Below are 86051 nucleotides of genomic sequence, written 5' to 3'. Positions count from 1 at the left end.
GGACCAGTACTAATGAGTCGAGGACTTATCCAAAGAAGGTAAGTTGTATGATATGGTTAAAGGGGAAACTTGTAGTATTCAGTTTTGAGCGAATAATGCTCAATATAATATGAATTGTGCGGTGACGATGGCAAGAAGGTCACACCTGTTCCCATCTCGAACACAGTAGTTAAGCTTCTTAGCGCCGAATGTAGTTGGGGGTTTCCCCCTGTGAGACTAGGACGTCGCCGTGCAATTTTTTTATTCCGCAATAGCTCAGTTGGTAGTAGCGCTTGACTGTTAATCAAGATGTCGTAGGTTCGAGTCCTACTTGCGGAGTTTTTTTATACCTAAATTTAATAGCGATGCTGCTATAGCTCAGGAGGTAGAGCGTCGCCTTGGTAAGGCGGAGGTCACGGGTTCAAATCCCGTTAGTAGCTTATTATATATGAAGACTAGTTAAACAATGACTGTTTAGCTAGTCTTTTTTGTGTAAATGTGTAAAAAAGTATCAGTTATGACTTATATAAGCTATTATTTGGAGCACTATCGATTAGTCTTTTCTTGATTATTTCTTTATATATAAAAAGCATCGTTGGAAAACCATATGTTCTCCAGCGATGCTTTTTAATTTACTAATAACTAATTTTTATTTTTGTGTTTCATGATCGTGATGAACAACTTCTTCACCATTTTTATAAACGGTATCTATTAAGTTAGTTCCGAAGAAGTAAATCGCGTAATCTACATTTGGTGTATCAAAGATTGCGATATCAGCTTTTTTACCTTCAGTGAAGTTACCGACTGTATCCGCACGGTCGATAGAGTAAGCGGCGTTAATAGTTACCGCATTAAATACTTCAACAGGTGTCATTTTCATCATGAAGCTACCTAGTTGCATAATAAATTGAATATTTGCGGTTGGGCAGCTACCTGGGTTACAGTCTGTTGATAATGTAACACCAACACCAGCTTCAATCATTTTACGGATTGGGGCATAAGTGTCTTCCATTAGACTGAATGTTGTTCCTGGAAGAACGTTAGCAATAACACCAGCTTCAGCTAATTTTTGAATACCGTCATCAGTAATTTTCATTAAATGTTCAGCACTTGTCGTTTCTAATTCAGCCGCAACATCTACACCACCAATTGGATCTACTTCGTCTGCATGAATACGTAATTTAAATCCTAAATCTTTAGCAGCTTGTAATAAACGACGAGATTGGTCAGCAGTGAAGACGTCTGTTTCACAGAAAATATCTACGAATTCTGCTAAGTTTTCTTCTTTTACTTTTGGTAACATATCAATAACTTCATCTAAGAAAACATCTGAGTTTTCTTTTAAGTCAGTTGGAATAGCATGTGCGCCCATAAAAGTAGAAACAAGGTCAATAGAATGATCATCATTTAATTTTTTGGCGACTTCTAATTGACGTTTTTCTGTTTCCCAGTTTAAACCATAGCCAGATTTTGCTTCTACAGATGTTACCCCGTGATCTAACATATAGTTTAATAAACGGTTAGTTTTGCTGTATAATTCATCAAAAGATGCTTTTTGTGTACTTTCTACAGTACTTAAAATACCGCCACCTTCATTTAAGATATCTAAATATGGCACGCCGTTTAATTTTTTAGCAAATTCATTTTCACGGCTACCGCCATAGACTAGATGGGTATGACAGTCGATAAGTCCTGGAGTAGCTGTTTTACCAGAATAATCGATAATTTCTGTTTCGTCACCGACTAATTCTTCAGCTGGTTCACCAGAACCAATGGCTAAAATTTTACCGTCTTGGATGGCAATGTAACCATCTTCGATAATTTCAGCTGTATTTAAATCATCTTTTGTTAATGGTTGACCTTTGTCATACGGATTAAATACTTGATTAAAATGAACTAAAATTTTATCTGCGCGCATTAAATCACACTCTTTCTTCATAATATTTTAAACTAATGGTATAATATCTAAAAAACGTCAAATATAAGTCTAAACGAAAAGAAAGCGATTTTTTGTCAATTTTTTTATTCTTAGTTTCCTTATAGACATTCTCTAGACAGTTACCGATTATACTATAACTAAAAATAACCAAAATATAAAATATTTAGGAGGCTTATTATGGTTAAATTTACAGATATTGATGTATCAGAAGCAATGACAGTCAAGCTGGATGATACTTTACCAGAATATCCAGAATTTGAGGAAGGTATCCGTCACGCACCTAACCGTGGTTTCCATTTATCTCAAGCGCAAACAGAAATCGCCTTAAAAAATGCGTTACGTTACATTCCAAATAAATACCATGAACAATTAATTCCTGAATTCTTAGAAGAATTAAAAACACGTGGTCGTATTTATGGTTATCGTTTCCGTCCCGCTGGTCGTATCCATGGGAAACCAATTGATGAATATAAAGGAAATTGTTTACAAGGGAAAGCCATGCAAGTTCAAATCGATAACAACTTGGACTTTGATGTTGCCTTATATCCTTATGAATTAGTAACATACGGTGAAACAGGGCAAGTGGCTTCTAACTGGATGCAATATCGTTTAATTAAAAAATATTTAGAAGTCATGACAGATGAACAAACATTAGTTGTTGAATCTGGACATCCAGTTGGTTTATTTAAATCTAAAAAAGATGCCCCACGCGTTATTATCACTAATGGTTTATTAGTTGGTGAATATGATAACCAAAAAGACTGGGAAATTGCCGAAGAAATGGGTGTGACAAACTACGGTCAAATGACTGCTGGTGGTTGGATGTATATTGGACCACAAGGAATTGTCCACGGAACATTTAATACGTTATTAAATGCTGGTCGTTTGAAATTAGATATTCCTGAAGAAGGTAACCTAAATGGTAAATTATTCGTATCTTCAGGTTTAGGAGGAATGTCAGGTGCTCAAGGTAAAGCAGCTGATATTGCTGGTGCTGCTTCAATTATTGCCGAAGTGGATATTTCACGGATTAATACTCGTTTAGAACAAGGTTGGATTCAAAAATTAACAGATTCTGCTAAAGAAGCTTTTGAAATTGCTGAAGCTAGCAAAGAAAAAGGTGAAGCAATGTCTGTGGCTTACCATGGTAATATTGTTGACTTATTAGAATATGCTGTTGAAAACGATGTACACATTGATTTATTATCTGACCAAACATCTTGTCACAACGTTTATAATGGTGGTTACTGCCCAGTTCAATTAACATTTGACGAACGGACAGAATTATTGGATAAAGACTCAGAAAAATTTGAAAAATTAGTTGATGAAACATTAGGTCGTCACTATGAAGCCATTAAAGAATTAACTAAACGTGGCACTTACTTCTTCGATTATGGTAACTCATTTATGAAAGCTATCTTCGACTCTGGTGTGACAGAAATTTCCAAAAATGGTGTCGATGACAAAGATGGTTTCATCTGGCCTTCATATGTTGAAGATATTATGGGACCAATGTTATTCGACTATGGTTATGGACCATTCCGCTGGGTATGTCTAAGTGGTGACCACGAAGACTTGGTAGCTACTGACCATGCAGCAATGGAAGTTATCGACCCTGATCGTCGTTACCAAGACCGTGACAACTATATTTGGATTCGTGATGCAGAGAAAAACCAATTAGTTGTTGGTACTGAAGCACGTATCTTATATCAAGATGCTAAAGGTCGTGTTAACATTGCCTTGAAATTTAATGAAATGGTTCGTGAAGGTAAAATTGGTCCAGTGATGTTAGGTCGTGACCACCATGACGTTTCTGGTACTGACTCTCCATTCCGTGAAACATCAAATATTAAAGATGGATCAAACGTGACTGCTGATATGGCGGTTCAATGTTACGCTGGTAATGCGGCTCGTGGTATGACATTAGTAGCCTTACATAATGGTGGTGGTGTTGGTATTGGTAAATCTATCAACGGTGGTTTCGGACTAGTACTAGATGGAAGCGAAGCAACTGATGAAATTATCAAATCAGCAATCACTTGGGATACAATGAGTGGTGTCGCTCGTCGTAGCTGGGCTCGTAATGAACATGCGATGGAAACAGCTATCGAATATAACAAAGAAAACAAAACAAATGATCATTTAACCATCCCATATATTCCAGAAGAAGATTTAATTACTGATGCAGTAGCTAAATTATTCTAAGCTTTAAATTGTTAACCATTTGTAATTTCTATAAAAAGCCAAGGCGTGTCCTTGGCTTTTTGTGTAGAGAAATAGATGACGAAAACGTCTATTGAATATAAAAAGTTTGGAAAAATCTTCACATGATTGTGTAAACGCTTATAATAGATGTTGAGGAGGTGACAAAAATGCGGACATTTCTATTAATTGTTGATTTTGGGTCTACATTTTCTAAGTTTACGTTAATTAATAAAGAGGCTGGTGAAATAATTGCTCAAACCTCGCACCCGACGACACAAAAATCATCGATTATGACTGGCTATAAAAAAGGTAAGCATGACGTCTTATTAAGTGCTGGTTACGATGATAAGGTTGATCAATTAGAAGAATATTTCTGCTCTTCAGCCTGGGGTGGGTTTAAAATGATTGTGATAGGGTTTACCAATACTCTAACTCAAAAAGCAGCGGAAGCAGCAGCGCTAGGTTCAGGTACACGAATTGTTGGATCATATTTTTATGAGTTAACAGCTACAGATTTAGCTGAAATTAATCAACAACATCCGGACGCGGTGTTATTGACAGGCGGTACGGATGGCGGAAATACGCATTTTGTTACAACAGTTGCTAAGCAATTAGCTAGTCAACTTACAACTGATATTGCAGTTATCTATGCTGGTAATCAACAGGCACGATCAGCTATCGAAGCCATTTTTGACTCGTGGTCAGGCAATTTATATTTTGCTGACAATGTGATGCCCGCTGTTAATACGATTGCAGTGGATGACGTGCGTCAAGTGGCAAGGGATATTTTTATGGCGAAAATCTTAGCTTCTAACGGCTTAGATCAAGTCGCTAACTATGCGCGCTTACCAATTATTCCTACTCCAACTGCAGTGTTATTAGCGACGGAATTATGGGGGAGCCATCAACAAACCTCTCATCACGATGGCACGTTAGTTGTCGACATTGGTGGCGCAACCACCGATATTCATACATTTGGTAAAGGATTGCCACGCGGAATTAATGTCTTTTATCAAGGAGTTCAAGAACCTCAACTGAAACGGACAGTGGAAGGTGATATTGGGATGCGAGAATCAGCAGATAGCGTTGCTAGTCTAATAGGGGAAGAAACGTTGCAAACCACACTTGCCTCTTACTTTACACCTCATGATTTACAACTTGCTATTGCAAAACGAACGAAAGACGCGGCTTATATTGCCGATAACGTTGCTGATATGGCGCTTGATGATACTTTAGCACAATATGCAATGAATACCGCTATTCATCGTCATGTCGGACAAATCAAAAAGTTTGATAGTGAAACGTGGCATCAATGGGGGAAAGATGCTAGAGAATTTCAATCGGTGATTGCAACAGGAGGTATTCTTATACATTCACCGCATACGAAACAATTATTAATAGCGACATTTAATCAAGAAAGATCTAGTGATTTGCGCCCCAAACACCCACAAGTTTATCTCGATAATGATTATGTGCTTTCTGCTTTAGGGGTATTGTCACAAGCTTATCCGAAGCTAGCGTATCAATTATTATGTCGCCATTTAGTTCCTATGTTCTGATATTAACGGAGGAATCACGAAATGAATCACGTGTTATATGGCCAGCTACTTGGCAATCCAATTATTTATTTAGATGATGAAATGATCCATTTCCCTTTTGCGAAGATTAATGCCTTAGTCTATTATTTATTAATCAATCAAACGGTTAGTCGTGAGGAAATGGCGTCTTTATTATGGCCAGATAAAACCGAAACCAGTGCTAAAAAGAATTTACGAAATACGATTTACCAAGCAAATAAAACGTTGGGAGACGATTATATCGTATCTCTAGCCAATCAAATTCTTGCTTGGAACGATGCATTACCAATTGAATTAGACGTCGATCATCTCTTGAACGATGACCCGTTTAATCCAGATATTTACCAAGATGAATTTCTCCATCAATTTTATATTAAAGGTTGTGAGCGTTATGATAACTGGTTAAATCAAATGCGTCGTTTTTATGCGCATGAATTCACTAAAAAGTTATATGCGAAAGTTCAACATGATATTGAGCAGAAAAATTTTGCTGAAGTGGAACGTTATATTCATCGCCTAACTTCGATTGATGAGTTTGATGAACATTATTATCAATTACTAATGAACTATTATCATCAACGCGGAATGTACAGTAAAGTCATTGAAACGTATATGCATTTATCTCAACTATTAAATCAAGAATTGGGAATTACCCCAACAGCTGAGACTGAAGCGATATATAAAGAAACGATTAGCGAGGTGCAAAAAAGCCAACATCATAAGAAAAATCAATTACCTGATGTTTATTTTAGCCGCCCCGAAGCAATGGCAACGTACGAAGAAGTGGTTGATCGTTTTGTTTCTGGAAATACTGCGGAAGTTCTCCTTATTTATGGTGAAACTGGGAATGGGAAAACCGAATTTGTTGAACGCATGCAACAAATTTCAACTCTAGATGTCTTAAATGTAGCAATAACAGCTAAAAAAATGTATGCCAAAAATTCAGGATATGTTTGGGATAAATGGTTAACACGATTGGCTGATGTTTTACAAAATTGTTGCGAAAAAGAGGTTAGTGATTCGATTGATGCCATTCGCTATCACGCGCTGCATCAAGAACATGATAAAGAAGTCAGCTATACTCAAGTCGATAAGGTATACCAAACCTTAAAACCATTGTTAATGAATCACAAGGTTATTGTTACCATCGACCAGTTTGAACAAATTGATGTCCCATCACTCAAGTTAATGCATTTACTAGTTAGCGATTATGATTTGCCAATACTATTTATTTGGATTGGAAATGGCCAGACGTTACCTGAAACGCAACAGATTATTAATCAATTACGCCATACGCATTTTTGCCACGAAATTGAAATTAAACCGCTGACGTTGCACCAAACGGAGCATTTTATTACCAATTTACTAGAGAATAAACAACAAACTATGCCACAAGCAGAAAAAGAGGCGATTTACCATTTTTCTGGTGGAAATATTTTATTTATTCATGAAATGGTTAATTTGTATATGAAAGGTCAGCCGATTACGCAACTAACAGACAAAATGGCGGCTAGTATCGATAAACAGTGTAGTTTCCTCAGTCAGGATGGTATTGAGTTATTAGAAACGTTAGCATTATTCCAAAAAGGAGTGACGATGCCCCTCTTATCATCATTGATTGGGTTAAACTTGATGCCGATGAAACGTGAGTTGAAAGAATTATTCCGTCGTAATTTAATTATTGAAGAAACCCATCAAGGGGCATTGACAATTCGGATTAAAGCAGAACGGATTAAACATTATTTTGACGAACATCAGAATAAAACGTTAAAAAAATTAATGCATGGCAAAATTGCCGACACCTTAATCGAACATCATGGCATTTATTTGACGAATACGCAAGACTTAAGTCAGATTGCCTATCATCTTCGTCATGCTGATCGGGTACTAGAAGCGCTTGAATATGAATTGGCTTACTTACAACATTCTTTGAAGTTTCGACATGAATTGTTCCCTGTTTATAATCAAGAGCAAACTGGAACTATAGAAACGTTAAACTTTACGCCTGCTGAAGTCGAAGAGAGATTAGAAATGATTCAACAGGAACTAACAGCGATTGAAAATAGTCGGGAAGTGGATATTGTCTTTCTGAAGTTAGAATTACGTTTCTTATATATCCAAGGGCGTTATTTCATTCGAATTGGCTCATATGAAGAGGGAATTGATAATATTTTAGCGGTAATCGTTAAAGCAAAAGAGATTAATGAGAGTGATTACCTCTTGCGAGCGTATTTCCAAATGATTTATTACTGTATTTAAATGAATAAACCGGAAGATATGCAACATTACGTTCAATTTGCTTTTGATTTAGCGGTTCAATTAAATGATTATGAATCAATTGGTGTGATTTTACGGCTTAAAGGGCTGCAAGAAATTATGGTCGGAGAGATATCGTTAGCCGAAGCGCATTTAAAAGAATCCATTAAAATGCTAACCATCAATCCAGCGTTAGAAACAAAATATGCGATAAATTTAGCTGCTGCTTACGACTATTTATCAGAGATTGCCTTAATTCGAGAAAATTATACCGAATCGATTGCGCTTCAAGAAGTGGCTCTCGATTATATTAAAGGGAAAGATATTCCGTCATCAGATGTGGTTTTATCGTTAGATATGGGAATTGCCCTATTTGCGATTGGGGATTATCAAGCAGCACAAACTTACTTAGATCGCGCATTAGCGGTTTCTAAAAATTTAAATTTCTTTTGGCGACGGCCACAGTTACTTGCGTTTATTGCAATTAATAGCTTATTCCTTGGAGATGTCGATAAAGGCTACCACCATTTAGTGGCGTGTCAGGAGTTTCTAAAACCATTATCAAAAGCGAATAAGCGTGATCGAGGCATCCTTTATTGGTTGAAAGCAATGATACTCGTTAATGAAGAAACCGCACAATTGTTATCTGGCACCGCTAAAAGTTTACTGGATTCTAAGGAAGAAGACTTTTATATTGAACAGGCAGAGAAAAATCTATCGCCTTATCGAGATGCGTATGAACGAAAAGTGCTGTTCAGTAACATTAAAAAATAAATGAGAAAGATAAAATTTGAATTAATTTTATATCGTTTTAAATGATAAAAACATCAAATAACCGTCTAAGTTAAAAAGGTTATTCATAAATAATTAAAGAATTATCGAGATATTCGCATTTGTATGTTTTATATGGTATAAAGTAGGGGAAGTTATTTTTTACGGATTTAAAAGGTTTCGTCTCACATTTTGTCTAAAATTCGTCTAAAATAAGAGCGTTAACGTTTGGATTCGGAATAACCTCAAAAAGATGAGAAAATAGCTTCTCATCTTTTATTACTTATTGTGTATTTTTGTGAAATTGACAGTGAATTCATAACTTGATAATCTATAGGTGTGAAAGCGGTGTCAATCAATTGGTTTGATAGGAAAGGTTAATACGGAATTTAAGTATAGGAGTGTTATTATGGCAAAAATTGTTGAATGTATTCCCAACTTTTCTGAAGGACGAAATCAGGAAGTTATTCAAGGGTTAGTTGATACAGCAAAATCTGTTCCAGGCGTGACATTATTAGACTATTCACCAGATGAAAGTCATAACCGAACTGTTGTGACTTTAGTCGGAGATGAAGAATCCATTCAAGAAGTCGCCTTCCAATTGGTTAAATATGCTAGAGACCATATTGATATGACAAAACATGAAGGTGGGCATCCACGTATGGGTGCGACAGACGTTGTGCCATTTGTGCCAATTAAAGATATTTCAATGGAAGAATGTGTAGAAATTTCTAAAAAAGTCGGTAAACGAATTTACGATGAATTAGATATTCCAATCTTTTTATATGAAGAATCTGCGAGTGCCCCTCATCGTAAAAACTTGGCTAAGGTACGTAAAGGTCAATTTGAAGGAATGCCAGAAAAACTAAAAGAAGAAGAATGGGCACCAGACTTTGGGGAACGTAAAATCCATCCAACTGCTGGTATTACAGGGGTTTCTGCTCGGATGCCATTAGTGGCCTTTAATGTGAACTTAGATACAGATAATGTTGATATTGCGAAAAAAATTGCGAAAGTGGTTCGTGGTTCTAGTGGCGGATTCAAATATTGTAAAGGTATTGGCTTAATGCTTGAAGATCGCAATATTGCGCAAGTATCAATGAATATGGTCAACTTCGAAAAATTACCTCTTTACCGGACGTTTGAAACCATTCGTTTCGAAGCTGCTCGTTATGGTGTCAATATTATCGGTTCAGAAATCATTGGTTTATTACCTGCAAAAGCTATGACAGATGTTGCAGAATACTACTTACAAGTAGAAGACTTTGATTTCAATAAACAAGTGATTGAAAACCATATTATTAACTAGGAGGTGGCTTATGAAATTAGTTGAATTAAATTTAAAAGAGTTTGCAGAAACATTAGGTAGTGATGCGCCTGCACCTGGTGGCGGATCAGCTTCAGCTCTAGCGGCGACACAAGGGGTCGCATTAACAGAGATGGTGATGAACCTCACGATTGGGAAGAAAAAATACGCGGAATACGAAGATAAATTAAAAGGTATCCACGAAAAAGCTGTTCAATTGCGTGAAGACTTATTAGTAGCAATTGACAAAGATACCGAAGCCTTTAATGATGTTTCTGCTGTATTCAGTATGCCGAAATCAACTGATGAAGAAAAAGCCGAACGCAAACAAGCGATGTCCAATGCGTTAAAAGGCGCTGCTAAAACACCGTTAGAAATGATGAGCTTAGCTGTTGATGCTTTAGAAATTACGCATCAAGCAGTGGGTAAATCAAATACAAATGCGGCTTCAGACTTAGGAGTCGCTGCCTTAAACTTAAATGCTGGGTTAAAAGGCGCTTACTTAAATGTCTTGATTAACTTACCAGGTATCAAAGATGACGCATTTGTTTCTGAAAACCGGCAAAAAGCTGAAGATTATTTGGCTAAAGGAGAAGAATTAGCCGAAAAAATCTATACAGCGATTGTCAATGATTTGAAATAACTCAGGGGGTGTTATGACATTATGACAGAAATTCTTTCCGATATTGAAATTGCAAAACAAGTAGAACCAAAACCAGTCACTGAAATTGCTGATGAATTAGGGATTCCAGCATCTGATTTATCATTGTATGGGAACTACAAAGCTAAAATTGAAGTGGACCCTAAAACCTTTAAAAAAAATGAAGAAGGAAAACTAATTTTAGTAACAGCAATTACACCAACAGCAGCGGGAGAAGGAAAAACGACGACTTCAGTTGGGTTAGCCGATGCGCTTTCTCATATTGGTAAAAAAGCGGTCGTTGCTGTTCGTGAACCATCGTTAGGTCCAGTGTTTGGGGTTAAAGGTGGAGCTACTGGTGGAGGTCATGCTCAAGTTATCCCAATGGAAGATATTAACCTTCATTTTACTGGTGATTTCCATGCTATTGGTGCCGCAAATAACCTATTAGCGGCAATGATTGATAACCATATTCACCAAGGTAATGAGTTACATATTGACCCACGTAACATTACTTGGAAACGTGTTGTCGATATGAATGACCGTCAATTACGTGAAATTGTTGATGGTTTAGGAAAACATGCCAATGGGTTTGCTCGTCAAGATGGTTATGACATCGTTGTTGCCTCTGAAGTAATGGCAGCGTTATGTTTAGCCAATGATATTAGTGATTTAAAAGAAAAAATCGGCAATATCATTATTGGTTATAACTACGATGGCGAACCAGTAACTGCTCGTGACTTAAAAGCAGCGGGAGCCATGACCGCACTATTAAAAGATGCGATTAAACCAAACTTAGTACAAACACTAGAACATACTCCTGCTTTCATTCACGGGGGACCATTTGCGAATATCGCTCATGGATGTAACTCGATTTTAGCTACTAAATTAGCATTAAAATATGGTGATTATGCGATCACTGAAGGAGGATTCGGTGCTGATTTAGGTGCTGAAAAATTCTTAGATATTAAATGTCGTGAAGCAGATATTAAACCATCAGCTGTTGTCTTAGTTGCTACTGTTCGGGCACTAAAACTTCATGGTGGGGTTGCTAAAAATGATTTAAATACGGAAAATGTTCAGGCTGTAAAAGATGGGCTACCAAACTTACTTCGCCATATTGACAATATTAAAAATGTCTATGGCTTACCAGTAGTTGTTGCTATCAATAAATTCCCTACTGATACAGAAGCGGAATTAGAAGCCGTTGATCAAGCCGTTAAAGAATATGATGTTGATGTTGTGTTATCAGATGTTTGGGCAAACGGTGGTGCCGGTGGTGTTGATTTAGCAAATAAAGTTGTTGAATTAGCCGAACAACCAAATGACTTCAAGTATGCTTACGAATTAGAAGATTCTATCGAAGAAAAATTAAATAAAATTGTCCAAAATATTTATCGTGGTGATAAAGCCGTCTTAACTAAAGCTGCGAAAAAACAAATGAAAAAAATTGAAGATATTGGGTTAGGACATCTCCCAATTTGTATGGCAAAAACACAATATTCCTTCTCTGATGATAAAAACTTACTAAGTGCACCGACTGGCTTTAATGTCAAAGTACGGGAGCTTAAAGTTTCAGCAGGAGCTGGTTTTATTGTTGCTTTAACAGGTGATGTGATGACAATGCCTGGATTACCAAAAGTCCCAGCAGCAGAAAAAATTGATATTGATGCCGACGGTAATATTACAGGTCTATTCTAATATATACAATATGTTGTAGAAGGTATCAGCGTTCTAACCACCACAAGATGGATAGATAACATAACTCCTACTTGAGTGCTTAGGACGCTATTTTTGTACCTAAAATTGGGTGATGACGTCTCAATAAATGCCTATTATCCGAGAAATCATCACGTGGTAGTGAGATGCCAGGAGGATTATTATGGAGACAGTAAAGAAAGAAGATGTACATGTAAAAGAGAGTGACAAGTTCTCCCTCAGTGGAGCAACATTATACGGAATTAATGCCGTTATTGGATCAGGTATTTTCTTATTACCTCGAACGATTTATCAAGATTTAGGACCAGCATCCCTAGTTGCTATGGCGATTTCAGCAATTTTAGTTTTATTACTAGCGATTTGTTTTGCTGAAGCGGCTGGTTATTTTGATAAAAATGGTGGAGCTTATCAATATACGAAGGAAGCGTTTGGTAATTATGTGGCGTTTGTTGTCGGTGTCCTCGGTTGGTTCGTAATGGTACTAGCTTGGGCAGCGATGGCAGTAGGTTTTTCTTCCTTATTAGTAACAGCTATTCCTGCGTTAACTGGTTGGGATAAATTTATTTCGACGTTACTTATTGTGGCGTTCTCTGCTATGAACTTATTTGGGATTAAAACATCTAAAATCCTTACGATTACCGTCACAATTGCGAAGTTAATTCCAATTATTGCCTTCGGGTTCCTATCAATCTTTTTCTTAAAAGGTGGATTCGATAATGGCAACTTCACCCCATTTTTACAGTTGAATCCGGATTTAAGCTTATCAGGAGCCCTAGCTTCAACAGCTCTAACGGTATTCTATGCGTTTATCGGATTTGAAACGTTGCCTAACGTTGCTGGTGAAATGCAAAATCCGAAACGAAACGTTCCAAAAGCGATTGTTTCTGCTAACACAATAGTGGCAACAATTTATATTTTAATTATTGCTGGAACGATTGCGATGTTAGGACGTGGAATTTTACAATCTGATGCACCCGTTCATGATGCCTTCCGAATGATGATTGGACCAATTGGTTTCTGGATTATTTCAATTGGAGCAGTTGTCTCAGTCTTCGGATTGAATATGGGAGAGTCTATCATGGTGCCACGTTTTGGAGCAGCGATTGCTGAAGACGGTTTGTTACCACGAGTATTAGGTCGACAAAACAAAAATGGTGCGCCAGTTGTAGCGATTATTTTCACTGGTATTTTAACAATTGGTTTGATTTGGAGCGGTTCATTTGAATCTTTAGCAGAATTATCTGTTGTATTCCGTTTCTTCCAATATATTCCAACAGCAGTAGCCGTATTAGTCTTACGTAAAAAAGTGAAAACGGGTCATACTGGTTTAGAAAAACCAACCTTCAAAGTGCCAGGTGGACCAGTTATTCCAGTCATTGCCGTTATTGTCAGCTTATGGATGGTACTAGCTGCCAACCCAATGAACTTAGTCTTTGCTGCAATTGGATTAGTTATTTCAAGTATTTTATATTTCTTTATGCAAAAAGCATCTTAAGACATAAAAATTGTAAAGGAGTGTTTATGTTATGTCAGAAAAAGTTGTATTAGATGGTAATCATTTAACAATCGATGAAGTGGTTGCAGTTGCACGTTTCGATGCGCCAGTGGAAATTGCTCCTGAAGCGGTTGAAGCTGTGAATAAATCACGCGAAATTGTCGAAACGATTCAAAAATCTGGCGAACCAGCGTACGGCATTAATACCGGTTTTGGTTCACTACAAAAAGTTAGTGTTAGTGATGAAGAAACGGTACAGTTACAAGAAAACTTAATCCGTACCCACTCCTCAGGCTTTGGTGAACCTTTCCCACGTGATGTTGTTCGTGCCATTATGTTAGTTCGAGTGAACTCCCTATTAAAAGGTTTTTCAGGTATTCGTTTAAGTACTGTGAAAGCATTACTCGATCTTATCAATCATAAAGTCCACCCACATATTCCTGAAAAAGGTTCATTAGGAGCATCTGGGGACTTAGCACCATTATCTCATATGGTATTGCCAATGCTTGGGCTAGGTCGTGCTTATTATGATGGTGAATTGATGTCAGGAAAAGAAGCTTTAGATAAAGCTGGATTGACACCTATTCAATTAGCTTCTAAAGAAGGGTTAGCGTTAATTAACGGAACGACTGTCTTAACCGCAGTTGGTGCCTTAGCAACTTATGATGCGATAGCATTAGCAAAATTATCTGATGTAGCGGGTGCGTTATCGATTGAAGCGCACGGTGGATTAACCGATGCGTTTGTACCAGAAATCCATGAAATCAGAGCACAACCTGGACAAATGGCAACTGCTAAAAATATGCGGGCGTTACTAGAAGGTAGTGGTAACACGACACATTCTGAACCTGGACATGTACAAGATGCTTATACTTTAAGATGTATTCCACAAATTCATGGGGCAAGTAAAGATGGGATTGAATATGTTCGTCAAAAAGTTGAAATTGAAATTAACTCTGTAACAGATAATCCAATTATTTTACCTGATGGACGTGTTATTTCAGGAGGAAACTTCCATGGTGAACCAATGGCCCAACCATTTGACTTCCTAGGAATCGCAGCTGCTGAAATTGGAAATGTCTCTGAACGTCGTATTGAACGACTTGTTAATAACCAATTAAGTGGATTACCTTCATTCTTAGTGAAAAACCCAGGTTTAAACTCAGGGTATATGATTACACAATACGCAGCAGCAGCTCTAGCATCTGAAAATAAAGTGTTAGCCCACCCAGCTTCAGTTGACTCCATTCCATCTTGCGAAAACCAAGAAGACTTTGTGTCTATGGGAACCATTGCGGCTCGTCATGCAGCAGAAATTGTGAATAATGCGAAACGGATTGTCGCAACCGAAATTATGGCAGCTTGCCAAGCAATCGACCTTAAAGGTGTTGAAGATAAACTTGGTAAAGGTGGACGTATTGCTTACGACTATGTTCGTGAACATGCTGAATTTATTGAAAATGATAAAGATATCGAAATTTATGATGAAATCAATAAAGTATCTGCATTAGTCGACGATCATTCATTAGTCGAAAAAGTGTTGAAAGATATTGAATTAGATTTAGCGTAACTAACGATTGTTATCAAATAGAGAATGATTTGCATAGAAGGCTGTGACATAACAGGTCACAGCCTTTTTAGTAGGAGGAAAGAGATGAACAATGATTTATTAATAGCTATCCAACAAGCCGCTAAACAAAAAGTCATGATGAACCAGAATCATCCCCTAGCTTATGTTATGAAGGCTTTTTTTGCTGGTGTTTATTTAACGTTAGCTGGAGTTGTGAGTTTATATATCTCACAGAACTTTGCAGGGGAGGCATCAGCGCTAGGTAAACTACTAAATGCATTGATTTTTGGTGTTGGATTGGTGATTATTATCATGATGAAGGCAGAATTAGCGACATCCAATATGATGTTTCTCACCAGTGGCGTCTTGCAAAAAAGTATTCGGACGACTCAAGGATTAAAAGTTCTGGGTCTTTGTACGCTTGGTAATTTAATCGGCTGTTTATTTACGGCTGGGTTGTTATCTTTGAGTACCCCGTATCAAGCTATTAATCATGACGCCTTATTATATACGACTGTGGCTAGTAAAGTCTTCAAACCAGTAGCAGTAATGATAGTTGATGCCATTTTGGCGAATATTTTAGTCAATATTGCGGTTATTGGGCAAATGCGACTTTAACTGGTATGGATATTTTAGAAAAATTAATTCAAACACCAGACATTAAAGGCATTGAAGATGAAATCGTTGCTTTAGGTAACTACGTTGCAGAAGCTAAAAAACCTGCTGTACCAGGAGTAAGAACAGATGAATTACAAATTGTACCGACAATCGGTGACGGCTTCTTCGAACGCTTTGTTGCAGATGTTTATGCTTCTATTAATTACGAAATGGAATTATTAGGTAGTCATCTGATACCTGAAGCGTACCAAGGTACAGTGACAACTGATTTACCAGTTTATGGAAATAATCAACCAGGAAATATGGTAGATGGAAATACTGACACGAAATTCTGGGGTAAACAAAATACGGAAAAAGGCAATTGGATTCGTATTGCTCTAGATAAGCCACAAATGATTCAACGTGTAGTATTACGTCAAGGAAAATCAGATACTGCCGCAAGCAATAGTGACGTGTTAACCGATGCGACAGTTTACATTGGTATGGAAGCAGATGGTAGTGACCGCGTAGCGATTGGTAAAATTAATGGCAATGCCGTTAACCAAATTGACTTACATGAACCAATGCAAGGGCAATATTTAACGATTGAAGCAAATGCTAAAACCAATAAATGGTTACAAGTTCGCGAATTAACAGTTTATGGCGAAACGGGCTTAACGATTGATAATATTCAAAGTGCTCATGGTAAAACAGCACAAAATATGTTTGACCAAGATATTCAAACTAACTATACACCATTACTAAGATCAGAAGATCAACCTGGCGTGATTGAACAAGTTTTTGATGAACCTGTAAATGATGCGCAATCACTACTCTTTATTGGACGCATACCAGCTACTGTTTACATTCGAAATAATGGTGAATGGGAAGAAATCGGCCAAACAACTCGGGATGAAGAAATTTATCAATTTGATGTTAAAGACAAAGCAGTTGATGGCTTACGGTTAGTGATGGATGACGTGACAGAAGATGACTTTATTGCTGAATTTGGATTAAGTCAAACGGTATTACCAGATGAACCAACAAACGGTAGCGAGTATGTCAAAGATCCATATGTAGAAGGAGAGGAAATCGTTGAAAAAGACGTGACCGACCTTCCAGCAAACGGAGAATTCCATAGTGAGTACGTTGGAAATCCATACGTAGATGGTGATGAAATCATCGAAACAGACGTACCAAATACTGAAATCGATGATGAATTTGGTAGTGGCTATGTGAAAGATCCATACGTAGAAGGAGACGAAATCATTGAGAAAGAAGTACCAAATACTGAAATCAATGGTGAAGTTGGTAGCGAGTATGTGAAAGACCCATACGTAGAAGGAGACGAAATCGTTGAGAAAGACGTGACTCCTGTTCGAGTGATGACAAGTGATGAGGCAGTAGACACGGATGAGGTTAGTGCCCCAGTGATGACTACTGAAGAAAATCATGCATTACCAGCAACGGGTGTTAGTGAGTCAACACCATGGATGATGCTAGGAACTGTCTTAAGTGCCTTAGGATTTATTGTTCGTCCACGTAAGAAAAATGATTAATTGATCGTCTAACACAAAACGACCGAGAAAATTTCTCGGTCGTTTTTAATTTTTATTTTTTATTTTAGAAAACAAAAATTAGCCATGGCATGCGTTTCCCAAAAGCCTCCAATTTCTTAACAGAAATCTCCGGCTTTGGTCCAACGCTCCATGGCTAACCGCTTTTTATCGCACCCTAGTTGGGTTCACATTTGCAGCTCCTCTGGATTTTTCAGAAAATACGGAATTTCAGAGAGCGAAATCCGTTATTTTCTTCCAAAATCAAGGAGCTAAGCGCAAATGTTCACACCCTATAGTCGAGCTCTAAAGCACAACCACGGCTGCGTTTCCCTAAAGAGCTCCTTCTCTCTTACAGAGAGGCGTCGCTTTTAGGTCCAACGACCGTGGTTACCCGTGCTTTATCGCATCCTATATTATTTTAATAGTTTAACTAGTGGTGTGTATTCTTTGTCTTGTGCTTCTGCGACTGGTTGGTTTGTTAGTTTACCTTGGTAAGTTTGGAAACCAGTTGCGATAGTGTTATCGTCTTTGGCTGCTTGTTCAGCGCCTTTGTTTGCAATTGCTTTGGCATAGTTTAATGAAACGTTTGTTAATCCTAATGTTGATGTTTGTGGTACAGCACCTGGCATATTAGGAACAGCATAGTGAACAACACCGTGTTTGATGTAAGTAGGGTTGTCTAATGTACCTAATTGGTCAGTTGTTGCGAAGATACCACCTTGGTCAATCGCGATATCAACGATAACAGAACCTTCAGGCATAGATTTAACCATTTCTTCTGTTACTAACGTTGGCGCTTTAGAACCTGGAATTAAGACACAACCGATAACTAAGTCAGCGTCTTCAACGGCACTCGCAATATTGAAGCTGTTAGACATCAATGTTTCTACTTGACCATTAAAGATGTCTTCAAGTTCGTTTAGACGGTGTGGGCTAACGTCTAAGATTGTAACGTTTGCTCCTAAACCAAGTGCCATTTGGGCAGCGTTTGTACCAGCAACACCACCACCGATGATAACAACATTACTTGATTTAACACCTGGGATAGCTCCTAGTAAAGCACCTTTACCACCAACTTGTTTTTCTAAGAATTGAGCACCAGTTTGAATGGCCATACGACCAGCTACTTGACTCATTGGTGTTAATAGAGGAAGTGTTCCGTCTAATTCCATTGTTTCATAACCGATAGCTGTTACTTTGTTTTCAAGTAAAGCGTCAGTTAATTTTTTCTCTGAAGCTAAATGTAAGTATGTGAATAAAATTAACCCTTCATGGAAGAATTCATATTCTTCTTCAAGAGGTTCTTTTACTTTCATAACCATATCTTGGTTCCAAGCTTCTTTAGCAGTTTCTACAATTGTTGCACCTTGTTCTTTGTAATCTTCATCTGAGAATGAAGAACCTTCACCGGCATGTGTTTCAACAAAAACTTCGTGGCCAGCATTTGTTAGTACAAACGCACCGGCTGGAGTTAGGGAAACACGACTTTCGTTATTTTTAATTTCTTTAGGGATACCAATTTTCATTGTATCAAGTCCTCCTTATAAAATCGTTTGCAATTGTCTACACGATTTATTATAGCAATTATTTAGAAAGATTGCGAATTTTTGAGATATGATTTATTAGAATAAGATTAAAAAACACCTGACTTACCACAAAGACAGAAATATGCTAAGATACAACCAATCAAAAAAGGTTTATATATGGAGGTTTTATTCAATGACACCAGAATTTATAAAAGAAGAAAATGCTTACCGACTATACAATGAAGATAATGAAATGATTGCAGAAATTACCTATCAACCACAAGGGGAATATGTAGTAGCGGATCATACCTTTGTTGATCCTAGTTTACGTGGTCAAGGGATGGCTGGTAAATTATTAGACCATTTAGTATCAGAAATGGAACAAGCTGGCAAACAAATTAAAGCGCAATGTCCATATGTGGTAAAAAAATTTGCTGAACAACCAGAAAAATATGGCGCAATTGATTATGATAATCATGAGTAGGTGACGGCAATGGATATTAAACAACTATTAGAAGAATTAAGTAATGTTCACGGAGCACCAGGATTTGAACAGCAAGTATTAGAAGTCGTTCATCAATATACGGGAGATTTACCTTTTGTTTCTGATCATATGAACAATGGGTATTTGAATTTAACAACTATGGACGATAGTAAACCAACTGTTATGCTCGATTCTCATTTAGATGAAGTGGGATTTATGGTTAGCTATATTACCTCAGCGGGTCAAATTGGTATGCAACCATTAGGCGGTTGGGTACCAACAAGTGTTCAATCTCAAAAATTTAAAATTTTAAATAATCGTGGGGAATATGTTTCTGCTGTTAGCTCTAGTAAACCCCCTCATTTTCTAACTGCAACTGAAAAACAGCAAGCGTTAAAAATGGAAGATTTGAAATTAGATGTTGGTGCTACAAGTAAAGAAGAAGTCATTGAAGACTTTGGTATCGAAGTGGGACAACCAGTGACACCAGATGTTCAGTTTGAATTTAATGAACAGAATGACGTTATGTTAGGGAAAGCTTTCGATAATCGCTTAGGCGTCGGTGTTGTCTTAGCGGTATTTGATCATCTTGAAGATGAATTAAATGATTTGCCATTTAATTTAGTCGGATCATTCGCTTCCCAGGAAGAAGTGGGGTTACGTGGTGCTAAAATTACGTCACGGCGGATTAATCCACAAATGGCAATTGTGGTTGAAGCCACGCCAAGTGATGATTTTGCCAAACCTAGAGAAATTGCACAAGGACAACTAGGTTCTGGTCCTCAATTACGCTATCGTGATAGTACGTATATTGCTAGCCCACGATTAAATCAAAAAATAGTTTCAACGGCTCAAGAGGAAGGAATTGCGCTGCAACAAGCCGTTCGTTCCGGTGGCGGAACGAATGCAGGTTCAATCTATGCGAATGAATTTGGCGTTGAAGTGGCTACTTTAGGGGTACCTACTCGTTATGCTCATACCCATCATTTATTCGCTAGTTATCGTGATTGGCAAGCAACTGTACAATTAATTGTTGCCTTCTTACGTCAATTGAAGGAAGAAGACTTTACACCATATCATTTGAAAAAATGGTGATGATATCGCTTCCAAATACTGGTATAATAAAGAGGGGAAGATCCCAATAATGTTATCTATTAATGAGTAGAAATGAAGCTGAAAGCGATATTTCAACTTCAATCAGTAGATGGAGGGATTAAGATGACAACATTAGATAAAATTTTAGTTCCAATTGATGGTTCTGAAGCAGCTTACCGTGCCTTTCAAGAGGCCGTTCGAATTGCAAAATTAAATGATAGTCAATTAGTTATTTATAATGCAGTTGATGATTTTGTTCGTTACGGCAACATTGAGTATTCAACACACCTATTTGAATATTCTCGTGAGATTGCGAATGAAACGTTACAAACTTATGAAGATGAAGCCAAACGTGAGGGAGTTGCTGTTGAAACGAAAGTTGAAAAAGGTGACCCAAGACGAGGTATTCTAGAAGAAGCAAAAGAGTTAGCCGTTGATTTGATTGTGATTGGATCTACTGGTAAAACGAACATGGAACGTGTCATGATGGGATCTGTTTCTGAATATGTTGTTCGTCATGCGAAATGTAATGTTTTGATTACACATTAAAATCATTGTGTTAGTTATTTATACTAAGTTAAAAACCGAGGATAAGAATTCTGAGATATCAGTGTTCTTATCCTCGGTTTTTTATGTTTAATGTGCAATGGTTAATCGCTTTTTCTCACACCCTAGTCGGGTTCAGAAACGCTGATTCGAAGCCTCTTCAGAAAAATCACCCGTTTCAAAGAGCGAAACTTCGTGCTTTTTCTTCCAGATGTTCGAATCAGAGCGCGTTTCTTCACACCCTGATAGTCGAGCTCTAAAGCACAACCACGGCTGCGTTTACCTAAAGAGCTCCTTCTCTCTTGTGGAGAGTCGTCGCTTTTAGGTCCAACGACCGTGGTTACCCGTGCTTTATCGCATCCTAGTCGGGTTCACATTTGCAGCTCCTCTGGATTTTTCAGAAAAATACGGAATTTCAAAGACCGAAATCCGCTATTTTCTTCCAAAATCAAGGAGCTAAGCGCAAATGTTCACACCCTATTATCCCAATGCGACGTCCATTGTCATCATTAAGGCAAATCCAAAGAGTACGGCTAGGGTAGCAATATCTTTGTTGCCATTAGTTTGTGATTCTGGAATCAATTCTTCGACACAAACAAAGATCATTGCACCAGCTGCGAAGGCTAAGGCGTACGGTAGAATAACTGTCACTTCAGAAATTAACCAAGCACCTAATGCCGCCCCGATAATTTCCACTAAAGCACTCGCTTGTCCTAGGTTAAATGCTCTTCCTTTTGAAGCACCGGTTGCACGAATTGGCATCGATAATGCGGAACCTTCCGGGAAGTTTTGTAAGGCAATACCTAGAGTTAAGACTAAGGCTGAAGCGATGGTTGCTGATTCAACGCCTAAAGCTGCTGCCCCAAAGGCAACGCCGACTGATAATCCTTCTGGGAAGTTATGGATAGTAACCGCCAGAAATAATAATGTTGTTGATGAAAGGTTCGTATCGACCCCTTCTGCATCGTCGCGGTCGTCTCCTATATGTAAATGAGGAATAATAGCATCAATAATTCTTAAGAAAATTCCACCGACAATGAATCCGACTAATGCAGGGACAAATGACCAAACCCCATATCCATTATTTTCAGCATGCTCAATAGCTGGTGCTAATAGAGACCAGAAACTAGCAGCAATCATGACTCCGGCAGCGAAACCATTCATAATGTCTAATAATTTTTGATTCACTTCATTAAATAGAAAAACTAACGAAGCACCTAAAGCAGTAACTGCCCATGTAAATACGCCTGCCAGTGTTGCTTGTATGACAGGATGTAAAGTTATAAACCAATCTAACATCAAAATCCTCCTTTTTCTTTTGACTCTAGTATACCTAACCGTATTAAGGAAGGCAAACAAATTATTTACAAGCACACCGAAATATTTGCAAGTTTTGGAATATTTGCTATATTAAACTTACAAAAAGTAAGTAATTAACTAGAGGAGGATTTTATGGCAGAACAACATCATCAAACAGTCAGTATTGAAACAGTAACGTTACAAGTAAAAGATTTAGAAAAAGTGAGTCAGTTTTATCAAGAGATTATTGGATTATCTGTATTGTCTGAAGACAAGCAACATATTGCTTTAGGTATTGATGAAAATAAAGAACCGTTAATTATTTTAACAGCAGAAGGGGAGTATGAATTAGTCACTGGACCAAGAAATGGTTTATTTCATATTGCTTTACTTCTACCTTCGCGTGCAGACTTAGGAGATGTACTAAAACGATGGATTGAAGCTGGGTATCGTGATATTGGAGCATCTGATCATGGTTATTCGGAAGCACTTTATATTCAAGATCCTGAAGATAATGGCATTGAAATTTATGTAGATAAAGATCCTAGTGAATGGGATATCAATGCAGATGGGAGTGTTAATGGAATAACAATTCCCATGGATGCCCAAGGAGTGTATGCGAGCCGACACGAACAGACACCGAAAAAATTACCTGTTGGAACGTTTATTGGTCATCTACACTTATCGAGTGAACATATTGAAGCGTTTGATCGGTATTATCATGAAGCATTAAATTTACGTCAACAGGCGACACTACCTAATGCGCATTTTTATTCTTATGATGGTTATCATCATCACTTTGCTATCAATAATTGGGATGTGGAGAAAATGATTCCTCATAAAGACCAACATACGGGCATGGCATCGTATACATTGCATTATCATGATGACACACTATTTCAAAAAATTACGGACAGTTTATTAGCGGATAATCGAATCATTTCTATTGAAAATAATGTGGTCTATGCGAAAGACCCGAACGATATCACATTAATTTTAAAAAAATAAAAAAATTTGAGCAAAACTACTGATTTTAAGTGAAATTTAAGTTATTATACTAAGCGGTGTTAAATTAATGCGTCAATTCGTTATGACCTTTAATTGTATCGAAAGTTAGATGATTTTAATTTAGTGCCATATCCTGTTATCAATCGAAAGTAGAATCATCCGTATAGAAGAAACTGACTTCTATACCCCTTATTTGGTGTTATGTCTTTTTAACCTCGCCCTTCCAAGCAGTGATGAAAAGCTAACGCCTCCCGTTTCTGTAGAAGTAGACTGCCAAGCTACTTCTATTTGGACGTGTGTTCGATAGGGAAGATATCTATTGCGCCACATGGTAGAATCAGCTGTCGTTAGTAAGGATAATGATAACTATTTTATGATTGAGACAAAAATTAGGGAGGAATTTTATGTCAGTTATCATTACATTATTAGTTTTTATTGCAGGATTGGTTTTCTTAAATCAATTAGCTAAGAAACATACGAAATATTCTCGTCGTGTGTTCATTGGTTTGGGATTAGGGATTGTATTTGGCGCAATCATCCAATTATTATTCCAATCAGATTCAAGTACCACTGAAACCATTATCGATTGGATTAGCATTGTCGGATCAGGTTACGTTAGCTTGTTACAAATGCTAGTGACACCGTTAATTTTCGTTTCACTTGTTCGTGCGTTTACAACCGTTCAAGGTGAAAAAAATATCGGTAAAATCGGTAGTAATGTTCTAACTGTTTTTATTGTGACAGTTGCTATTGCTTCATTAATCGGTTTTATGACAACTTTATTATTTAATTTAGATGGAGCAACATTAGTTCAAGGTGAAGATGAAATGGCTCGAATTGCTCAAATCAAAGAGAGTCAACAAGAAATTGTTGGTATGACATTACCACAACAAATTTTAAGTTTCTTACCAACTAATGTTTTTGAAGATTTTGCTGGTTTACGTCCAACATCTAATATTGGTGTGGTTATCTTCGCCACATTTGTTGGGGTTGCTTACTTAGGTATCGCTCGTAAAGACCCTGAAAATGCAGCTATCTTCAAAAAAGCAATGGATGCCTTACATTCAATTGTTTCTCGGATTGTAACATTAGTTTTACGCGTAGCCCCTTATGGTATTTTTGCTTTAATGACTAAAGCTATTGCCACTGCATCATTCGAATCCTTATTGAATATGGGTATTTTCGTTATTGCAGCGTATGTCGCAATCATCATTATGTTTATTATCCATGCTTTAATTTTAGCTGGATTCAAAGTTAGCCCAGCACAATTCTTCAAAAAAGCTTGGAACGCTCTAAGCTTTGCGTTTACATCACGTTCAAGTGCAGGGGCACTTCCACTAACGATTGCTAGTCAATCTAAAGCAATGGGTGTTGATGAAGCAACTGCTAACTTCTCAAGTACGTTTGGTTTATCAATCGGTCAAAATGGTTGTGCCGGAATTTACCCAACAATGTTAGCTGTTATCGTTGCACCTACAGTAGGAATGGACTTATCTGACCCAATGGTATGGTTAAGTATTATTGGAATTGTCACGATTTCTTCATTAGGTGTTGCTGGTGTTGGTGGGGGAGCAACATTTGCTTCTCTAATCGTTTTTGGTTCACTTGGTTTACCAGTAGAAATCATTGGTTTAATGGTATCTATCGAACCAATTATCGATATGGGACGTACTGCGTTAAATGTTAACGACAGTATGGTTGCAGGTGTCGTTACTGCTCGTCGGATGAAAACATTGGATGACAGTATTTTGAAAGATCCACAACAACAAGTATCACCTGAAGCTGAATTAGGTTAATTTATATAAAAAGATATAGTAATGTGGCGAGGCCGGTTTTACCGGTCTCTTTTTTATACTCAATATTTTTAATTGCCTTTTATTTATAACAAAAAAATCAAGACTTATGATTGTTTTCAATTCTTTACGCTTGCAAGTGAGAGGGTTTAAGTCTATCCTTAGTAAGTAAGAAGACATTTTATGGAGAAAATTAAATGGAGGCGAAGATATGGGTGGATTTAAACGATTTTTCCAAGTGCTATTTACGTTAATCTTTGTAATAGCCTTATTCCTAACATTGTCCTTATTCTATGAAATCCCTGGAGTAACGGACTTCGTAAATAATAATATTCTTTCAGTTCAACTTTACCGTTGGATTATGGCAGGAATCTTAGCATTAATCTTCTTGGTCGCATTAATTATGTTCTTTAGTGCATTATTCTCAGCTAAAACAAAAGGCAATATTGTGAAAGAACAAGAACGTGGTCATATTAAATTAACGAAAGATTCTATTGAAGCTGTTGCTTTACGCGTATTGGACCAATATAAAGAAGTCCATTATCCAAAAGTACGGACTAAATTAGTGAAACAACCAAAAGATACAGAAGTTTATGTATCATTTGATGTTTCTGATCGTAAAAATGTCCTAGATATGGCAGCAGATATTCAAGCACATATTATTGATGCTTTAGAAGCAACTTTAGGATTACCAATTAATCATGTTGAAGTACGTATGCTAGAAGTTCGTCCAACACAAACAAGCGAAGCGATGGAAAAACAACGTAAAGCATCAAAATCTCGTGTACAATAGTAAAGGAGAATGAATATGGATAAACAACCAAAAATTGACTGGAAAAAATACCGTGGCCGTGTTTTAGGACTTGTGATTGCCTTCCTATTTGCCTTACTATGGGTCACAATTGGTTTTGGTGAAACATTATTAGTTATGGTTATCGTAGGTGTCGGATATTTAATCGGCGCTTACTTTGATGGACGTTTAGATGTTAACGCTTGGCTAAAATATTTCTTTAAATAGGCAAAGGTAAGCAAGGGGCAAACCTTATTGCTTGCATTCTTCTGTCAGTACGTTATGATGGATATATAGTAAATGATAAGTGAATCTTAAGGAGGAAATCAAACTATGGCACAAAACGAAAACGTAAACCACAAAAATACATTAACTTTCGAAGGACGCGTATTAGAAAAAATCGCTAATAACTCAATCGAACGTATCGATGGTATCTTAGAATTAAAAGGTGACATCACTTCAGGAATTAAAGACTTCTTCTCAAGCAGCAGCGATGACACTAAAGGTGTTAGTGCTGAAGTAGGTAAAAAAGAAGTTGCTTTAGACTTAGAAGTTATTGCTGAATATGGTAAAGACTTACCAAAAGCATTTGACAAAGCTGTTGATGAAATTAAAAATAACGTTAACAAAATGACTGGTTTAAAAGTTGTTGAAGTAAACATGAATGTTAACGACATCATGACTCGTGCTGAATACACTAAAAACCAAAACGAAAAAGAACGTAAAGAAGCTGAAGAACGCCGTAAAGCACACCAAAACGGTGAATACAGCGACGGTTCTCGCGTTCAATAATTAATTGTTGAAACGTAAGTAAGAGAGACGAGGTTAATTCCTTGTCTCTTTTTTATTTGAAGGAGGTCTCAATAATGCAAGTAGGTATTTTATTAGGAAATGGGTATGAAGAAATTGAAGCATTAACCGTGGTGGATTATTTACGTCGTGCGGATATTTCAATTGATATGATTTCAATTACTGGTGATTATATGACAATGGGGGATCACAATATCCCAATTAAAGCTGATATTTTATTAGAAGATATTAGTAGTGATGATTACGATGTGATTGTGACTCCAGGAGGTATGTCTGGTGCCAAAATGTTAGCAGGTTCTGATACAGTGATTCGTTTGTTACAAAGCCAATATGAATCAGGCGGATATATTGCTTCAATTTGTGCTTCTCCATTAGCTTTAGAAGCTGCTGGAATTGCCGAAAAAATTACTGGAACATGTTTTCCAGGGTTAGAAACAGATGACATTCATTTTGGTACTTTCAAAGAAGATTTAGTCGTTCATGATAAAAAACATCATGTTATTACGTCACGTGGACCAGCAACAGCAGTATACTTTGCTTTAGAATTAATTGGTTTGATTGCGGGTGAAGATAAACGTCAAGAAATTGCGGATGGGTTATTAATTCCGTTAGTGGAATCAACGGTTAAGGACAATGATTAAACGATGCTTATTAGCTGCAGTCCGATTTTATCAACGGCGAATTTCTCCTTTAACTGGGCCGAACTGTCGGTATTATCCAACGTGTTCTAATTACATGATACAAGCGATTCAAAAACATGGGAGCTTGAAAGGGACACTCATGGGAAGTGCACGCATTTGTCGTTGTCATCCTTGGGCAACAGGTGGATATGATCCTGTTCCTGATTCATTTAGTTTAAGAAAAACGCCGAATCACATGACACCTGAAGAAGAACAAGTGTTTATTTGGCAGCAACACCATCATTAAAAAAGCTAGCGATCTTGTATATATTGGATCGCTAGCTTTTTTCGTTATTGGTTATGCAATTTATTTTTATAATTCGCAAGAGCTAAAAATTCTTCAAAGGTTAAGTGGTGGCGATGGATATATTTAGCAACATCTTTTCCGACATAGCGAAAATGCCAGGGTTCGAAAGAATATCCGGTTATTTTTTCTTTACCTTTGGGATAACGGAGAATAAATCCATAGTCAGCAGCATGGTCAGCTAACCATTGAGCCGATGGATGAGAGGCATAGTCTTCATTTAAACTGCCGCCTTGCTGCATCCACTGACTGTCTAATAAATCTAGAGCTAGTCCTGTACTATGCTCACTCGCTTCTGCTGGCGCATAATAAGTGTCGGTTAGTTGTTCAGCTTCTTCTATAGAATAACCAGCAGCTAAATAGCTTTGATAACCATTTTCGCGATTCTGTTTTTGATAAGCAATCGTGCGATGACCAGAAATAAAAACAAGTGAATAGCCAGCCGATTGAGCATCGCTAACTAATTGATCCACTTCTGATTTGATATCAGCAGCGTATTGTTCGCCATTAGCTGTAGAAGTTAGTGTCACGTTAGGTTCCGTTTTTAATGGGTTTAGTTTGTTGACGAGGATATAGTGATCATCGTTAGTATCAATTGTGGGTAAATCAACCATTAAGTCATCTAAACTATCTTCTGGTGATTGATGATCTTTAGCATATGATTTGGCGATATCTGCTACGGATGGTGACTGAATTTGATCGTTATATTGTTTAGAAAAAGTTTCCATTTCTTGTTTGTCTTCAGTGGATTGAGCATGGCTTAAAGTAGGCGTATGCACGTCATTCGCGAGTTGCCAATTTTTATCAATCGCTTCCTCAGAGGGTGTTGACTCCGTTTCATGATCTACTGAGGATGAGTGACGGATGAAAAGTAATATCCCAATGATGATGATTAGCGAAAATATGGCAATTGATAGTATTATTCCTTTTTTATTATCCTTCACTTATAATCACGTCCTTTTTCATTATCATAACATAGTTCCTATATCTTCCATTTTATGTTTATGGATTTTTGTTATATTTCAAATCTTTATAAAAAAATGAGTGAGTAATAGCAACTCTTATCTAAAGAAAACGCTATCATACCAGCGATTTCAGCTTTGTATAACTTCAAATTATAGTCAGTATTTATTTCCGTTAGTTTTCTTTTTAGCTATCCTTGGCTATTATAAGGTTTTGGAAACGTTTACAAATTATTAATAGTCGCTATCAGTCGATAAATGGAGGAAAGTAAAATGACTAAAAAAGAAGAAATCATTCGTGAATTATATCCTGAAGATAAATTTGGCTATGCTGAAAAATTAACTTTAGGAGAGCTAGAAGTTTTACAACATGCACGTAAAATTATTGAAGAAGAGATTCGTCCAGTGATTAATGATCATTGGGAACGTGCGAAATTCCCATTCGAAGCTTTTTATAAATTAAAAGAAGCGGGTATTATGGATAGTCCGAAATTATTTGAAGACCGTGAAGTCACAAATAAATGGAAAGCAAGTGAAATGTATAATGCATTCTTATACTATGAATTAGCTCGCTTCGATGCTTCGATTGCAACGTTCTATACGGTTCACGGCGGTTTAGGATATAACACCTTATTAATTGGTGGTAGTGATGAACAAATTGAAGAGATTGCGCCTAAATTACGTAGTTTCGAGTGGCAAACTTGCTTTGCTTTAACAGAACCTGATCATGGATCAGATATTGCAGGCAGTATGGGGAAGATTTTATCCTTATAATGAGAATAATCAAATGCCATCGGTTGCCGATCCCATTTTAATTCAATATCAAAATAAAAATTATTTAATTGATGCGAGTATGGATGCGAATAAGTTGAATGAAAAAGAAAAACGCAACTTAGGGTTAGCAAAAGAAGCACATATTGCTGAAAGTTTAGCGGAATTGAATTTAACTTATGAAGATATTGATGCCGTATTAATGACGCACATGCACAACGATCATGCGAATGGCTTAACTTATCTAGAAAATGGTGAATTAATGTCACGTTATCCTAACGCTACAATTTATATCAATGCTATCGAATGGGACGAAGTACGACACCCTAATATGCGGACTAAAAATACTTATATTAAAGGAAATTGGGAACCTATTCAAGATCAAGTCCAAACCTTTACGGATCAGATTGAAATTGCTCCAGGTATTACTATGGAACACACTGGTGGGCATTCCAATGGTCATACAATGATTCGACTAGAACAGGGTGAGGAGACAATTTTCCACTTAGCGGATATTCTCTTATCATGTGTTCATGTTAACCCACTATGGGTAGGTGCAGTCGATGATTATCCAATGGACTCAATAGCTGCGAAACAAAAATATTTGAGTGAAGGATTGGAAAATGGCTATCGATTTATTTTTTATCATGATCCTTTTTATCGTATGATTCGATATTCTGAAGATGGGAAAGAGATTATTGAAGGATTAAAACGTTCCGAGCCATCGCTTATTCCTTTAACCGATAAACAAGATAAATTTCCTCAAGAAAGGGAGAGTTAACATCGTGATTAAAGAAGTTGCGAAAGATATTTATACGTTTAATGTGGATATGCCACAAACGGCATTAAAACAGTTAAATATTTTTGTTATCAAGACGCCAGAAAGAAATGTTATTTTTGATACGGGATATAATTTGCCTGAAACGAAAGAGCAACTATTGGCAGGAATTGCTGAGTTAGGTTTAGAAGTTGGGGACTTAGATCTCGTTATCACGCACTTACATGCTGATCACTCCGGCTTAGCTTATTTATTTCAAGAAGCGGGTTGTCGGATTTACGCTGGAGAAGTTGATGGAGAGATTATTAATCGAATGGTATCTGATCAATATTGGGAAACAATCAGTGAGCGACAAGCAGCATATACTGGTCAGATGGAAACAATGGACTTGTCGGTGAATCCAGGTTATGCCTTTAAATCGAATGAAACGATTGATTTTATCCCGTTAAAAATTGGGGAGACATTTAATGTGGGGCAGTATCAATTTGAAGTAATGGATTTAATTGGTCATACGCCTGGACATATTGGATTGTATGAGCCTAACTATCAGTTCATCTTTTCAGCAGACACGGTGTTAGATCCTATTTCCCCTAACATTACATACTGGGGAGAGGAATATCCTAATATTTTAAATGATTACTTGAAAACGTTAGAACACTTAAAGCCACTCAACTTGAAGCGGATGTTCGCGACACATCGTCAATTAATTGATCGACCCAATCGAAGAATTGATGAGATTATATCTCATCATCATGAGCGCTTACAAGAAATTTTAGATGCGATGTCAGAAGGAATGTCTTATACAGTAGAAGATATTTCCCGCCAGATTTCATGGCGAGTTAAGTTTGATAAATGGGAAAATTTTCCTAAATCACAAAAATTCTTTGCGACTGGAGAAACGATGGCTCATCTCGATTATTTAGTGCATTCTGGTCATGTGTTATGTGAGATAATTAATGGAGTTTATCATTTTCAAAAAGTGGAAGCAACGATTCAAAATATATAAAAACGTCATTGTCTAAGATGTAGACAATGACGTTTTAACGTTTTAAAAGACTTTATTATCAGGATCGTTTTCTTTAAATAGATCCATGAATGCTTTAACTGCTGCAATTAATGAGAGTAAAGCAGTAATAACTGAGATAAGACGTCTAATTTTTTTCATGTTGTCGCTCCTTTGATTAGTCAGTTGTATAGTACTAAATTACAGAAATTGAGAGCGAATGTCAAAGCATAAGGTTAACGACCTAATCTCTAGCTCTATTTATATGAGTATTTTAAGCATGAGCTTCGAATAACGCTTTGAATAAGTAATAACTTGACTCTGCTCCTGGATCCATTTCACCAACTGTACGGTCACCGTAGTAAGAAGCACGACCTTTCGTTGCTTTTAAGTTGATGACATTTTCACGAGCATCATCTAATACTTTAGTATCCCAGTTTTCAGCTTTAATGGCTTCAATTGCTGGTTCCCACATATCAACCATAGTTTTTTCACCAGCTTCAGCTTTACCACGTTGTTTGATTTTATCTAAACCTGCGGCAAAGATGTCGCCTAAATTATCTGTTTGTTTAGCAGTAGTTGCCATAGCTAAGAAAGCTGAACCGTAAAGTGGTCCTGATGCGCCACCAATTTTGCTCATTAAGTTTTGTGCAAAAACCATAAAGATATCGCTAGCAGCTTCTGGTGTATCCGCACCTAATTTTTCTTTAACGGCTTTACCACCACGAGCCATGTTATTTCCGTGGTCACCATCACCAATTTTTTGGTCAAGATCACTTAAATAAGCTTTATGTTCTTCTAATTCATCTAACCAGTTGTTTAACCATGTCATGACATTTTCCATAATGTTATCCCTCTCCTTTTCTTACCAAGCTAAGACATCAACGGGAGCTTTAAGCGCGTCAACCCACTCGTTGTCTTCAACTTTTAATAATGTTAATGATAAACCTTGCATTTCAATACTTGTCATTAATTCACCGACTTTTACCCATTTAACGTCGATGCCTTCATCAGCTAATAATTGTTGAACATCATTCCAGAAAATATAAAGTTCCATTAATGGGGTACCACCCATTGAGTTAACTAATACTACAAATGAGTCGCCAGCTTCCCAGTTATAAGTAGCTTTTAATTGAGAAACTAATTCTTTAGCCATTTCTTTAGCCGGTTTAATTTTTTCACGTTTATATCCAGGTTCACCATGGATACCAATACCGTATTCGAAAGCGTCATCTTCGATATCGAAACCAGGTTTACCAACTTCTGGAACAGTAGCAGCTGTTAAAGCTAAACCAATTGTATTTAAGTTATCATTTACTTTGTTGGCAATTTCAGTTAGTTCGTCTAAGTTTTTACCTTCTTTGGCATAGTAACCAATGATTTTATGCATTAACACCGTACCAGCAACACCACGTTTACCAGCAGTGAAAGTACTGTCTTCAATCGCGATATCATCGTTAACGACAATTGATGATGTTTCGATACCTTCTGCTTCGGCTAATTCTTGCGCCATTTCGAAGTTCATAACGTCACCAGTATAGTTTTTGATAACTAAGAAAACACCTTTACCATTATCGCTAGCTTTGATAGCTGTTAAAATTTGGTCTGGTGTTGGAGAAGTGAAGACTTCACCACATACAGCAGCAGATAGCATTCCTTCACCGACAAATCCTGCATGGCTAGGTTCGTGACCGGATCCACCACCACTAACAATACCGACAACGTCAGGTGTGTCAGCTTTACGATGGATAACTTGTGAGTCAGAGAAACGCTCTAGTAATTCAGGATGGGCAGTTGCCATTCCTTGTAACATTTCATTAACGACATCACTTGGTTGATTAATAATTTTTTTCATTTAAAGGCCTCCTTAGGCTTGTTCTTCGATTGCTTTTAGTAAATCGTCGTGACTAGCACCAATAGTTGATTGAATAGCGGCAATATAAGCACTTTCTACGATTGGTGATTCTAATAATGTTACTTTTTCTTTTTGTTCATCAGTTAAGAAATCAATGGCGGTTTCACTAGATAATACCGCACTCCCCATGTCAGTAAAGATATAAACATGGTCCCCTTTTGCATTTTGAATACCATCAACGATAGGCATTGGAGATGTTCCAATTTCACCGTCTTCTGTTCCTCCAGCAGCAATGACCTCAAACGTATTGTCTGCGTCTGGAACCATTTCTGTAATTAATTCTTTGATACCTTCTGTAATTTTGGCACTATGAGAAACTAGAATTAAAGTTTGCATATGCATCCTCCTTTATAGTCGATTACATCGGCTGTATTCGGTTACATCAATATTTTAACAGGTTGTGAAAAATGGGGCAAACATTTAATGAACAAAATAAGAAAATTCGTCTATTAAAGAGACAACGCCGAGACCAAGCTCGACGTTGTTTTGTCATTTATCATTAATTATCTGGCTCGACATGAACATCAATCGCTTCAATAAAATATGTCATATAGAGCACTTTTTCAACTGCAACTGTGATATCATGGCCTTCTTTTACTGTCATCATTGGATCGACCGCAATCGTAATATCTAAATAGACATGAGGTCCGTAAGTACGACCGCGGATAGCTTGTACTTTTCTAACGTCAGGGACTTGATAAATCGTATGTTTATAACGTTCAATTTCAGCTGGAGAAAAACCATCTGATAATTCAAAAGCTGCTTCTCTAAAAACGTCGATCCCTGTTTTAATAATGATGATACCTACGATAAGCGCCATTACTCCATCAATCCAAAATAAATTAAATTGACTCGTAATAATAGCGATGGCCGTGACGAAGGATGTCAAAGCATCCGCAAGATTATCTTTAGCGGTTGCTTTGAGTCCCGTACTATGAATACGATGAGCAATTCGTAAATTGAAAGCATATACGCCTAACATAATGATTCCGGAAATAAGTCCTATAAGCGCAGAAACAGGACTTGGTTGCGTTGAAGTGGTCGTAAAAAATTGGGTGACTGCCTGTAAGGTCACTTGTCCACCGATAAAAAGAATAATAAAGCTAATAATTAAGGTTGTGATAGATTCCATTTTACGATGACCGTACTGGTGATTAAAATCGGCAGGGCGGTGAGCTAAATAGATGCCGATAAACATGAGGACGGCACTGATGGTGTCAGAAAAGTTATTTAAGCCATCTGCAGCTAAAGCACTTGAATGTAGCCAATGTCCAGCTGTTATTTTGGCTGTCGCAATCATGGCATAGGCAACCATACTGAGTATAGTTCCACGACGCGCCCATTTAAGGTCTTGATTAGCTGTCACAAATCATCATCTCCTCTGAGGTATTAGGGGGATTATTATAGCGCAAAATACATAAAATAGCGACGATGAGCTTTGCGTTGACATCTGATGTTAGTTAAGCTAACATTTGGATAAATAAGTGAGGGAGGCAGTGTGATGAAAGAGAAAGAGCTGCGACGGTCATTAGCCGTTTTTTCAATTGGAACAGTTATGAAATTAACTGATTTAAGTGCGCGTCAAGTACGGTATTATGAAGAACGTGATTTGATTACCCCACAACGAACCGATACGAATCGACGAATGTACTCGTTAAATGACGTCGATCGTTTATTAGATATTAAAGATTACATTGCAGAGGGCTGGACTGTCCAAGCTATTTATAATCATTACAAGAAACCAAAAGAAGAACACGAACATAAGCCGTTAACAGATGATGATGTTCGTCGCATACTATATAATGAAATTTTGAATCAAGGGGGCTTTGTTCAACCTGATGAGAGTGGCTATAGTGGCCAACATCATTAGTCGGTCACTAAGTCTTCATTATCGAGCCGAGGTATTGACCTTGGCCTTATTGTTTTAATCGTGACATAGCATATTAAAGAGGGATAAGAATGACAGAAGAGTTACAACATGGTTTTAAAAAAGTACAAACACAATGGGTGGATGATATTGGTGCGGAAGTAGTGGAATATTATCATCCTCAATCTGGTGGACGTGTGATGTGGGTAAATAATGATGATCCTAATCGAACATTTGGGATTGGATTTTTGACTCCACCTACCGATTCTACAGGGGTGGCTCATATTGTCGAACACTCTGTACTATCAGGGTCACAAAAATATCCAGTTAAAGATCCATTTATGCATATGATGAAAACTTCTATGCAGACATTTTTAAATGCGCTAACTTTTGCGGATATGACGGTTTATCCTTTGTCTTCAATGAATGAAACGGACTTCCACCATTTAATGGGCGTTTATTTAGATGCGGTTTTCTATCCCAAAATGTTAACGGAAGAAAAAATTTTCCGCCAAGAGGGATGGCATAAAGAGCTTTTCCAACCAGAAGATGACTTAACGATTAAAGGTGTGGTTTATAACGAAATGCGTGGCGCTTTTGGAGATGTTGATCGCGCCATTATGTCTTCAGTTGCTGAACATTTACATCCAGAGTCAACTTATGCGCATGAATCAGGTGGGAATCCTTATGTGATTCCTGAACTCAGCTATGAAGACTTCTGTGCTTTTCACCAAACCCATTACCGACCAGATAATGCTTTAGCCTTTTTATATGGAGATATCGACATTGACCGGGCGCTAGCACAAATCAATGAGGGTTACTTTGATGCCTTTGAAGCAGATCATCATGCGATTGAATTGACACTGCCCACTCCACCTAAAGGGCGGACAAAAGAAACGGTTTATTATAGTGCAGATAAGCAAATGTCGCGTGAAACAGATAGCTATTTAACTTATACGGTTCCCTTCACTTCTGCTCAAGATAAGCAAATGATCTTTATTTTACAATTATTAGGCGACGTGTTAGTGGATGCAGAAGCAAGTCCATTACGAGCAGCTTTAGTCGATACTGGTTTCGCAGAAGATGTGTCTGCTTATCCAAGTGATGGCTACTATCAAGACTTTGGTATTGTGGTTGAAAACATGTCGGCTGATCAAGCGGATCAAATTGTAGATATTATTGAAAAAACATTGCGACAAGTGGTTGAAGATGGATTAGACCAATCTGTTTTTGATGGGGTACTAAATTCACGTGAATTTTACTATCGGCAAGCGGGTGGCTCTATGCAAGGAATTACTCGAGGCATTCAAATGCTATCTGTTTGGCGTTACCAAGACCAACCACTTGACGGATTAACTTATTCTGACGAGTTAGATTACATACGCCAACGACGTGACCAAGGTATGTTTGAACAATTACTGACGGATCGAGTGTTAAATGCGGAAACGACTCAAGTTTTAGTTCATGAACCAAAAGTTGGTCTGTTCCGATCTCAAGATGATGCATTGGCTGAAAAATTAGCGGCAGAAAAAGCCCAATTATCTGCTGAAGACGTTCAAGAACTCATTAAACAAAACGAGTCGTTACGAGCTTATCAGACAGAGCCCGATACTCCGGAAGCAATAGCGACGTTACCGCAACTCGATTTAGCTGATGTTCCAAGAGAAACAACAAATATTCCAGAAGAAATATTAAGTAATAATCCAACAATTTTATTCCATCCTCAAGCGACTTCAGGTGTTCGTTACGTTAAATTAGCGTTTGCTAGTGATGATATGACGAGGGAAGAAATTCCTTATTTAAAAGATTTAGCTATTTTATTAGGCTCAGTCGATACGCAAAATATGACGTATCAAGATTTAGATACTGAGTTGATGAAAGCGACAGCTGGATTAGGAATTGTTCCAAAAATTTATACGGCAGTTGATAATCCAGATGATTATACCGTACAGATGGAAGTTAATTTTGCTGCTCTTAATCCAAAAACAGCGCGAGGATTTGAATTAACGACAGATATTTTAACGAAGTCACTGTTTACACAAAAACAACGCATATTAAATGTATTCAAACGGGTTAAATTAGAAATGGAGCAATCGTTTGAGGCTAACGGTCATCAAGCGGCACTGGGTCGAGTACGGAGTTTATACTCTAATCCTTCGCGTTATGCTGAAGAATTAAGCGGAATTGGTTATTATGACCATTTGACGCATTTGATTAATCACTTTGATACCGAATGGGAAACATTTAAACACCAACTAGAACAATTAAACCAACGCTTATGGACACAAAGTCGATTAACAATTAGCTTAACTGGAGAATCAGCAGATAAAGACGCCTTTTATCATGAAGTAAAAGAGTTTATTGAAACATTACCTGTTGGAGAGACAGTTGTTAGACATCCAATGACATTTGACTTCTCTAACATTAGAAAAGAAGCGATTATAACGAATAGTAACGTACAATACGTTGCTCAAGGGGGATACTTCCCAGCAACAGATTATGAAGCACTGATGCTTGTCCTATCGGCTATCCTTTCCAAAGGGTATCTTTATGATCTCGTTCGCTTACAAGGTGGTGCTTACGGAGCTGGATTGACAATTAGTCGAACTGGAGATATGACAGCTTATTCTTATCGCGATCCAAATGTTGATCAAACGATAGCTACTTATCAAGCGATGAGTGATTTCGTAGCAAACCTAGAATTAGACCAAGAAACATTAAATCAATTTATTATTGGGACGATGTCTAGTTTCCATTATCCAATATCACCTGATAAAGTGAACCGTATCATGCTCACGCGTTACTTTAAAGGTAGTGATAAATCAATGATTGACAAGCGATTAATTGCCACATTAAATACAACAGTGGCTGATTTAATGGCATATGTGGATCTTATTCGTGAGACAATGGCACAAGGTTATACTGTCGTTATCGGTAATGAACAACAAATTAAGCAGGCAACATTTGCATTTGATAACGTTCGGGAATTAAAACAATAACGATTAAAAAACGACGTCTGGCAATGAGACGTCGTTTTGTATTATTGTAGTCCTAAGTATTCGCCAAATGTTAATGCAACAAAAGATAAAATAAGAAAGATGCCTGCAATTACCTTAATTCGGCCTTGTTCTTGACGAGTCATACCAGCTTCGCTTTTGCCTTTAAACATAATGTAGACATTTAAGATAATTGTAACGGCTGCTAGTACACTAGCAACAATATTTTTATTCATAATGAGACTCCTTTAAGTGGCCATTTGTGATTGAATATCGACTGTCGCTTTGACAGGTTCTCCTGTTGAACGATTAGTACCAGTTATTGTCCAGTGAATATGGGTCAATGTTTGTTCTTTAGGATTGATGGTTATCGTGATATCATGAGTTGCCTTTGGATTAAGCTGAACAATAGCTACCCGATTAAATAAATTGAGTAGGTCATCCTGTTGTTTATGATAGTCAATGGTTGTTTGGTTAGTCCTACTGTTCCATTCACCATCATTTGCCACCTCATTAACAATCCGTTGAATTTCTTGCATAGTGAAGAGGGTAAATTGATCGCGTTCTTGGTTGGGATGGGCCACTTTTAACCAGTCACTATCAAGTTCACGGGTATAAGTGGTACCGTCTTCTTGCTTAAGTTCTAAATATTGGCTAGGTTGTTGACTCTGTTTACTAATGACTGTCGCATTAACGAGTTCATTATTTTCGATTGTCAATTGGTTCGTTTGTTGAGCCGTTTGCGTTCCCTCATTAGTTGTCGTTTTTTGGCTAATTTGGGTAGCTTGTTGGTAAGTCGTTGCTTCATTTAACTGATGATTGACTTGATTAGCAAGCGTTTCTTTGTTTATTTGCGCATTTTGGCAACCAACGAATAAACACAAACAACTTAATATAAATCCGATTTTTGGTAATTTCATGAAAAATAGCCCCTTAGACTATAGATTTTACTACTGACGTTAGTTTAATATAATTTCATGTGGGTTAAAAGTATGATTCATAAGGTTTAATAAGACCTTGAAGAAATATTTGGTTGTTGAACCGTGAGTCATGCGTTCAAATGATAATTTTAGTATAATGAATGAAACAAGATGAAAACATAGTTCGGAGGAGTTCTGTATGCGCAAACGAGGATTTGAAGTCGTTTCTACGTATTTAGATAAAGATATCCATTTACCTATTCGCCAAACCTCAGGGTCAGCTGGTTATGACATTGAAGCAGCTGAACGGACGGTGATTCCGTCTATTTGGCAAAAAGGAGTATTACAAACATTACAACAAGTACAAGGATTACAAAGCGAATCCGTTGATGAAGCAGCGGCACAATCAGCTGACATTAAGCCAGTTCTTGTTCCCACTGGAATTAAAGTGTATATGCCAGAGAATGAATACTTACAAATTACGTGTCGTTCAAGCAATCCATTAAAACGATCATTAGTCCTTCCTAATGGGGTGGGTATTGTTGATAGTGATTACTATAATAATGCCGAAAATGAAGGTGAATTGTTCGTACAGTTATTAAACTTTGGTTTCGAAGATGTCACGATTGAAAAAGGTGAACGCATTGCTCAAGGTATCTTCTTAACGTACCAGAAAACCGACGATGATGTCGATAACGGTGTGACACGTCAAGGAGGATTTGGTAGTTCAGGACAAAATTAAGTAAAAGGAATGTGACAAATGGCAAAAAAACAAGCAACGCAATTTGTTTGTCAAGCGTGTGGTTATGAGTCGCCCCGTTGGCTTGGGCGCTGTCCCAATTGTGGCGCTTGGAATCAAATGGAAGAAGAACGTCTTTCTGGACGAACGATTAAACACCCAGAAAATCATACCCCAATTCACGAGGGCTATAAATCAGCGAAACCACAACGAATCAAAACGGTTGCCGCTCAAAAAGAAACTCGTGTATTAACCTCCTTAAAAGAATTTAACCGTGTGCTCGGTGGTGGTGTTGTTCCCGGATCTCTTGTATTAGTAGGCGGTGATCCTGGTATTGGGAAATCAACACTTTTACTACAAGTTTCTATGCAATTAAGTCAGGAACAAGGTACAGTGCTATATGTTTCTGGTGAAGAAAGTATGCATCAAATTAAGATGCGTGCAGATCGGTTAGGATTTGAAGATCCTGATTTTTATGTTTTTGCAGAAACGGATATGGATGAAATCAAAGTAGCTATTCAAGATTTAAAACCTCAATTTTTAGTCATTGATTCCATTCAAACGATGACTCATGAGGAAAGTAATGGGATTGCAGGGAGTGTGAGTCAAGTACGAGAAACCACTTCCGAATTGATGCATATTGCGAAGGAAAATGGAATCGCTACTTTTATTGTTGGACATGTCACTAAAGAAGGAAATATTGCTGGTCCACGTATGTTAGAGCATATGGTGGATACCGTTCTTTATTTTGAGGGCGAAAAACACGACACGTTCCGAATTTTACGAGCGGTTAAAAATCGGTTTGGGTCAACGAACGAACTCGGAGTTTTTGATATGCAAAGTGACGGGTTAAAAGAAGTTGATAATCCAAGTGAATTGTTCCTAGAAGAACGTTTAGCTGGGGCAAATGGTTCAGCAGTGGTGGCTTCAATGGAAGGCACTCGACCAATTTTAACTGAAGTGCAAGCATTACTAGCACCTACAGCCTTTGGAAATGCCCGACGAACGGCAAGTGGTCTGGATTATTCACGAGTGACATTAATCATGGCAGTATTAGAGAAACGAGCGGGATTAATGTTACAAAATCAAGATGCTTATTTGAAGGCAACTGGTGGGGTTCGTTTGGATGAACCAGCTGTTGACTTAGCTATTGCAGTCTCAGTAGCGTCTAGTTATTGGGAGAAAGAAACGTTAGCAACGGACTGCTTTGTTGGTGAAATTGGGTTAACCGGAGAAATTCGGCGTGTGCCTCGTTTGCAAGAACGGGTTCAAGAAGCGCAAAAGTTAGGATTTAAACGGATTTTTGTACCTAAAGGGAGCGCCAGTGGGATTAAAGCTCCTGAAGATATTCAAGTAATGGCAGCTGCCACGTTGCGCGATGTATTAGCGGTTATCTTTCCCAAATAATGATCATAATTGAAAGGAGGTGGGCAGATGACACGTGAAAAAGGAACGAAAATTTTTCATTTACTCTTTATGCTAGTCGGGGGGAGTTTAGGTTACTATCTCTTACCAACAGTTTGGCAATGGATTAATCAAGAAGCGTTTATTTTAAATAATGCTTTAGTAAATATTGCCATTGGAGCTATTATTTTCTATTTATTATTTATTTTACAACGACCATGGCTACAAAGAGTATTTACCCGTTTAGCTAATCAAATTCGCCAGTTATCTTTAGCAACTTTTCTAACAAGTCTACTAGGGTTAATTATTGGTTTGATTTTAGCTTGGTTAATTAATATTCCAGTGATTGGGTTTAATGTGCCATTTATCAGTAATATTTTGCCCTTTATATTAACCGTTGTTTTAGGATTTGTGGGTTATGTTATTGGAAATACGCGTAGTTATGAAATTCAACAGTTTTTTGTACGAGTTGGCCAATTATCGTTGAATGATATCGATAAAACGAAAGAAAAAATTCAACAACGCAAAGCAACTAATAATTCGACAGAGGATGACACGGCCAGCGAGGACTCTCAAGAGGATAATTATACCTTTCAACCGTATAAAATTTTAGATACGAGTGTGATTATTGATGGTCGTATCTTAGACGTTATTAGAGCAGGTTTTATTGAGGGAATTATCTTGGTCCCTAACTTTGTCCTAAAAGAATTACAGTTTATTGCAGATTCAGCTGATGCGACCAAACGTGTGCGAGGACGTCGTGGGTTAGATATTTTAAATCAATTACGCGATGAAGAAGCCATTACCGTTGAATTTTCTGATCGTGACTTCGAAAAAGAAGACGAAGTCGATTTAAAATTGTTATTATTAGCGAAGGAAGTCAACGGAATTGTTGTGACCAATGATTATAATTTAAATAAAGTTAGTCAATTTCATCAAATTAAAGTTCTTAATATTAATGAGCTAGCGAATGCGCTTAAGATGGTTGTTATTCCAGGAGATCATCTCTCTGTGCATATTATCAAAGAAGGAACTGAACGCCAGCAAGGTGTCGGCTACTTAGATGATGGAACGATGATTGTTGTCGAAGAAGGGAAGAAACACCTTGATGAGACGTTGCAAGTTGAAATTACCAGTTCACTACAGACTAACGCGGGTAAAATGATTTTTGCTAAAATTGTTTAATATTAGTAAAAGGGATTCAGAGAAGACAGTATATGTCGTAAAAGCAGTCTTGTGAAACAGACTGTTTTTGCTTTTAGTTGCATGGTACAATGAATGAGAGAATTAATGAGGAGGAATCAGTAAATGTCTGATAAAGTAAGAGTTCGTTACGCACCAAGTCCAACAGGGCATCTTCATATTGGGAATGCTCGGACAGCGTTATTTAATTATTTATTTGCTCGTCATAATGGTGGCGATTTTATTATCCGTATTGAAGATACTGATACTAAACGAAATATTGCTGATGGAGAAGAAAGTCAGTTAAATAACTTAACATGGTTAGGAATTGACTGGGATGAAGGACCAGATAAACCAGGAGAGTACGGTCCATATCGTCAATCTGAACGTAATGACATTTACTTAAAATATATTGAACAATTATTAGCCAATGGTGATGCTTATTACGCATATGATACACCAGAAGAAATTGAAGCGGAACATGATGGCCAAATTGAACGAGGCGAAACTCCTCGCTACATTGGTAAATGGCGTAATGCGAGTGAAGAAGAACGTCAACAAGCTCGCGAAGAAGGTCGTCCAGAAACGATTCGCTTCCGTGTTCCAGATGATGGCGTTTATGAGTTCGCTGATATGGTCAAAGGTGACATTAGCTTTGAAGCAAAAGATATTAGTGGTGACTTTGTCATTCTAAAACAAGATGGACAACCAACTTACAACTTCGCCGTTGTTGTTGATGACCATTTAATGGAAATCACTCATGTCTTACGTGGAGATGACCATATTGCGAATACACCTAAACAAATGATGATTTACGAAGCATTAGGATGGGACGCACCTGTTTTTGGTCATATGACATTAATTACTAATGCCGATACTGGTAAAAAATTATCAAAACGTGATGAAAGTATTCTTCAATTTATCGAACAATATCGTGATTTAGGTTACTTACCAGAAGCAATGTTTAATTTTATTGCTTTATTAGGTTGGTCTCCTAAAGGGGAAGATGAAATCTTTAGCCATGATGAATTGATTGAACGCTTTGATACGGATCGCTTATCAAAATCACCAGCTGCTTTTGATAATAAAAAACTTGAATGGATTAATAACCGGTATATGAAATCTGCAGATGCTGAACGTGTAGCAGAATTAGCGATTGATCACTTACAACGTGCAGGACGTCTATCTGACAATGCCGACGATGAAGAAATGGCATGGACAGAAAAACTTGTTTCATTATATAAAGATGAAATAAGTTATGCCGCAGAAATTGTACCGTTATCTGAAATGTTCTTCCAAGAAGAATTAGAAATTGCACCAGAAGCGGAAGAAATGTTAACTGGTGAAACTGTTCCAACAGTTTTAACGACTTTCCGTGATAAATTGAAAGAGTTATCTGATGATGATTTCAATGAAGACAATATCATGGCAACGATTAAAGCTGTCCAAAAAGAAACCGGTGTTAAAGGTAAAAATCTTTATATGCCAATTCGTGTAGCAACATCTGGTGAACAACACGGCCCATCAATTGGTTTGACGATTGAAGTTTTAGGTCGCGACAAAGCCTTACATCATTTAGATCAAGCCATTGCAAAATTAGATAAATAATAGGATAAAGAAAAAACCTTCTGGACAGCTAATAGGTCCAGAAGGTTTTTAAGTATAAGGATGTAAAAAACGATGCTAGACGCAAATGTTCACACCCTTTTTAGTCGGGTTCGAATCAGAGCGCGTTTCTTCACACCCTGTAGTCGAGCTCTAAAGCACAACCACGGTTGCGTTTCCCTAAAGAGCTCCTTCTCTCTTACAGAGAGGCGTCGCTTTTAGGTCCAACGACCGTGGTTACCCGTACTTTATCGCATCCTGTTATTATTTTTTGAATTTGTCTTTGGCGATTTTTTTACCTTTTTCAGCGTATTCGTCTTTATGTTTGTCGAAATGTTTTTTACCTTTGTTTACGGCGTCGTCTTTATGGTCGTTTACGAAGTCTTTACCTTTTTGTTTTAAATCATCTAATCCCATGAGAGATTCTCCTTTCTGATTGGTATGATTTCACTATAACAAATTGCGGACTTTTGTCGAATGATACGCTTACAAAATAAAAATATAAAAAACTTTATTAATATAGTATTGTAACCGCTTTAATAACCGTGTATAATTTTTAGATGATAAAATAATAAATAAAGTATTTATATGGAGTCGTTGAGCTTTTTGTATCGAATAAGTGCGAAAAGTGATGAATTCACTTATAATAGGTAAGAGACTTAAATGAATGGGAAAGGATATAAAGGCTATGATGCAACGACTAAATGATTTATTAGCCGCTTATGAAGCAAATGATCCTGCTGTACGATCGAAAGCCGAGGTATTATTAACGAATCAAGGTGTCCATGCGATACTCTTTCATCGTTTGGCACATAAATGTTATAACAAAAAGTGGTTTTTATTAGCGCAAATAATTTCAAAATTTGCTCGGTTTTTAACGGGAGTAGAGATTCATCCTGGGGCCCAAATTGGTAAACGATTGTTTATTGACCATGGAATGGGAACGGTAATTGGTGAAACAGCTGTTGTTGGTAATGATGTGACGATTTTTCATGGAGCAACGTTGGGCGGAACTGGAAAACAAAAAGGAAAGAGACATCCTAATGTAGAGGATGGCGTCCTTGTCTCAGCAAATTCATCAGTCCTAGGAAATATTACGATTGGTGAAGGGTCTAAAATTGGTGCTAACGCTGTCGTACTTGAAGATGTGCCACCACATGTGACAGTCGTTGGATTGCCAGCTAAAATTGTCCGTTATCATGATGAAACAACAGAAAGTAAATAGAAAGGGAGACATAATGAAGCTTTTTAATACCTTAACGAATCAAAAAGAAACTTTTGAGCCATTACGACCTGGAGAAATTTCAATGTATGTTTGTGGGCCAACGGTATATAACTACATTCATATTGGTAATGCTCGCAGTACGGTAGCCTTTGATACGGTTAGACGTTATTTTGAATATCGTGGATACAACGTTAAATATGTGTCAAACTTTACGGATGTTGATGATAAAATTATCCGTCGTGCAAATGAAGAAGGGTTAACGCCAAGTGAAATTGCAGATAAATATATTGAAGCTTTTTATGCAGATACAGATGCTTTAAACGTTAAACGGGCAACTAAAAATCCACGAGTCGTTGAAAATATGGATGACATTATTGATTTTGTGGCAGATTTAGTGGATAAAGACTATGCATACGAAGCTGATGGCGACGTGTATTTTAGAGCACGTCAATTTGATGACTATGGTAAATTAAGCGATCAATCAATTGATGATTTACGTCAAGGTGCCAGTGAACGTTTAGAAGCGGGTGCCGATACGGTTAAAGAAGATGCCGTTGACTTCGCCTTATGGAAAAAAGCGAAACCAGATGAAATTTCTTGGGATTCGCCATGGGGCAAAGGACGTCCTGGTTGGCATATTGAATGCTCTGTTATGGCAACTAAATATTTAGGCGATACGATTGATATTCATGGTGGGGGACATGACTTAACTTTCCCACATCATGAAAATGAAATTGCCCAATCTGAAGCACATACCGGTCAAACTTTTGCTCGTTATTGGATGCATAATGGTTTTGTGACGATGGGTGATGACGGCGAAAAAATGAGTAAATCACTAGGGAACTTTATTTTAGCCCATGATTTAATTGCTCAAGTCCCTCCTCAAGTTGTTCGCTTTTTCTTAGCCAGTGCGCATTACCGTAGCCCATTGAAATTTAGTGAAGCGAATTTAGAAGAAGCGCGAACTAACTTAGAACGTTTGCAAACGACGTATCAAAACTTAAACTATCGTTATAATGACGCAACAGATTCTTTAACTGCTGATGACGACATGTTAGCAAAAATCGCTGATTTTGAGGAAAAGTTTGTTGAAGCAATGGATGACGATATTAATACGCCAAACGGATTAACAATTATTTACCAATTAATGCGAGAAATAAACGTATATATAGAAAATGATCATATATCTAAAGTAGTGCTTGACCAAATGAAAGCTACTTTCACGGAATTAGTGGGTATTTTTGGCGTAACCTTTGAAGAAGAGGAATTATTGGATGATACCATTCAAGCATTAATTGATGAACGGACAGCTGCCAGAAAAGCAAAAGATTTCGAACGCAGTGATGCTATCCGGGATCAATTGAAAGCGCAAGGGATTATCTTAGATGACACAGCGCAAGGTACGCGGTGGAGAAGAAGTCACTAATGCAAATAAAAGATATTCGCCAAATTAATGGGTTAAGTCTAGCTTACTTAGGAGATGCTGCTTGGGAGATTGTGATTCGAGAGTACTTAGTTGCGAATACGCAATTAAAACCCAATGAATTACACAAACATGGCATTCAATTTGCAAAAGCGAGCGGACAAGCTGCGATAGTAACTGCATTATTAGATCAAGAGTTATTAAGTGATGATGAAGTCCAAGCGTTTAAACGTGGGCGTAATATGAAAAGTCATACGAGTGCTAAGAATGCCTCAATTGCTGATTATCGGTTAGCAACAGGTTTCGAAGCGTTATGTGGTTATCTTTATTTACAAGATGACCACGAACGTTTTCACTGGGTGACTCAATTTGGCTTAAAATTTATCGAGGAGAATGAACGTGGTCAAAGATAACAAACCAATGAATAACACCGAGAATGATTTCGTTTTTGGTATGCATACGGTCACTGAATTATTACATGGTGATCGTGATGTCAATAAAATCTTTTTACAACAAGACTTAAATGATCGCAATGCCTCTACTATCAAAAAAGCTGCGAGACAAAGACATGTACAGATTTCAACAGTACCTAAATCGAAATTGGATAGTTTATCCAACAGTGGCAATCATCAAGGGGTGGTAGCAGCTGTTGCGGCTTACCAATATGCGACAGTCGATGACTTATTTGCGGCAGCAGAAGCGAAGGAAGAAGATCCTTTTTTTATCGTGTTAGATGGTATTGAAGATCCTCATAATTTAGGGAGCATTCTTAGAACGGCAGATGCTAGCGGTGTCCATGGAATTATTATTCCCGAAAGACGTCAAGTCGGGTTGACACAAACGGTCGCGAAAACGAGTACTGGAGCGATAGAACATGTGCCAGTTGCTCGAGTAACGAACATTAGTCGCACCATCGATGAATTAAAAGAACGAGGCGTTTGGGTATTTGGAACAGATATGTCAGGGGATTCTCTATGGCAAACAGATGTGACGTTACCATTAGCTGTCGTTATTGGAAATGAAGGTAAAGGCGTGTCCCCAGGGGTGAAGAAACACTTAGACGGACAATGGACAATTCCAATGCGTGGGCATGTCCAAAGTCTAAATGCGAGTGTTGCGAGTGCCTTAGTAATGTACGAAGTGTATCGTAAACGAATGAATTAAAGAAAAAGGGAGGACCAATATGAAAAAAGAACGTCTCATAGTAGATGGTTACAACATGATTGGTTCTTGGCCCAATTTAGTCCAACTAAAGAATCAAGACGAAATGGAAGAAGCGCGTGATTTATTATTAGCGAGCTTATCCAATTATGTTGGCTTCCATCATATTGAAGCTTGGGTCGTATTTGATGCGATGTTTGTGCCTGGAATATCGAAACAATATGACCAATATAATTTAAAAGTGGTATTTACAGCAGAAGGACAAACGGCAGATTCTTACATTGAAGAAATGATGGATGATGTCGTGAGCTTGTTATACAACGTGACTGTCGCAACGAGCGATCTCGCCGAACAACGGATGGTATTTCAACATGGTGCCTTACGACAATCTGCCCAAGAACTATGGCGGAATGTCGTGAGAACTCAACAAGTGATTAATCGTGGAGATGATACCTATACACCGACAACATACCGCAGACAAAGTCCATGGTCCCATCATCAAATGGACGAATTGCAACGATTGCTCGATGACTTGAGTGGTGAATAAAAAAAATATCTGTAGGAGGACAGACGGATGGTTGAAGAGTCATGGTTTGGTTTAAGAGCAAGTGATGAAGAATTAATTGAGCGTATCAGAATGCAGCATGGTGATGAACTCGTCGCCTTATATAATCGCTATATGCCGCTAATAAAGAGTTTACGCCCACAAATTTCAGAACAGTTTTTAGAGAATGATGATTATTATCAAGAGGCGATGATTTGTTTACATCGCTGTGTCGAAAAGTATGATATCAAGAAACAAGTCACATTCGGCGCATTTTATAAGCGAGTTTTAAGAAATCATTATTTAGATATTGTTCGTCAACAATTGGCACAAAAACGACGAGCAAATTATAATACTCATCCGTTGGTGGTTGATGATACAGGTGAAGAAACTAATCATATTTTTTCACATAAATCAGAGACCGTTTATGAAGATCCACAATATTATGTACTGTTAACCGATCAAATCAAATTGGCTCTTTCACACTTTTCTGAACATGAACGGTATATTTTTAATTGTTATTTAGATGGTGAGACGCCAGAAATGATTAGTCAAAAAATGAATCGATCGCCTCAATGGGTATTGACGCAGTTGCGGAATTGTCGGCAATTATTGCGTCATTATGTTGTGAATGGATCGAATGAGTGACTGTTGTTAAGCTGGTCATAGTGAGAGTTGACAAGTGAATCATAACCCAGTAACATGGGTAATGATTTAAGGAGAAATAAACATGAGACAAAACAAAATTGCTTTGGCGTGTACGAAATGTGGATCTCGTAATTATACAGTTAAGAGCGGGTCTAAATATCGGACAGAGCGCCTAGAAGTTAAGAAATATTGTAAACATTGTAATGAGCATACATTACATAAAGAGACGAAATAAAAGAGAGGCTTTGTCATGGGATTTTTTAAAGGTGTTTTCCATGAAATGCGTTTAGTAGAATGGCCAACAGGGAAAGAATTAATGCGCTATACTGGAATTGTGCTTGGAACAATTTTACTCGCAGCAATCTTTTTAGGTGTGGTTGACTTCGCTGCTAGCAAAGCATTTGCATGGTTCTTAGGTTTATAAGACTACTTAGTAAGGTTAGGTTTTTCCTAACCTTTTTTCTTTGGTAATGATTGGCGTGAGGGGTCGTTTGTGCTATACTAATCACGAAGCAACCGAGTAACCTTTCCGTTGAATAATGGAAGGTTTTTTATTTATGTCAAAATGAGTAAAGGAGTTAAGCGATGGTTACAGAATTACAATCTGGTAAACAATGGTATGTTTTACATACTTATTCTGGTTATGAAAATAAAGTAAAACAAAATTTAGAAATGCGGATTACTTCTATGGGAATGGAAGAGTTTATTTTCCGAGTAGTGGTACCAGAGGAAGAACATGTTGAAACGACAAAAACTGGTAAGAAAAAAACAGTTAATACTAAAATCTTTCCAGGCTATGTTTTAGTTGAAATGATTATGTCTGATGAAGCGTGGTTTGTTGTTCGTAATACACCAGGTGTCACAGGGTTCTTAGGTTCTCATGGACAAGGGTCTAAACCCACACCACTATTAGATGAAGAAGTTCATAATATCTTACGTGATTTAGGTATGAAAACGAAAAAACGTGATATTTCCTTTGAAACTGGTGAAGTGGTTAAAATTACTGGTGGTGCCTTCAATGGACTTGAAGGTAAGGTTGAAGAAATTGATGATGAACATGAACGACTTAAAGTTTCTGTCGAAATGTTTGGTCGAGAAACGATGGCTGATGTTGAATACGACCAAGTCGATAAATATTAATCAAAAAAGAGCTTTTCGCTATTAATTAAGCGGAAAGCTCTTTTGGTTTGTTGGATTATTTATTCAATTCGACAAGTTTTGCTTTGTCATTGTAAACAGTCCATTCACAAATATTTGTGGCGTAGTCCCCAATCCGTTCGATATTAGATAAGGTGCTTGCATAAGAAGTTCCGAGTTCAGTTAAGCCTTGGTCTTTTTGCATTTCTTTGACCAAGTCGTTTAATAAACGTTTGAAGTTAGCATCGACTTCTTCATCACGATCAGCAACAGCTTGAGCAGCTGAAGGGTCGTTAGAGATGAAGGCATCAATCGCATCCATGACCATACCATGAGCGGTTTCGCCCATAGTTTTTAGTTCACCCGCTAATGGACGAATATTTAATTCATCCACACGACGCACACTTTTAGCGATAGATACGGCGTGGTCGGCAATACGTTCTAAGTCTGAAGATGCTTTTAAAATAGAAACAATTTTCCGTAATTCAATACCAATGGGTTGTTGTAAGGAAATGATACGAACAGCATAAGTTTCAATTTCAACTTCCATGTTATTAATTGTAATGTCATTTTCAATGACTTGCTCAGCTAATTCAGAGTCATTATTCTCAACTGCCGCAATGGCATTGCTAAAAGCTTCAGCAGATGCACGGCCTAATTTAACAAACATTTCATCTAATGTTTTTAATTGCTCATCATACGTTTTACGAATAAGCTCAGACATGATTTATCCCTCTTTCCTTTTCGATATATAAAGTATATTTTAGCAAAACGCGTATTGAAAGTAAATGTAGCGATTTCAATAATCGGTTAAAACTTTGTAAGGATTGTGTAAAGTGATTGATACCACTAATTAATAATTCCAATTGACAACCAACAAATCGTTTGCTATAATTCGGTGATGTGCATACGCTTATGTACACGCGTGTGGGAGGAGAAATCTTTAACTCCAATAAAACCACATCACGGACAATGACAAGGAGGAATGTTTCGTGGCTAAAAAAGTAGAAACAGTTGTAAAATTACAAATTGAAGCTGGTAAAGCAAGTCCAGCTCCTCCAGTAGGTCCTGCCTTAGGACAAGCTGGTGTTAACATCATGGGATTCTGTAAAGAATTCAATGCGCAAACACAAGACAAAGCTGGTTTAATTATTCCAGTTGTTATCACAGTTTATGAAGATCGTTCATTTACTTTTGTTACTAAAACACCACCAGCAGCCGTATTATTGAAAAAAGCAGCTGGTACTGAAAAAGGTTCTGGAGAACCAAATAAAAATAAAGTAGCATCTGTAACACGTGATCAAGTACGTGAAATTGCTGAAACAAAAATGGAAGACTTGAACGCAGCAGACGTAGAAGCTGCTATGCGTATGGTTGAAGGTACTGCTCGTTCAATGGGATTCACTGTTGAAGGCTAATTGCAAGACATGTAACTGAATCGTACGCCATAATACATAATGTATTATGAGTGGGAGGATCATCCGCTAAAACCACATAGGAGGAATGAAAATGGCAAAATTATCAAAAAACCAAAAAATTGCTTCAGAAAAAATTGATAAAAGCAAAAAATATGAAGCAAGTGAAGCTTTAGAATTATTAAAAGATGTTGATTTTGCGAAATTTGACGCTTCAGTTGAAGTGGCTTACCGCTTAAACATCGATACGAAGAAAAATGACCAACAAATCCGTGGTGCTATGGTATTACCAAATGGTACCGGTAAAACTCAACGCGTATTAGTTTTCGCTAAAGGTGAAAAAGCTGAAGAAGCGAAAGAAGCTGGCGCTGACTTTGTTGGTGAAGACGAATATATCGAAAAAATCAATGATGGTTGGTTCGATTTCGATGTTATCGTTGCAACACCAGACATGATGGGACAAATTGGTCGTTTAGGTCGTGTATTAGGACCTAAAGGCTTAATGCCTAACCCTAAAACAGGTACAGTAACACAAGATGTTGCTAAAGCTGTTTCTGATATTAAAGCTGGTCAAGTGGCTTACCGTGCAGACTCTGCAGGTAACTTACACTTACCAATTGGTCGTGTATCATTCTCAGTAGACCAATTATTAGAAAACTTAAAAGCTGTTCACGAAATGGTTTTACGTGAAAAACCAGCTTCATCTAAAGGTGTTTACTTACAAAATGCCTCTGTATCATCTACAATGGGACCTGGTATTAAATTAGATACAAGTTCTTTATAAGAAAAACTTGACTAGGTCATCTAGCTTTGCTAGAATGGCCTAGGTTGATTAAATATCAATAGCTTACCGAAGACAGTTGGTGGCAGAAAGCCTTAATTTCCAACCGAGGAAGAACATGTGACTTACGATGAATGTGAGTACTATCCTCTATGTCTTCAGTGACATAGAGTTTTTTTATTATAAAAAAACTCTAACAAATCTCTGGAGGTGAAAATATGAGTGAACAAGCAATTGCTAAAAAACAAGAACAAGTAGATAGCGTTGTTGAAAAAATTCAAAATGCTTCATCTATGGTTGTTATCGACTATTTAGGTCTTACTGTAGACGAAGTAACTCGCTTACGTAAAGAATTACGTGAAGCTGGTGTTGAATATCGAGTAATCAAAAACACGATTATGCGTCGTGCCCTTGATACTTTAGGTGCTGAATACCATGAAGAAGTATTCCAAGGCCCAACAGCTGTTGCTTTTGGTGGTGAAGAAGACGCAGTTGCCCCTGCACGTATCATTGCTAACTTTGCAAAAGAAGCAGAAGCAATCGATCTAAAAGGTGGTATGCTTAACGGCGAAATCTTGACTAAAGAAGAAGTTCAAAAAATCGCTGCTTTACCAAACCGCGAAGGCTTACTATCTATGCTATTATCAGTTCTTCAAGCACCTGTCCGCAACGTGGCTTACGCTGTCAAAGCGGTTGCAGATGCCAAAGACGAAGATGCTGCATAAGATTAATGTATTACCATATTCAAACAAACTAAACTTTATATAAATGGAGGAATAAAAATGGCTTTAGACATTGAAAAAATCATTGCTGATTTAAAAGAAGCAACAATTATTGAATTATCTGACCTTGTAAGTGCAATCGAAGAAGAATTCGACGTATCTGCTGCTGCTCCTGTTGCAGCTGCTGGTGTTGCAGGTGGCGACGCTGCTGAAGAAAAAACTGAATTCGACGTTGAATTAACTGGTGCTGGTTCAGCTAAAATTAAAGTAATCAAAGCTGTACGTGAAGCAACTGATTTAGGCTTAAAAGAAGCAAAAGCTTTAGTAGACGGCGCTCCTGCTGTTGTTAAAGAAGCTATGCCAAAAGAAGATGCAGAAGCATTAGTTTCTGCTATCGAAGAAGCTGGAGGATCTGCTGAATTAAAATAATTCAAGCATGACTCTAAAAAGCGTACGTTTCGGCGTACGCTTTTTATTATCTCATGAAAGATGATTCTATTATTAAAAGGAGGCGCTATGGCACATCAATATTTTGAAGATAATCATACATTGGAACATGACTATCAAACCATTTCATTTAACTACTTAGATCAGACGCTATCTTTTCAAACAGATAGTGGAGTTTTCTCACGCGATGCGATTGATTTTGGATCTCGGACACTGTTAGGAGCTTTAGATGATTGTCGCGTTATTACCAATCAAGATAAAAAAATATTAGATGTTGGTTGCGGCTATGGTGCTATGGGTCTCTCGCTGGCTAAAACACACCCTAACCAAGAGTTTCACTTAGTCGATATTAGTGAGCGTGCTTTGGAATTAGCTAAGCAAAATGCTCAAAAAAATGCGATTGAAAATGTCTCTATTTATACTTCTGATGGTTATGATCAAGTGACAGAGACAGATTTTAATCATGTGATTTCCAATCCTCCGATTCGAGCAGGGAAAAAAGTGGTGCATCGTATTATTGAAGAAGCTTACAATCATTTAGTTTCTAATGGCACATTAACGATTGTTATTCAAAAGAAACAAGGAGCACCAAGCGCCAAGAAAAAAATGACGCAAATTTTTGGCAATGTTGAAGAGCTGACTCGGAATAAGGGCTATTGGATTTTACAAAGTGTTAAAACTAATGATGACATATTATGATTTATGAATGATAACTTTTGAGAATCAGCAAAAACTATAAATACAAAATTGTATTTATGAAAATGCTGGTATCAATCGTTTTCATTACTGTTTTCATCACCATTCGATTAGGAGACATAGATGAGTGTTCAGTAATTTCCGAACAATGAAAAGGGTTTAAGGTTGGGACAGTCCAGTTTTTTTGATATATTGGAAGATAGAGTAGATAACTTTTTTGAAGGAGGAGAATATGGCTTCTATTAAAATAGAAAACTTGTCGAAAATTTTTGGTAGCCGTCAAGCTATCGAAAAAGCAAAAACAATGTTAAATGACAATCATTCAAAAGAAGAAATTGTAAAAGAAACCGGTGCGACAGTTGGGGTTAATAACGCCAACTTAGATATTCATGAAGGAGAAACATTCGTTGTCATGGGACTTTCTGGTTCTGGAAAATCAACGATGTTACGGATGCTTAACCGTTTAATTGAACCAACACTGGGAACGGTATATATTGATGGCGATGACGTCACTCATGCTTCTAAAGAAAACCTTCGTGATATTCGTCGTAATAAAGTAAATATGGTATTCCAAAACTTTGGTTTATTCCCACATAGAACAATTTTAGAGAATACCGAATATGGATTAGAAATCAAAGGAAAAGATAAAGACGAACGTAAAAAAGCTGCGACAAAAGCATTAGAAAATGCTGGTTTAGGGGCTTACGTCGATCAATATCCTGACCAATTATCAGGTGGTATGCAACAACGGGTTGGTTTAGCACGTGCGCTAGCTAACGATGCCGAAATTATTTTAATGGACGAAGCTTTTTCAGCACTTGACCCATTAATTCGTCGTGATATGCAAGATGAATTAGTTGAAATGCAAGAAAAAATGAATAAAACGATTGTCTTCATCACTCACGATTTAGATGAAGCCCTACGTATTGGTGATCGCATTGCCTTAATGAAAGATGGGGAAATTGTCCAAGTCGGAACAGGGGAAGAAATTTTACAAAACCCTGCGAATGGATATGTTGAACGTTTCGTTGAAAATGTTGACCGTTCTAAAGTATTAACAGCTGAACACGCGATGGATCGTCCAGCAGTTGTCTTAAATTCTGACAAAGAAGGGGCTCGTATGGCCTTACGTCGGATGCAACAAGAAGATTATTCATTCATCTTAGTGACTGATAGTGAACGTCATTTACGTGGTTACGTTCGTGAAATTGATGCCATTCAATTGATTCAAAAACATGAACAAACAAAACGTATCGATGTTGAAGATATTATGCGTACGGATCAACCTGTCGTTAAATTAGATACGACAATTAATGAAATTTATGATGTCATTAATCATGCTTACATGCCAGTATCTGTTGTTGATGATGACAATAAATTACGTGGAATTATTAGTCCGAAAATGTTAGTTAATAGCTTAGTAAGTGAGGGGGAAAATAATGAATAGCCTATTTGCAATTGTGCCACATTTCCCAGTAGCTGACTGGGTAGAAGCTGCAACCGATTGGTTAACACAAACATTAGGTGGTATGTTTGATGTTTTACAAACAATCGGACAAACATTAATTGATGGATTAACAAGTATCCTATCAATTGCACCACCTGCTTTATTTATCGTTTTAATCGCAGTATTAGCGTATTTTGCGAGTGAGAAAAAATGGGGACTACCTGTCTTCGTTTTAATTGGTTTCGGATATGTTTTAAACCAAGGTTTATGGTCTGAAATGCTAAATACTATTTCCTTGATTTTAGTTTCTAGTTTAGTCTCTATCATTATTGGGGTACCACTAGGAATCTTATCAGCGAAGTCAGAGGTCGCTCATGCGATTCTAAAACCAATTCTTGACTTTATGCAGACAATGCCTGCTTTCGTTTACTTAATTCCAGCGGTAGCGTTCTTTGGTATCGGAGTTGTTCCTGGGGTGTTTGCCTCAGTTATCTTCTCACTACCACCAACAGTACGCTTTACTGATTTAGGAATTCGTCAAATTTCTAATGAGTTAATTGAAGCAGCGGATTCGTTTGGTAGTAGTGGTCCACAAAAACTATTCAAAGTGGAGCTACCATTAGCGAAATCAACTATTATGGCCGGTGTTAACCAAACGACAATGTTAGCTCTATCAATGGTTGTTATTGGATCAATGATCGGAGCGCCTGGTTTAGGTCGTCAAGTATTATCATCATTACAACGTGCTGAAGTTGGTACTGGATTTGTTTCTGGTTTAGGTATTGTGGTGTTAGCGATTGTAATTGACCGCTTAACACAAGCCTTAGCACGCGACAAAAAACATTAAGGTAAAAAGGGGGAGTCATTTTGTTTAAGAAAATAGTCCTTGGATTAATTGCGATTCTCGGTTTAGCCTTAACATTTGGTAGTGCTGGAGCTTTTGAATCAACTGCTAATTTCGGCGGTGATTCAAATGAAGGTGGAACTGTGACACTATCATACGTTGAATGGGATACTGAGGTTGCCTCAACACACGTTATTGCTGAAGTTCTAAAAGATGAAGGTTTCAATGTGAATGTCATTCCATTAGATAATGCCGTTATGTGGCAAGCAGTTGCTAACGGTGAAGCTGATGGTATGGTAGGTGCTTGGTTACCATTAACTCACGGTGAACAATTCGATGAGTATGGCGACCAAATGGAAGACTTAGGTAAAAACTTAGAAGGTGCCATTACTGGTTTAGTTGTACCAACTTATATGGAAGATGTTAATAGCATCGAAGACTTAACAGATGAAGCTGGTAAAAAAATTACTGGTATTGAACCAGGTGCAGGGGTTATGAATGCGACTGAAAAAGCATTAGAAGAATATCCTAACTTATCTGATTGGTCATTAGAATCTAGTTCAAGTGGTGCAATGGCTACCGCTTTAGGACAAGCGATTGATAACAAAGATGAAATTGTGGTTACTGGTTGGTCTCCACACTGGAAATTCCAAAAATATGACTTAAAATATTTAGATGATCCTAAAGGAATCTTTGGCGATGGAGAAGAAATCCATACGATGGTACGTGAAGGATTGAAAGAAGATAACCCACGTGCTTACCAAATCCTTGATCAATTTGAATGGGATCTTGAAGATATGGAATCTGTTATGGTCGATATCCATGACGGTAAAGATCCTCAACAAGCAGCCCGTGATTGGGTAGATAATAACCAAGATAAAGTGGAAGCTTGGGTTGCTGAATAAAAAGCTATTGAACGAAAAGGGCTTAGATGAAAAATCTAAGCTCTTTTTTATTTTCTTATATTTTTTTTAAATAAGGAGTATATCATTTGTAAGTTATTATGTGACATGTCATAATGTATGTAACCGATTTCCTGTGAATATTTTCACTAATATGGAATCGGTTACTGATAATTAATATTGTCTCGCAAATAGACTGAAGGAGTGTTATATTGTGAAAAATATTACAGTTGCTGGCGGCGGTGTTTTAGGAAGCCAAATTGCTTATCAAATTGCTGCCAATCAATACCATGTCACCGTTTATGAGATTAATGACTAAGCCATTCAATTAGCTAAAGATAAGATGATTAAAAATGCTCAAGGTTACGCATTGTTTAAAGGGATTTCTGAAGAGGAAGCGCAAAAAATTGCTGGGCAAATTACGTATACAGATGATGCTCATATGGCGACTGAAGATGCTGATTTAGTTATTGAATCCATTACGGAAAATTTTGAAATTAAAAAAGCGTTTTATCAAGAATTTGGTGAAGCGGCACCAGACAAAACCATTTTTGGAACGAATACTTCTGGGCTATTACCTAGTCAATTAATGGCATTTACTGGACGCCCAGAAAAATATGTAGGATTACACTTCTCTAACCCTGTTTGGGAAAAACCCATTGTAGAGGTCATGGGAACTAGCAAAACAAATTCTGAAATTGTAGAGCAAATGGTTGATTTTGCGCATGATATGAAAATGACACCTGTTGTGGCTCATAAAGAACGTCCAGGATATCTATTGAACAGTTTACTCATTCCTTGGCTAGAAGGATCTCAACAATTACTAGCAGATGGAATCGCCACTCCAGAAGATATTGATAAAACATGGATGGCTGGTGCAGAAGACCATACCGGACCAATAGGTGTTCAAGATTTAATTGGATTAGATACAGTGATTGCGTCAAGTGAAGGGTTAGCCGAAGCCAACCCAGACCAAAAATGGCGGGCAAAATTTGTCGATATGATGAAAAAACGTCGAGATGACGGTCGACGTGGTATTGTAGATGGTAAAGGGTTCTATACTTATCCTAATCCTGAATATCGACAAGCGGACTTTTTCGATAATGATCCAGCGTATAAACAACATAGTCATCCATACCATACGGTGACAGTTGCCGGCGGAGGCGTGTTAGGTAGCCAAATTGCTTATCAAATCGCGCGTTTTGGCTTTGACACGATTCAATATGATATTTCTGAAGAGACGATTGACGCCGCAAAAAAACGTGTGGAATCATATATTCCTTTAGTTGTTCGTGATGTTGATGCGGACCCTGACGAAGCAAGGGCAGCTGCTGATCGTATTACCTATACTGCTAATATGGAAGAAGCATTTAGTCATACAGATCTAGTGATTGAAGCTGTGCCTGAAACGATGGCAATTAAAAAACAATTCTATAATGATATTCAACGTTATTTACCTGAACATACGGTGCTATTAACAAATAGTTCTACTTTAGCGCCAAGTGCGTTTATGCATGAAACAGGTCGCCCAGAAAAATTCTTAGCCTTGCATTTTGTAAATCATATTTGGCTTAAAAATACCGGTGAGGTCATGAAAACAGAATTAACGGATGATGAAGTGTTCAAAGACGTTCAATCATTTACAGATGCTATGGGAATGATGGTCATTTCGCTATACAAAGAACAACCAGGATATATTCTAAATACGTTATTTATTCCTTTCTTACGTGGTGCTATTCAATTATTAGCAACCGGTGTAGCGACACCAAGAGATATCGATCTTGCTTGGAAAGTAGGACGTAATATTCCATATGGTCCATGCCAAGCGATTGATCGTGTTGGCATACGGACGTTATATAACATTTACTTAGCTCATTATGCAAACACTAGTCTAGAAGCTGATGAAAAAGCCTTAGCCTTACTTGAAAGACTCGAGAAAGCTGGTGAGTTAGGGCAAGAAACTGGTATGGGATTATATGAATATCGCGATGGTGAAACCATTGATCGTGAATGGAACCTTTAATTGATTGGATTCTTAGAGGAGACTAGTAATATAGTCTCCTTTTTTATTTGAGAATAAGAGTTGACAAGAACGTGAAAAGTGTGTAATATGTTTAATTGATACAAACTTTGAAATATAAACAGCTCCGAAATATTGTCCGGATGCTATTTATGGAAATACAAAAGAAAAATGGCAAGTTTTTGTCGATTCTTTTGTCTTTTTTTTGCCTAAAATTCAGTATAAATCACAAAATTAATCAAAAAATTACTGAATTTTAATGAAATTCTAATCTTGGGAAATCTTAGAGAGGTGGCTAGTTATGGTTGGACATAATGTCAACTATGGGAAACATCGTGTACGGCGCAGTTATTCACGAATCAATGAAGTATTGGAATTACCAAACTTAATTGAAATTCAAACAGACTCTTATAAATGGTTCTTAGAAGAAGGTATGAAAGAAATGTTCCACGACATTTCACCTATCGAAGACCATCAAGGTAAATTAGCTTTAGAGTTAATTGATTATACATTTAAGGAACCAAAATATAATATTGCAGAATCACGAGCACAAGATACAAACTATTCTGCTCCCATTTATGCAAAATTACGGTTAATCAATAAAGAATCTGGTGAAATTAAAGACCAAGAAGTCTTCTTCGGTGATTTCCCATTAATGACTGATAGCGGGACATTTATCATTAACGGAGCGGAACGAGTTATCGTTTCACAATTAGTTCGTTCACCAGGTGTTTACTTCCATGATAATGTCGACAAAAATGGTCGTGAATCATTCGGCTCAACAATTATCCCTAACCGTGGGGCATGGTTAGAAATGGAAACTGATGCGAAACAAGTATCCCATGTTCGTATTGACCGGACGCGTAAAATTCCGATGACGGTTTTAATGCGTGCGTTAGGTTTCGGTTCTGATGATCAAATTCGTGAACTATTTGGTGACAGCGAAACATTAGAATTAACCTTAGAAAAAGATGTTCAAAAAGACTTATCTGACTCACGTACAGAAGAAGCATTAAAAGAAATTTATGATCGTTTACGCCCTGGAGAACCTAAAACAGCGGAATCTTCACGTAACTTATTGAATACACGTTTCTTCGATCCACGTCGTTATGACTTAGCTTATGTTGGTCGTTACAAAGTTAACAAAAAACTAGATTTACGGACACGTTTATATAATCAAACATTAGCTGAAAATTTAGTGGACCCTGAAACGGGTGAAATTTTAGCTGAAAAAGGGACAGAAATGACCCGTGAAGTGATGGAAAAATTAGCTGAACCATTAGCTAATGGATTGAATACTGTAACAGTTCATCCAGATGATGATGCTGTTATTCCTGAACCATTTGACTTACAAATTGTTAAAATTGTTTCACCAAAAGACCCTGATCGTGTGATTAATGTTATCGGTAATGCGATTACGGATGAAAACTTAAAATCATTAACGGTTGCGGATATTATTGCGTCATTGAACTACTTCTTAAACTTATATGAAGGGTTAGGAAAAACAGATGACATTGACCACTTAGGTAACCGTCGTATTCGCTCAGTAGGTGAATTATTACAAAACCAATTTAGAATTGGATTATCTCGTATGGAACGTGTGGTACGTGAAAGAATGTCTATTCAAGACGTTGATAAAGTCACACCACAACAATTAGTAAATATTCGCCCTGTAGTCGCAGCAATTAAAGAATTCTTTGGTTCATCTCAATTATCTCAATTCATGGACCAAACTAACCCACTTGGAGAATTAGCACATAAACGTCGTCTATCTGCATTAGGTCCTGGTGGTTTAACTCGTGACCGTGCAGGGGTTGAAGTTCGTGACGTTCACTATTCTCACTATGGTCGTATGTGTCCAATAGAAACACCTGAGGGACCAAACATTGGGTTAATTAACAGTTTATCTTCATATGCCAAAATTAATAAATTTGGATTCATTGAAACGCCTTATCGTCGTGTTGATTGGAAAACGCATAAAGTAACTGATCGTATCGACTACTTAACGGCAGATGAAGAAGACGAATTTGTTATCGCCCAAGGGAACTCTAAATTAAACGAAGACGGTACCTTTGCTGAAGATGTGGTTATGGCTCGTTACGTTGAAGAAAATATTGAGGTAAGTCCTGAACGTGTTGACTACATGGACGTTTCTCCTAAACAGGTAGTTTCTGTTTCAACAGCCTCAATCCCATTCTTAGAAAACGACGACTCAAACCGTGCGTTAATGGGTGCCAACATGCAACGTCAAGCCGTGCCGTTATTAAAACCAGCTGCTCCATTAGTCGGAACAGGTATGGAATATATTAATGCTCATGACTCTGGTGCTGCTGTGATTGCTAAACATGGCGGATCAATCGAATATGTGGATGGCCGTGAAATTCGTGTTCGTCGTGAAGACGGTGCGTTAGATAAATATGACTTATTGAAATATCACCGGTCAAATGCTAGTTCATCATATAACCAAACACCAATTGTTGACCAAGGTGAAGTCGTTGAAGCAGGAGACATTTTAGCTGATGGACCTTCAATGGATAAAGGTGAAATGGCTTTAGGAAATAACCCATTGATTGCCTTCATGACTTGGGATGGTTATAACTACGAAGACGCGGTTATTATGTCTGAACGTTTAGTTAAAGATGACGTTTATACGTCAATTCATATTGATGAGTTAGAATCTGAAGCTCGTGATACGAAATTAGGACCTGAAGAAATCACTCGCGAAATTCCTAATGTTGGGGAAGATGCACTGAAAAACTTAGATGAACGCGGTATTATCCGTGTCGGTGCTGAAGTGAAATCAGGCGATATTTTAGTTGGTAAAGTGACACCAAAAGGCGTTACTGAACTAACTGCTGAAGAACATTTATTACATGCTATCTTCGGTGAAAAAGCGCGTGAAGTACGTGATACATCATTACGTGTTCCTCATGGTGGAGACGGTATCGTTAGCGATGTCAAAGTCTTCTTACGTGAAAATGGTGACGAATTGTCTCCAGGTGTTAGCATGCTAGTTCGTGTTTATATTATCCAAAAACGTAAAATTCAAGTTGGGGATAAAATGGCCGGTCGTCATGGTAACAAAGGGGTTGTTTCTCGTATCTTACCTCAAGAAGACATGCCTTACTTACCAGACGGAACACCAGTAGATATCATGTTGAACCCATTAGGGGTGCCTTCACGTATGAATATCGGACAAGTGTTAGAGTTACATTTAGGTATGGCCGCTCGTCAATTAGGTATTCATATCGCCACACCAGTATTTGATGGTGCTAACGAAGACGATGTTTGGGAAACTATCAAAGAAGCGGGATTAGCTGATGATGCGAAAACCATTCTTTATGATGGTCGAACAGGTGAACCATTTGACAACCGTGTGTCTGTTGGTGTGATGTACTACTTGAAACTATCCCATATGGTTGACGATAAATTACATGCACGGTCAACTGGACCTTACTCATTAGTTACCCAACAACCATTAGGTGGTAAAGCACAATTTGGTGGACAACGTTTCGGTGAGATGGAGGTATGGGCACTTGAAGCATACGGTGCCGCTTATACCTTACAAGAAATCTTAACCTATAAATCTGATGACGTTGTTGGTCGTGTTCAAACGCACGAAGCCATTGTTAAAGGTGAACCAATTCCTCGTCCAGGTGTTCCTGAATCCTTCCGTGTATTGATGAAAGAATTACAATCACTAGGTCTTGATATGCGCGTCTTAGATATTAATGACAATGAAATTGACCTACGTGATATGGATGAAGACACATTAAACTTTGGAAAACCAAAAGCTGAAGAAAAACCTGCTGAAGAAAAAGAACAAGAAGCTGATACGCCAAATCAAACGGAAACAGCTTCAACTGATCGACAAGTAAACGAGTAGTCAGGGCATGAATTAAATTAGGGAGGTTGGCCCCTTGGTAGACGTAAATAAATTTGAAAGTATGAAAATAGGTTTAGCATCTCCTGATAAAATTCGTTCTTGGTCTTACGGCGAAGTTAAGAAACCAGAAACGATTAACTATCGGACGCTAAAAGCTGAAAAAGACGGTCTATTTTGTGAACGAATCTTTGGTCCTACTAAAGACTGGGAATGTTCATGTGGTAAATACAAAGGCATCCGCTATGCGGGTGTCGTTTGTGACCGCTGTGGTGTTGAAGTGACACGTGCTAAAGTTCGTCGTGAACGTATGGGTCACTTAGAATTAGCAACACCAGTGACACACACTTGGTACTTTAAAGGTATCCCAAGTCGTATGGGACTTATTCTAGATATGAGTCCACGGTCATTAGAAGAAGTGATTTATTTTGCTTCTTACGTGGTTACTGACCCTGGTGAAACACCTTTAGAATATAAACAATTATTATCTGAAAAAGAATTTCGTGATAATAAAGCGGAATATGGTAATAAATTCCAAGCTGGTATGGGTGCGGAAGCCATTAAAACATTATTAAAACAAGTTGATTTAGATGCTGAATGTGCAGACCTTAAAGAAGTCTTGAAATCAGCAACTGGTCAAAAACGGACGCGTGCGATTCGTCGTTTAGACGTCCTAGATGCATTCCGTAAATCTGGAAATGAACCAAGTTGGATGGTTATGGATGTTGTTCCTGTAATTCCACCAGAATTACGTCCAATGGTTCAATTAGATGGTGGCCGTTTTGCCACTTCTGACTTGAACGACTTGTATCGTCGTGTGATTAACCGTAACAACCGATTAAAACGATTATTAGATTTAAATGCACCTAATATCATCGTGCAAAATGAAAAACGGATGTTACAAGAAGCTGTCGACGCATTAATTGATAATGGTCGTCGTGGTCGTCCAGTCGCTGGACCAGGTAACCGTCCATTAAAATCTTTATCACATATGTTAAAAGGGAAACAAGGTCGTTTCCGTCAAAACTTGCTTGGTAAACGTGTCGACTACTCTGGTCGTTCTGTAATCGTGGTTGGACCATCACTAAAAATGTATCAATGTGGTTTACCAAAAGAAATGGCATTGGAATTATTCAAACCATTCTTAATGAGTGAATTAGTGGCACGTGATTTAGCAATCAACGTTAAACATGCCAAACGTAAAATTGAAAAACGTGATGATGATATTTGGGATGTTTTAACAGATATTATTCGGGAACATCCAGTATTACTTAACCGCGCACCTACGCTTCACCGTTTAGGTATCCAAGCGTTCGAACCAATCTTAGTGGATGGGAAAGCGATTCGGTTACACCCATTAGTATGTGAAGCTTATAATGCCGACTTTGACGGTGACCAAATGGCTGTCCATTTACCATTAGGTGCTGAAGCTCAAGCCGAAGCACGGTTGTTAATGTTAGCGGCTACTCATATCTTGACACCAAAAGACGGACAACCCGTTGTTACGCCTTCTCAAGATATGGTATTAGGTAACTACTACCTAACAATGGAAGAACCTGAAGTTGCTGGTGAAGGAATGAATATCAGTTCACCTTCTGAAGCTCACATTGCTTATTTAGATGGACATGTTCAATTACATACGCGTGTGGCAATTTCTACTAACTCTATGCCACATAAACCTTGGACTGAAAATCAACAAAATAAATTGATGGCAACAACAATCGGTAAAATCTTCTTCAATGAAATTTTACCTGACAACTTCCCTTACATTAACGAACCAACACAACGTAACTTAGAGGTTCAAACGCCAGATAAATACTTTATGGAACCTGGTGAAAATGTTAGAGAATTTATTAAACGTCAAGAAATGATTCCACCGTTCAAAAAAGGTTATTTACAAGACATCATTGCTCAAGTCTTTAAACAATCTAAAGTAACGGAAACATCTAAAATGCTTGATGCCATGAAAGATCTAGGATTTAAATATTCAACGAAATCAGGTATTACTGTAGGTATTGCAGATATTACTGTTTTACAATCAAAACCTGAAATTATTGAAAAAGGACATAAAATTGTAGATAAAATCACGAAACAATATCGTCGTGGTTTAATTACGGATGAAGAACGTTACGAACAAGTTATCGATACTTGGAACGGCGTTAAAGATAAAATCCAAGAAGAACTAATGTACAGCATGGGTTACGAAAACCCATTCTTCATCATGTCAGACTCTGGTGCCCGTGGTAACATTTCTAACTTTACACAGTTAGCTGGTATGCGTGGTTTGATGGCTGGTCCAAACGGTCGAATCATTGAATTGCCTATCACATCTAACTTCCGTGAAGGATTATCTGTACAAGAAATGTTCATCTCTACTCACGGTGCTCGTAAAGGGATGACAGACACGGCCTTGAAAACAGCCGATTCAGGTTACTTAACTCGTCGTTTAGTAGATGTTGCTCAAGATGTCAGCATTCGTGAAGCCGATTGTGGTACTGATCGTGGGTTAACGGTTACTGCCATTATGAATGGTAATGAAATGATTGAAACATTAGAGGAGCGTATTACTGGACGCTATGCGCAACATGAAGTTCGTCACCCTGAAACTGGTGAAATCATTGTTGAACATAATCAATTAATTGATGAAGCACTAGCTAAAAAAGTCGTAGAAGCTGGTGTGGAAGAGGTAACGATTCGTTCAGCCTTTACATGTAATACACGTCATGGGGTATGTAAATACTGTTATGGTCGTGACTTAGCGACAAATGGTGAAGTAGAAGTCGGAGAAGCAGTAGGTACTATCGCTGCACAATCTATCGGTGAACCAGGTACACAGTTAACAATGCGTACATTCCATACTGGTGGGGTTGCCGGAGATGACATTACTCAAGGTCTTCCACGGATCCAAGAAATTGTTGAAGCTCGTCACCCTAAAGGACGTGCTGTCATTACTGAAGTTGCTGGTACGGTAACTGATGTTAACATTGATGAAGCGGCTCGGACGAAAACAGTTAATGTTAAAGGATCAGTTGACGAACGTGAGTATAAAATTCCATACACAGCTCGTTTACGTGTAGAAGAAGGAGATACGGTATCACGTGGTCAACAATTAACAGAAGGTTCAATTGATCCGAAAGAATTACTACGTGTTACAGACTCATTAACCGTTCAAACCTACTTACTTGCTGAAGTACAACGGACATACCGGATGCAAGGGGTAGACATTAACGATAAACACGTTGAGGTAATGATTCGTCAAATGATGCGTAAAGTTCGTGTACTTGATCCAGGTTCTACAGACTTACTACCTGGTAAATTACTTGATCTTGGTGACTTTACAGATGCTAATAAAGAAGCGATTATGCAAGGTGACATTCCAGCGACTGCTCGTCCAGTCTTACTAGGAATTACTAAAGCCGCTCTAGAAACAAATAGTTTCTTATCAGCTGCATCATTCCAAGAAACAACGAAAGTGTTAACAGATGCTGCTATTCGTGGTAAACGCGATAACTTACTAGGTCTTAAAGAAAATGTTATTATTGGTAAAATCATTCCTGCTGGTACTGGTATGGCAAAATACCGTCATATGCAACCTAAAAAAATGAATGATACGCAATCAATGGTATACGATGACCAACAAATGACGACACCATCAGAAGATATTGATTATTCTGAATTAAAAGAATCTTAATCGCTTATAGCGGTTGAGTTATTGAAAAGCCTTTGGAGAATTTCCAAGGGCTTTTTTATTTTTAAAATAGATTTGGATTAAAATAGTAGACTAGTGAAATAATGGGAAAACTCAAAGTGATAAATGGGAAGAATGGGATTCCTTCTAGCGAGCGATGCGTAACATAGTTGTGACAAAGAATATAGAGTAATGCTAATGAGGTAGCTATTTGTAGCCACATTAGACCAAAGTGAGCCGGATAAGTTAAACTGAGTAAGCTAATTGTTTTAATATCAGCGCCCCCAATACTTTGAGGCCATATTTTATTGATTAAAATAAAAAGTAATAATAAAACAATCGGTTGAAACCAATATATAGGGATGGCTAGTAAGGCGTGGTTAATCATGATAATAGCTAATAAAATGAGCTGTAGACGATCTGGTACCCATTGCTTGTGATAGTCGCTGACACTCATAATAAAAAGCATACTGAAAATAGCACTATTAAATATGGGATGATTCGTTGTCAGTAAGAGTACTATGACACTCAGAGCATAAACTAACTCGCCAAATAAATATTTTTTAGCGATTGGATGTCTACAGTGAGAGCAATGAAATTTTGTGAGTAATGGACCGATAAGTGGCATTAAGTAAAGAGGATGAATTGGATGATGACAATAATCACATATTGAACGCCCCCAAAGAAAAGACCGTTGAGTCACTAGTCGCTCGCCAATCACCATAAAAAAAGAAGCTAGAATTAGTAAAAAATAGGCTATCAATCCTTTTAATAACAACATTTTTATCACCTCGATAGTAAGTACGGAGAAAAAAATCAAAAAAATATTCTAAAAAGTATTGACGTCTGAGTAGGATGATGATATTATGTAATAGTTGTCGATGACGAACGACACAACATGATGGAGAATTAGCTCAGCTGGGAGAGCGTCTGCCTTACAAGCAGGATGTCGGGGGTTCGAACCCCTCATTCTCCATATGACTCGTTAGCTCAGTTGGTAGAGCAACTGACTTTTAATCAGTGGGTCACAGGTTCGAATCCTGTACGGGTCATTTTTAATAATAAGCCGGCTTAGCTCAGTTGGTAGAGCATCTGATTTGTAATCAGAGGGTCGAGGGTTCAAGTCCTTTAGCCGGCATCGCTACAGTTATGCGGAAGTAGTTCAGCGGTAGAACATCACCTTGCCAAGGTGGGGGTCGCGGGTTCGAACCCCGTCTTCCGCTTAAAAAATAATTGTAGACAATATCTTAAATAAGTGCTATAATGTTCAACATAACGAAGCGCTGATAAAGCGCCGGGGTGGCGGAACTGGCAGACGCACAGGACTTAAAATCCTGCGATAAGTGATTATCGTACCGGTTCGATTCCGGTCCTCGGCATTTACATTTTAATATTGATATGCACCCATGGCTCAACTGGATAGAGTACCTGACTACGAATCAGGCGGTTGCAGGTTCGAATCCTGCTGGGTGCATTTTTATTTGCGGGAAATAGCTCAGCTTGGTAGAGCACTTGGTTTGGGACCAAGGGGTCGCAGGTTCGAATCCTGTTTTCCCGATGTTTAAGGATGAGGCAATTGTCTCATCCTTTTTATTTTGTTAGCGAATGATATCTAAAAATAGGTTTGAAATAGGTTTGAACGTGTATTCATCTTACCTTTCTAGCGCTATGAATTGACACTCTGAAAAAATTTTCGTATGATAAAGTAAATAGTCAAAATTAGTCAGACTTGAGGTGAGAATAATGCAAAATAAAAATATGTCTGATATTATTGAAGCTTATATAAAAAGTGTTTTGCAAGAAAATCAACGAATAGAAATTCAACGTAAACAAATAGCCGATCATTTTGACTGTGTTCCTTCACAAATTAATTATGTTATTAAAACACGTTTTACACCAGAAAATGGCTACGCTGTTGAAAGTAAGCGTGGTGGTGGAGGTTATATTCGGATTATGAAATTAGCGATTGTGGATGATTCTGAAATTATCGATGCGATGCTATCGGTCATTGATGATACAGTGACATTACGTAATGCGATTGCGATTATTAATAATTTAGCCGCAAACGACGTCATTAATCAACGAGAAGCTGAAATAATGTTTTCAGCGATTGATAAAGATGCGTTGGGGAAATTTATTAATGCCCCTGAAGTACGCGCTGTGATTTTAAAAAATATGTTATTAAAACTCAAATATCAAGAAACGAAATGAGGCATGATACTTTATGAAAAAAAAATATACTAATAATGCCGCAAAAGCACTAGAATTAGCGAAAAAATTTGCTAGTGACTTTCATCATTATTCCATTAGTAGTGCACATATCTTATTAGGGGTGTATGAAGTTCAATCTGGTATTGGTTTTGCTGCGTTATCTCGTCAGTTACCAGACTTTGCTGAGTTATTAGAAGAAACTGAAATGATTATGGGGTATGGTAATTATGCAACGACGTCAGCCTCAGATTATGTTTTCTCTCCTAAGAGCCGTGTGCTATTAGCCCTAGCAAATAAAGAAGCTGAAAATCTAGACAGTGATAAAATCGGGACTGAGCATTTATTATTAGCTATTTTGGCTGAACCGATTTTAGCAACTCGTATTTTGGAAAACCTATCAGTCGATATTAATCGTCTAAGAAAAGATATTTATCGTATGTTAGGGAAACGTCCTCCTGTTCAACAACGGAGATCAAATAATAAATCAGCTATGTTAAACGGAAATAAACAAAAACCTGAAAAAAAATCAGTTTTAGAAGGATTAACAAAAGACTTAACTGCTATGGCACGTGATGGTCAGTTAGATAAAGTTGTCGGGCGAAAATTTGAAGTTCGTCGTTTATTACAAGTTTTAAGTCGGCGAACGAAAAACAATCCAGTACTAGTGGGAGAACCAGGTGTTGGTAAAACAGCTATTGCTGAAGCAGTAGCTTTGATGATTGCAGAAGGAAATGTTCCTCATAATTTAGCGAAAAAACGGTTATTATCTCTCGATATGGGCTCACTAGTAGCTGGAACGAAATATCGTGGTGAATTTGAAGATCGCGTCAAAAATATGATTGCTGAAATCGAAGAAGATGGCGATGTTCTTTTATTCATCGATGAATTGCATACATTAATTGGTGCGGGTGGTGCAGAAGGAGCCATTGATGCTTCCAATTTACTAAAACCTGCCTTAGCACGTGGAACGGTTCAAGTGATTGGGGCAACTACCCTTAATGAATATCAAAAATACATTGAAAAAGATGCTGCACTTGAACGTCGCTTCGCCAAAGTTCAAGTGGAAGAACCAAGTGAAACTGAAACTGAAGCGATTTTAATGGGCATTAAAGAAGCGTATGAAGATTATCATCAAGTGACGATTACAGATGAAGCGATAGAAGCTGCAGTTAAATTTAGTGAACGATATATTTCTGATCGTTTCTTACCTGATAAAGCGATTGACTTAATGGATGAAGCAGCTGCTACAAAACGCTTAGATTATGATGTTAACCATCAAAATCAAACGACAAATCCAGCGAGTCTTGAACAGCAAATGGAAACATTAGAAGCTGAAAAATTAGATGCCATTCAACAGCAAGATTATAGTAAAGCTGGAGAATTACATGCTAAACAGATGGAATTGTCTAAGCAAATGTCTAATGAAGCGGATGACGATACTGAAAAAGATCAAAACGCAGAGTTAGCGATTAATAGCGAAGACGTTGCAAAAGTGGTTTCTATGTGGACACAAATTCCTGTTAGCCAAATGCAGTTGTCTGAAACGAAACAATTGGTTCACTTGGCTGATGACTTACATCACCGCGTAAAAGGGCAAGATGAAGCAGTAGATGCTGTCACACGAGCGGTCAAACGCTCACGTAGCGGAATCAAAAATCCGAACCGGCCTATTGGCTCTTTCCTATTTTTAGGACCAACAGGAGTAGGTAAAACAGAATTAGCCAAAGCGTTAGCTGAACAATTATTTGGTTCAGAAAAACAATTATTACGGATTGATATGTCTGAATACATGGAAAAATACAGTGTGAGTCGATTAGTAGGTTCTGCGCCTGGATATGTCGGCTACGATGAAGGTGGACAATTGACTGAAAAAGTTCGTCAACACCCATACTCTGTTATCTTATTTGATGAAATTGAAAAAGCTCATCCAGATGTTTTCAATATTTTATTACAAATATTTGATGATGGTTACGTAACAGACAGTAAAGGTCGCCATGTTGACTTTAGAAATACTGTATTGATTATGACGTCTAACTTGGGTGCCACAGCTTTACGTGATGAAAAAGCAGTCGGTTTTGGAGCTACTGACGTTACTGATGACTATGAGGCAATGAATAAACGAATTCGTGCTGAAGTGAAACAAACGTTTAAACCTGAGTTCATTAACCGGGTTGATGAAATGATTGTCTTCCATAGTTTACAACCAGAACAAATAGAAGAAATTGTTCAGAAATTTATTGATAATCTCGTTAACCAATTAGCCGAAAAAGCGATTGATTTGCGTGTAACGGCGGCAGCTAAACGAGAAATTGCTAATATTGGTTTTAGTAAAGAATATGGGGCACGACCATTACGTCGAGTCATTCAAAACCAAATTGAAGATCCGCTTAGTGAATGGTTAATTGATGGTATTATCTCAGCCAATGACCGTGTGACGGTCGGCGTTTCTAAAGGACAATTATACTTAAAAGTTGTTCGTGAAGATGGTACTGAATATAAAGAAGATGTTGAAACCATGCAAAAAGCAGAAGCAACTTTAGGTGTCTAAATGTTGTTACTTAAAGTCGGGAATTTTCCCGACTTTTTTGTATGTATTGTAAACGAATTCGCTTCAATATTTTGTTAAAATTAAAAGAGGTAGGTCGCTTTTTGCGATGGTATCGTTTACAATAAACAGTATATAATAATTTGCTCAATAGAAAAGGTAGGATGTTAAAATGGAAAAAATTAGTGATCATATGACTTTTCAATTTAAACAACAAACACTAAATCTTAACAACTCTACAATGCTTTGTGGGATTGTGAACGTAACTCCTGATTCTTTTTCTGATGGTGGTAAGTGGTTTGGTAAAGACGAAGCCATTAAACACGCCAAAGATCTTATCAATCAAGGGTGCCAAATGATTGATATTGGAGGAGAGTCGACTCGTCCTGGATCAACTTATGTTGAAATTGATGATGAAATTGAGCGAATTTTACCAGTGATTAAAGAATTAAAAGCAACAACGGATGTCATTATTTCTGTTGATACTTGGAAATCAGAGGTTGCTAAAGCAGCTATTGAGGCAGGAGCCGATATTATTAATGATATTACGGGCTTATTAGGTGATGCGAAGATGGCTGAAACCATAGCTCAATCAGATGCCGGTGTTATTGTCATGTTAAATCCGGTGATTGCTCGTCCTAATCATCCATCTGCTAAAATTTTCCCACAATTTGGAGCTGAAGGGGTATTTAGTGATGATGAGTTGGCGGCTTTTAGCGAGATGTCAGTTGTTGATATGATGGCGACGTATTTTGACAAAAGTATAGCTGTTGCCCAATCAGCTCACTTACCTAAAGAACGGATAATGCTAGATCCAGGAATTGGCTTTGGGTTGACCAAACGTGAAAACTATACATTATTGAAAAACTTATCGCTTATTCATGAGTGGGGGTACCCATGCTTCTTAGGAGTATCTCGCAAACGGTTTATTCAAAACACTTTAGTTGATGCAGGTTTTGATACAGATACAGAGACAACAGCTGGGTTTGAACTTCGTGACCAAGCGTCTGTTATCTTAACAGCAATTGCCGCCTTAAAAGGTGTGGAGGTTGTTCGGGTTCATAGTGTTCGTGAACATTACATGGCTAAAACGATTGCTGATAATGTACGACATGCTGAAGATCTAGCAGATACTAATTTTGAGGCTTATCAAAATAAATAGGAGATTATATGTTTAAAATTAAATTAAATAATATGCGATTCCACTCATATATTGGTGTCTTTCCTGAAGAAAAGAAACTGGGACAAAATATTGCTATCGATTTAGAAGTAACGATTAAAGCGAGTGTGAGTCGTGATGAATTAGATGAAACGGTCTCTTACGCAGTTTTTTATGACTTAGTTGCAGATTATATTAAAAAGTGTCGGGCAGACTTAATTGAAACATTAGCTTTTGATATTGTGGAATTAATTAAAGCATCAAGCCCTGATAAAATTGATACCGTTAAAGTCAATATTCGTAAACTACAAGTCCCTATTAACGGCTTATTAGATTCAGCTGAAGTGGAATTGGAGGCGTAGTATCATGACACATATTGCTTATCTCAGTATGGGATCTAACATAGGCGATACGAAAGATAATCTTACTAAAGGAATCGCTAAACTAATTAGTCATCCTGAGATTTCTTTAGAGGAACAATCTAGTGATTATCGAACATCACCTGTTGGCGGGGTAAAACAAGATGACTTCCTGAATTTGGCGGTGAAAATTACAACATCTTTAACCCCATATGAATTATTGGCATATATTCATCAAGTTGAAGCTGCCCTGCATCGTAAACGTCTCATTCATTGGGGGCCTAGAACGTTAGATATTGATATTGTTTTTTTCGATGATAGGGTATCAGAAGACCCAGATTTAACGTTACCCCATCCAGAAGTGTGGAATCGTTTATTTGTTTTAGTTCCTATACAGGAAATTATGTCGGCTGATTTTCACTATTATCATCGAGTGAATCAACGAATTGATGAATTACAGCAAACAGAACAATCTATAGAAAGAATAGGGAACTCACATGAATGAAGAAAATTTAAAACATATTGAACAGTTAGTCAGAGAAATTTTAATTGAAATTGGTGAAGATCCGGATCGTGAAGGGCTAATTGAAACACCTAAACGAGTAGCTAAGTCGTTACAAGAAATTACGGCTTCCACAACTAAAGAAGAATTTACTGAAGGGAAAATGTTTCCAACTGAAACAACTGGAAATGATCAATTAGTGAGTGTCAATAATATTCCTTTTTATTCTATGTGTGAACACCATATGCTGCCATTCTTCGGAACGGTTAATGTCGGGTATCTACCACAAAATGGGCAAATCATTGGTTTATCTAAGATTCCTCGTTTAGTGGATTATGTATCGAAAAAATTGAACGTCCAAGAAAATATTACTCGTGAAGTAGCTGATATTTTAATGGAAATTACGGATGCCAAAGGGGTAGCAGTGGTGGTGGATGCTCGCCACATGTGTGTTGAAATGCGTGGTGTTGCTAAAAATAATTCAGTGACTCGAACGACGTATTTCTTAGGGGCATTCAATGAAGATACCCAGTTGCGAACAGAATTCTTACAAACATTACCTAAGGTCGGATTTTAATGAGTGGTGAATTTATGTCATCGATTCCTACTATGCGTTATGGAGAGGGAGATCGAATTGGTCTTTTGCGCCAAATTCTAGTAGGTTTGAATCATCCTGATGAACATTATCCCATTATTCATATAGCGGGAACGAATGGGAAAGGCTCTACTGCCCAAATGGTCACAGTTTTATTATCTGCTCATCAATTAAAAGTTGGCTTATTTACTAGTCCGCATCTTGTGACTCCTCGTGAATCCGTTCAAGTAGCTGGAGAAATGATTTCAGTTAAAGCGTTTAAGAGTGTCGCTTCACAAGTCAATCGAATTCTTAAAGCTTATGGCTGGACAACACCGGATATTTTGTCTGAATTTGAATGGACTTTTTTAATCGCTCTTGAATATTTTAAACAAATGGACTGCGATTACGTGGTGCTAGAATGTGGTGTTGGTGGCGCTTTAGATGCGACGAATGCGATTACTCAGTCGGAAACGGCTATTTTTACCAAAATAGGGTTAGATCATTTAAATTTATTAGGAGATACATTAGAAGAAATTGTCGCGACTAAAGCGGGGATTATGCGTTCTCATCAACTCGTTGTCATTGCTCCTGAGCAAAAACCAGGAGTGACGTCTCAGCTAAAATCTGCTGCCAGCTTGTTGCCAGAAACAGAGTGTCTGAAAGCAGACCTGACGAATTTGCAAACAGTTGATAGGCATACATATCGATATGTTAGAGATAATAATCAGGAAGTAACAATAACACTCGGCTTGCCTGGGGAGTTTCAACGGGAAAATTTAGCAACCGTTTTGACATGGTATGAGATGTGGTTGGATAAGAATCATCTGGCTTGGAAAAATGACTCAGTTCAAAAAGCATTAGCATCCGTTCATTTACCTGGTCGGTTTGAAAAAGTCAATAATCATCCGTTCATTTTAATGGATGCTGCGCATAATTTAGATGCCATAACTTCTTTAATAGAAAGCTTACAAGCAGCTTTTCCTCACCAAACGTTACGAATCATCTGTGGTTTTTTAAAAGATAAAGATGTGGCTCATATGGTAGAGAAGTTACGGGTATTACCTGCTAAATGGTGGGTAACACAACCTGACTTCCCAGGACGTACTTTAACAGCTGAGGAATTAGCAACCATTTTTAATCGTTATAATATATCTCCTCAAGGAATCTATTCCAATCCTAAAGAGGCATTAGAAGTTGTTATGCATCAAGAAGAAACGACACCTATTATTATTTTAGGATCCTTTCACTTAATTAAATGTTTGAGAGGTGAGTTTGATGTCTGATTTAAAATCAATTGTGACATCCGCAATTAACGATTTAGAGCGTGCTAATTTTTCATGGTGGTCGCATGAAAAAGCACAATTATTATTGGAGAAGCTACAAAATGTTCAATCTAGGGAGCTTAACAATCGTCAATCATTAAGGCACTTATCAGCTTCCATGGTGGTTAGAAAACAAGATAAGATGGTGTTTATTGAACATCCTTATTTACATCAGACCTTACTTCCCGCTGGGCATGTTGAACCGGGAGAAATTCCTATAGAAACAGCGGTAAGAGAACTAATGGAAGAAACAGGATTAGCGGTTGCTGATGACAATCATACTCAGTTGATTGATATTAATATCATTTCAATCCCAGCGAATCCTATTAAAGGAGAAGGACCGCATGAACACATTGATTTAAGATATCGGGTTTCTGAAGTTAACCAGACACATCAGACTCCAGAATTACCTGTTAGTTGGCTCACCTATGCTGAAGCACCAGTAGAATTTCAACCCTATTTTGGGGATTAGTTAGGCTATGATAGGAACTATTAAAGGACTTGTGCTATAATAAACAAAAGTAATGGAGGAATGACTATAATGAAAAATTCAACCAAAGCAACTTTAATTGCTCTCGGAGCGATTGCTGGAATTGCAGCAATCTCAGCAATTGCGGTTTATGAAGAAGATAAAAATAATCGTATTTCTGATTTAATGGATGATGCTGGACGTCATGCACGTCAAGCAAAACGCCAATTGCGTCGCCAATGGGATGATTTATCATTTACAACGGATCGACCAACGACAGAACGTCTAGCAGATTCAGCACGTGATGTCTATGATCAAGCGATTAACCGTGGCAAAGATATTGCCCGTCATATTAAATAGGAGAGTAACTGAAGCGGATTAAGCGCGACAGTTACAATATGACAGAATAAAATGGGCTGGAATGTTTTCCAACCCATTTTTATTTTAAGGAGAATAAGGATGAATCTAACACCAATGCGTTTTGGCGATAAACAATGGTATCTTGTTTGGTCTAATCAAGGAATTCATGGCTTAGATACTTCCTTGGCATGGTTAGAGAAGCGCTTTGCTTTTGTTGAACAGTAGGAGGTAGTATCTGACTCACCTTATATAGAAATGATTCAAAGGTATTGGGAAGGAAACCTAGAGGAGCACGCTATACCTATTCAATTGTTATGTGGAACCACCTTTCAACAACAAGTATGGCAAGAATTACTGACCATACCTAGAGGTGAAGTGAGAAGTTACCAGGAAATAGCCACTCAATTAGGGAAACCAAAAGCGGTACGTGCCGTAGCTCATGCTATTGGACAAAATCCTATTTTAATGTTTATTCTGTGTCACCGAGTTATAAAACATAACGGGGAATTAGGTGGTTATAGAGGAGGCGAAGATTTAAAAGCAAAATTATTGCAATTAGAAGGCTTTATCATTAATGAAAATGCTAAATGACTGTAAATAGAGATAAATTGTGTGGGGAAAGATATGAGTAAGTTTCAACAAATTGCTTCAGATTTGAGTCAAAAAATACGATCAGATTATTATCCGGTAGGGAGTTATCTACCAAGTGAAAATGAATTAACAAAACAATATCGAGTTTCAAGAGAAACGATTCGTAAAGCACAAAAATCGTTATTAGATAATGGATTTATTCAAAAGCAACAAGGCAAAGGGGCTTTAGTTTTAGACCATGAAAGGTTCTCTTTTCCAATTAGTGGGTTAACGAGTTATAAAGAATTACAACAAGCTCAAGGATTTCAAACAAGTACGCGAGTGGTTGTCAATGAAATGGTTAAAACACCAGATTTTCTATTAGATAAAGAAGATATTCGTCCAGATGAGACGTTTGTTCATCTCGTTCGTTGTCGTGAAATGGACGGTATTGCAGAAATTATTGATGAAGATTATTTACGCCTATCATTGGTCGGTGAAATCAGTGAAGAAGTCGCTAAAGATTCTATTTATCAATATTTTGAGAATGAGCTAGGACTAGCGATTGGCTTCGCAACTAAAGAAATTATCGCGACTCCGGCTAGTTCGATTGATCAGAAATATATGGCATTACATGCTGAGGATCATGTTATCCAAGTCAATAGTTATGTGTATTTAGATGATACGCAATTTTTCCAATATACGTCGTCCCATCATCGGTTAGAAAAATTCCGTTTTGCTGAATTTGCTCGTCGTCAGTCACAATAAATTATAAATGTTTCCTAATAGGAAGGAAGAGAAAAGTGAAGAAGAAAAAGACTTGGCAGATGCCAAATACGTACATTATTTTATTATCTATTGCAGTTATTATGATGATTGCCACTTGGATTATTCCTGCGGGGGCTTTTGAACGAATTGAAGAAGCAGGCAGGACAGAAGTTGTGTCAGGCTCTTTCCATTTCGTTGATCAACAACCACAGACACCTTTCGATTTCTTTAGGGCTGTTCCTAAGGGATTAGTACAGACAGCTGAAATTGTCTTTTTTGTATTGATTGGTGGCGGTACCTTTAAAATTTTTGAAGAATCGGGAGCGTTAAATAAAGCGATTCAAGCAGTAGCAGATAAATTAGAAGGTAGAGAATATTTTTTAATTCCGACAATTATTTTTATTTTTTCTCTCGGTGGCGGCACAATGGGATTAGCAGAAGAAACATTAGTCTTTCTTCCATTAGTGTTACGTTTAGCTACGGCAGTAGGTTATGACCGTTATGTTGGATTGTCTATGGTGTCTTTAGGAGCAGCGATTGGAGTTTATGCTGGCTTTATGAATCCCTTCTCTATCGGTGTTGCCCAAGTTGTGGCAGAACTTCCTATTTATTCAGGAATGGGATTCCGACTCATTGTTTTATTTGTGATGTGGGTCGTAACGTCATGGTATGTCATGCGTTATGCTAAACATCATCCTGCCAAGGAAAATGATATGCAAATTTCTGATGTTTTAGATGATGAAGTGAAAACATTAAGTTTAAGTGGTAAGTTACAAATTATTGTCTTCGCCGGTGGGTTTGCCATGATTGCTGTTGGCGTTTTAATGTTTGAATGGTTTATTACAGAGCTATCCGCAATGTTCCTTATTATGGGAATGGTAGGGGGACTGTTAAGTGGGCTATCTTTTTCTAAAATCGCTGTTCTCTATATAGAAGGTGCTCGAGAATTACTAGGTCCAGCGGTAATGATAGGGTTAGCGAGATGTATTCTTGTGATTATGGAAGATGGCCAAATTATTGATACGATGATTTATTTCTTGACTACGGTATTGAAACAATTACCTAGTTCATTAGCGGCAGTTGGGATGTTCTTTACGCAAGTATTATTAAACCCGTTTATTCCATCAAGTTCAGGTCTAGCAGCAGTTTCTATGCCTATCATGGTGCCAATTGCTGACCATTTAGAAGTGACTAGACAGACAGCGGTATTAGCCTTCCAATTTGGAGAAGGGTTCCTAGATTCTCTAGTTCCTACTAGCGGTGTTTTGATGGCTCAGCTAGGTATGGCTAAAATTGATTGGCCAGATTGGTTTAAATTTGTATGGAAATTAATTGCTATTTGGATGGTTATTGGGATTGCTTTCCTATTAATTGCCAATGCTATAAATTATGGACCGTATTAGATAAGGAAAGCATATTATCTGCAATCATTAGGAGCATTTGCTATAGTGAGGGCAGGAGGTGATAGAATGAAACAAGTAACAATGGAAGAATTTTATGAAAAAATTCAAAGTGGTGAAACGATGAACATTTTAGATGTTCGTCCTAAAGAACGATACGATGAAGGTCATGTTCCTGGAGCTAAACATTTTCCACTATCTAAAATTGATGATAATTTAGATCAAATTAATAAAAGCGAAACATATTATATGATTTGTCAACAAGGCAAAGGGTCTTATAAAGCGACACAAATTTTAACTGAAAAAGGTTATGATGCCATTAATGTGGAAAAAGGCACTAAAGACTATCCAGGAGAATTAGTTTCTGAATAAAAAAGAAGTTGCGAGCATAATTTGCTCGCAACTTTTTTCGTTATTGCTTAATAAAGGCAATGGTTTCAAAAGGAGATAGTGTCAATTCAGACTGTAGTTGATTCGTCTCATCATTACCGATAAGTTTTCTATAACCAGATAAGAACTCATCAGCGACTTGAATATCAGCAGGTTCTTCGCTGAAATTGCTATAAACAACAAGGCTTGAAGACTCTAATTGTCGTTTATAGGCTAAAACAGTTGGATGATCAGAGAGCAACTCTGTATAATCACCTTCCTGAATCACGGGCAGTTGTTTTCGTAATTGAACTAGTTTTTGATAGTAAGAAAAGATATGACCATTTTCCTGTTCATTTTTAACATTAATTTGTTGATAGTTATTTGGAATGCCAATCCAAGGTGTTCCCGTGGTAAAGCCAGCATGTTGACTGTCATCCCATTGCATAGGCGTCCGACCAGCATCACGCGATTTATCACCAATAATGGCGATAGCTGTTTCTTCATCAACACCTTGGTTCAATAATTCGCGATAGGCATTGTAAGATTCAATGTCTCGATAGTCATCGATGGTATCGAAGTAAGGATTGGTCATCCCAATCTCTTCTCCTTGATAAATGTAAGGTGTTCCTCTTAATAAATGAATCGTTGTTGCTAACATTGTGGTGACTTTAGCGTTATAACTTGGGTTGTGAGTCAACCGTGAATTTGCTCGTGGTTGATCATGATTATTCATAAATAACGCATTCCAGCCCTCATTATCTGTCATTCCTTGTTGCCACTCAGCAATGATACGTTTGAAAGCAGGAATATCAAAAGGCGCTTGTGTCCATTTATTGCCATCTTTATAATCGACTTTTAAATGGTGGAAACTGAATATCATACTTAATTCGTTGCGATTGGGACGAGTATAGCCAATACCATTAGGAACATTAGTAGAAGACATTTCTCCAACGGTCACGATATCTTTATAACGTCCAAAGGTGCGTTCGTTAAGTTCATTTACCCATTTATGAACAATAGGGGTATCGGTATATAATGCTTTTTCTTGAGCGGAATTAGGCGCTCCACTATCGACAAACTCTTCTTTACCGATGACATTTAAGACATCGAAACGCATCCCTTTGATTCCTTTTTCTAACCAAAAATTGGCAATTTGATATAATTCTTCTCGCACATTAGGATTATGCCAATTTAAATCGGCTTGTGTCACATCGAAAAGGTGAAGATAATAATTTCCGGTATCTCCGAATGGTTCCCATGCGGGGCCACCAAATTTAGAGGCCCAATCTGTTGGTAGGGAGCCATCAGCTTTAGGTGGTTTAATGTAATAAAAGTCTTGATAATAAGGATCTCCACCTAAAGCTTTCTGGAACCATTCATGTGCTGTTGACGTATGGTTTAATGGGAAGTCTAACATTAATCCCATTCCTCGTTCATCAGCTTTTTGTACTAATTCTTCGAAATCAGCCATGGTCCCAAAATCAGGATTAATCGCTGTATAGTCGCTGATATCATAGCCATTGTCGTTTTGAGGGGAAGGATAAAAAGGATTCATCCAAATTAAATCAACCCCTAATGATTGAATATAATCCAATTTTTCGATGGCACCACGTAAATCCCCCATACCATCACCATCAGAGTCTTTAAATGACTTAGGATAAAGTTGATAGATGACTTTGTCACTGAAATGAGATTGCATATATTAGCCTCCTATTTATTAAAGAATGGAATATTAAAATCTAAGCCGCTATTGGTTAAGATATCTTTTTTCTTGAAGAATACGGTCAATGCGAATGGAACAACAATTGCAACGGCCATTGCGACCAAGAACGGAATCATAGTTTGCCATTGGATGACTAAGAATCCAGGTAACCCTCCGACACCGATAGAGTTTGCTTGAACTTTAAAAACAGTTGAAATTAATCCAGCTAAACCAGAACCAATCATCGCTGCTACGAATGGGTAAACGTATTTTAAAGTTACCCCAAACATGGCTGGTTCAGTGACACCTAAGTAAGCGGAAATAAAAGATGGAATTGTAATTTGTGATTCCTCTTCATCGTGACGAGTCATCCACCATACCCCAACAACAGCAGAAGCTTGCGCAATATTAGATAGGGCAATTATTGGCCAAAGACCTGTTCCACCGAAATCAGCCACTAACTGAGAGTCGATAGCATTAGACATATGATGTAGTCCAGTAATAACTAATGGAGAATAGAACGCTCCGAAAAGAATACCGAATAACCAACTGAATGAGCCTGTTAATCCAATATAGAATAATTCACCAATCCAAGAACCTAGTGTCCAACCGATTGGACCAAGAACGGTATGCGCTAAAATAATTGCAGGAAGTAACGCTAAGAACGGCACAAAAATCATTGAAATCATTTCAGGGATGACTTTACGCCAGAATTTTTCTAAATAACCTAAAGCTAAGCCAGCGAATAAAGCAGGCAATACTTGAGCTTGATAACCAATCATATCAAGATGGAAGAATCCGAAATCCCAGAAAGGAACCTCATTATTTGCGATAGCTGCTGGCGCATCATAAGCATTTAACAATTGGGGAGATACTAAAGTAATTCCTAAAATAATTCCTAGAATTTGAGTGGTTCCCATTTTACGAGTAACTGACCATGTAATACCAACGGGTAAGAAGTGGAAAATGGCTTCTCCAGGTAACCATAGAAACGCATTGACTCCTGCCCAAAAAGGACTAACTTCGGTAATGGTTTGTCCATTTAAGAAGCTCATTGGGACGCCTTCGAGGATATTACGGAAGCCTAAAATTAACCCCCCGACAATAATTGCTGGAATAATAGGGGCAAAGACTTCGGCTAAAAAGGTCATGGCGCGTTGTAATCAGTTTTGGTTATTAGCAGCCGCTGCCTCTTTAACATCAGCTTTTGATGTTCCTGATACGCCAGAGACTTTTTCGAATTCATTATAAAAATCGGCCACTTTATTACCAATAATAACTTGAAATTGTCCCGATTGCGTAAATGTTCCTTTGACGGATTTAAGTTCTTCGATGGCTTTAGCATCTGCTTGTTTAGGGTCTTTCAATGCAAAGCGCATCCGAGTGGCGCAATGGGTCACAGCTTGAATGTTTTCGCTTCCCCCAACATGAGAGAGCAGTGCTTTGGCATCATGTTTAAATTCTTCTACCATAGAAAATCCTCCTTAAAATAACCGCTAAAATTACTTGTCTATACAAGTTGGTAGTATTATATCATGTAAGCGATTTATTATCAATAACGTTCTTACGATATAAAGTGACACTAATTTTTTTATCTATTTTTATATCATATTACTTTAAATTGCTGATTTGCTCATGCTATGATTGGTGAGTAAATTGAAGTGATGGAGGATACAAAAGTGGATATAGGGTTACGATTGCATCAGCTACGGCTAGCAAAAGGACTAACAGTTAAGGAAGTAGCTTGTGAAGCAGAAGTTTCCCCAGCGTTTATTTCAGCGGTGGAACATCAGCAATCAAGTATTTCATTTATGAAGTTAGAAAAAATTTGTGATGTTTTAGAAGTGTCAATGTCAGATTTTTTCTTGGACAATATTGAGCCTATTGAACAAGAAATTTCACATCGGGTGCATCAGTTAAGTGAGCATCAGAAACATGCATTGTACCAGTTTTTATTAACTATTACTTAATAAGTGTAAAGGGAGAGAAGAAATGTCTGAAAAAGAGTTTTATCAGTATACTATCGACGAAACGATAAAAGAATTTGATGTCTCGCAAGACGAAGGATTAAATGATGATCAAGTAGAATCAGCGCGAGAAAAATACGGGACCAATGAGTTAGAAGAGCAAGAAAAAATGAGTTGGTGGGAGATTTTATGGGATAAAATCAATGACCTCATCGTTTACTTATTATTATTTGCTGCGTTATTATCTTTCTTAACTGGAGAACCAATTGAAGGCTTTGCTGTTATCATTGCGATTATTTTATCAGTATTAACCGGGTTTATTACGGAATATTCAGCCCAAAAATCAGTAGATTCCCTTCAAAGTATGGGATCAACAAGTGCTAAAGTTCGTCGTAATGGCCAAGTACAAGAAATTGATTCAGCTGACATTGTACCAGGTGATATTTTAATTTTAGGCGAAGGTGCTGCTGTTGCGGCAGATGCTCGTTTAATAAAAACGAAAAACTTAGCAGCGATTGAAGCAGCCTTAACAGGTGAATCAGAAGCGGTTGATAAAGATGCTGAAGAAATCTTCGAAGATGAAGAGGGAATTGGTGACCGTTTAAATATGGTTTTCCAAGGAACCGCAATTACCCGAGGAACTGGAGAAGCAGTCGTTACTGAAACCGGTATGGATACCGAGGTTGGTAAAATTACCGAAATGCTTCACGACAGTGAGAAAAATGAAACACCTCTTGATATTGAGCTAGATAAATTAGGTAAAGTCATTATTGTTGCGGCAGCCATTGCTGGGATTTCGGTATTGATTACTGGATTGATTACAGGTCAAGAATTGACTGAAATGTTCCATATTGCTGTTATTTTAGCAGTAGCTGCTATTCCAGAAGCAATGCCAGCGGTAGAAACGATAACATTATCTCGTGGTATGAAAACAATGGCTAAACATAAAGCCTTGGTGAAATCATTACCAGCCGTAGAAACATTAGGATCAACGTCAGTCATTGCTAGTGATAAAACTGGAACGTTAACTGAAAATCAGATGGCAGTTCAAAAAATTCGCTTAGCCGATAATACTGAGTATGATGTTTCTGGTACAGGTTATACGCCAGAAGGTAAAATTACTAAAGATGGCGAAGAAGTCAATTTAGATGAACATACCGAACTAAAAAGTATGATTGCTTATGGATTATGGGCAAGTGATGCTGAGTTAACAAAAGAAGATAATGGTGAGTATGACATTATTGGTGACCCTACAGATGGGGCATTAACAGTATTAGCTGAAAAAATGGACATTACTCGTGATGTTATTAAAGATGCGGGTTATGAACGAATTGATGAAATTCCATTTGATTCTGAAGCTAAATATATGGCCGTTCATTACGATGGACCAAACGAAATTGTAGTTATTAAAGGGGCACCAGATGTGCTATTCGATATGACGGATATGTCTGATGAAACCCATGATACTTGGTCACAATACAATGAAGAATTAACAGAGCACGGATTACGTGTCATTGCTTTAGCTAGTTTAGAAGTTGAAGGAAATGATAAAGGAAAATCAATCGAAGAGATTGTCGAAAATCATCCGAATGAATTTACCATGGCTGGTCTATTCGGAATTATTGACCCACCACGTGAAGATGTTAAAGAGTCTATTGAATTAACCCAAAATGCTGGTATTCAAGTCAAAATGATTACTGGTGATCATCCAAAAACAGCTTCTGTTATTGCCGAAGAAATTGGTATTAACAATAGCGAAAATACGATGACAGGTAAAGAAATTGATGAAGCGTACGGACAAGATGATTTTGTAGAGAAAATTAGAGAAACTGCTGTATTTGCTCGTGTTTCTCCGGAAAACAAATTACAAATTGTTGAAGCCTTACGTAAAGAAGGCGAAGTTGTTGCGATGACAGGGGACGGAGTAAATGATGCCCCAGCATTAAACGGTGCAGATATCGGAGTTGCTATGGGTATTCGCGGAACTGAAGTCGCAAAAGAATCTTCCGATATGATTTTAACGAATGATCGTTTTGGAACGATTGTTGATGCGGTTCGTGAAGGACGTATTATTTTTGAAAACATTAAAAAATATGTATCCTTCTTATTCTCATGTAACATGGTAGAGATTACAGCCATTTTCTTAGCAACTGTCTTCTTATTACCGTTACCAATTATGCCACTACATGTTCTATTCTTAAACTTGATGATTGATATCGGACCAGCGATGGCGATTGCATTTGAAACTGGTGAAGAAGATATTATGGAACGTGGTCCACGTGATAGTAATCAAGGATTGCTAAATAAACAATTTTTAGGACGAATTATTTTTAGTGGATTAGTTATTGGATTAGCCTCATTTGCATTCTTTATGTTCTTAGGACAAAATGAAAGTTTAACTTTAGAATATCGTCAAACAGCGGTATTTAGTTTCATGGCGATTGCTCAATTAATGCATATTTTCAATGTTCGCGAAACCTCACGCTTTGGTTTAGACCGAACATTATTCAAGAATAAATTCTTAGTTGGTGCGATTGTAGTTTCAGTACTACTATTATTAGTCGCTGTTTATGCACCATTTATGCAAACAATTATCGGAACAGAAAGTTTACGTGGAATTACTTGGGCGTATATTGCAGGAGCTGGAGTCATTACGACATTCTTAGTTTATCTATTGAATAAATTAATTGTTCGT

78 protein-coding genes, 9 tRNA genes, 1 rRNA gene, 3 pseudogenes and 1 other annotated feature (1 of these 92 only partly in view) are annotated in these 86051 nt (G+C 37.6%); of the genes and pseudogenes, 76 read left to right on the top strand and 15 right to left on the bottom strand.

Going from position 1 to position 86051, the window contains the following annotated elements:
• Positions 1–117: 117 nt before the first annotated feature.
• From rrf to B8955_RS04945, 3 genes are all read left to right on the top strand, one after another.
• A 5S ribosomal RNA gene (gene rrf / locus B8955_RS04955) occupies positions 118–233 on the top strand.
• An 11-nt stretch (positions 234–244) separates the two neighbouring features.
• Positions 245–318: transfer RNA gene (locus B8955_RS04950), tRNA-Asn, on the top strand.
• A 28-nt stretch (positions 319–346) separates the two neighbouring features.
• Positions 347–419: transfer RNA gene (locus B8955_RS04945), tRNA-Thr, on the top strand.
• Between the two features lie 209 nt (positions 420–628).
• Here B8955_RS04945 and hutI read toward each other — a convergent pair.
• Positions 629–1897, bottom strand: a complete 1269-nt coding sequence (hutI, locus tag B8955_RS04940) for an imidazolonepropionase (RefSeq protein ID WP_084099128.1) — start codon at positions 1895–1897, stop codon at positions 629–631.
• Positions 1898–2095: 198 nt separating this feature from the next.
• Between hutI and B8955_RS04935 the strand changes: the two genes are divergently transcribed.
• The 11 genes from B8955_RS04935 to B8955_RS04885 all read left to right on the top strand — a co-directional run bounded on the left by B8955_RS04935 (position 2096) and on the right by B8955_RS04885 (position 17613).
• Positions 2096–4123, top strand: a complete 2028-nt coding sequence (locus B8955_RS04935) for a urocanate hydratase (protein ID WP_084099127.1) — start codon at positions 2096–2098, stop codon at positions 4121–4123.
• A 167-nt stretch (positions 4124–4290) separates the two neighbouring features.
• Complete coding sequence (locus B8955_RS04930; RefSeq protein WP_084099126.1) at positions 4291–5682, top strand: glutamate mutase L; 1392 nt, start codon at positions 4291–4293, stop codon at positions 5680–5682.
• A 21-nt stretch (positions 5683–5703) separates the two neighbouring features.
• Positions 5704–7959: an ATP-binding protein gene (locus B8955_RS04925; RefSeq protein WP_084099125.1), complete on the top strand. Its 2256-nt coding sequence runs from the start codon at positions 5704–5706 to the stop codon at positions 7957–7959.
• Complete coding sequence (locus tag B8955_RS04920; RefSeq protein ID WP_084099124.1) at positions 7960–8730, top strand: tetratricopeptide repeat protein; 771 nt, start codon at positions 7960–7962, stop codon at positions 8728–8730. It begins immediately after the preceding gene.
• A 406-nt stretch (positions 8731–9136) separates the two neighbouring features.
• Positions 9137–10036: a glutamate formimidoyltransferase gene (gene ftcD, locus B8955_RS04915; protein ID WP_084099123.1), complete on the top strand. Its 900-nt coding sequence runs from the start codon at positions 9137–9139 to the stop codon at positions 10034–10036.
• A gap of 10 nt (positions 10037–10046) precedes the next feature.
• Positions 10047–10676, top strand: coding sequence for a cyclodeaminase/cyclohydrolase family protein (locus tag B8955_RS04910; protein ID WP_084099122.1), 630 nt, complete (start codon positions 10047–10049; stop codon positions 10674–10676).
• Positions 10677–10697: 21 nt separating this feature from the next.
• Positions 10698–12374, top strand: a complete 1677-nt coding sequence (locus tag B8955_RS04905; RefSeq protein WP_084099121.1) for a formate--tetrahydrofolate ligase — start codon at positions 10698–10700, stop codon at positions 12372–12374.
• Positions 12375–12555: 181 nt separating this feature from the next.
• Positions 12556–13887, top strand: a complete 1332-nt coding sequence (locus tag B8955_RS04900; RefSeq protein ID WP_084099120.1) for an APC family permease — start codon at positions 12556–12558, stop codon at positions 13885–13887.
• Between the two features lie 31 nt (positions 13888–13918).
• Positions 13919–15457, top strand: coding sequence for a histidine ammonia-lyase (gene hutH / locus B8955_RS04895; RefSeq protein ID WP_084099119.1), 1539 nt, complete (start codon positions 13919–13921; stop codon positions 15455–15457).
• 84 nt (positions 15458–15541) lie between these two features.
• Positions 15542–16075, top strand: a complete 534-nt coding sequence (locus B8955_RS04890) for a formate/nitrite transporter family protein (RefSeq protein WP_159444436.1) — start codon at positions 15542–15544, stop codon at positions 16073–16075.
• Between the two features lie 5 nt (positions 16076–16080).
• Entirely contained in the window at positions 16081–17613 is a 1533-nt protein-coding gene (locus B8955_RS04885) for a discoidin domain-containing protein (RefSeq protein WP_084099139.1), read from the top strand.
• Between the two features lie 413 nt (positions 17614–18026).
• Here B8955_RS04885 and ald read toward each other — a convergent pair whose 3' ends face one another.
• Positions 18027–19139 carry an alanine dehydrogenase gene (gene ald, locus B8955_RS04880; RefSeq protein WP_084099117.1) on the bottom strand — a complete coding sequence of 371 codons (1113 nt, stop codon included), beginning with the start codon at positions 19137–19139 and terminating at the stop codon, positions 18027–18029.
• Between the two features lie 193 nt (positions 19140–19332).
• Here ald and B8955_RS04875 point away from each other — a divergent pair, with 193 nt between their 5' ends.
• From B8955_RS04875 to B8955_RS04865, 3 genes are all read left to right on the top strand, one after another.
• On the top strand, positions 19333–19623 hold the full coding sequence (locus B8955_RS04875; RefSeq protein WP_084099116.1) for a GNAT family N-acetyltransferase: 291 nt from the start codon (positions 19333–19335) through the stop codon (positions 19621–19623).
• Positions 19624–19632: 9 nt separating this feature from the next.
• Positions 19633–20718, top strand: coding sequence for a M42 family metallopeptidase (locus tag B8955_RS04870; protein ID WP_084099115.1), 1086 nt, complete (start codon positions 19633–19635; stop codon positions 20716–20718).
• 123 nt (positions 20719–20841) lie between these two features.
• The gene (locus B8955_RS04865; RefSeq protein ID WP_084099114.1) at positions 20842–21267 is read left to right on the top strand and encodes a universal stress protein; all 426 of its coding nucleotides are present in this window, start codon (positions 20842–20844) and stop codon (positions 21265–21267) included.
• Between the two features lie 477 nt (positions 21268–21744).
• Here the strand turns inward: B8955_RS04865 and B8955_RS04860 are convergent, their stop codons facing one another.
• A complete protein-coding gene (locus B8955_RS04860; protein ID WP_084099113.1) occupies positions 21745–22563 on the bottom strand; it encodes a ZIP family metal transporter in 819 nt (272 codons plus the stop codon).
• Positions 22564–22716: 153 nt separating this feature from the next.
• On the opposite strand from B8955_RS04860, the gene B8955_RS04855 reads away from it, so the two are divergent.
• The 7 genes from B8955_RS04855 (at position 22717) to yidD (ending at position 27891) form a co-directional block, all read left to right on the top strand.
• The gene (locus tag B8955_RS04855; protein WP_084099112.1) at positions 22717–23571 is read left to right on the top strand and encodes a VOC family protein; all 855 of its coding nucleotides are present in this window, start codon (positions 22717–22719) and stop codon (positions 23569–23571) included.
• A 404-nt stretch (positions 23572–23975) separates the two neighbouring features.
• The gene (locus B8955_RS04850; protein ID WP_084099111.1) at positions 23976–25367 is read left to right on the top strand and encodes an L-cystine transporter; all 1392 of its coding nucleotides are present in this window, start codon (positions 23976–23978) and stop codon (positions 25365–25367) included.
• A 208-nt stretch (positions 25368–25575) separates the two neighbouring features.
• A complete protein-coding gene (amaP, locus tag B8955_RS04845) occupies positions 25576–26157 on the top strand; it encodes an alkaline shock response membrane anchor protein AmaP (RefSeq protein WP_084099110.1) in 582 nt (193 codons plus the stop codon).
• A gap of 15 nt (positions 26158–26172) precedes the next feature.
• Entirely contained in the window at positions 26173–26382 is a 210-nt protein-coding gene (locus tag B8955_RS04840; RefSeq protein WP_084099109.1) for a DUF2273 domain-containing protein, read from the top strand.
• Positions 26383–26487: 105 nt separating this feature from the next.
• Positions 26488–26946: an Asp23/Gls24 family envelope stress response protein gene (locus B8955_RS04835; RefSeq protein ID WP_084099108.1), complete on the top strand. Its 459-nt coding sequence runs from the start codon at positions 26488–26490 to the stop codon at positions 26944–26946.
• A 74-nt stretch (positions 26947–27020) separates the two neighbouring features.
• Positions 27021–27605: a DJ-1 family glyoxalase III gene (locus tag B8955_RS04830; RefSeq protein WP_084099107.1), complete on the top strand. Its 585-nt coding sequence runs from the start codon at positions 27021–27023 to the stop codon at positions 27603–27605.
• Positions 27598–27891 (top strand): membrane protein insertion efficiency factor YidD, encoded by a 294-nt coding sequence (gene yidD, locus B8955_RS04825; protein WP_448767702.1) that lies wholly within the window; start codon positions 27598–27600, stop codon positions 27889–27891. The genes B8955_RS04830 and yidD overlap by 8 nt, the downstream gene beginning before the upstream one ends.
• Before the next feature lie 44 nt (positions 27892–27935).
• On the opposite strand, the gene B8955_RS04820 is transcribed toward yidD, so the two are convergent.
• Positions 27936–28892: a M15 family metallopeptidase gene (locus B8955_RS04820; protein ID WP_143238387.1), complete on the bottom strand. Its 957-nt coding sequence runs from the start codon at positions 28890–28892 to the stop codon at positions 27936–27938.
• Between the two features lie 291 nt (positions 28893–29183).
• Here B8955_RS04820 and B8955_RS04815 point away from each other — a divergent pair, with 291 nt between their 5' ends.
• The 3 genes from B8955_RS04815 to B8955_RS04805 are packed head-to-tail and all read left to right on the top strand — an operon-like array spanning position 29184 to position 31465.
• Positions 29184–29684, top strand: a complete 501-nt coding sequence (locus B8955_RS04815; RefSeq protein ID WP_084099106.1) for an acyl-CoA dehydrogenase family protein — start codon at positions 29184–29186, stop codon at positions 29682–29684.
• Positions 29638–30462 carry an MBL fold metallo-hydrolase gene (locus B8955_RS04810; RefSeq protein WP_084099105.1) on the top strand — a complete coding sequence of 275 codons (825 nt, stop codon included), beginning with the start codon at positions 29638–29640 and terminating at the stop codon, positions 30460–30462. Before B8955_RS04815 ends, B8955_RS04810 begins: the two co-directional genes overlap by 47 nt.
• Before the next feature lie 4 nt (positions 30463–30466).
• Positions 30467–31465, top strand: coding sequence for an MBL fold metallo-hydrolase (locus tag B8955_RS04805; protein WP_200804266.1), 999 nt, complete (start codon positions 30467–30469; stop codon positions 31463–31465).
• Positions 31466–31736: 271 nt separating this feature from the next.
• On the opposite strand, the gene dhaL is transcribed toward B8955_RS04805, so the two are convergent.
• The 4 genes from dhaL to B8955_RS04785 all read right to left on the bottom strand — a co-directional run bounded on the left by dhaL (position 31737) and on the right by B8955_RS04785 (position 34743).
• Positions 31737–32306 (bottom strand): dihydroxyacetone kinase subunit DhaL, encoded by a 570-nt coding sequence (gene dhaL / locus B8955_RS04800; RefSeq protein ID WP_084099104.1) that lies wholly within the window; start codon positions 32304–32306, stop codon positions 31737–31739.
• Positions 32307–32327: 21 nt separating this feature from the next.
• On the bottom strand, positions 32328–33317 hold the full coding sequence (gene dhaK, locus B8955_RS04795; RefSeq protein ID WP_084099103.1) for a dihydroxyacetone kinase subunit DhaK: 990 nt from the start codon (positions 33315–33317) through the stop codon (positions 32328–32330).
• Between the two features lie 12 nt (positions 33318–33329).
• Entirely contained in the window at positions 33330–33713 is a 384-nt protein-coding gene (dhaM, locus tag B8955_RS04790; protein ID WP_084099102.1) for a dihydroxyacetone kinase phosphoryl donor subunit DhaM, read from the bottom strand.
• Positions 33714–33876: 163 nt separating this feature from the next.
• Positions 33877–34743: a cation diffusion facilitator family transporter gene (locus tag B8955_RS04785; RefSeq protein ID WP_084099101.1), complete on the bottom strand. Its 867-nt coding sequence runs from the start codon at positions 34741–34743 to the stop codon at positions 33877–33879.
• Positions 34744–34878: 135 nt separating this feature from the next.
• Here B8955_RS04785 and B8955_RS04780 point away from each other — a divergent pair, with 135 nt between their 5' ends.
• Positions 34879–35247 (top strand): MerR family transcriptional regulator, encoded by a 369-nt coding sequence (locus tag B8955_RS04780; protein WP_084099100.1) that lies wholly within the window; start codon positions 34879–34881, stop codon positions 35245–35247.
• Between the two features lie 89 nt (positions 35248–35336).
• Entirely contained in the window at positions 35337–38243 is a 2907-nt protein-coding gene (locus B8955_RS04775; protein WP_084099099.1) for an insulinase family protein, read from the top strand.
• Between the two features lie 41 nt (positions 38244–38284).
• Here B8955_RS04775 and B8955_RS04770 read toward each other — a convergent pair whose 3' ends face one another.
• Together B8955_RS04770 and B8955_RS04765 are read right to left on the bottom strand one after the other, a co-directional pair.
• The gene (locus B8955_RS04770; protein ID WP_084099098.1) at positions 38285–38476 is read right to left on the bottom strand and encodes a hypothetical protein; all 192 of its coding nucleotides are present in this window, start codon (positions 38474–38476) and stop codon (positions 38285–38287) included.
• A 12-nt stretch (positions 38477–38488) separates the two neighbouring features.
• On the bottom strand, positions 38489–39160 hold the full coding sequence (locus B8955_RS04765; protein ID WP_084099097.1) for a hypothetical protein: 672 nt from the start codon (positions 39158–39160) through the stop codon (positions 38489–38491).
• A 199-nt stretch (positions 39161–39359) separates the two neighbouring features.
• On the opposite strand from B8955_RS04765, the gene B8955_RS04760 reads away from it, so the two are divergent.
• The 4 genes from B8955_RS04760 (at position 39360) to gltX (ending at position 44093) form a co-directional block, all read left to right on the top strand.
• Complete coding sequence (locus B8955_RS04760) at positions 39360–39902, top strand: dCTP deaminase/dUTPase family protein (RefSeq protein ID WP_084099096.1); 543 nt, start codon at positions 39360–39362, stop codon at positions 39900–39902.
• An 18-nt stretch (positions 39903–39920) separates the two neighbouring features.
• Entirely contained in the window at positions 39921–41306 is a 1386-nt protein-coding gene (gene radA / locus B8955_RS04755) for a DNA repair protein RadA (protein WP_084099095.1), read from the top strand.
• Positions 41307–41333: 27 nt separating this feature from the next.
• A complete protein-coding gene (locus B8955_RS04750) occupies positions 41334–42488 on the top strand; it encodes a PIN/TRAM domain-containing protein (protein WP_084099094.1) in 1155 nt (384 codons plus the stop codon).
• A gap of 123 nt (positions 42489–42611) precedes the next feature.
• The gene (gene gltX, locus B8955_RS04745) at positions 42612–44093 is read left to right on the top strand and encodes a glutamate--tRNA ligase (RefSeq protein ID WP_084099093.1); all 1482 of its coding nucleotides are present in this window, start codon (positions 42612–42614) and stop codon (positions 44091–44093) included.
• A 261-nt stretch (positions 44094–44354) separates the two neighbouring features.
• Here the strand turns inward: gltX and B8955_RS06935 are convergent, their stop codons facing one another.
• Complete coding sequence (locus B8955_RS06935; protein WP_200804265.1) at positions 44355–44507, bottom strand: hypothetical protein; 153 nt, start codon at positions 44505–44507, stop codon at positions 44355–44357.
• Between the two features lie 274 nt (positions 44508–44781).
• Between B8955_RS06935 and epsC the strand changes: the two genes are divergently transcribed.
• From epsC to nusG, 9 genes are all read left to right on the top strand, one after another.
• The gene (epsC, locus tag B8955_RS04740; RefSeq protein ID WP_084099135.1) at positions 44782–45315 is read left to right on the top strand and encodes a serine O-acetyltransferase EpsC; all 534 of its coding nucleotides are present in this window, start codon (positions 44782–44784) and stop codon (positions 45313–45315) included.
• Between the two features lie 10 nt (positions 45316–45325).
• Positions 45326–46741 (top strand): cysteine--tRNA ligase, encoded by a 1416-nt coding sequence (cysS, locus tag B8955_RS04735; protein ID WP_084099133.1) that lies wholly within the window; start codon positions 45326–45328, stop codon positions 46739–46741.
• Entirely contained in the window at positions 46741–47151 is a 411-nt protein-coding gene (locus B8955_RS04730; RefSeq protein WP_143238385.1) for a Mini-ribonuclease 3, read from the top strand. Before cysS ends, B8955_RS04730 begins: the two co-directional genes overlap by 1 nt.
• Complete coding sequence (gene rlmB / locus B8955_RS04725; RefSeq protein WP_407639097.1) at positions 47132–47902, top strand: 23S rRNA (guanosine(2251)-2'-O)-methyltransferase RlmB; 771 nt, start codon at positions 47132–47134, stop codon at positions 47900–47902. Before B8955_RS04730 ends, rlmB begins: the two co-directional genes overlap by 20 nt.
• A 19-nt stretch (positions 47903–47921) precedes the next feature.
• Positions 47922–48446, top strand: coding sequence for an NYN domain-containing protein (locus tag B8955_RS04720; protein ID WP_084099092.1), 525 nt, complete (start codon positions 47922–47924; stop codon positions 48444–48446).
• A gap of 27 nt (positions 48447–48473) precedes the next feature.
• Positions 48474–49091 (top strand): RNA polymerase sigma factor, encoded by a 618-nt coding sequence (locus B8955_RS04715; RefSeq protein WP_084099091.1) that lies wholly within the window; start codon positions 48474–48476, stop codon positions 49089–49091.
• Between the two features lie 82 nt (positions 49092–49173).
• Positions 49174–49326, top strand: a complete 153-nt coding sequence (gene rpmG / locus B8955_RS04710; protein ID WP_084099090.1) for a 50S ribosomal protein L33 — start codon at positions 49174–49176, stop codon at positions 49324–49326.
• Between the two features lie 15 nt (positions 49327–49341).
• Positions 49342–49515, top strand: a complete 174-nt coding sequence (gene secE / locus B8955_RS04705; RefSeq protein ID WP_084099089.1) for a preprotein translocase subunit SecE — start codon at positions 49342–49344, stop codon at positions 49513–49515.
• Positions 49516–49676: 161 nt separating this feature from the next.
• Complete coding sequence (nusG, locus tag B8955_RS04700; protein WP_084099088.1) at positions 49677–50231, top strand: transcription termination/antitermination protein NusG; 555 nt, start codon at positions 49677–49679, stop codon at positions 50229–50231.
• A 55-nt stretch (positions 50232–50286) separates the two neighbouring features.
• On the opposite strand, the gene phoU is transcribed toward nusG, so the two are convergent.
• Positions 50287–50952 (bottom strand): phosphate signaling complex protein PhoU, encoded by a 666-nt coding sequence (gene phoU, locus B8955_RS04695; protein ID WP_084099087.1) that lies wholly within the window; start codon positions 50950–50952, stop codon positions 50287–50289.
• Positions 50953–51220: 268 nt separating this feature from the next.
• Here phoU and rplK point away from each other — a divergent pair, with 268 nt between their 5' ends.
• The 12 genes and pseudogenes from rplK to rpoC all read left to right on the top strand — a co-directional run bounded on the left by rplK (position 51221) and on the right by rpoC (position 67076).
• Complete coding sequence (gene rplK / locus B8955_RS04690; RefSeq protein ID WP_084099086.1) at positions 51221–51646, top strand: 50S ribosomal protein L11; 426 nt, start codon at positions 51221–51223, stop codon at positions 51644–51646.
• 91 nt (positions 51647–51737) lie between these two features.
• Positions 51738–52427: a 50S ribosomal protein L1 gene (gene rplA / locus B8955_RS04685; protein ID WP_084099085.1), complete on the top strand. Its 690-nt coding sequence runs from the start codon at positions 51738–51740 to the stop codon at positions 52425–52427.
• Between the two features lie 48 nt (positions 52428–52475).
• Positions 52476–52612, top strand: a sequence feature (ribosomal protein L10 leader region).
• 30 nt (positions 52613–52642) lie between these two features.
• A complete protein-coding gene (gene rplJ / locus B8955_RS04680) occupies positions 52643–53149 on the top strand; it encodes a 50S ribosomal protein L10 (protein ID WP_084099084.1) in 507 nt (168 codons plus the stop codon).
• A gap of 57 nt (positions 53150–53206) precedes the next feature.
• The gene (gene rplL / locus B8955_RS04675) at positions 53207–53575 is read left to right on the top strand and encodes a 50S ribosomal protein L7/L12 (protein WP_084099083.1); all 369 of its coding nucleotides are present in this window, start codon (positions 53207–53209) and stop codon (positions 53573–53575) included.
• An 87-nt stretch (positions 53576–53662) separates the two neighbouring features.
• Positions 53663–54292, top strand: a complete 630-nt coding sequence (locus B8955_RS04670; RefSeq protein ID WP_084099082.1) for a class I SAM-dependent methyltransferase — start codon at positions 53663–53665, stop codon at positions 54290–54292.
• 229 nt (positions 54293–54521) lie between these two features.
• Positions 54522–55736: a quaternary amine ABC transporter ATP-binding protein gene (locus B8955_RS04665; RefSeq protein WP_084099081.1), complete on the top strand. Its 1215-nt coding sequence runs from the start codon at positions 54522–54524 to the stop codon at positions 55734–55736.
• A complete protein-coding gene (locus B8955_RS07120) occupies positions 55729–56583 on the top strand; it encodes an ABC transporter permease (protein ID WP_084099080.1) in 855 nt (284 codons plus the stop codon). Before B8955_RS04665 ends, B8955_RS07120 begins: the two co-directional genes overlap by 8 nt.
• A 20-nt stretch (positions 56584–56603) precedes the next feature.
• Complete coding sequence (locus B8955_RS07115; RefSeq protein WP_407639096.1) at positions 56604–57485, top strand: glycine betaine ABC transporter substrate-binding protein; 882 nt, start codon at positions 56604–56606, stop codon at positions 57483–57485.
• 211 nt (positions 57486–57696) lie between these two features.
• Positions 57697–58230 (top strand): annotated as a pseudogene (locus B8955_RS07000) (3-hydroxyacyl-CoA dehydrogenase NAD-binding domain-containing protein); the annotation flags it as partial.
• The gene (locus tag B8955_RS04650; RefSeq protein ID WP_327078280.1) at positions 58213–59505 is read left to right on the top strand and encodes a 3-hydroxyacyl-CoA dehydrogenase; all 1293 of its coding nucleotides are present in this window, start codon (positions 58213–58215) and stop codon (positions 59503–59505) included. The pseudogene B8955_RS07000 and the gene B8955_RS04650, both read left to right, overlap by 18 nt.
• Positions 59506–59803: 298 nt before the next feature.
• Positions 59804–63388 carry a DNA-directed RNA polymerase subunit beta gene (rpoB, locus tag B8955_RS04645; protein ID WP_084099077.1) on the top strand — a complete coding sequence of 1195 codons (3585 nt, stop codon included), beginning with the start codon at positions 59804–59806 and terminating at the stop codon, positions 63386–63388.
• Positions 63389–63422: 34 nt separating this feature from the next.
• Positions 63423–67076 carry a DNA-directed RNA polymerase subunit beta' gene (gene rpoC, locus B8955_RS04640; RefSeq protein ID WP_084099076.1) on the top strand — a complete coding sequence of 1218 codons (3654 nt, stop codon included), beginning with the start codon at positions 63423–63425 and terminating at the stop codon, positions 67074–67076.
• A 61-nt stretch (positions 67077–67137) separates the two neighbouring features.
• Here the strand turns inward: rpoC and B8955_RS07110 are convergent, their stop codons facing one another.
• Entirely contained in the window at positions 67138–67854 is a 717-nt protein-coding gene (locus tag B8955_RS07110; protein WP_084099075.1) for a prepilin peptidase, read from the bottom strand.
• Positions 67855–67976: 122 nt separating this feature from the next.
• On the opposite strand from B8955_RS07110, the gene B8955_RS04630 reads away from it, so the two are divergent.
• The 20 genes and pseudogenes from B8955_RS04630 to B8955_RS04535 all read left to right on the top strand — a co-directional run bounded on the left by B8955_RS04630 (position 67977) and on the right by B8955_RS04535 (position 79687).
• A tRNA-Val gene (locus tag B8955_RS04630) sits at positions 67977–68049 on the top strand.
• 3 nt (positions 68050–68052) lie between these two features.
• A tRNA-Lys gene (locus tag B8955_RS04625) sits at positions 68053–68125 on the top strand.
• Positions 68126–68138: 13 nt separating this feature from the next.
• Positions 68139–68211, top strand: a tRNA-Thr gene (locus tag B8955_RS04620).
• A gap of 13 nt (positions 68212–68224) precedes the next feature.
• A tRNA-Gly gene (locus tag B8955_RS04615) sits at positions 68225–68296 on the top strand.
• Between the two features lie 70 nt (positions 68297–68366).
• Positions 68367–68452, top strand: a tRNA-Leu gene (locus B8955_RS04610).
• A gap of 21 nt (positions 68453–68473) precedes the next feature.
• Positions 68474–68547: transfer RNA gene (locus tag B8955_RS04605), tRNA-Arg, on the top strand.
• A gap of 10 nt (positions 68548–68557) precedes the next feature.
• Positions 68558–68631: transfer RNA gene (locus B8955_RS04600), tRNA-Pro, on the top strand.
• 185 nt (positions 68632–68816) lie between these two features.
• On the top strand, positions 68817–69284 hold the full coding sequence (locus B8955_RS04595; protein WP_084099074.1) for a CtsR family transcriptional regulator: 468 nt from the start codon (positions 68817–68819) through the stop codon (positions 69282–69284).
• A gap of 13 nt (positions 69285–69297) precedes the next feature.
• The gene (locus tag B8955_RS04590; RefSeq protein ID WP_084099073.1) at positions 69298–71832 is read left to right on the top strand and encodes an ATP-dependent Clp protease ATP-binding subunit; all 2535 of its coding nucleotides are present in this window, start codon (positions 69298–69300) and stop codon (positions 71830–71832) included.
• Between the two features lie 190 nt (positions 71833–72022).
• Positions 72023–72991, top strand: coding sequence for a dihydropteroate synthase (folP, locus tag B8955_RS04585; RefSeq protein ID WP_200804268.1), 969 nt, complete (start codon positions 72023–72025; stop codon positions 72989–72991).
• Between the two features lie 8 nt (positions 72992–72999).
• Complete coding sequence (gene folB / locus B8955_RS04580) at positions 73000–73350, top strand: dihydroneopterin aldolase (RefSeq protein ID WP_084099071.1); 351 nt, start codon at positions 73000–73002, stop codon at positions 73348–73350.
• Positions 73351–73354: 4 nt separating this feature from the next.
• Positions 73355–74426: pseudogene (gene folE, locus B8955_RS07105) on the top strand (GTP cyclohydrolase I FolE).
• Positions 74426–75709: a bifunctional folylpolyglutamate synthase/dihydrofolate synthase gene (locus B8955_RS04565; RefSeq protein WP_084099068.1), complete on the top strand. Its 1284-nt coding sequence runs from the start codon at positions 74426–74428 to the stop codon at positions 75707–75709. Before folE ends, B8955_RS04565 begins: the two are co-directional and overlap by 1 nt.
• Positions 75702–76220, top strand: coding sequence for an NUDIX domain-containing protein (locus B8955_RS04560; protein ID WP_084099067.1), 519 nt, complete (start codon positions 75702–75704; stop codon positions 76218–76220). Before B8955_RS04565 ends, B8955_RS04560 begins: the two co-directional genes overlap by 8 nt.
• A 69-nt stretch (positions 76221–76289) precedes the next feature.
• Positions 76290–76577 (top strand): hypothetical protein, encoded by a 288-nt coding sequence (locus B8955_RS04555; RefSeq protein WP_084099066.1) that lies wholly within the window; start codon positions 76290–76292, stop codon positions 76575–76577.
• 99 nt (positions 76578–76676) lie between these two features.
• On the top strand, positions 76677–76802 hold the full coding sequence (locus tag B8955_RS07040; protein ID WP_268760132.1) for a hypothetical protein: 126 nt from the start codon (positions 76677–76679) through the stop codon (positions 76800–76802).
• 30 nt (positions 76803–76832) lie between these two features.
• The gene (locus tag B8955_RS07035; protein WP_084099065.1) at positions 76833–77168 is read left to right on the top strand and encodes a methylated-DNA--[protein]-cysteine S-methyltransferase; all 336 of its coding nucleotides are present in this window, start codon (positions 76833–76835) and stop codon (positions 77166–77168) included.
• 33 nt (positions 77169–77201) lie between these two features.
• Positions 77202–77915: a trehalose operon repressor gene (gene treR / locus B8955_RS04545; protein ID WP_084099131.1), complete on the top strand. Its 714-nt coding sequence runs from the start codon at positions 77202–77204 to the stop codon at positions 77913–77915.
• A gap of 35 nt (positions 77916–77950) precedes the next feature.
• Positions 77951–79318, top strand: coding sequence for a YfcC family protein (locus B8955_RS04540; RefSeq protein WP_143238381.1), 1368 nt, complete (start codon positions 77951–77953; stop codon positions 79316–79318).
• Positions 79319–79384: 66 nt separating this feature from the next.
• Entirely contained in the window at positions 79385–79687 is a 303-nt protein-coding gene (locus B8955_RS04535) for a rhodanese-like domain-containing protein (protein WP_084099063.1), read from the top strand.
• A 40-nt stretch (positions 79688–79727) separates the two neighbouring features.
• Here B8955_RS04535 and B8955_RS04530 read toward each other — a convergent pair whose 3' ends face one another.
• A complete protein-coding gene (locus B8955_RS04530) occupies positions 79728–81386 on the bottom strand; it encodes an alpha,alpha-phosphotrehalase (RefSeq protein ID WP_084099062.1) in 1659 nt (552 codons plus the stop codon).
• 26 nt (positions 81387–81412) lie between these two features.
• Positions 81413–82861 (bottom strand): annotated as a pseudogene (gene treP, locus B8955_RS04525) (PTS system trehalose-specific EIIBC component); the annotation flags it as partial.
• Between the two features lie 207 nt (positions 82862–83068).
• On the opposite strand from treP, the gene B8955_RS04520 reads away from it, so the two are divergent.
• Both B8955_RS04520 and B8955_RS04515 read left to right on the top strand, forming a co-directional pair.
• Entirely contained in the window at positions 83069–83359 is a 291-nt protein-coding gene (locus B8955_RS04520) for a helix-turn-helix domain-containing protein (RefSeq protein ID WP_159444434.1), read from the top strand.
• Between the two features lie 22 nt (positions 83360–83381).
• On the top strand, positions 83382–86051 hold the 5' portion of the coding sequence (locus B8955_RS04515; RefSeq protein ID WP_084099060.1) for a cation-translocating P-type ATPase. Its footprint extends 12 nt past the window's final position; the window shows 2670 of its 2682 coding nt (coding positions 1–2670); it begins with the start codon at positions 83382–83384; the stop codon falls past the right edge of the window.

It is taken from the genome of Aerococcus suis, from assembly GCF_900176325.1.
GTDB classification, from domain to species: domain Bacteria; phylum Bacillota; class Bacilli; order Lactobacillales; family Aerococcaceae; genus Aerococcus; species Aerococcus suis.
This window is presented reverse-complemented; position numbering and strand designations above follow the sequence as displayed.

Excerpts from the sequence above, each read along its gene's own strand:
- B8955_RS04900 (WP_084099120.1), top strand. The coding sequence starts at position 12,556 with ATGGAGACAGTAAAGAAAGAAGATGTACATGTAAAAGAGAGTGACAAG.
- B8955_RS04905 (WP_084099121.1), top strand. The coding sequence starts at position 10,698 with ATGACAGAAATTCTTTCCGATATTGAAATTGCAAAACAAGTAGAACCA.
- B8955_RS04560 (WP_084099067.1), top strand. The coding sequence starts at position 75,702 with ATGTCTGATTTAAAATCAATTGTGACATCCGCAATTAACGATTTAGAG.
- B8955_RS04780 (WP_084099100.1), top strand. The coding sequence starts at position 34,879 with ATGAAAGAGAAAGAGCTGCGACGGTCATTAGCCGTTTTTTCAATTGGA.
- folB (WP_084099071.1), top strand. The coding sequence starts at position 73,000 with ATGTTTAAAATTAAATTAAATAATATGCGATTCCACTCATATATTGGT.
- dhaM (WP_084099102.1), bottom strand. The coding sequence starts at position 33,713 with ATGCAAACTTTAATTCTAGTTTCTCATAGTGCCAAAATTACAGAAGGT.
- B8955_RS04565 (WP_084099068.1), top strand. The coding sequence starts at position 74,426 with ATGAGTGGTGAATTTATGTCATCGATTCCTACTATGCGTTATGGAGAG.
- B8955_RS06935 (WP_200804265.1), bottom strand. The coding sequence starts at position 44,507 with ATGGGATTAGATGATTTAAAACAAAAAGGTAAAGACTTCGTAAACGAC.
- B8955_RS04850 (WP_084099111.1), top strand. The coding sequence starts at position 23,976 with ATGTCAGTTATCATTACATTATTAGTTTTTATTGCAGGATTGGTTTTC.
- B8955_RS07110 (WP_084099075.1), bottom strand. The coding sequence starts at position 67,854 with ATGTTGTTATTAAAAGGATTGATAGCCTATTTTTTACTAATTCTAGCT.
- B8955_RS04855 (WP_084099112.1), top strand. The coding sequence starts at position 22,717 with ATGGCAGAACAACATCATCAAACAGTCAGTATTGAAACAGTAACGTTA.
- B8955_RS04715 (WP_084099091.1), top strand. The coding sequence starts at position 48,474 with ATGGTTGAAGAGTCATGGTTTGGTTTAAGAGCAAGTGATGAAGAATTA.
- B8955_RS04535 (WP_084099063.1), top strand. The coding sequence starts at position 79,385 with ATGAAACAAGTAACAATGGAAGAATTTTATGAAAAAATTCAAAGTGGT.
- B8955_RS04650 (WP_327078280.1), top strand. The coding sequence starts at position 58,213 with ATGAAAATGACACCTGTTGTGGCTCATAAAGAACGTCCAGGATATCTA.
- B8955_RS04920 (WP_084099124.1), top strand. The coding sequence starts at position 7,960 with ATGAATAAACCGGAAGATATGCAACATTACGTTCAATTTGCTTTTGAT.
- rpmG (WP_084099090.1), top strand. The coding sequence starts at position 49,174 with ATGAGACAAAACAAAATTGCTTTGGCGTGTACGAAATGTGGATCTCGT.
- rplL (WP_084099083.1), top strand. The coding sequence starts at position 53,207 with ATGGCTTTAGACATTGAAAAAATCATTGCTGATTTAAAAGAAGCAACA.
- phoU (WP_084099087.1), bottom strand. The coding sequence starts at position 50,952 with ATGTCTGAGCTTATTCGTAAAACGTATGATGAGCAATTAAAAACATTA.
- B8955_RS04875 (WP_084099116.1), top strand. The coding sequence starts at position 19,333 with ATGACACCAGAATTTATAAAAGAAGAAAATGCTTACCGACTATACAAT.
- B8955_RS04840 (WP_084099109.1), top strand. The coding sequence starts at position 26,173 with ATGGATAAACAACCAAAAATTGACTGGAAAAAATACCGTGGCCGTGTT.
- gltX (WP_084099093.1), top strand. The coding sequence starts at position 42,612 with ATGTCTGATAAAGTAAGAGTTCGTTACGCACCAAGTCCAACAGGGCAT.
- B8955_RS04770 (WP_084099098.1), bottom strand. The coding sequence starts at position 38,476 with ATGAATAAAAATATTGTTGCTAGTGTACTAGCAGCCGTTACAATTATC.
- B8955_RS04865 (WP_084099114.1), top strand. The coding sequence starts at position 20,842 with ATGACAACATTAGATAAAATTTTAGTTCCAATTGATGGTTCTGAAGCA.
- amaP (WP_084099110.1), top strand. The coding sequence starts at position 25,576 with ATGGGTGGATTTAAACGATTTTTCCAAGTGCTATTTACGTTAATCTTT.
- B8955_RS07120 (WP_084099080.1), top strand. The coding sequence starts at position 55,729 with ATGAATAGCCTATTTGCAATTGTGCCACATTTCCCAGTAGCTGACTGG.
- B8955_RS04890 (WP_159444436.1), top strand. The coding sequence starts at position 15,542 with ATGAACAATGATTTATTAATAGCTATCCAACAAGCCGCTAAACAAAAA.
- B8955_RS04665 (WP_084099081.1), top strand. The coding sequence starts at position 54,522 with ATGGCTTCTATTAAAATAGAAAACTTGTCGAAAATTTTTGGTAGCCGT.
- hutI (WP_084099128.1), bottom strand. The coding sequence starts at position 1,897 with ATGCGCGCAGATAAAATTTTAGTTCATTTTAATCAAGTATTTAATCCG.
- nusG (WP_084099088.1), top strand. The coding sequence starts at position 49,677 with ATGGTTACAGAATTACAATCTGGTAAACAATGGTATGTTTTACATACT.
- radA (WP_084099095.1), top strand. The coding sequence starts at position 39,921 with ATGGCAAAAAAACAAGCAACGCAATTTGTTTGTCAAGCGTGTGGTTAT.
- B8955_RS04810 (WP_084099105.1), top strand. The coding sequence starts at position 29,638 with ATGGATCAGATATTGCAGGCAGTATGGGGAAGATTTTATCCTTATAAT.
- B8955_RS04870 (WP_084099115.1), top strand. The coding sequence starts at position 19,633 with ATGGATATTAAACAACTATTAGAAGAATTAAGTAATGTTCACGGAGCA.
- B8955_RS07035 (WP_084099065.1), top strand. The coding sequence starts at position 76,833 with ATGATTCAAAGGTATTGGGAAGGAAACCTAGAGGAGCACGCTATACCT.
- B8955_RS04555 (WP_084099066.1), top strand. The coding sequence starts at position 76,290 with ATGAAAAATTCAACCAAAGCAACTTTAATTGCTCTCGGAGCGATTGCT.
- B8955_RS04775 (WP_084099099.1), top strand. The coding sequence starts at position 35,337 with ATGACAGAAGAGTTACAACATGGTTTTAAAAAAGTACAAACACAATGG.
- B8955_RS04590 (WP_084099073.1), top strand. The coding sequence starts at position 69,298 with ATGAAAAAAAAATATACTAATAATGCCGCAAAAGCACTAGAATTAGCG.
- B8955_RS04765 (WP_084099097.1), bottom strand. The coding sequence starts at position 39,160 with ATGAAATTACCAAAAATCGGATTTATATTAAGTTGTTTGTGTTTATTC.
- B8955_RS04885 (WP_084099139.1), top strand. The coding sequence starts at position 16,081 with ATGGATATTTTAGAAAAATTAATTCAAACACCAGACATTAAAGGCATT.
- treR (WP_084099131.1), top strand. The coding sequence starts at position 77,202 with ATGAGTAAGTTTCAACAAATTGCTTCAGATTTGAGTCAAAAAATACGA.
- ald (WP_084099117.1), bottom strand. The coding sequence starts at position 19,139 with ATGAAAATTGGTATCCCTAAAGAAATTAAAAATAACGAAAGTCGTGTT.
- B8955_RS04730 (WP_143238385.1), top strand. The coding sequence starts at position 46,741 with ATGCAAATAAAAGATATTCGCCAAATTAATGGGTTAAGTCTAGCTTAC.
- rpoB (WP_084099077.1), top strand. The coding sequence starts at position 59,804 with ATGGTTGGACATAATGTCAACTATGGGAAACATCGTGTACGGCGCAGT.
- B8955_RS04670 (WP_084099082.1), top strand. The coding sequence starts at position 53,663 with ATGGCACATCAATATTTTGAAGATAATCATACATTGGAACATGACTAT.
- B8955_RS04835 (WP_084099108.1), top strand. The coding sequence starts at position 26,488 with ATGGCACAAAACGAAAACGTAAACCACAAAAATACATTAACTTTCGAA.
- B8955_RS07040 (WP_268760132.1), top strand. The coding sequence starts at position 76,677 with ATGAATCTAACACCAATGCGTTTTGGCGATAAACAATGGTATCTTGTT.
- B8955_RS04925 (WP_084099125.1), top strand. The coding sequence starts at position 5,704 with ATGAATCACGTGTTATATGGCCAGCTACTTGGCAATCCAATTATTTAT.
- B8955_RS04595 (WP_084099074.1), top strand. The coding sequence starts at position 68,817 with ATGCAAAATAAAAATATGTCTGATATTATTGAAGCTTATATAAAAAGT.
- secE (WP_084099089.1), top strand. The coding sequence starts at position 49,342 with ATGGGATTTTTTAAAGGTGTTTTCCATGAAATGCGTTTAGTAGAATGG.
- B8955_RS04830 (WP_084099107.1), top strand. The coding sequence starts at position 27,021 with ATGCAAGTAGGTATTTTATTAGGAAATGGGTATGAAGAAATTGAAGCA.
- rlmB (WP_407639097.1), top strand. The coding sequence starts at position 47,132 with ATGAACGTGGTCAAAGATAACAAACCAATGAATAACACCGAGAATGAT.
- epsC (WP_084099135.1), top strand. The coding sequence starts at position 44,782 with ATGCAACGACTAAATGATTTATTAGCCGCTTATGAAGCAAATGATCCT.
- dhaL (WP_084099104.1), bottom strand. The coding sequence starts at position 32,306 with ATGGAAAATGTCATGACATGGTTAAACAACTGGTTAGATGAATTAGAA.
- B8955_RS04760 (WP_084099096.1), top strand. The coding sequence starts at position 39,360 with ATGCGCAAACGAGGATTTGAAGTCGTTTCTACGTATTTAGATAAAGAT.
- B8955_RS04935 (WP_084099127.1), top strand. The coding sequence starts at position 2,096 with ATGGTTAAATTTACAGATATTGATGTATCAGAAGCAATGACAGTCAAG.
- hutH (WP_084099119.1), top strand. The coding sequence starts at position 13,919 with ATGTCAGAAAAAGTTGTATTAGATGGTAATCATTTAACAATCGATGAA.
- B8955_RS04720 (WP_084099092.1), top strand. The coding sequence starts at position 47,922 with ATGAAAAAAGAACGTCTCATAGTAGATGGTTACAACATGATTGGTTCT.
- B8955_RS04750 (WP_084099094.1), top strand. The coding sequence starts at position 41,334 with ATGACACGTGAAAAAGGAACGAAAATTTTTCATTTACTCTTTATGCTA.
- dhaK (WP_084099103.1), bottom strand. The coding sequence starts at position 33,317 with ATGAAAAAAATTATTAATCAACCAAGTGATGTCGTTAATGAAATGTTA.
- B8955_RS04815 (WP_084099106.1), top strand. The coding sequence starts at position 29,184 with ATGACTAAAAAAGAAGAAATCATTCGTGAATTATATCCTGAAGATAAA.
- rplA (WP_084099085.1), top strand. The coding sequence starts at position 51,738 with ATGGCAAAATTATCAAAAAACCAAAAAATTGCTTCAGAAAAAATTGAT.
- yidD (WP_448767702.1), top strand. The coding sequence starts at position 27,598 with ATGATTAAACGATGCTTATTAGCTGCAGTCCGATTTTATCAACGGCGA.
- ftcD (WP_084099123.1), top strand. The coding sequence starts at position 9,137 with ATGGCAAAAATTGTTGAATGTATTCCCAACTTTTCTGAAGGACGAAAT.
- rplJ (WP_084099084.1), top strand. The coding sequence starts at position 52,643 with ATGAGTGAACAAGCAATTGCTAAAAAACAAGAACAAGTAGATAGCGTT.
- B8955_RS04860 (WP_084099113.1), bottom strand. The coding sequence starts at position 22,563 with ATGTTAGATTGGTTTATAACTTTACATCCTGTCATACAAGCAACACTG.
- folP (WP_200804268.1), top strand. The coding sequence starts at position 72,023 with ATGACTTTTCAATTTAAACAACAAACACTAAATCTTAACAACTCTACA.
- B8955_RS04530 (WP_084099062.1), bottom strand. The coding sequence starts at position 81,386 with ATGCAATCTCATTTCAGTGACAAAGTCATCTATCAACTTTATCCTAAG.
- B8955_RS04910 (WP_084099122.1), top strand. The coding sequence starts at position 10,047 with ATGAAATTAGTTGAATTAAATTTAAAAGAGTTTGCAGAAACATTAGGT.
- B8955_RS04930 (WP_084099126.1), top strand. The coding sequence starts at position 4,291 with ATGCGGACATTTCTATTAATTGTTGATTTTGGGTCTACATTTTCTAAG.